Source organism: Rhodanobacter soli, from assembly GCF_040548735.1.
Taxonomy (GTDB): domain Bacteria; phylum Pseudomonadota; class Gammaproteobacteria; order Xanthomonadales; family Rhodanobacteraceae; genus Rhodanobacter; species Rhodanobacter soli_A.
This window is the reverse complement of record NZ_JBEPSD010000001.1, coordinates 2209197-2322016: the sequence shown is the minus strand read 5'-3', so window position 1 is coordinate 2322016 and position 112820 is coordinate 2209197. Positions and strand designations below refer to the sequence as shown.

107 protein-coding genes (2 of these 107 cut by a window edge) are annotated in these 112820 nt (G+C 67.8%); 62 read left to right on the top strand and 45 right to left on the bottom strand.

Going from position 1 to position 112820, the window contains the following annotated elements; genetic code table 11:
- Positions 1 to 546 carry the 3' end of a glutamate-1-semialdehyde 2,1-aminomutase gene (gene hemL, locus ABIE04_RS10490; RefSeq protein WP_436410367.1) on the top strand. The gene continues 735 nt to the left of window position 1, outside the view, so only the last 546 of its 1281 coding nucleotides appear in the window; its start codon lies off the left edge, out of view; it ends in the stop codon at positions 544 to 546.
- Between the two features lies 1 nt (position 547).
- On the opposite strand, the gene ABIE04_RS10485 is transcribed toward hemL, so the two are convergent.
- The 7 genes from ABIE04_RS10485 to ABIE04_RS10455 all read right to left on the bottom strand — a co-directional run bounded on the left by ABIE04_RS10485 (position 548) and on the right by ABIE04_RS10455 (position 8129).
- The gene (locus ABIE04_RS10485; RefSeq protein WP_354549643.1) at positions 548 to 967 is read right to left on the bottom strand and encodes a lactoylglutathione lyase; all 420 of its coding nucleotides are present in this window, start codon (positions 965 to 967) and stop codon (positions 548 to 550) included.
- Between the two features lie 41 nt (positions 968 to 1008).
- On the bottom strand, positions 1009 to 2235 hold the full coding sequence (locus ABIE04_RS10480) for an acetylornithine/succinylornithine family transaminase (RefSeq protein ID WP_354549641.1): 1227 nt from the start codon (positions 2233 to 2235) through the stop codon (positions 1009 to 1011).
- Between the two features lie 568 nt (positions 2236 to 2803).
- Positions 2804 to 4225 carry a sigma-54 dependent transcriptional regulator gene (locus ABIE04_RS10475; protein ID WP_354549639.1) on the bottom strand — a complete coding sequence of 474 codons (1422 nt, stop codon included), beginning with the start codon at positions 4223 to 4225 and terminating at the stop codon, positions 2804 to 2806.
- Positions 4226 to 4498: 273 nt separating this feature from the next.
- The gene (locus tag ABIE04_RS10470) at positions 4499 to 5317 is read right to left on the bottom strand and encodes an SDR family oxidoreductase (RefSeq protein WP_354549637.1); all 819 of its coding nucleotides are present in this window, start codon (positions 5315 to 5317) and stop codon (positions 4499 to 4501) included.
- A 60-nt stretch (positions 5318 to 5377) separates the two neighbouring features.
- Complete coding sequence (locus ABIE04_RS10465) at positions 5378 to 5986, bottom strand: LON peptidase substrate-binding domain-containing protein (protein ID WP_354549635.1); 609 nt, start codon at positions 5984 to 5986, stop codon at positions 5378 to 5380.
- 47 nt (positions 5987 to 6033) lie between these two features.
- Entirely contained in the window at positions 6034 to 7497 is a 1464-nt protein-coding gene (gene mpl / locus ABIE04_RS10460) for a UDP-N-acetylmuramate:L-alanyl-gamma-D-glutamyl-meso-diaminopimelate ligase (protein WP_354549633.1), read from the bottom strand.
- A 47-nt stretch (positions 7498 to 7544) separates the two neighbouring features.
- Entirely contained in the window at positions 7545 to 8129 is a 585-nt protein-coding gene (locus ABIE04_RS10455; protein ID WP_354549631.1) for an adenylate kinase, read from the bottom strand.
- Positions 8130 to 8319: 190 nt separating this feature from the next.
- Here ABIE04_RS10455 and ABIE04_RS10450 point away from each other — a divergent pair, with 190 nt between their 5' ends.
- The 9 genes from ABIE04_RS10450 to ppa all read left to right on the top strand — a co-directional run bounded on the left by ABIE04_RS10450 (position 8320) and on the right by ppa (position 22566).
- Positions 8320 to 9597: a 6-phosphofructokinase gene (locus tag ABIE04_RS10450; RefSeq protein ID WP_354549629.1), complete on the top strand. Its 1278-nt coding sequence runs from the start codon at positions 8320 to 8322 to the stop codon at positions 9595 to 9597.
- Positions 9598 to 9753: 156 nt separating this feature from the next.
- On the top strand, positions 9754 to 10209 hold the full coding sequence (locus tag ABIE04_RS10445; RefSeq protein WP_354549627.1) for an RcnB family protein: 456 nt from the start codon (positions 9754 to 9756) through the stop codon (positions 10207 to 10209).
- A gap of 162 nt (positions 10210 to 10371) precedes the next feature.
- The gene (locus ABIE04_RS10440) at positions 10372 to 12399 is read left to right on the top strand and encodes a sodium-translocating pyrophosphatase (protein ID WP_354549625.1); all 2028 of its coding nucleotides are present in this window, start codon (positions 10372 to 10374) and stop codon (positions 12397 to 12399) included.
- Between the two features lie 173 nt (positions 12400 to 12572).
- Entirely contained in the window at positions 12573 to 14711 is a 2139-nt protein-coding gene (locus ABIE04_RS10435) for a prolyl oligopeptidase family serine peptidase (RefSeq protein ID WP_354549622.1), read from the top strand.
- Between the two features lie 640 nt (positions 14712 to 15351).
- Positions 15352 to 15930, top strand: a complete 579-nt coding sequence (locus ABIE04_RS10430) for a YdaS family helix-turn-helix protein (RefSeq protein WP_354549620.1) — start codon at positions 15352 to 15354, stop codon at positions 15928 to 15930.
- Between the two features lie 148 nt (positions 15931 to 16078).
- Positions 16079 to 19222, top strand: coding sequence for a TonB-dependent receptor (locus ABIE04_RS10425; protein ID WP_354549618.1), 3144 nt, complete (start codon positions 16079 to 16081; stop codon positions 19220 to 19222).
- Positions 19223 to 19279: 57 nt separating this feature from the next.
- A complete protein-coding gene (locus ABIE04_RS10420; RefSeq protein ID WP_354549616.1) occupies positions 19280 to 21046 on the top strand; it encodes a PLP-dependent aminotransferase family protein in 1767 nt (588 codons plus the stop codon).
- 31 nt (positions 21047 to 21077) lie between these two features.
- Entirely contained in the window at positions 21078 to 21932 is an 855-nt protein-coding gene (locus ABIE04_RS10415) for a 2OG-Fe(II) oxygenase (protein WP_354549614.1), read from the top strand.
- A 94-nt stretch (positions 21933 to 22026) separates the two neighbouring features.
- Entirely contained in the window at positions 22027 to 22566 is a 540-nt protein-coding gene (ppa, locus tag ABIE04_RS10410) for an inorganic diphosphatase (protein WP_214556583.1), read from the top strand.
- 144 nt (positions 22567 to 22710) lie between these two features.
- Here ppa and ABIE04_RS10405 read toward each other — a convergent pair whose 3' ends face one another.
- Entirely contained in the window at positions 22711 to 23733 is a 1023-nt protein-coding gene (locus tag ABIE04_RS10405) for a DUF2333 family protein (protein ID WP_354549611.1), read from the bottom strand.
- 38 nt (positions 23734 to 23771) lie between these two features.
- Complete coding sequence (locus ABIE04_RS10400; protein WP_354549609.1) at positions 23772 to 24680, bottom strand: LysR family transcriptional regulator; 909 nt, start codon at positions 24678 to 24680, stop codon at positions 23772 to 23774.
- 98 nt (positions 24681 to 24778) lie between these two features.
- On the opposite strand from ABIE04_RS10400, the gene ABIE04_RS10395 reads away from it, so the two are divergent.
- From ABIE04_RS10395 to ABIE04_RS10385, 3 genes are read left to right on the top strand one after another with little or no spacing between them, the layout of a single operon-like run.
- Positions 24779 to 25999, top strand: coding sequence for an MFS transporter (locus ABIE04_RS10395; protein WP_354549607.1), 1221 nt, complete (start codon positions 24779 to 24781; stop codon positions 25997 to 25999).
- A gap of 18 nt (positions 26000 to 26017) precedes the next feature.
- Positions 26018 to 27079: an aldo/keto reductase gene (locus tag ABIE04_RS10390; RefSeq protein WP_354549605.1), complete on the top strand. Its 1062-nt coding sequence runs from the start codon at positions 26018 to 26020 to the stop codon at positions 27077 to 27079.
- Positions 27076 to 28092: a zinc-binding alcohol dehydrogenase family protein gene (locus ABIE04_RS10385; protein ID WP_354549603.1), complete on the top strand. Its 1017-nt coding sequence runs from the start codon at positions 27076 to 27078 to the stop codon at positions 28090 to 28092. Before ABIE04_RS10390 ends, ABIE04_RS10385 begins: the two co-directional genes overlap by 4 nt.
- Positions 28093 to 28129: 37 nt before the next feature.
- On the opposite strand, the gene ABIE04_RS10380 is transcribed toward ABIE04_RS10385, so the two are convergent.
- Complete coding sequence (locus tag ABIE04_RS10380; RefSeq protein ID WP_354549601.1) at positions 28130 to 28726, bottom strand: ferritin-like domain-containing protein; 597 nt, start codon at positions 28724 to 28726, stop codon at positions 28130 to 28132.
- A gap of 129 nt (positions 28727 to 28855) precedes the next feature.
- Complete coding sequence (locus ABIE04_RS10375; protein WP_354549598.1) at positions 28856 to 29506, bottom strand: TetR/AcrR family transcriptional regulator; 651 nt, start codon at positions 29504 to 29506, stop codon at positions 28856 to 28858.
- A 267-nt stretch (positions 29507 to 29773) separates the two neighbouring features.
- On the opposite strand from ABIE04_RS10375, the gene ABIE04_RS10370 reads away from it, so the two are divergent.
- Both ABIE04_RS10370 and ABIE04_RS10365 read left to right on the top strand, forming a co-directional pair.
- Complete coding sequence (locus ABIE04_RS10370) at positions 29774 to 30433, top strand: protein-L-isoaspartate O-methyltransferase family protein (RefSeq protein WP_354549596.1); 660 nt, start codon at positions 29774 to 29776, stop codon at positions 30431 to 30433.
- 34 nt (positions 30434 to 30467) lie between these two features.
- Positions 30468 to 31769 (top strand): TolC family outer membrane protein, encoded by a 1302-nt coding sequence (locus ABIE04_RS10365; RefSeq protein WP_354549594.1) that lies wholly within the window; start codon positions 30468 to 30470, stop codon positions 31767 to 31769.
- Between the two features lie 63 nt (positions 31770 to 31832).
- Here the strand turns inward: ABIE04_RS10365 and waaA are convergent, their stop codons facing one another.
- A complete protein-coding gene (waaA, locus tag ABIE04_RS10360) occupies positions 31833 to 33098 on the bottom strand; it encodes a lipid IV(A) 3-deoxy-D-manno-octulosonic acid transferase (RefSeq protein WP_354549592.1) in 1266 nt (421 codons plus the stop codon).
- Between the two features lie 135 nt (positions 33099 to 33233).
- Here waaA and lpxL point away from each other — a divergent pair, with 135 nt between their 5' ends.
- The 3 genes from lpxL (at position 33234) to ABIE04_RS10345 (ending at position 36195) form a co-directional block, all read left to right on the top strand.
- Positions 33234 to 34151 (top strand): LpxL/LpxP family Kdo(2)-lipid IV(A) lauroyl/palmitoleoyl acyltransferase, encoded by a 918-nt coding sequence (lpxL, locus tag ABIE04_RS10355; RefSeq protein WP_354549590.1) that lies wholly within the window; start codon positions 33234 to 33236, stop codon positions 34149 to 34151.
- A 224-nt stretch (positions 34152 to 34375) separates the two neighbouring features.
- Complete coding sequence (locus ABIE04_RS10350; RefSeq protein WP_354549587.1) at positions 34376 to 35122, top strand: polysaccharide deacetylase family protein; 747 nt, start codon at positions 34376 to 34378, stop codon at positions 35120 to 35122.
- Positions 35119 to 36195 (top strand): glycosyltransferase family 4 protein, encoded by a 1077-nt coding sequence (locus ABIE04_RS10345; protein ID WP_354549855.1) that lies wholly within the window; start codon positions 35119 to 35121, stop codon positions 36193 to 36195. The genes ABIE04_RS10350 and ABIE04_RS10345 overlap by 4 nt, the downstream gene beginning before the upstream one ends.
- 14 nt (positions 36196 to 36209) lie before the next feature.
- Here ABIE04_RS10345 and ABIE04_RS10340 read toward each other — a convergent pair whose 3' ends face one another.
- From ABIE04_RS10340 to ABIE04_RS10325, 4 genes are all read right to left on the bottom strand, one after another.
- A complete protein-coding gene (locus tag ABIE04_RS10340) occupies positions 36210 to 36962 on the bottom strand; it encodes a glycosyltransferase family 2 protein (protein ID WP_354549585.1) in 753 nt (250 codons plus the stop codon).
- Entirely contained in the window at positions 36952 to 38283 is a 1332-nt protein-coding gene (locus ABIE04_RS10335; RefSeq protein ID WP_354549583.1) for an O-antigen ligase family protein, read from the bottom strand. Before ABIE04_RS10335 ends, ABIE04_RS10340 begins: the two co-directional genes overlap by 11 nt.
- Before the next feature lie 64 nt (positions 38284 to 38347).
- A complete protein-coding gene (locus ABIE04_RS10330) occupies positions 38348 to 39475 on the bottom strand; it encodes a glycosyltransferase (protein ID WP_354549581.1) in 1128 nt (375 codons plus the stop codon).
- 78 nt (positions 39476 to 39553) lie between these two features.
- Positions 39554 to 39763, bottom strand: a complete 210-nt coding sequence (locus ABIE04_RS10325; RefSeq protein WP_354549579.1) for a zinc-finger domain-containing protein — start codon at positions 39761 to 39763, stop codon at positions 39554 to 39556.
- A gap of 205 nt (positions 39764 to 39968) precedes the next feature.
- Between ABIE04_RS10325 and ABIE04_RS10320 the strand changes: the two genes are divergently transcribed.
- Entirely contained in the window at positions 39969 to 41234 is a 1266-nt protein-coding gene (locus ABIE04_RS10320; RefSeq protein WP_354549577.1) for a Yip1 family protein, read from the top strand.
- Between the two features lie 67 nt (positions 41235 to 41301).
- On the opposite strand, the gene ABIE04_RS10315 is transcribed toward ABIE04_RS10320, so the two are convergent.
- Together ABIE04_RS10315 and ABIE04_RS10310 are read right to left on the bottom strand one after the other, a co-directional pair.
- Entirely contained in the window at positions 41302 to 41895 is a 594-nt protein-coding gene (locus ABIE04_RS10315) for a YceI family protein (RefSeq protein WP_354549575.1), read from the bottom strand.
- Between the two features lie 51 nt (positions 41896 to 41946).
- The gene (locus tag ABIE04_RS10310; RefSeq protein ID WP_354549573.1) at positions 41947 to 42540 is read right to left on the bottom strand and encodes a malonic semialdehyde reductase; all 594 of its coding nucleotides are present in this window, start codon (positions 42538 to 42540) and stop codon (positions 41947 to 41949) included.
- A 131-nt stretch (positions 42541 to 42671) separates the two neighbouring features.
- Between ABIE04_RS10310 and ABIE04_RS10305 the strand changes: the two genes are divergently transcribed.
- Complete coding sequence (locus tag ABIE04_RS10305) at positions 42672 to 43658, top strand: mitochondrial fission ELM1 family protein (RefSeq protein ID WP_354549571.1); 987 nt, start codon at positions 42672 to 42674, stop codon at positions 43656 to 43658.
- A gap of 8 nt (positions 43659 to 43666) precedes the next feature.
- Here the strand turns inward: ABIE04_RS10305 and glnE are convergent, their stop codons facing one another.
- Positions 43667 to 46510 (bottom strand): bifunctional [glutamate--ammonia ligase]-adenylyl-L-tyrosine phosphorylase/[glutamate--ammonia-ligase] adenylyltransferase, encoded by a 2844-nt coding sequence (glnE, locus tag ABIE04_RS10300; RefSeq protein ID WP_354549569.1) that lies wholly within the window; start codon positions 46508 to 46510, stop codon positions 43667 to 43669.
- Between the two features lie 172 nt (positions 46511 to 46682).
- On the opposite strand from glnE, the gene ABIE04_RS10295 reads away from it, so the two are divergent.
- Together ABIE04_RS10295 and ABIE04_RS10290 are read left to right on the top strand one after the other, a co-directional pair.
- A complete protein-coding gene (locus tag ABIE04_RS10295) occupies positions 46683 to 48587 on the top strand; it encodes an LTA synthase family protein (RefSeq protein WP_354549567.1) in 1905 nt (634 codons plus the stop codon).
- Positions 48588 to 48761: 174 nt separating this feature from the next.
- Positions 48762 to 49319 (top strand): hypothetical protein, encoded by a 558-nt coding sequence (locus ABIE04_RS10290; protein WP_354549565.1) that lies wholly within the window; start codon positions 48762 to 48764, stop codon positions 49317 to 49319.
- A gap of 100 nt (positions 49320 to 49419) precedes the next feature.
- On the opposite strand, the gene groL is transcribed toward ABIE04_RS10290, so the two are convergent.
- Positions 49420 to 51072 (bottom strand): chaperonin GroEL, encoded by a 1653-nt coding sequence (gene groL / locus ABIE04_RS10285; RefSeq protein WP_354549563.1) that lies wholly within the window; start codon positions 51070 to 51072, stop codon positions 49420 to 49422.
- A 119-nt stretch (positions 51073 to 51191) separates the two neighbouring features.
- Positions 51192 to 51485, bottom strand: coding sequence for a co-chaperone GroES (locus ABIE04_RS10280; RefSeq protein ID WP_007514157.1), 294 nt, complete (start codon positions 51483 to 51485; stop codon positions 51192 to 51194).
- A 234-nt stretch (positions 51486 to 51719) separates the two neighbouring features.
- Between ABIE04_RS10280 and cutA the strand changes: the two genes are divergently transcribed.
- From cutA to ABIE04_RS10220, 12 genes are all read left to right on the top strand, one after another.
- The gene (cutA, locus tag ABIE04_RS10275; protein WP_354549560.1) at positions 51720 to 52052 is read left to right on the top strand and encodes a divalent-cation tolerance protein CutA; all 333 of its coding nucleotides are present in this window, start codon (positions 51720 to 51722) and stop codon (positions 52050 to 52052) included.
- Between the two features lie 225 nt (positions 52053 to 52277).
- Entirely contained in the window at positions 52278 to 54476 is a 2199-nt protein-coding gene (locus ABIE04_RS10270) for a protein-disulfide reductase DsbD family protein (protein ID WP_354549558.1), read from the top strand.
- Positions 54476 to 55015, top strand: coding sequence for a TlpA family protein disulfide reductase (locus ABIE04_RS10265; RefSeq protein WP_354549556.1), 540 nt, complete (start codon positions 54476 to 54478; stop codon positions 55013 to 55015). Before ABIE04_RS10270 ends, ABIE04_RS10265 begins: the two co-directional genes overlap by 1 nt.
- 143 nt (positions 55016 to 55158) lie before the next feature.
- A complete protein-coding gene (aroQ, locus tag ABIE04_RS10260) occupies positions 55159 to 55611 on the top strand; it encodes a type II 3-dehydroquinate dehydratase (RefSeq protein WP_354549554.1) in 453 nt (150 codons plus the stop codon).
- Between the two features lie 75 nt (positions 55612 to 55686).
- Positions 55687 to 56145, top strand: a complete 459-nt coding sequence (gene accB, locus ABIE04_RS10255) for an acetyl-CoA carboxylase biotin carboxyl carrier protein (protein WP_354549552.1) — start codon at positions 55687 to 55689, stop codon at positions 56143 to 56145.
- A 17-nt stretch (positions 56146 to 56162) separates the two neighbouring features.
- Entirely contained in the window at positions 56163 to 56546 is a 384-nt protein-coding gene (locus tag ABIE04_RS10250) for a four helix bundle protein (RefSeq protein ID WP_354549549.1), read from the top strand.
- A 52-nt stretch (positions 56547 to 56598) separates the two neighbouring features.
- A complete protein-coding gene (gene accC / locus ABIE04_RS10245; protein ID WP_354549547.1) occupies positions 56599 to 57975 on the top strand; it encodes an acetyl-CoA carboxylase biotin carboxylase subunit in 1377 nt (458 codons plus the stop codon).
- A gap of 56 nt (positions 57976 to 58031) precedes the next feature.
- Positions 58032 to 58931 (top strand): 50S ribosomal protein L11 methyltransferase, encoded by a 900-nt coding sequence (gene prmA / locus ABIE04_RS10240; RefSeq protein ID WP_354549545.1) that lies wholly within the window; start codon positions 58032 to 58034, stop codon positions 58929 to 58931.
- Positions 58932 to 59004: 73 nt separating this feature from the next.
- A complete protein-coding gene (locus tag ABIE04_RS10235) occupies positions 59005 to 59868 on the top strand; it encodes a zinc-ribbon and DUF3426 domain-containing protein (RefSeq protein WP_354549543.1) in 864 nt (287 codons plus the stop codon).
- 156 nt (positions 59869 to 60024) lie between these two features.
- Positions 60025 to 60348, top strand: a complete 324-nt coding sequence (locus ABIE04_RS10230) for a helix-turn-helix domain-containing protein (protein ID WP_214556551.1) — start codon at positions 60025 to 60027, stop codon at positions 60346 to 60348.
- Between the two features lie 81 nt (positions 60349 to 60429).
- Positions 60430 to 62040, top strand: coding sequence for a bifunctional phosphoribosylaminoimidazolecarboxamide formyltransferase/IMP cyclohydrolase (gene purH / locus ABIE04_RS10225; RefSeq protein ID WP_354549540.1), 1611 nt, complete (start codon positions 60430 to 60432; stop codon positions 62038 to 62040).
- Between the two features lie 55 nt (positions 62041 to 62095).
- On the top strand, positions 62096 to 62806 hold the full coding sequence (locus tag ABIE04_RS10220) for a glutathione S-transferase (RefSeq protein WP_354549538.1): 711 nt from the start codon (positions 62096 to 62098) through the stop codon (positions 62804 to 62806).
- Here ABIE04_RS10220 and ABIE04_RS10215 read toward each other — a convergent pair.
- Complete coding sequence (locus ABIE04_RS10215) at positions 62803 to 63234, bottom strand: EamA family transporter (protein WP_354549536.1); 432 nt, start codon at positions 63232 to 63234, stop codon at positions 62803 to 62805. The genes ABIE04_RS10220 and ABIE04_RS10215 overlap by 4 nt on opposite strands.
- 76 nt (positions 63235 to 63310) lie before the next feature.
- Positions 63311 to 63847 carry a DUF2782 domain-containing protein gene (locus ABIE04_RS10210; RefSeq protein WP_354549534.1) on the bottom strand — a complete coding sequence of 179 codons (537 nt, stop codon included), beginning with the start codon at positions 63845 to 63847 and terminating at the stop codon, positions 63311 to 63313.
- Between the two features lie 93 nt (positions 63848 to 63940).
- Here ABIE04_RS10210 and polA point away from each other — a divergent pair, with 93 nt between their 5' ends.
- The 3 genes from polA to uvrD all read left to right on the top strand — a co-directional run bounded on the left by polA (position 63941) and on the right by uvrD (position 69520).
- A complete protein-coding gene (gene polA, locus ABIE04_RS10205; protein WP_354549532.1) occupies positions 63941 to 66694 on the top strand; it encodes a DNA polymerase I in 2754 nt (917 codons plus the stop codon).
- Positions 66695 to 67026: 332 nt separating this feature from the next.
- The gene (locus ABIE04_RS10200; protein WP_354549530.1) at positions 67027 to 67245 is read left to right on the top strand and encodes a hypothetical protein; all 219 of its coding nucleotides are present in this window, start codon (positions 67027 to 67029) and stop codon (positions 67243 to 67245) included.
- 70 nt (positions 67246 to 67315) lie between these two features.
- A complete protein-coding gene (gene uvrD, locus ABIE04_RS10195; protein WP_354549528.1) occupies positions 67316 to 69520 on the top strand; it encodes a DNA helicase II in 2205 nt (734 codons plus the stop codon).
- A 5-nt stretch (positions 69521 to 69525) separates the two neighbouring features.
- Here the strand turns inward: uvrD and ABIE04_RS10190 are convergent, their stop codons facing one another.
- The 3 genes from ABIE04_RS10190 to ABIE04_RS10180 are packed head-to-tail and all read right to left on the bottom strand — an operon-like array spanning position 69526 to position 72758.
- Positions 69526 to 70782 carry a heme biosynthesis HemY N-terminal domain-containing protein gene (locus tag ABIE04_RS10190; protein WP_354549526.1) on the bottom strand — a complete coding sequence of 419 codons (1257 nt, stop codon included), beginning with the start codon at positions 70780 to 70782 and terminating at the stop codon, positions 69526 to 69528.
- Positions 70779 to 71930 carry a uroporphyrinogen-III C-methyltransferase gene (locus tag ABIE04_RS10185; protein WP_354549524.1) on the bottom strand — a complete coding sequence of 384 codons (1152 nt, stop codon included), beginning with the start codon at positions 71928 to 71930 and terminating at the stop codon, positions 70779 to 70781. Before ABIE04_RS10185 ends, ABIE04_RS10190 begins: the two co-directional genes overlap by 4 nt.
- Positions 71931 to 71987: 57 nt before the next feature.
- Positions 71988 to 72758 carry a uroporphyrinogen-III synthase gene (locus ABIE04_RS10180; protein WP_354549522.1) on the bottom strand — a complete coding sequence of 257 codons (771 nt, stop codon included), beginning with the start codon at positions 72756 to 72758 and terminating at the stop codon, positions 71988 to 71990.
- Between the two features lie 90 nt (positions 72759 to 72848).
- Between ABIE04_RS10180 and ABIE04_RS10175 the strand changes: the two genes are divergently transcribed.
- From ABIE04_RS10175 to ABIE04_RS10165, 3 genes are all read left to right on the top strand, one after another.
- Positions 72849 to 73322 carry a YiiD C-terminal domain-containing protein gene (locus ABIE04_RS10175; protein WP_354549520.1) on the top strand — a complete coding sequence of 158 codons (474 nt, stop codon included), beginning with the start codon at positions 72849 to 72851 and terminating at the stop codon, positions 73320 to 73322.
- A 56-nt stretch (positions 73323 to 73378) separates the two neighbouring features.
- Positions 73379 to 73792 (top strand): hypothetical protein, encoded by a 414-nt coding sequence (locus ABIE04_RS10170; protein WP_354549518.1) that lies wholly within the window; start codon positions 73379 to 73381, stop codon positions 73790 to 73792.
- A gap of 101 nt (positions 73793 to 73893) precedes the next feature.
- Positions 73894 to 74340, top strand: a complete 447-nt coding sequence (locus ABIE04_RS10165) for a rhodanese-like domain-containing protein (RefSeq protein WP_354549516.1) — start codon at positions 73894 to 73896, stop codon at positions 74338 to 74340.
- Between the two features lie 72 nt (positions 74341 to 74412).
- On the opposite strand, the gene ABIE04_RS10160 is transcribed toward ABIE04_RS10165, so the two are convergent.
- Positions 74413 to 75495 carry a 2Fe-2S iron-sulfur cluster-binding protein gene (locus ABIE04_RS10160; protein ID WP_436410366.1) on the bottom strand — a complete coding sequence of 361 codons (1083 nt, stop codon included), beginning with the start codon at positions 75493 to 75495 and terminating at the stop codon, positions 74413 to 74415.
- Positions 75496 to 75549: 54 nt separating this feature from the next.
- Here ABIE04_RS10160 and ABIE04_RS10155 point away from each other — a divergent pair, with 54 nt between their 5' ends.
- From ABIE04_RS10155 to ABIE04_RS10130, 6 genes are all read left to right on the top strand, one after another.
- The gene (locus ABIE04_RS10155; RefSeq protein WP_354549512.1) at positions 75550 to 75990 is read left to right on the top strand and encodes a hotdog fold thioesterase; all 441 of its coding nucleotides are present in this window, start codon (positions 75550 to 75552) and stop codon (positions 75988 to 75990) included.
- A complete protein-coding gene (locus tag ABIE04_RS10150) occupies positions 75987 to 76946 on the top strand; it encodes a serine/threonine protein kinase (protein WP_354549510.1) in 960 nt (319 codons plus the stop codon). The genes ABIE04_RS10155 and ABIE04_RS10150 overlap by 4 nt, the downstream gene beginning before the upstream one ends.
- An 85-nt stretch (positions 76947 to 77031) precedes the next feature.
- Positions 77032 to 77571 (top strand): DUF1190 domain-containing protein, encoded by a 540-nt coding sequence (locus ABIE04_RS10145; protein WP_354549508.1) that lies wholly within the window; start codon positions 77032 to 77034, stop codon positions 77569 to 77571.
- A complete protein-coding gene (locus ABIE04_RS10140) occupies positions 77571 to 78752 on the top strand; it encodes a glutathionylspermidine synthase family protein (protein WP_354549506.1) in 1182 nt (393 codons plus the stop codon). The genes ABIE04_RS10145 and ABIE04_RS10140 overlap by 1 nt, the downstream gene beginning before the upstream one ends.
- A 91-nt stretch (positions 78753 to 78843) precedes the next feature.
- On the top strand, positions 78844 to 79281 hold the full coding sequence (locus tag ABIE04_RS10135) for a hypothetical protein (RefSeq protein WP_354549503.1): 438 nt from the start codon (positions 78844 to 78846) through the stop codon (positions 79279 to 79281).
- Between the two features lie 148 nt (positions 79282 to 79429).
- Complete coding sequence (locus tag ABIE04_RS10130; RefSeq protein WP_354549501.1) at positions 79430 to 80602, top strand: class I SAM-dependent rRNA methyltransferase; 1173 nt, start codon at positions 79430 to 79432, stop codon at positions 80600 to 80602.
- A gap of 18 nt (positions 80603 to 80620) precedes the next feature.
- Here the strand turns inward: ABIE04_RS10130 and ABIE04_RS10125 are convergent, their stop codons facing one another.
- Positions 80621 to 81814 carry an NAD(P)/FAD-dependent oxidoreductase gene (locus ABIE04_RS10125; RefSeq protein WP_354549499.1) on the bottom strand — a complete coding sequence of 398 codons (1194 nt, stop codon included), beginning with the start codon at positions 81812 to 81814 and terminating at the stop codon, positions 80621 to 80623.
- A gap of 125 nt (positions 81815 to 81939) precedes the next feature.
- On the opposite strand from ABIE04_RS10125, the gene ABIE04_RS10120 reads away from it, so the two are divergent.
- The 3 genes from ABIE04_RS10120 (at position 81940) to ABIE04_RS10110 (ending at position 84391) form a co-directional block, all read left to right on the top strand.
- Positions 81940 to 83382: a DNA recombination protein RmuC gene (locus tag ABIE04_RS10120; protein WP_354549497.1), complete on the top strand. Its 1443-nt coding sequence runs from the start codon at positions 81940 to 81942 to the stop codon at positions 83380 to 83382.
- A gap of 77 nt (positions 83383 to 83459) precedes the next feature.
- The gene (gene folE, locus ABIE04_RS10115; RefSeq protein WP_354549495.1) at positions 83460 to 84062 is read left to right on the top strand and encodes a GTP cyclohydrolase I FolE; all 603 of its coding nucleotides are present in this window, start codon (positions 83460 to 83462) and stop codon (positions 84060 to 84062) included.
- A gap of 2 nt (positions 84063 to 84064) precedes the next feature.
- Positions 84065 to 84391 carry a hypothetical protein gene (locus tag ABIE04_RS10110; protein ID WP_354549493.1) on the top strand — a complete coding sequence of 109 codons (327 nt, stop codon included), beginning with the start codon at positions 84065 to 84067 and terminating at the stop codon, positions 84389 to 84391.
- A 55-nt stretch (positions 84392 to 84446) separates the two neighbouring features.
- Here the strand turns inward: ABIE04_RS10110 and ABIE04_RS10105 are convergent, their stop codons facing one another.
- From ABIE04_RS10105 to ABIE04_RS10085, 5 genes are all read right to left on the bottom strand, one after another.
- Positions 84447 to 85652 (bottom strand): ABC transporter permease, encoded by a 1206-nt coding sequence (locus tag ABIE04_RS10105; protein WP_354549490.1) that lies wholly within the window; start codon positions 85650 to 85652, stop codon positions 84447 to 84449.
- Positions 85649 to 86383 carry an ABC transporter ATP-binding protein gene (locus tag ABIE04_RS10100; RefSeq protein WP_354549488.1) on the bottom strand — a complete coding sequence of 245 codons (735 nt, stop codon included), beginning with the start codon at positions 86381 to 86383 and terminating at the stop codon, positions 85649 to 85651. Before ABIE04_RS10100 ends, ABIE04_RS10105 begins: the two co-directional genes overlap by 4 nt.
- A gap of 11 nt (positions 86384 to 86394) precedes the next feature.
- Positions 86395 to 87960, bottom strand: a complete 1566-nt coding sequence (locus ABIE04_RS10095) for an alpha/beta hydrolase (protein WP_354549486.1) — start codon at positions 87958 to 87960, stop codon at positions 86395 to 86397.
- Positions 87961 to 87963: 3 nt separating this feature from the next.
- On the bottom strand, positions 87964 to 88161 hold the full coding sequence (locus tag ABIE04_RS10090; protein WP_354549484.1) for a helix-turn-helix transcriptional regulator: 198 nt from the start codon (positions 88159 to 88161) through the stop codon (positions 87964 to 87966).
- Between the two features lie 148 nt (positions 88162 to 88309).
- Entirely contained in the window at positions 88310 to 88921 is a 612-nt protein-coding gene (locus ABIE04_RS10085) for a hypothetical protein (RefSeq protein WP_354549482.1), read from the bottom strand.
- 606 nt (positions 88922 to 89527) lie between these two features.
- On the opposite strand from ABIE04_RS10085, the gene ABIE04_RS10080 reads away from it, so the two are divergent.
- From ABIE04_RS10080 to ABIE04_RS10065, 4 genes are all read left to right on the top strand, one after another.
- Complete coding sequence (locus ABIE04_RS10080; RefSeq protein ID WP_354549480.1) at positions 89528 to 90082, top strand: fimbrial protein; 555 nt, start codon at positions 89528 to 89530, stop codon at positions 90080 to 90082.
- Positions 90083 to 90143: 61 nt separating this feature from the next.
- Complete coding sequence (locus ABIE04_RS10075; RefSeq protein ID WP_354549478.1) at positions 90144 to 90887, top strand: fimbrial biogenesis chaperone; 744 nt, start codon at positions 90144 to 90146, stop codon at positions 90885 to 90887.
- Positions 90884 to 93649: a fimbria/pilus outer membrane usher protein gene (locus tag ABIE04_RS10070; protein WP_354549476.1), complete on the top strand. Its 2766-nt coding sequence runs from the start codon at positions 90884 to 90886 to the stop codon at positions 93647 to 93649. Before ABIE04_RS10075 ends, ABIE04_RS10070 begins: the two co-directional genes overlap by 4 nt.
- Positions 93646 to 94680 (top strand): fimbrial protein, encoded by a 1035-nt coding sequence (locus tag ABIE04_RS10065; RefSeq protein WP_354549474.1) that lies wholly within the window; start codon positions 93646 to 93648, stop codon positions 94678 to 94680. The genes ABIE04_RS10070 and ABIE04_RS10065 overlap by 4 nt, the downstream gene beginning before the upstream one ends.
- A 199-nt stretch (positions 94681 to 94879) precedes the next feature.
- On the opposite strand, the gene ABIE04_RS10060 is transcribed toward ABIE04_RS10065, so the two are convergent.
- Entirely contained in the window at positions 94880 to 95218 is a 339-nt protein-coding gene (locus ABIE04_RS10060; protein ID WP_354549472.1) for a hypothetical protein, read from the bottom strand.
- Positions 95219 to 95502: 284 nt separating this feature from the next.
- Positions 95503 to 96249: a ferredoxin--NADP reductase gene (locus tag ABIE04_RS10055; RefSeq protein WP_354549470.1), complete on the bottom strand. Its 747-nt coding sequence runs from the start codon at positions 96247 to 96249 to the stop codon at positions 95503 to 95505.
- A gap of 93 nt (positions 96250 to 96342) precedes the next feature.
- On the opposite strand from ABIE04_RS10055, the gene ABIE04_RS10050 reads away from it, so the two are divergent.
- Genes ABIE04_RS10050 through ABIE04_RS10040 form a run of 3 tightly spaced genes read left to right on the top strand, consistent with a single transcriptional unit; the run spans position 96343 to position 98807 of the window.
- Positions 96343 to 97308: an ABC transporter ATP-binding protein gene (locus ABIE04_RS10050; protein ID WP_354549468.1), complete on the top strand. Its 966-nt coding sequence runs from the start codon at positions 96343 to 96345 to the stop codon at positions 97306 to 97308.
- The gene (locus tag ABIE04_RS10045) at positions 97305 to 98084 is read left to right on the top strand and encodes an ABC transporter permease (RefSeq protein WP_354549466.1); all 780 of its coding nucleotides are present in this window, start codon (positions 97305 to 97307) and stop codon (positions 98082 to 98084) included. Before ABIE04_RS10050 ends, ABIE04_RS10045 begins: the two co-directional genes overlap by 4 nt.
- Before the next feature lie 3 nt (positions 98085 to 98087).
- A complete protein-coding gene (locus tag ABIE04_RS10040) occupies positions 98088 to 98807 on the top strand; it encodes a pseudouridine synthase (protein WP_354549464.1) in 720 nt (239 codons plus the stop codon).
- A gap of 107 nt (positions 98808 to 98914) precedes the next feature.
- Here the strand turns inward: ABIE04_RS10040 and tsaD are convergent, their stop codons facing one another.
- Positions 98915 to 99949, bottom strand: a complete 1035-nt coding sequence (gene tsaD, locus ABIE04_RS10035; protein ID WP_354549853.1) for a tRNA (adenosine(37)-N6)-threonylcarbamoyltransferase complex transferase subunit TsaD — start codon at positions 99947 to 99949, stop codon at positions 98915 to 98917.
- Positions 99950 to 100047: 98 nt separating this feature from the next.
- Between tsaD and rpsU the strand changes: the two genes are divergently transcribed.
- Both rpsU and ABIE04_RS10025 read left to right on the top strand, forming a co-directional pair.
- Complete coding sequence (gene rpsU, locus ABIE04_RS10030; RefSeq protein WP_007081639.1) at positions 100048 to 100263, top strand: 30S ribosomal protein S21; 216 nt, start codon at positions 100048 to 100050, stop codon at positions 100261 to 100263.
- Positions 100264 to 100455: 192 nt separating this feature from the next.
- A complete protein-coding gene (locus tag ABIE04_RS10025; RefSeq protein WP_354549460.1) occupies positions 100456 to 100902 on the top strand; it encodes a GatB/YqeY domain-containing protein in 447 nt (148 codons plus the stop codon).
- Here the strand turns inward: ABIE04_RS10025 and ABIE04_RS10020 are convergent.
- The gene (locus ABIE04_RS10020) at positions 100880 to 101194 is read right to left on the bottom strand and encodes a hypothetical protein (protein ID WP_354549458.1); all 315 of its coding nucleotides are present in this window, start codon (positions 101192 to 101194) and stop codon (positions 100880 to 100882) included. The genes ABIE04_RS10025 and ABIE04_RS10020 overlap by 23 nt on opposite strands.
- Before the next feature lie 155 nt (positions 101195 to 101349).
- Between ABIE04_RS10020 and ABIE04_RS10015 the strand changes: the two genes are divergently transcribed.
- Positions 101350 to 101520: a DUF1328 domain-containing protein gene (locus tag ABIE04_RS10015; RefSeq protein WP_354549455.1), complete on the top strand. Its 171-nt coding sequence runs from the start codon at positions 101350 to 101352 to the stop codon at positions 101518 to 101520.
- A 7-nt stretch (positions 101521 to 101527) separates the two neighbouring features.
- Here ABIE04_RS10015 and ABIE04_RS10010 read toward each other — a convergent pair whose 3' ends face one another.
- Positions 101528 to 102163, bottom strand: coding sequence for a GNAT family N-acetyltransferase (locus tag ABIE04_RS10010; RefSeq protein WP_354549452.1), 636 nt, complete (start codon positions 102161 to 102163; stop codon positions 101528 to 101530).
- Between the two features lie 84 nt (positions 102164 to 102247).
- Here ABIE04_RS10010 and dnaG point away from each other — a divergent pair, with 84 nt between their 5' ends.
- From dnaG to ABIE04_RS09995, 3 genes are all read left to right on the top strand, one after another.
- Complete coding sequence (gene dnaG, locus ABIE04_RS10005) at positions 102248 to 103984, top strand: DNA primase (protein WP_354549448.1); 1737 nt, start codon at positions 102248 to 102250, stop codon at positions 103982 to 103984.
- Between the two features lie 124 nt (positions 103985 to 104108).
- Positions 104109 to 104729, top strand: a complete 621-nt coding sequence (locus tag ABIE04_RS10000) for a DedA family protein (RefSeq protein WP_354549444.1) — start codon at positions 104109 to 104111, stop codon at positions 104727 to 104729.
- Positions 104730 to 104738: 9 nt separating this feature from the next.
- A complete protein-coding gene (locus ABIE04_RS09995; RefSeq protein ID WP_354549441.1) occupies positions 104739 to 105740 on the top strand; it encodes a bile acid:sodium symporter family protein in 1002 nt (333 codons plus the stop codon).
- Positions 105741 to 105762: 22 nt separating this feature from the next.
- On the opposite strand, the gene mgtA is transcribed toward ABIE04_RS09995, so the two are convergent.
- The 7 genes from mgtA to ABIE04_RS09960 all read right to left on the bottom strand — a co-directional run.
- On the bottom strand, positions 105763 to 108408 hold the full coding sequence (gene mgtA / locus ABIE04_RS09990) for a magnesium-translocating P-type ATPase (protein WP_354549437.1): 2646 nt from the start codon (positions 108406 to 108408) through the stop codon (positions 105763 to 105765).
- A gap of 145 nt (positions 108409 to 108553) precedes the next feature.
- Positions 108554 to 108775, bottom strand: coding sequence for a hypothetical protein (locus tag ABIE04_RS09985; protein WP_354549433.1), 222 nt, complete (start codon positions 108773 to 108775; stop codon positions 108554 to 108556).
- Between the two features lie 306 nt (positions 108776 to 109081).
- A complete protein-coding gene (gene cyoE / locus ABIE04_RS09980; RefSeq protein WP_436410365.1) occupies positions 109082 to 109987 on the bottom strand; it encodes a heme o synthase in 906 nt (301 codons plus the stop codon).
- 96 nt (positions 109988 to 110083) lie between these two features.
- Positions 110084 to 110485, bottom strand: a complete 402-nt coding sequence (locus tag ABIE04_RS09975; protein ID WP_354549430.1) for a hypothetical protein — start codon at positions 110483 to 110485, stop codon at positions 110084 to 110086.
- A 131-nt stretch (positions 110486 to 110616) separates the two neighbouring features.
- Entirely contained in the window at positions 110617 to 111765 is a 1149-nt protein-coding gene (locus tag ABIE04_RS09970; protein ID WP_354549426.1) for a COX15/CtaA family protein, read from the bottom strand.
- Entirely contained in the window at positions 111765 to 112334 is a 570-nt protein-coding gene (locus ABIE04_RS09965; protein WP_354549422.1) for a hypothetical protein, read from the bottom strand. The genes ABIE04_RS09970 and ABIE04_RS09965 overlap by 1 nt, the downstream gene beginning before the upstream one ends.
- Before the next feature lie 8 nt (positions 112335 to 112342).
- A protein-coding gene (locus ABIE04_RS09960; protein WP_354549418.1) for an SURF1 family protein crosses the window boundary here: on the bottom strand, positions 112343 to 112820 show its 3' portion. Its footprint extends 269 nt past the window's final position; 478 of the gene's 747 nt are visible here — the last part of the coding sequence; the start codon falls outside the window, past its right edge; it ends in the stop codon at positions 112343 to 112345.

Here is a 112820-nt window from a genome sequence, read left to right as displayed (position 1 = left end):
CTCGGCGGCGCGCAAGCGCATTACGGCGTGACGCCGGACCTCACCACGTTCGGCAAGATCATCGGCGGCGGCATGCCGGTGGGCGCTTATGGCGGCCGCCGCGAGCTGATGGAGCAGATCGCCCCCGCCGGGCCGATCTACCAGGCCGGCACGCTGAGCGGCAATCCGGTGGCGATGGCGGCGGGCCTGGCGATGCTGGAGCTGATCCAGGCACCCGGCTTCCACGACAAGCTGGCCGCCCGCACGCGCGTGCTCTGCGACGGCCTGCAGTCCGTCGCCGACGGCGAAGGCATCGCGTTCAGCACCAACCGCGTGGGCGGCATGTTCGGCCTGTTCTTCAGCGCCGAAAAAGTGCAGAGCTACGCGCAGGCGACGGCGGCGGACGTGGCGCTGTTCAACCGCTTCTTCCACGGCATGCTGAAGCGCGGCGTGTACCTGGCGCCATCGGCGTTCGAAGCCGGCTTCATGTCCAGTGCGCATACCGACCAGGACATCGCCGACACGCTGGAAGCCGCGCGCGGCGCCCTGCGCGACGCAAAAGGCTGATTCACCAGCTGCCGGTATTCGGCATCGACGCCCACGGCTCGCGCGGCGGCAGATGGCCTTCCTGCAGCAGCTCGATCGAGATCAGGTCGGGCGAGCGCACGAAGGCCATGTGGCCGTCGCGCGGCGGGCGGTGGATGGTGCAGCCCATCGCCTGCAGGCGCGCGCAGGTGACATAGATGTCCTCGACGCGGAACGCCAGATGGCCGAAGTTGCGCGCCGAGCCGTAGTCCTCCTGCGAGTCCCAGTTCCAGGTCAGCTCGAGCTCGGCCTCGGGGCTGTCCGGCGCAGACAGGAACACCAGCGTGTACTTGCCTTCGGGCACTTCCTTGCGGCGCACCTCGTGCAGGCCGAGGCCTTCGCAGTAGAAACGCAGCGAAGCGTCGAGATCGCGCACGCGCACCATGGTGTGAAGATATTTCATCGGAATGCTCCTGATCGGTGGGCTGTGGCGAGAATCTCGACTCAGCCTGCCGCAAAGTCGTTCAAGGCCGCGTGCAGGCGCGTGAGGCCTTCCGCCATCTCTTCGTCACTGATCGTCAGCGGCGGCACGAAGCGCAGCACGTCAGGCCCGGCCTGCAATAGCAGCAGGCCATGCGCGGCGGCACAGTCGAGGATCGCTCCTGCCTCGCCCTTGTAGGCATCGGCCAGCACCGCGCCGATCATCAGGCCGCGACCGCGCACCTCGGCGAATACCGGCAACTCGCGATTGATCCGGGCCAGCCCGGCGCGCAGGTCGTTCGCCTGCCGCTCCACGTTCATCAGCACCGCCGGCGAGGCCAGCTTGGCCAGCGCGACACGGGCCACCGCTGCCGCCATCGGGTTGCCGCCGAAGGTGGTGCCGTGCGCACCGTATTGCATCACCTCGGCCACCTTCGGGCCGGCCAGCATCGCACCGATCGGAAAGCCGCAGCCGAGCGCCTTGGCCAGGGTCACGATGTCCGGCGTGACGTCGTCGTGCGCGTGCGCGAACAGCGTCCCGGTGCGGCCCATGCCGCACTGGATCTCATCCAGCACCAGCAGCGCGTCATGCTGGTCGCATAGTTCGCGGATGCGCTTGAGGAAACCCGGCGCGGCCGGCAGCACGCCGCCTTCGCCCTGCACCGGCTCCAGCATCACGGCGGCGACGTCGCCCGTGGCGAACGCCGCCTCCAGTGCGGCGACATCGTTGAAATCCGCGTAGCCGAAACCTGCGGGCAACGGCTCGTAGCCCGCCTGGTATTTCGGCTGCGCGGTAGCGGTGACCGTGGCCAGCGTGCGGCCGTGGAACGATCCCCTGAACGTGAGGATGCCGCGCTGCTCCGGCGCACGCCCCTTCGATGTCGCCCACTTGCGCACCAGCTTGATCGCCGCCTCGTTCGCCTCGGCGCCGGAGTTGCACAGGAACACGCGCTCGGCGAAATGCGAGGCGTGCACCAGCTCCTCGGCCAACCGCAGCGGCGGTTCGGTGTAGAACACGTTGCTGCTGTGCCAGAGTTTCTGCGCCTGCGCGACCAGCGCGGCGAGCAGATCCGGGTCCTGGTGGCCGAGCGCGTTCACCGCGATGCCGGCGCCGAAATCCACATAGTCGCGGCCGTCGGTATCCCACACCCGTGCACCCTTGCCGTGGTCGAGCACCAGCTCGCGCGGCTTGTATACCGGCAGCCAGTAGCGCTTGCCGAGTTCGATCAGGGCAGAGGGTTGTTCGTGCATGGTGGTTCTCGAGGTGGCGGTGCGGACCGCTGGATGGACGACGTGCGTTGCGTGGCGCGCATCGTAGAGCCACGCCGCGGCCACACACAATCACGCCTGCTGTTGTAACACCTGGCGACGGACTGTATCGCCCGCGTTACAGCCCGCCGCAAGGCAACGGCGGCGCGCATCGCCACGCGCGCGCCCCGCCCGGCGCGGGTTGCTGCTGTATACGCGACGACACGACGACGCCTCGGCTCGAACCGGTCCGATCGCCGTAAACCGCGCCGCGACGGGCTTTGTCGCGAATGGCACGCGGATTGCTCATGCATTGCTCATGCAGAGGCGAACCGAGCGCCGCACCATCGCCGTCGGATGGTGGCGATGAGTAATGCAGACCAGACAGCCGCGCAAGCGGCGAACGAGGGCGGTAACCCGGCGTCCTGTAGCCGGGCACCAACGGAACCCCCCGGCCCGTCCCCTGCGGGCCGGGGGGACTTCCTTCGCAACGAGCCGGCACACCATGCCGGTGACGATGCCGGGCGTCGGCATCGGATGCGGCGGACTACAGCGTCACCTTCGAGGTTCCCTACATGTTCTGAATGGCCGGCCGCCTGGTGGCGTTCACACCTGCGACGGGTCGTCCAGCGCGAAAGGGGAGGCCGTTGCCCCGCAACCCATCCAGTTCCAGCCGGTGCTTCTTGCACAGGCGATACACGGTGACCCGCGACACGTTGAGTCGCCGCGCGCATTCGCTGATGTTGTAGCGGCTTTCGCGCAGGCAGTTCAGCACCGCCTCGCGCTCGGCCGAAACACGCGTCAGGCCGAGGCTGGGACGAAGGGGGACGGAGGATGGAGCATCGAGCAGATCGAGATCGGCCGCGCTGATCAGCGTGCCCTCGGTGACGACCGCGGCACGCTGCACGCGATTGAGCAGCTCGCGCACGTTGCCCGGCCAGCCGAATCCGCGCATGGCCTGCCGCGCGCTGCCGCTGAACGTGCGGGCACGGCCGGGGTGGCGGAGACGGAACGCGTCCAGGAAATGCTGTGCGAGCAGTTCGATGTCGCCCCCACGTTCGCGCAGCGCCGGCATGTGCAAGCGCAGCACGTTGAGCCGGTAGTACAAATCCTCGCGGAAGCTGCCCTGCGCCACTGCCGATTCCAGGTCCACGTGCGTGGCGGCCAGCACGCGCACGTCCAGCTTGATCGGCTGGCTTGAACCCACGCGCACCAGCGTGCCTTCCTGCAACAGGCGCAGCAGGCTGGTCTGTGCATCGAGCGGCAGGTCGCCGATCTCGTCGAGGAATACCGTGCCACCGCAGGCGGCCTCGAAATGTCCGATGCGCCGCGCATTGGCGCCGGTGAAGGCGCCGCGCTCGTGGCCGAACAGTTCGGACTGCACCAGGTTCGGCGGCAGCGCACCGCAATTGATGGCGACGAAGGGCCGCTCGCGACGCGCCGACAGGGCGTGCAGCGCACGCGCCGCCACTTCCTTGCCGCTACCGGTCTCGCCGGTGATCAGCACCGGCAGATCCACCGGCGCATATTTGCGCAGGCTGGCCACCGTGATGCCCATCACCGGACTCTGCGCGGCGACGATACCGGGGATATCCGTCTTTTTCGCAGCCAGCGTCCAGCCCTTGCCGCACTCCATCAGGGTGTCGGTCAGGCGCTTCATGTCGACCGGTGCCGTGAAGAAGTCCACGCTGGCGCGCAGGATGCGTTCCACTTCCGGCGTATTGGCGGCGGTCTCCTGGGAAACCAGGGCCAGCCAGGGCAGCCATGGGTGGTTGGCCATCAGCTGGGCCATCGCCTGCACCGTGTCCGCATCGCTGCGGCGCAGATCGGCCATGGCCACCACGATATCGTCGCGCCGCATGCCCACGCCGTCCCGCAATTGCGCATCGCCGATCCTGGTACGCCAGCCAGCCCGTGCCAGACAGGCGCATTCTTCATCCGTCGGTTGGCCAAACCAGACCACGCAACGCCTGGCTATCTGATTGTCCGTCATGGCACTGACCCCCTGTTCCCCAAGGTTGCAGTTGCGGTTCGGGACGACACGCCGGGCTGGCGCACGATCCCGCTGACTTTTGCAGCCGCATCCTGCGCCCCAGTCGCTACAAAAGTGTGATGTGCGTCACACAATATACTCCCAAGCAAATAGGCAATATGTGAAAAAACAAGCTCTTCTGGACGATCGCCCGGAAGGGGACGGCGCCTGCGGAATGTAGGCGAATCACCTTGGGCGTTGTCGGGTTTCGCCTTGGCCGCGAGAGCCAGGCGTTCAGTCCAGGAACAGGTCCGGCAGCAGCGGCGTGCCCGGTTGCACGGCATAGCCGTCGAAATCGCTGACTCCCGCTTCGCGCAGGATCTCCTCGTCGATCGCGAAATGGCCGGTGTAGTCACGCGCCGGACGGGTCAGGATCGCATGGGCGGCGTCGGCCACGATCTCCGGTGTGCGGCACTGTTCGGCCCTCACGCCGTCAATCATGGCGATCGCCGCGGTGGCGATCACCGTGCGCGGCCACAGCGCGTTCACCGCGATGCCGAGCGGCGCGAATTCCGGGCTCATGCCGAGCACGCACAGGCTCATGCCGTACTTGGCGATGGTGTAGGCGGTGTGCGGCGCGAACCATTTCGGGTCGAGATTCGGCGGCGGCGACAGCATCAGCACATGCGGATTGGCCGCCTGCTTCAGGTACGGCAGGCAACTGCGGGTGACCAGGAAGGTACCGCGGGTATTGACCTGCTGCATCAGGTCGTAGCGTTTCATCGGCGTGTCGGCGGTACCGGCCAGCCAGATCGCACTGGCGTTGTTCACCACGATGTCGATACCGCCGAAGCGTTCGGCCGCCTGGGCGGCGGCGGCCATGACCTGCGCTTCCTCGCGGATATCCACCTGCAGCGCCAGCGCCTTGCCGCCGGCCGCCTCGACCGCCGCCGCCGCGGTGTGGATGGTGCCGGGCAGCTTCGGATTCGGCACGCCACTCTTGGCCGCGATCACGATGTTCGCGCCGTCGCGGGCCGCGCGCAGCGCGATCGCCAGGCCGATGCCGCGCGAGGCGCCGCTGATGAACAAGATCTTGCCGGCAAGACTGGCCATGCGCGTCACTCCATCACGGGTGCGAGAGAAACCCGGCCAGTGTAAAGCCGGCCGGCTGGTTCATGGTTTCTGGAAGCGTGGCAGGATGTCGCGCAACTCGGCCAGCCGTTGCACCGGATCATTCAGTTCGAGCATGCGCTGCTGTTCGCCGACGTCCAGCGGCAACAGCTCGGCCAACCGGAAACCCAGCCAGCTCGCGTCGTCGTAGGCGCTGCGCGGCGCATCGCGCCAGTGCGGCGCCATCGTCTCGATCAGCCTCTCGAGGATGGTCTGCAGCAAGGCAAACTCCACCGGCACCTGCTGCTCCGGCTCGTCCGGCCAGACCTCCACGTCGCCACGCAGCAGGCCATCGGAGCGTACCCGGCTGCGCGCGACACGGAAGCGCGCGCCGCCTTCGGCGACGATGCCCAGCAGGCCGTCGTCGTCGCGATGGAAATCGCTGATCCGTGCGATCGTGCCGATCGCCGCCGGCACCGCCGGCTCGCCCACTTCCTGTCCCTGCAGGATCAGGCACACGCCGAAGCCGGTGCCGTGACGCGTGCACTCCCGCACCAGGTCGAGATAGCGCGGCTCGAAGATGCGCAACTGCAGCTGGCCGCCGGGAAACAGGACAGAAGCCAGCGGAAACAGGGGCATCTCGACGAGCGGCGACTGGGACTGGGCAACCATGCGGCGAGTGTAACCAGAGCAGGCGTCGCGGTCAGCCGCGACCCGGCTCAGGCCTGCCGCAGGCTTTCCACGAAACGGCGCGGCGCCGCTTCGAAACCGCCGTTGGACATGAAGATCACCTGGTCGCCTGGTCGTGCCTGCGCGCGCAGGGCGGCGACCAGCGCGTCCACCGTCGGTGCCGTCGTGCCGCGACCGCCCAGCGCCGCGGTGACGCGGCCGGCATCCCACGACAGCTCGGGGCGATGCAGGAACACCACCGCATCGGCATCGGCCAGCGACGGCGCCAGCGCCTCGGCGTGCGCGCCCTGGCGCATCGAATTGGAGCGTGGCTCCAGCGCCACCAGGATGCGCGCCTGGCCGACTTTCGCGCGCAGCCCGGCCAGGGTGGTGGCAATCGCGGTGGGGTGATGCGCGAAGTCGTCGTACACGCGCACGCCGTTCACTTCGCCGACCAGCTCCATCCGCCGCTTCACGCTCTCGAAGCCGGCGAACGCCGCCAACAGCGCACGCGGGTCGGCACCGGCGGCGGCGGCCGCAGCGAGTGCAGCGAGTGCATTCATCACGCTGTGATTGCCCAGCAGCGACCAGCGCACCTCGCCGATCCGCTCGCCGGCGCGGTGCACGGCGAACACCGAGCCGTCCGCCTCGACCAGCGTCGCCTGCCAGTCGCCGCGGCCGATGCCGAAGCTCTCCACCGGCGTCCAGCAGCCCATCGCCAGCACCTCGGCGAGCCGTTCGTCGTGCGCGTTGACGATCAGCCGGCCATTGCCCGGCACGGTGCGCACCAGATGATGGAACTGGCGCTGGATCGCGGCCACGTCGGGGAAGATGTCCGCGTGGTCGTATTCGAGGTTGTTGAGGATCGCGATGCGCGGGCGGTAATGCACGAATTTCGAGCGCTTGTCGAAGAACGCGGTGTCGTACTCGTCCGCTTCAATCACAAAAGGCGCAGCCAAAGGCTGCTCCACCTTCACGTCCCCCGCCCGCGGGGGAAGGAGGCGCGCAGCGCCGGAAGGGGGACTCTGGGCGCCATGCGGCCCCACCCCCCCCAACCTCGCCGACACCCCGAAATTCCCCGGCACGCCGCCAATCAAAAACCCCGGTGCCATCCCCGCGCTTTCCAGCAGGTGCGCCAGCAAGCTGGTCGTGGTGGTCTTGCCGTGGGTGCCGGCCACCGCCAGCACGTCGCGCTCGGCCAGCACCGTCTCGCCCAGCCACTGCGGCCCGGAGATGTAGCGCAGGCGCGCATCGAGCATGTACTCGACGGCCGGATTGCCGCGGGTCATCGCGTTGCCGACCACCACCAGGTCGGGCTGGGCGTGATCAGGCCCGGGCTGCAGGTGTTCGGCGGCATAGCCGCTCATCAGGTCGATGCCGAGCGCCTCGAGTTGGGTGCTCATCGGCGGATAGACGTTCGCGTCGGAACCTTCGACCGTGTGGCCCAGCTCGCGCGCGAGCGCGGCTACCCCGCCCATGAAGGTCCCGCAGATGCCGAGGATGTGCAGACGCATGGTGAGCGGTTCCTTGAGGCCCGCTCTGCAGGGAGCGGGCGGTGTGCTCAGCCGTTCGCCGCGGCGGTTTCGTTCTGCAGCGCGCGCTCGACCCGCGCGGTGACCTCGGCCAGTTCGCCGACGCCGTCCACCACCTGCAGCTTGCCGCGGCTGGCGTAGAAATCCGCCACCGGCGCGGTCTGCTCGGCATAGATGCCCAGGCGCTTGCGCACGGTGTCCGGGTTGTCGTCGGCGCGGCCTTCCGCCTTGAAGCGGATCTCGCAGCGCCCGATGATCGCCTCGTTCGGCACGTCCAGCTTCACCACCGCATCCAGCGGCTGGCCGAGCTTGGCCAGCAGGTGGTCGAGCGCGTCGGCTTGGGCCAGGTTGCGCGGGTAGCCGTCGAGGATGAAGCCGGCTTTCGCGTCGGCCTGCGCCAGGCGCTCTTCCAGCATGCCGAGCAGGATGTCGTCGGAAACCAGCTGGCCGGCATCCATCACCGCCTTGGCCTTGAGTCCCATCGCGGTGCCGGCCGCGACGGCGGCGCGCAGCATGTCGCCGGTCGAGATGTGCGGAACGCCTAGCGCCGTCTTCAGCCGGGCCGCCTGCGTACCTTTGCCCGAGCCGGGCGCACCAAGTAGGACGAGTCGCATAATGCTCCACAAGTTCGGCGGGCCGCCGCACACTGCGACAGCCCGTCCGACGCACAGAATTGTCCGTCAAATTAGCCGCTGCACCGGGTGCCGTCAAACAGAGACCTTCGTCGCACCCAGCCAAGTGCTTGTTGCGGAAAAAGATTTGCCGACAACCGTCGCCACCTTCCATCGCCTGATCGAGGATCCCATGAGCCCGAGTCGCCGTTCGCCCGCCGTCACCGGCAACCTGCTGTACGCCCAGTCCGGCGGCGTCACCGCCGTGATCAACGCCACCGCCGCCGGCGTGATCGAGGCCGCCCGCCGCAAGGGCGTGAAGGTGTACGCCGCGCGCAACGGCATCCTCGGCGCGTTGCGCGAGGAGCTGATCGACACCTCGAAGGAATCGGCCGCCGCGATCGCCGCGCTGCGCCACACCCCCGGCGGCGCGTTCGGCTCGTGCCGCTACAAGCTGAAATCGCTGGAGGACAACCGCAGCGAATACGAGCGGCTGATCGAGGTGTTCCGTGCCCACGACATCCGCTGGTTCCTCTACAACGGCGGCAACGACTCGGCCGACACTGCACTGAAGATCTCGCAGCTGGGCAGGACGATGGGCTACGACATCCGCTGCATCGGCGTGCCGAAGACCGTGGACAACGACCTCGCCGTCACCGACTGCTGCCCCGGCTTCGGCTCGGTGGCGAAATACACCGCGATCTCCACCTTGGAGGCCAGCCTGGACGTGGCCTCGATGGCCGAGACCTCGACCAAGGTGTTCATCCTCGAGGTGATGGGCCGCCACGCCGGCTGGATCGCCGCCGCCGCCGGGCTCGCCGGCGAAGGCGCCGACGCGCCGCCGCACATCATCCTGTTCCCCGAAAACGCGTTCGACGAAGCGGCGTTCCTGGCGAAGGTGAAAGCCACCGTCGAGCGCGTGGGCTGGTGCACCGTGGTCGCTTCCGAAGGCGTGCGCAATGCGGCCGGCCAGTTCCTCGCCGAAGCGGGTACGCGCGATGCGTTCGGCCACAGCCAGCTCGGCGGCGTGGCGCCGGTGCTGGCGGCGCTGGTGAAGGAGAAGCTCGGCTACAAGTACCACTGGGCACTGCCCGACTACCTGCAGCGTTCGGCGCGGCATGCCGCCTCGCAGGTCGACGCCGAGCAGGCCTATGCGGTCGGCCGGGCCGCGGTCGACTACGCGCTGGCTGGCATGAACGCGGTGATGCCGGTGATCGTGCGCACGTCCGAGGCGCCGTACCGCTGGAAAATCGCGTCGGCGCCGCTGGCGAAGATCGCCAACCGCGAAAAGAAGATGCCGAAGAACTTCATCAGCCGCGACGGCTTCGGCATCACCGCGGCGGCGCGCAGTTACCTGGCGCCGCTGATCCGCGGCGAGGCGCCGTTGCCCTATGGCAAGGACGGCCTGCCGCGCTACGTGCGTCTGAAGAACGCGGCGGTGGCGAAGAAGCTGGCGGCGTTCCGGCGCTGAAGTGCCGGGTTCCGTGACCGGTTGCGCAAAGCTGAGCGCCACCTGAAACCGGCGTGCTGATATCGGACGCCGTTCAGCCGCAGCTTCCTACGATCCACCCTGCCCGGGTCGATCGCCGCGCTGTTGCGGTCACGACACCCAAGGAGGAGCCCTGAGATGAAACTCTTCAGCCGCCTGCTCATTACATTCGCCCTGCTCACCACCGGCAGCCTCGCGCTGGCCGGCCAGGGCGGTCACGATCACGACCGCCGCGGCCAGGGCCACGGCTACGCCGATCACCGCCACGATGGCCGCCACGGCGATTACCGCCGGCACGACGATCGCCGCCACGACTACCGGCGCTACGACACCCGCCGCTACGACGACCGCCGCTATGGTTACCGGGATTACGGTTATCGGGACTACGGTTACCGCGCCGGCTACCGGCGTTACGGCCACCATCCGCGCTGGGAGCGTGGCCACCGCTACTACGGCCCGACCTATGTCGTGCGCGACTACGGCTATTACCGCTTGCGTCCGCCACCGCGCGGCTACCACTGGGTACGCGCGAACAATGACTACCTGCTGGTCGCGATCGCCACCGGCATCATCCTGGACATCGCGCTGCAATAAGTCCGCGCCGACGCGAATGAATCGGGGCCATGCATTCGTGCATGGCCCTTTTCTTTGGCCGGACGGCGCTGCGCCGCACAACGGCCTGCGCCGCAACGTCTGCCTATACTCCCCGGGACCGCCCGTTCCGGACGGCCACTTACAACCCATGGGGAGGCTCCGATGCTGCAGCAGTATGGCTGGTGGATCGTCGTTGCGTGTGCGGTGGTGGCGGTTTTGTATGGCGCGTTCTCCGCGCGCTGGATCCTGGCGCAATCGCCGGGCAACGAACGGATGCAGGAAATTGCGGCGGCCATCCAGGAAGGCGCACGCGCCTACCTCAACCGCCAGTACACCACCATCGGCATGGTCGGCGTGGTGCTGTTGCTGCTGATCGGTTTCTTCCTCAACTGGCCGACCGCGATCGGCTTCCTGATCGGCGCCATCCTTTCCGGGGCGGCCGGCTACATCGGCATGAACGTGTCGGTGCGTGCGAACGTACGTACCGCCGAGGCGGCGCGACGCGGCCTGAGCGCGGCGATGGACGTGGCATTCCGCGGCGGCGCGATCACCGGCATGCTGGTGGTCGGCCTGGCCCTGCTCGGCGTGGCCGGCTACTGGCTGGTGCTGGGCCACTTCGGCGTCGCCGGTGAAACCGCGCTGCACGCGCTGGTCGGCCTGGCGTTCGGCAGTTCGCTGATCTCGATCTTCGCGCGCCTGGGCGGCGGCATCTTCACCAAGGGTGCCGACGTCGGCGCCGACCTGGTCGGCAAGGTCGAAGCCGGCATCCCCGAGGACGACCCGCGCAACCCGGCGGTGATCGCCGACAACGTGGGCGACAACGTGGGCGACTGCGCCGGCATGGCTGCCGACCTGTTCGAGACCTATGCGGTGACGGTGATCGCCACCATGCTGCTGGGCGGCTTGATGATCGGCGAAGTGGGCGCCAACGCGGTGCTGTACCCGCTGCTGCTCGGCGGCGTGTCGATCATCGCCTCAATCATCGGCACGCTGTTCGTCAAAGTGAAGGAAGGCGGTTCGATCATGGGCGCGCTCTACAAGGGCGTGATCGTCTCGGCCGTGCTCGCCGCGGCCGCGTTCTATCCGATCACCATGCAGCTGATGCCCGATTTCGGCCACGGCGCGATGAACCTGTGGGGATGCTCGCTGATCGGCCTGGCGCTGACCGGCGCGATCGTGTGGATCACCGAGTACTACACCGGCACCCAGTTCAAGCCGGTGCAGCACATCGCCGCGGCCTCCACCACCGGCCACGGCACCAACATCATCGCCGGCCTCGGCGTGTCGATGAAATCGACCGCAATGCCGGTGGTGGTGATCTGCGTGGCGATCTGGGGCGCGTACGGCTTGGGCGGCCTGTACGGCATCGCGATCGCCGCCACCGCCATGCTGTCGATGGCCGGCATGATCGTGGCGCTGGACGCCTACGGCCCGATCACCGACAACGCCGGCGGCATCGCCGAGATGGCCGACCTGCCGCCGGAAGTGCGCGGCGTCACCGATCCGCTGGATGCAGTGGGCAACACCACCAAGGCGGTGACCAAGGGCTACGCGATCGGTTCGGCCGCACTGGCCGCGCTGGTGCTGTTCGCCGACTACACGCACAACCTGCAGGCCAGTCATCCGGGCGAGGTGTTCACCTTCGACCTGTCCGACCACATGGTGATCATCGGCCTGCTGATCGGCGGCCTGATCCCCTACCTGTTCGGCGCGATGGCGATGGAGGCCGTCGGCCGTGCCGCCGGCGCCGTGGTGGAGGAAGTGCGCCGGCAGTTCCGCGACATCCCCGGCATCATGCAGGGCACCGCCAAGCCGGAATACTCGCGCGCGGTGGACATGCTGACCAAGTCGGCGATCCGCGAGATGATCGTGCCGTCGCTGCTGCCGGTCGCCGTGCCGATCGTGGTCGGCCTGCTGCTCGGGCCGAAGGCGCTCGGTGGCGTGCTGATCGGCACCATCGTCACCGGCCTGTTCGTGGCGATCTCGATGACCACCGGCGGCGGCGCATGGGACAACGCGAAGAAGTACATCGAGGACGGCCACCACGGCGGCAAGGGTTCCGAGGCGCACAAGGCCGCGGTCACCGGCGACACCGTGGGCGACCCGTACAAGGACACCGCCGGTCCGGCGGTGAATCCGCTGATCAAGATCATCAACATCGTGGCGCTGCTGCTGATTCCGCTGCTGTAGGCCACGCCTCCGTCGTTCGCAGAAATCCCGCCCGCACGGCGGGATTTCTGTTTCCGGCCCGCGCTCCTGACTTTAGTCACGGGCAGCCGTATCCTCGGCCGGTTACGCTCGACTGACGGCGGGCCGCGCCCGTCATGTCCATTACGTTCACTCGCGCACATGGGGGGCACACGATGAAATCGGTCTGGCTGATGCTGGCACTCGGCGTCACACTGGCGGGCATGAACGACATCCACGCCCGCGATACCACCCCCAAACCCGCGCCCACGAATGCCCCAGCCGGCGACGATCCGTTCCTGTGGCTGGAAGACATCCACGGCGACCGGGCGCTGGACTGGGTGAAGCAGCAGAACGCAGCGACCGCGAAACAGTTCGTCGACAACGCCGAATTCGCACGCACCCGCGACAGCATCCTCGAAGTGCTCGACTCGGAAGCGCGCATCCCCTATGTCAACCGCATGGGCAACCACCTGTACAACTTCTGGCGCGACAAGGCGCACCCGCGCGGCGTCTGGCGGCGCACCACGCTGGCCGAATACCGCAAGGCCGATCCGGCGTGGGAGGTGCTGCTGGACGTCGACGCGCTGAACAAGGCCGAGAACAAGCGCTGGGTGTTCAAGGACGTGGAATGCCTGAAGCCAGCGTACGAACGCTGCCTGGTCTCGCTGTCGCCGGACGGCGGCGATGCGACCGTGGTGCGCGAGTTCAGCATTCCGCACAAGGCGTTCGTGAAGGGCGGCTTCGAGTTGCCGGTGGCGAAAAGCCAGGTCGGCTGGATCGACGAAAACACCCTCTACGTCGGCACCGACTTCGGCCCCGGCTCGATGACCGAATCGAGCTACCCGCGCATCGCCAAGGAATGGAAGCGCGGCACGCCGCTGGCGGCGGCACGTACAGTGTACGAGGGCAAGCCGAGCGATCTCGCGGTCAGCGCGCACCACGACCGCACGCCGGGCTACGAGCGCGATTTCGTTTCCATCGCCAGGGATTTCTATCACAGCGACCTGTACCAGCGCGTCGAGGGCAAGCTGGCCCGCGTCGAGGTGCCGGCCGATGCGGAGGCCGACGCCCATCGCGACTGGCTGCTGGTGCGGACCCGCTCGCCGTGGACCGTCGACGGCATCACCTACCCCGCCGGCGCGCTGCTGGCAACGCAGTTCGACGACTTCATGGCCGGCAAGCGCCACCTCACCGTGCTGTTCGAACCCGACGCGCATACCTCGCTGGACTCGTACGCCTGGACCAAGAACCACCTGATCCTCAACCTGATGGACGACGTCAAGAGCCGGCTGGAGGTGCTGACCCCGCCGCAGATGGCGACGCCCGATGGCGACTGGAAGCGCGCGGCGATGGCGGGCGCGCCGGCGATGAGCACGATCAACGTGGTCGACACCGACCCCGACCACAGCGACGAGTACTGGCTCGACGTCACCGGCTTCCTGGCGCCGTCGTCGCTCCAGCGCGGCGTGCTGGACGGCGCGGCGGCCGAGACGATCAAGCAGGCGCCGGCGTTCTTCGACGCCGCGAAATTCACGGTCAGCCAGCACTTCGTGAAGTCGAAGGACGGCACCCGCGTGCCGTACTTCGAGATCGCCCCGAAAGACCTCAAGCTGGACGGCTCCAACCGCACCCTGCTGTACGGCTACGGCGGCTTCGAGGTGTCGCTGCAGCCGCAATACAGCGGCAGCGTCGGCCGCGCCTGGCTCGAGCGCGGCGGCGTCTACGTGATCGCCAACATCCGCGGCGGCGGCGAGTACGGCCCGCAGTGGCACCAGGCCGCGCTGAAGGCGAACCGCCCGCGGGCGTACGAGGACTTCGCCGCGGTGGCCGAGGACCTGGTCAGGCGCGGCGTCACCTCGGCGAAGCACCTCGGCGCCGAAGGCGGCAGCAACGGCGGCCTGCTGATGGGCAACATGCTCACGATGTACCCGCAGCTGTTCGGCGCGATCGCCTGCGAGGTGCCGCTGCTGGACATGAAGCGCTACATCCACCTGTCCGCCGGCGCCTCGTGGATGGCCGAGTACGGCAACCCGGACACGGCGGACTGGAATTTCATCCACACCTTCTCGCCGTACCAGAACGTGAAACAGGGCGGCCGTTATCCGCCGGTGCTGTTCTATACCGCCACCAGCGACGACCGCGTCGGCCCGGTGCAGGCGCGCAAGATGGCCGCACGGATGCAGGCGCAAGGCCACCCGGACGTGTGGTTCTACGAGAACCTGGAAGGCGGCCACGGCGCCGGCGCGGACAACCGGCAGTCCGCCCACATGCACGCGATGGCGTACGACTTCCTGTGGGACCAGCTCAAGTAGGTTCCATCGGCCTTCCGCACCCGCAAGCATCATCCGAACGCCCGGAACGGGTCTCCCGCTCCGGGCGTTCGTTTTCACGGGATGGTCAAACCACTCTCGCCATCCGCCTGCGACCGGCCTTGCTCGCCGGCACCTGAGCGGTTCCGAAAGCCGCCCTGTTCCATCGCCCTCGATCGGCGCGTTCCGTCGATGACGACACCAACCGGCGTGAAACCATGCCGATGATCCGGGTCGATTGGACGTCCAATTGAAAGACGCACGATCGCTTCTTCCTGCGTAGGGCGACGACATGTCGCCGGCGCACATTCTTGATGAACACCCGGTGGCCGTCCGACGAATTGGCATCATCGAATCAAGAAGAATTGGCTATGTATCGAATCGGCTTCGATCACTACGCTACAAAAAAAGACGGTTTTGTAACGAAACGTTGACATCGAGACGAACCCGTCCTCCTTCCCCAAGCTTCGTTTTTCAGCCTCGTACGAGGCTGATCCCCACTACGGAGATCATCGGTATGTCGACGATTGCATCTTGCCCCGAGCTGCATCCACCTCGCGTGGATGCGGGCCCGGGTCGCGCGAATGACCTCAGGCGTGACGACCCCGCCACTCTCGGAGCCTCGCTCAAGCAACTACGCACCATGCACGTGGTTGCGCCATGCGCGGCAGAGCCCCTGCCATCGAAGGAACGCACGGCGGATCCCGCGCGCGGACTGCCTGCGCGCATACAAAAGCTGATCGAGCTCCACGGCGGAGCTGCCGTCATTGCCGGACGCTGCGGCTTTTCCGAGGGAGCGGTGCGCAACTGGCGCGACGGTCGCAGTAATATTTCGCGCGAGCGCTGCATCACCATGGCCCACACCCTTGGCGTCTCCTTGCTCTGGCTGGTGGCGGGCGAGGGATCCATGCAGGCCGGGACGGAAAACCCGGCACCCCCGGATGCCATTCCCGTTGCTCCGTCGCGGCCCGAGCAGTGCGCATCGGACCCGCGGTACACGTCGACACTCGATTCCAGGCTGCTCGCGACTTCCCTGCGCCTGCTGCAATCGTACATAGGACTCATCGGCGGCTCACTGGACCCGAACTCGCGCGCCGATCGGCTGGCCGAGCTCTACGACATCTCCAGCCGCGTCGGCGATGTCACCCTCATCAGTCGCCTGATCAACTTCCACAGCACGCTCGGCGAACAGCTGAGGCGCAACCGCGCGCTGATCGCCTGAGCCACTCCAGGTAACGCCACCGCAAGTTCGCGGGATGAGCCACGACTGCCGGCTCCGGCAGCCCCTTGCCATCCAATTTCCATTCCAAGGTGGACGCGGATTCATTTCTCCGTATCCGACTTCCACCGCCACTGAGACGGGGAGTTACATGAAAAACCGCAAGAGCAATATTGAACACGAGTCTCGCAAACACCGCCTGACGGGGCGCGCACTGAGCCTCGCCGCTGCGATCACCCTGGGCCTGTACGGCGCCGTCGCGCCTGCACCGGTCCATGCGCAAGCCACCACAGGCAGCATTTTCGGCCAAGCCCCCGCCGGCAGCGGCGAGAGCGTGCTGGTGCGCAGCAACTCCGGCGTCTCGCGCCAGGTCGCGGTAGATGCGAACGGTCGCTACACGGTGGACTCGCTGCCGCTGGGCGACTACACCGTGACCCTGCAGCGCGATGGGCAAGCCATCGATTCGCGCTCCCATGTCACCATGCGCGTGGGTGCCGGCACCGAGGTTTCCTTCGCGGGTGCGGCGGGCGCGCAAACGCTGAGCGCGGTCACCGTACAGGCCAACGCGCTGCCCAGCATCGACGTGACCGGTGTGGATTCCCGTACCGTCATCACCTCCCAGCAACTGGCCCGCTTGCCGCTGGCACGCAGCGCCGAAGCGATCGCTTTGCTCGCTCCGGGCGTGGTCGAAGGCAGCGGCCTGTTCAACGGCTTGAGCACCACCGGCGGCTCGGTGGTGTCACTGGGCGGTTCCTCGGTCGTCGAGAACGCTTACTACATCAACGGTTTCAACACGACCGATCCGCTGAGCGGCTTCGGCGGCCTGACCCTGCCCTACGGCGCGATCGACCAGCAGGAAGTGCTCAGTGGCGGCTACGGCGCGGCCTATGGACGTTCCGACGGCGGCGTGATCAGCCAGGTCGGCAAGCGCGGCACCAACGAGTGGCATTTCGGTGGCCAGGTGCAGTGGACGCCCACCGACCTGCAGGGCGACCCGAAGAATTTCTACTACGTCAACAGTGACGGTTCGCGCGGCAATATCTACCGTCGTCGCGTCGACAACAAGTCGTGGACGACCACCGTCGATGCCTACGTCGGCGGCCCGCTGATCAAGGACAAGCTGTTCTTCTTCGCCGCCGTCGAAGCCGAGCGCGAGCAGGGCAACGGCGACTCCAACAGTGCGGCCGACCGTGGCGTGGGTCCGGTGACAGCGCCGTTCGATACCCGCACCCGCGAGGATCGGCCGAAGTGGTACGGCAAGCTGGACTGGAACATCAACGACAGCAACGTGCTGGAACTGACCGGCGCCTCCAGCAAGAATTCGTACCAGGGCACGACGTACAACTACGACTACGACAGCGACAAGCAGACCGACTACGTCGGTGGCGCCACCTCGACCAAGAACGGCGCCGACCTCTACTCGGCGAAATTCACCAGCTACATCACCGACGACCTCACGGTGAGCGCGCTGTACGGCAAGATGAAGGGCACCTATTACAGCGACACGCCCGGATTCGACCCGACCAACCCGTATCTTTTCCATCCGGAAAACCAGAACCCGGACATCACCGGCGGCGACATCATCACCAACAACCAGACGGTGTCGACGATCAACCTGCCGGGGCATCGCTCGACCAATACCAACCTGCGTCTCGATGTCAGCTACAGGCTGGGCGATCACACGCTGACGGCCGGCATCGACAACCAGAACTCGTCCAACGTCGATGCCGGTACGTACTTCCCGCCCGGCGGCACCGGCTATGCCTGGTACTACGACCGGATGACCGACGGCGACGGCAATCCGCTGCCGAACCAGTACATCCTGGGCGGTCCGGGCACCGCGGCCGCGGGCGCCGACTGGCGCAACTCGCCGTGGGTCGCCGCAGCCGGCCCCGGCAGCAACGGCTACTACGTCTACCAGTATCGCTATCACGACAACGGCTCGTTCCGCGTCGCACAGCGCGCCCAGTACATCGAGGACAGCTGGCAGATCAACGACCGCTGGCTGGTCAAGCTGGGCCTGCGCAACGACCAGTTCACCAACTACGGTGGCGACGGCCAGCCCTATCTGCGCCTGACCTCGCCGCAGTGGGCGCCGCGCGTGGGCTTCAGCTGGGACGTCAACGGCGACTCCAGCATGAAGGTCTACGGCAACGCAGGCCGCTACTACCTTGCACTGCCGAGCAGCGTGGCGCAGCGTTCGGCCGGCACCTCGCTGTACACCAGCACCTACTACACCTACACGGGTATCGATGCCAACGGCGTGCCTACCGGCCTGGCCCCGATCGATACCAGCGTCGGCGCCGGCCAGCCGCTGTCGAACAATGGTGAATACGGCCAGGGACGTGACCCGCGCACCGCGGCTTCGAACAACCTGAAGTCGGAGTACCAGGACGAGTACATCCTCGGTTTCGACAAGAAGCTGGGCGATTCGTGGGTGTACGGCGCCAAGGCCACCTATCGCAACCTGCGCAACGCCATCGACGACATCGCCGACAACGTGTCGATCATCGCGAAAATGAATGCGATGGGCATCGACCCGAACAGCTACGACGCCACCCAGGTGCCGGGCAGCATCCTGATCAACCCGGGTGCCACTTCGTCATTCAACATCCCGAAGCTGGCCGGCGGCTACTACACCGTGCAGATGGACTGGAAGAACGACTTCCACTTCAACACCACGATGAAGCGCAAGTACTACGGCCTGGATCTGTACCTGGAGCATCCGTTCGACGGCAAGTGGCAGGGCAAGATCGACTACCTGTGGTCGCGCAGCTACGGCAACAGCGAGGGCCAGGTGAAGACCGACGTCGGCCAGACCGACGTGTCGGCCACGTCCGACTGGGATTACGCGCAGATCATGGACTACGCCAATGGCGAGCTGGCCAACAGCCGGCGTCACCAGATCAAGGCGTACGGTTCGTACCAGTTGAACCCAGCGTGGATGCTCTCCGGCAACCTGACGATCATGTCGGGCGCACCCAAGAGCTGCCTCGGCCTGTATGCCAACAACACCAATCCGGGGCTGGGTTACGGCACCTACTATCACTTCTGCAATGGCCAGCCTTCGCCGCCGGGCGAGTCGCACAACCCGTGGACCTACCTGCTGAGCCTGAGCGCGGAGTACCGGCCAGAGTGGGCGCAGCGGCGACTGGGTTTCAACGTGATGGTCTACAACGTGCTTGACCAGCAGGAGACGACGCAGACCTACGCGCGTCAGGGCGTCAACTACCTGCGTCCGTTCACGGCGCAGACGCCACGCTACGTACGCTTCGGCGTGAACTACGACTTCTGATCGCCCGGAAGTGCTGAACCAGGAACACCGTCGGCATGCCGGCGGTGTTCCTGTTTTTTGACCGCCGCGAAAACTCGCGCCACCTCGGCGTGTACATGCGGAAAACAGCCGATCGACAAGGGCGGCGAAGACGATCCGCTTCGGCGCCGGCGCATTCAGCCGAAGGTCTCCGCTCCACCGCTGCCGATCGTTGTTCGCCATATCGACAGATCTGTCGACGGCATGACTTCTGCCGCACGCACCGGACCGCCGCAGCACCTAAGCTCGCTTGCCATCGCAGCGCTTCCCCCGCGTCGCGATGGAAAATCCAACGACAGCATTTCTGAAACCCCTCGGAGATCTGGCATGTTTCTCATTCTTGACGGCAATGGTCCGCAGTACGGCCAGCTCATCCGGGCCATGCGGACCGCGATTCTCAGCGGCCGCATAAGGTCGGGCTCACGACTGCCTGCCACGCGAGAGCTGGCACAGCAACTGGGACTCTCGCGCACCACCGTGCTGGCGGCCTACGAGCAGTTGCGCGCCGAAAGTTTCATCGAGGCCCGCGTTGGTTCGGGCAGCTACGTAGCGGAGCTGCAAATAGGCCAACCGCCACACCAGACCGAGCGCTCGATCACGGCCCCCTCGCGCTACGCTCATCGGGCGCGTGGAATACAGGACCGAAAGGTCGCCCAGGCACATCAGGGTTTGCGCTACAACCTGCAGTACGGCAACCCGCTGCTCAATCCCTCCCTGAGCGAGGTCTGGGGGCGCGAACTGGCGCGCGCGGCCACCTATACGCCAACCAGCGCAATCTCTTCACAGGGTTCGCTGCCACTACGCGAGCAGGTTTGCGAATACCTGGCCCGCCGACGTGGCGTGCAGGCCTTGCCCGAAAACGTGCTGATCGTCAGTGGAACCCAGCAGGCCATTTCGCTCACTGCCCGCGTGCTGCTGAATGAGGGCGACCCGGTAGTCATCGAGGAGCCTCATTATTTCGGCGTCTACCAGGCACTCATCTCCCACGGCGCACGCGTTTGTACCGTGCCCGTGGACGAGGACGGCTTGCTCTGTGCCGCGCTGCCAAGGCCGTCCCCGCCGCTGATCTGCGTGACTCCATCGCACCAGTTCCCCACCGGCGTGTCCATGTCCCTGCCGCGACGATTGGAACTGCTGCGCTATGCGGAGGCACAGCGCTGCTGGATTCTCGAGGACGACTACGACGGCGAATTCCGTTATGACGCCCAGCCCCTGGCTGCGCTGCGATCGCTTGATCAGCACGATCGTGTGATCTATGTCGGCACCTTCTCCAAAGTGTTGTTCGGCTCCCTGCGACTGGCTTACATCGTGCTGCCGGTGGCGTTGCGGGACGACTTCATCAACGCCAAGTTTCTCAGCGACTTCTCCTGCCCAGGCATCGCGCAGGCCGCACTTGCACACTTCATGGAAAGTGGCGGCTTCGAAAGACATCTGCGACTCGCGCGCAAGGAGCTCAAGGCGCGCCGCGACGAACTGATTCGCGGCCTGCAGCAATATGCGGGGCAGCGGGTGGAAATCGTCGATTCACCAGCGGGCATGCACGTCGTGGCATGGCTGCCCGGCTACGATCATGCGCAGGTGCAGCAACTGATTGATCTGGCTCATGAGCGGGGCCTGGGCCTGTACTCCATGGCGCCTCACTACATCCACGCGCCTTCGCGGCCTGGCCTGATGTTGGGCTATTGCGGCCTGTCCATCCATGAATTGCGGGAGGCCATGCAACTGTTTGGCCGCTGCCTGGATGAAATCGACATGCAGATCGCGAATGAATCGTTCGAACTTCGGCAGCGTTGCAGTGTGAAGTAAGCTCTGTACACCCCGGTCGATCCTGCAAGTCATGCACCCACGCACCACCATCAGCCCCGAATTGCGCGAATGGATCCTGGCCACGACGCGGGCCGGGCATGGTGTGCCGGAAGTGTTGCGGCTGCTGAAGGAGAACGGCTACGACCCGCGGCAGAGCCGCAGCATCGTCGCCGAGGTGCTGAAGCTGCCGCTGGCCACGCTGCTCGCCAGCACCGCCAAGGGATCGCCGCAGGGTCTGCGCACGAAACATCCCGAGGCGCCGGAGGTCTGCATTGACGGGCATGCCGTGGGCGTCTCGCTCGGCGTCGACATGCCGGCGCTGCGGGTGCTGGAAAACATCCTCAGCGCGGAGGAATGCGACGAACTGATCGAGCTGGCGCGACCGCGGCTGCAACGCGCGCTCACCGTCGACAGCGAGGGCCGCCATCAGGTGGACCAGCGGCGCACCAGCGAGGGGATGTTCTTCACCTTGAACGAAGTGCCGCTGGTCGGCCGCATCGAGCAGCGCCTGGCCACCCTGCTCGGCGTGCCGGCCAGCCACGGCGAAGGGCTGCAGATCCTGCATTACCTGCCGGGCCAGGAGTACGAGCCGCACTTCGACTGGTTCGACCCGGAGCAGCCGGGCTACGGCGCGATCACCGCAGTGGGCGGTCAGCGCATCGCCAGCGTGGTGATGTACCTGAACACGCCCGCGCAAGGCGGCGGCACGGCGTTCCCCGAGATCGGCCTCACCGTCACCGCGCGGCGTGGCGCAGCCGTGTATTTCGCCTACGAAGGCGGCGACCAGAGTTCGCTGCACGCCGGCCTGCCGGTGCTGCAGGGCGAGAAGTGGATCGCCACCAAATGGCTGCGCGAGCGGCCTTACAAGAAGCCGAAGAAGGCCTGACCACCGCCGTGGCGAGCCCGCCGTTGCTGCGTCGCAGCAGCGTTTGGCGTATTCTTGCGAACCTTCTTTTCCCCTTCATCGCCAAGGACACTCCATGGGTCTGCACCTCGTCTCCGCCGGCCGCAACGTGCCGGACGAAATCAACGTCATCATCGAAATCCCCAAGGATGCCGAGCCGGTCAAGTACGAAGTGGAGAAGGAAAGCGGCGCGATCTTCGTCGACCGCATCCTGTCCACTCCGATGCGCTACCCGTGCAACTACGGCTACGTGCCGCGCACCTTGGGTGGCGATGGCGATCCGCTGGACGCCGTGGTGATCCTGCCGCTGCCGCTGGCCGTGGGTTCGGTGATCCGCTGCCACCCGGTCGGCATGCTGAAGATGACCGACGAGGCCGGCAGCGACGAGAAGCTGGTGGTGATCCCGTCGCCCAAGGTGTTCCCGGGCTACGCGCACATCAACGACATGAAGGGCGTCTCGCCGCACTGGCTGGAACGCATCGGCCACTTCTTCGAGCACTACAAGGATCTTGAGAAGGGCAAGTGGGTGAAGGTGGAGGGCTGGGTCGGCGCCGACGAGGCCAAGGCCGAGATCGTGGCCGGTTTCCAGCGTTACCAGGATGCCATCAGCGACTGAGGCGCGCGTCCCCTCCTCAGCTACACCAGAAGCGCCGCAGACCCCCGCACCATTCGCCGCGTGATGCGCCGGTGGCGCGGGTGAAGATGAAACACGCCGCTGCACGACCAATCCCGCCGAAGCGGGAGTGGTCGTGCAACGGACTCAGCCGCGCCTGAGCAACTCGCGCAGGTCGATCAGCGCCGCATTCGCGCGCGACACGTAGTTCGCCATCACCAGCGAATGGTTGGCGAAGAAGCCGAAGGGCGAACCGTTCAGCACCATCGGGCTGTGCAGCGGGCGCTGCGCTTCCTCCAGCTCGCGGATCACCTGTTGCAGGCTGACGTCGGCGTGCTTGCTGCGCAGGATCGGGCCGAAATCCTGCTGGAACGCCTTCAGCTGTTCCAGCAGGGTCCAGGTGTAGCCGCGCGCCTCGTAGAAGTTGTCGTCGATCCTGCTCCACGAGGTTTTCACCAGCCGGCCGCCGCCGGGCGCGCGCGCCGTGCTGGCCTCGGCCGGCGCGTCGACCGAGGGAACATCGCCGAGGCGGATCTGGCCCACGCTGGCCGACAGCCGCTGCGACAGCGAGCCCAGCCGCGCCGAAGCGACCTGCAGGTAATCGGCCAGGTTGTCGGCGCGCGCGTAGAAGTGCGCATTGCTGTCGTCGCTGTCGCCGAGCCGGCCCAGATAGCCGTCCAGATGCTTGATCGCCTTGCGGTACTGGCTCTCCGAGCTGGGCAGCAGCCAGCGGTCGTTCGGACTGTTGAGCAGCGGATCGGCCTCGGCCAGATCCTTGTCCTCGGTCGACTGCGTCTGCGAGCGGCTGAAGTCGTTGCGCAGCGCACGCACCAGGTCGCGCGACGCGGTCAGCGAACCGAATTCCCAATTGGGAACGTTGTCCATGAACACGCCCGGCGGCAGCTTGTCGTTGCTGAGGTAGCCGCCGCGCTTGTCGAGCAGGGTGCGCACCGAGGTGATCAGGGTGACCGTGGTAGCGGCGCCGGTGCTGGCCGGTCGCTTCAGTTTCTGCATCTGCGCCTGGGTCACCGCCGCCGGCTCGAACAGCGGCGGCTCGCTGTCCCACCACCACATCAACGCCGCCACGCACAGCACCAGCAACGCGAGCAAGGCCAGGATGGCGCGGCGGATACCGTGACGCGGCGGGTTCGAAGTGTCCTGGCTGTGCATCGGGCGACTCCTGCGGGGGATGGTCGAAGCTTACAAGCTCAGCGCTCCCACGGCGGATGCTCGCCCAGCCGCTCGGCCAGGAAATCCACGAACGCGCGCACCCGTGGCGGCACCAGCCGGCGCTGCGGCATCACCGCGTGGATGCCGGTGGCGGCGATCGGATAGTCGGGCAGCAGCACCTGCAGCCGGCCGTCGCGCAGTTGCTCGTGCACGTGCCAGACCGAATGCAGCGCGATGCCGAGCCCGGCCACCACCGCGTCGCGCAGCAGTTCTCCCTGGTTGCTCTCGAAGCGGCCCTGCACCCGCTGCGCGATTTCGCGGCCCTTGCGGTCGGTGAAGCGCCAGATGTCCTGCCGGCCCTGGCTGCCGACCAGCAGCAGGCAGTCGTGCGTTGCCAGGTCCGCCGGCGTGCGCGGCGTGCCGTGCCGCCGCAGGTAGTCCGGCGAGGCACACAGCACGCGCCGGTTGGTTGCCAGCTGGCGCGCGACCAGGCCGGAATCGCCCAGCGCGCCGACACGGATGCCCAGGTCGAAACCCGAGCCGACCAGATCCAGGATCTGGTCGTTGAGGTTCACGCTGAGCTTCACCCGCGGATGCAGGGCGAGGAACTCCGGCAGCAGCGGCGAGATGTACTGCTGCCCGAACGAGGCCGGGATGGTCACCCGCAAGATGCCGCTGACCTCGGTGGCGGACTGGCGCAAGCCGCCGGTAAGCGCTTCCAGATCCTCCACCAGCGCGCGTCCCTGCTCGGCGAGCGCGGCGCCTTCGGGCGTGGCGTGCAGCTGGCGCGTGGTCCGGTGCAGCAGGCGCACGCCGAGCTCGCGTTCCAGCCGCTTGAGGCGCTGGCTGGCCACCGCCACCGACAGGTCGAGGCTGCGCGCCGCGGCGCTGATCGAGCCGAGGTCGAGCACGCGCAGGAACAGGCTGAGGTCGCCGATGCGATCCATGACTTTCAATCATTTGTTGATAATGATTAGCCATCCTGGTGGTTTTTGGCGAAAAGGCAAGCGCCTAAGCTGCGCCTCTTTTCCTCCGGACGACCCTGATGCGCTCTCTTTCCCCCCGACCCCGCACACCACTGGCGCTGTACGCGCTGACCGCGGGCGCGTTCGGCATCGGCACCACCGAATTCGTGATCATGGGCCTGTTGCTGCAGGTCGCCGCCGACCTGCACGTCGGCATCGCGGCCGCCGGCTTGCTGATCTCCGGTTATGCGCTGGGCGTGTTCGTCGGCGCGCCGCTACTGACCGCGGCGACCAGCCGGCTGCCACGCAAGACCGCGCTGGTCGCGCTGATGCTGATCTTCACCGTCGGCAACCTGGCCAGCGCGCTGGCGCCAAGCTACGGCGTGCTGATGATCGCGCGGGTGATCACTTCGCTCGCCCACGGCACCTTCTTCGGCGTGGGCGCGGTGGTGGCGACCGGGCTGGTGGCGGAGGACCGCAAGGCCTCGGCGATCTCGATCATGTTCACCGGCCTGACCGTGGCCACCCTGCTCGGCGTGCCGGCCGGTGCCTGGCTGGGCCATGCGTTCGGCTGGCGCGCCACGTTCTGGGCGGTGACGGCGATCGGCGTGCTGGCCACCGCGATCATCGCCACCCTGGTGCCGGCCGACCGCGGCGACGCCGCGCCGGTGCGCTTCATGGAGGAGTTGAAAGGCATCGCACGGCCACAGGTATTGCTCGGCCTGCTGGTCACCGTGCTCGGCTTCGCCGGCGTGTTCGCGGTATTCACCTATATCCAGCCGATCCTGACCCGCGTCACCGGCTTCGCCGACAGCGCGGTGTCGCCGATCCTGCTGGTGTTCGGCGGCGGCCTGGTGATCGGCAACCTGCTCGGCGGCCGCCTCGCCGATCGCGCCCTGGTACCGACCCTGCTCGGCTCGCTCGCGGCGCTGGCGATCGTGCTGGCCGCGATGACGTTCGCCCTGCACAGCAAGCCGGCGACGATCGCGTTCACCGGCCTGCTCGGCATCGCCGCGTTCGCCACCGTGGCACCGCTGCAGTTGCGCGTGCTGCAGCAGGCCGCCGGTGGCGGCCAGGTGCTGGCGTCGAGCTTCAACATCGCCGCGTTCAATCTCGGCAACGCGATCGGCGCGTGGCTGGGCGGCGCGGTGATCAGCCACGGCCCAGGCCTCGGCGCGGTGACCTGGGCGGCGGCGCTGGTCACCGTGCTCGGCTTCGCCGTGGCGCTGTGGAGCGTGCGCTCCAGTTCCCGGCCGGTACGCAGCGCGACCGTCGCGGCCTGCACCGACAGCTCACTTTGACTTCGAAGGACTGCATTCATGGACTACCGCTATCTCGGCACTTCCGGCTTCAAGGTGCCCGCGCTCGGTTTCGGCGCCGGCACGTTCGGCGGCAAGGGGCCGCTGTTCAGCGCCTGGGGCCACACCGATGTCACCGAGGCGAAGCGGCTGATCGACATCTGCCTCGATGCCGGCGTGAACCTGTTCGACACCGCGGACGTCTATTCGGAGGGCGCGTCGGAAACGATCCTGGGCGCCGCGCTGAAGGGCCGACGTGAGCAGGCGATCATCTCGACCAAGATCTCCCTGCGCGCAGGCGATGGCCCGAATGACGCCGGCGCCTCGCGCCATCATCTGATCGGCGGCGTCGAGCGCGCGCTGAAACGCCTGGGCACCGACTACATCGACCTGCTGCAGCTGCATCACTTCGACGCGATGACGCCGGTGGAGCAGGTGATGTCGACGCTGGACGACCTGGTGCGCGCCGGCAAGCTGCGCTACCTCGGCGCGTCGAATTTTTCCGGCTGGCAGCTGATGAAATCGCAGGCCGCCTCCGACAAGCTGGGCTACTCGCGCTTCGTGGCGAACCAGACCTACTACTCGCTGGTCGGCCGCGACTACGAGTGGGAGTTGATGCCGCTGGGGCTGGACCAGGGCCTCGGCGCGATCGTGTGGAGTCCGCTCGGCTGGGGTCGGCTCACCGGCAAGATCCGCCGCGGCCAGCCGCTGCCGCCCGGCAGCCGCCTGCACGACACCGCCGGCTTCGCGCCGCCGGTGGACGAGGAACGGCTGTATCGCGTGGTCGACGCGCTGGACGCGGTGGCCGCGGAAACCGGCAGGAGCGTGCCGCAGGTCGCGCTGAACTGGCTGCTGCAGCGGCCCACCGTGTCCAGCGTGCTGGTCGGTGCGCGCAACGAGCAGCAGCTGCGCGACAACCTGGGTGCGGTCGGCTGGGCGCTCGATGCGGCGCAGGTTGCGCGACTGGATGCTGCCAGCGCGGTGATGCCGTCGTATCCTTACTATCCCTACTGGAACGGCATGTTCGCCGAGCGCAATCCCCCACCGGTGCCGTTCAACGTCCCCACGGAGCCGCCAGCATGAAAGCCGTCGCACTCACCCGCTACCTGCCGATCGACGATCCGCAGTCACTGCTCGACGTGGAACTGCCCACGCCCGTACCCGGCGCGCACGACCTGCTGGTGCGCGTCGAGGCGGTGTCGGTGAATCCGGTCGACACCAAGGTCCGCTCGCCCAAGCCGCTGATCGAGACGCAACCGAAGGTGCTCGGCTACGACGCCGCCGGTACCGTCGAGGCCGTCGGCGAATCGGTCGACGGTTTCCAGCCGGGCGATCGCGTGTACTACGCCGGCGACGTCACCCGCCCCGGCAGCAACGCGCAGTTCCAGCTGGTCGACGCACGCCTGGCCGGCCATGCGCCGCGGTCGCTGGACCTGGCCGAGGCAGCGGCGTTGCCGCTGACCGCGATCACCGCGTGGGAACTGCTGTTCCAGCGCATGCCGTTCGACAGCGAGCACGGCGGCGAAGACAAGTCGCTGCTGGTGATCGGCGGCGCCGGCGGGGTCGGCTCGATCGCGATCCAGCTGGCGCGACGCGCCGGTTTCACGGTGATCGCCACGGCGTCGCGCAACGAGACCACGGAGTGGTGCCGCACGATGGGTGCGCTGCACGTGGTCAACCATCGCCACGCGCTGGCGCCGCAGTTGGAAGCGCTGGGCTTCGGCCAGGTCGACGCGGTGCTCAACCTCGCCGATACCGATCATTACTGGGACGCGATCGGCCAGCTGCTCGCGCCGCAAGGCCACGTCGGCCTGATCGTGGAACCGGCCGGCGCGCTGAGGATCGGCGACCCGTACAAGGCCAAATGCATCGGCATCCACTGGGAATTCATGTTCGCCCGCGCGCGCTTCAACACCCCCGACATGGCCGAGCAGGGCCGCATCCTCGAACGGGTCGCCAGCTTGATCGATGCGGGTGAATTGAGCGGCACGCGCACCGAAACCCTGGTGCCGATCAATGCGGCGAACCTGCGCGAGGCGCATCGCCGGCTGGAGTCGGGCAGCACGATCGGCAAGCTGGCGCTGGCCGGCTGGTGATGCGTCGCGCGGCGCGCATGCGCGCCGCCGCGCACGATCAGCCGCGCTTGCCGGCGGCTTTCCGGGTCGGCGACGGCTTGGCCGGCTCGCCCTTCTTGCCGAGCTGTTCCAGCAGCGTGTTCATGTCCTCGGCATGCTCCTCCTCCATCGCCAAGATGCCTTCCAGCACACGGCGGGTGGTCGGGTCGTCGGTGCCGACGTAGCTGATCATCTCGCGGTAGCTGTCGATCGCGATGCGTTCGGCAACCAGGTCTTCCTTGATCATGTCGACGATGTCCTCGCCCTCGACGTAGTCGGAATGGCTGCGGCTGAGCAGGCCTTCCGGCGACAGGTTCGGCTTGCCGTCGAGCTGGGTGATGCGCTCGGCGATCAGGTCGGCGTGGCCCTGCTCCTCGTTCGCGTGCTGCAGGAACTCGGCCTTGATCGCCTGCGAGTGGATGCCCGAGGCCATGTAGTAGTGGTACTTGTAGCGCAGCACGCAGACCAGCTCGGTGGCCAGCGCATGGTTGAGCAGCTTGACCACGGTAGCCCGGTCCGCACGGTAACCTGCCGTCATCGCGCCCTTGTCGATGTCTTGGCGCGCGCGCTTGCGGATGTTCTCGATGTCGCTGACGAACGGCTTGGTCTTGGCCATGGCTTGCTCCTGCGGACGTGGGGATGGGTACCGATGGACATGCGGTACCGTCGAAAGTCGCAGCCTAGGAACGCGCATGAAAAAGCCAGGTGAAGAGAACTTCACCTGGCCCGGTTCAAGCGTATCGATTCAACGCGGCTGGTAGGCGCGCAGGAACATCTCGACGCCGGCTCGCGCGGTGCTTTCGATTTCCTCGGTATAGCTCTCGGGGCATTCGGTGCAACCGAACATCTGGCGCATCATCAGGTTGCCCTTGATCAGGCTGAGGAATTGCCCGCTGGCGCGCGCCACGTCGTCGATATCGAGTTGGCCGGCGTCAACCGCCTGCTGCAGCAGGCGTTCCATCAAGCCATGTGTACGCTTCGCGCCCTCTTCCCAGATCAGCTTGCCGTAGCGCGGGTTGCCCTGGCGGCAGTCGCTGAGAATGGCGCGGAACGTACCCACGGTCTCGGCGTTGCAATCGAGGTGGGCATGGGTCAGCGCCACCCGCAGCAGGGTGGCGCGGATGTCGGCGTGCGGATCGAAGAAATAGGTCTCCTCCGGCAGCAGGTCCTGGATGCGCGAGCGGATCACTTCGCGGAACAGGTTGTCCTTGTCGCCGAAGTGGCTGTACACGGTGAGCTTGGACACGCCGGCATCCGCCGCGATCGCGTCCATGCTGGTACCAGCAAACGCGTTGCGGATGAACAGGGCCTTCGCCGCCACCAGGATGGCCGCACGCTTCTCCATGTCCTTCGGGCGACCGGGACCCTGGGGCCTGATTTGCGCGCTGGTATTCATGCCTCCACCTTCCCAAACGGAAACTCTCGCTTTATTATACGTGGCGGTTCAATTATTTTCCAAGTTGGCGTCGGAACCACGGTTTCGAGGCCTTTCCGCTTGCGCGCGGCAACGGGTGACGCCCGTCAACCCCTTGCGATGACTTCCGGCACTTCGTGGCCTGCCATGCAACCGGCAGGCTTGTCACTGTCGGGGCACGTCATTGTAGGGGCAGGCGCAAGCGCTTATCCTTTTTGACCTTTTTCGATCCGCACGGGACACGAGCAGATGGCGATGAATATCGAGCAGGCGCGACTCAACATGGTGGAAAACCAGGTGCGCCCGTGGGAAGTACTGGACGGCCGCGTGCTGGACGTGATCAGCCGCGTGCGCCGCGAGGATTTCGTCGCCGCCGAACACCGCCAGCTGGCCTTCGCCGACCTGTGCCTGCCGCTGGGTCATGGCGAAGTGATGATGAAGCCGGTGGTGGAAGGCCGCGTGCTGCAGGCGCTGGAGCTGCTGCCCACCGACCACGTGCTGGAAATCGGCACCGGTTCGGGCTTCCTCACCGCCTGCCTGGCCACCCTGTCCGCCCAGGTGACCAGCGTCGACATCCATGCCGATTTCACCGCGGCCGCCGCACAGCGCCTGCAGGCCGCCGGCATCGCGAACGCCAGCCTGGCCACCGGCGAGGCGGTCAACGCATGGCAGCCCGATGGCCTGTTCGACGCGCTGGTGGTGACCGGTGCGGTGCACGCGATCCCGTCGCGCTGGCTGACCTGGCTCAAGCCCGGCGCGCGCGCACTGGTCGTCCGCGGCCAGTCGCCGGTGCAGCAGGCCACCTTGCTCACCCACGAGGGCGCCGGCCGCTATCGCGAGGAAACCCTGTTCGAAACCGATCTGCCCTACCTGACCCACGCCGAACCGCCGCAACGGTTCGTGTTCTGATTTCGCCCCCGAATCGATCCCCACGAGGCACTCCATGCGTTTGAAGCTGCTCACTCTTGCACTGGCCCTGGCCGCCATCTCGCTGCCCAGCCACGGCGAGGATCTGCTCGATGCCTACCGCGAAGCGCGCGCCAATGATCCGGTGCTGTCGCAGGCCGATGCCACCCGGCTGGCCATCGGCGAAGGTGTGGACCAGGCGCGTGCGTCGTTGCTGCCACAGATCGGAGCAAGCATGAGCCTCAACCAGACCAACGGCGGCAACCAGATCGGCCACAGCCGTTCACGCGCAATCAAGGGCACGCTCAGCCAGACCGTGCTCGACTTCAGCAAGTACGCCAACCTCAAGGCCGCCCATTCGGCGGCGGATGCGCAGGACGAGCAGTACCAGGCGGCAGCGCAGGACCTTTACGGGCGCGTGGCGGCAGCCTACTTCGGCGTGCTGACCAGCGAGGACGAACTGACCTATGCCAAGGCCAACGAGGACGCCTTCCGCCAGCAGTACGAGCAGTCCGACCAGCGCTTCAAGGTCGGCCTCTCGGCGATCACCGACGTGTACCAGGCCAAGGCCTATTACGAGGCGGCCAAGTCGCAGACCATCGCCGCGCAGAATGCGCTCAACGATGCGCGCGAGGCGCTCACCCAGATCACCGGCAAGCCGACCGGCGACCTGAAGAAGCTGCGCGACGACCTGCCGATGCAGCCGCCGGCGCCGGCCGACCAGGAAAGCTGGGTCAAGCAGGCGCTGGAAACCAATCCCAACCTGCTCACGCAGAAATACAACGTGGAGACGGCCCAGCACAACATCAGCGCCGCGCGCGCCGGCCACCTGCCCACGATCACCGCCGGCATCAGCTACGGCAAGGGCGCCGGCTGGTCGGAGAGCGACGCCTCCGCCCGCTATCGCGACCCGGCCTCGACCACGATCGGGTTGACCTTGAACGTGCCGATCTTTTCCGGCGGCGCGACCCAGTCGTTCGTGCGCCAGTCGATCTACCAGCGCGATGCCGCCACCGACGCGATGGAAGCGCAGCGGCGTCAGGTAGTACGCGACACGCTTAACTATTATCGCTCGGTGATCGCCGGCATCGCCCAGGTGGAATCGGCCAAGGCCTCGGTGGAATCCGGCCGCAAGGCGCTCGAGGCGACCCGCGCCGGCTTCGATGTCGGCACCCAGACGATGACCAACGTGCTGCTGGCCATCCAGACCCTGACCTCCTCGGAAAGCAGCTATTCGCAGGCCCGCCACCAGTTCATCCTGAACAAGCTGCTGCTCAAGCAGACCGCGGGCACGGCCGGCCTGAAGGACATCGAGGAAATCAACGCGTTGCTGCAGTAAACCGCCGCGCATCGCACGCGAAGGCGGCCGGGCCCATGCCCGGCCGTCCTGTTTTGCGCGCCGTCATTCCTGCAACAGCGTGTCGATCAGCCGCATGACCCGCTGCACTGCGCCGCGCTCGCGCTCGAACACGCGCTGCGCAGCCTGCCCCATCCGTGCGCGCTTCGCTGCATCGAGCAGCAGTTGCAGCACGGACGGCCCCAGCCGCTCGGCGTCCGCCACGCGTTCGGCGCCGCCTTCTTCGATCAGGCTGCGGGTGATCTCCTCGAAGTTGAAGGTCTGCGGCCCTACCAGCACCGGCACCGACAAGGCCGCCGGCTCCAGCACGTTATGGCCACCGATCGGCACCAGGCTGCCGCCGACGAAGGCCAGGTCGGACGCCGCGAAGAACGGCATCAACTGTCCCATGGCGTCGATCACGAAGACCTGGTGCGATGGCGATGGCACGCCCTCGAGACTGCGCGTGGCGGCAGTGAAGCCGAGGCTGCGCACCGCATGCTCGACCGCGCGGAAGCGTTCCGGATGGCGCGGCGCGAGCAGCAGCAGCGCATCGGGCAACCGCTTCAATACCTGCAGGTGCGCTTCCAGTACCGACAGCTCCTCGCCCTCGTGGGTGCTGGCCGCCATCCACACCGGCCGCCGCGGACCCCAGTGCCCGCGCATCGTCGCGCCTTCGGCCACCGCGCCACCCGGTATCGGCATGTCGAACTTCATGTTGCCGGTCACCAGCACCTGCTCCGGATCGGCGCCGAGTAGGCGATAGCGCGCGGCGTCGGTACGCGACTGCGCGGCGATCAGGCGCACGCAGCGCAATGCCGAACGCAGCAACCCGCGCAGCGGCTTGTAGCCGCGCAGCGAGCGTTCCGACAATCGCGCGTTGACGATCATCAGCGGAATGCCGCGCTTGCGGCAGGCGTGATACAGGTTCGGCCAGATCTCGGTTTCCACGATCAGCGCCAGCCGCGGCCGGACCTTCTTCAGGAAGCGGCCTACCGCATACGGCAGGTCATACGGCAGGTAGACGTGGAACACGCTGTCGCCGAACAGTTGCTGCACGCGCGCCGTGCCGGTCGGCGTGACCGTGGTGACCACCAGCGGGGCATTCGGATAATCCCGGCGCAACGCCTTGATCAGCGGCTCGGCCGCATTCACCTCGCCGACCGATACCGCATGCACCCACAGGCTGCCGCTGAAGCCGGGTGGATCGAAGAAACCGAACCGCTCCGGCCAGCGCCGATGGTAGGGCCGCGAACGCACACCACGCGCCAGCAGCCGCAGCACCAGCAGCGGCGTCACCAGGAACATCGCGAGGGTGTAGAGATAGCGCAACGTCAATGCCCGTCAGTCCAACGCGGCAGTATACGAGAGCAGGTGAGCGGGAAGGCACGAGGCTGAAGCATGCGACACGCTGCCACCCGCCGTTCCCGCTTCCCCGCCTCCACTACAATGCGCACGATGCCCGGCATGCCCCGCCCCACCTTCACCCGTTCGCTGCTCACGCCGCGCCACTGGCCGGCGTGGCTGGGTGTGGGCGCGATCTGGCTGATCGCACGGCTGCCGCAGCGCGCGCTGATGTGGCTGGGCCGGCGGCTCGGCGCGCTGGTGCGGCGGGTTCCCTCCCAGCGGCGGCGCATCGCCGCGGCGAACATCGCGCTGTGCTTTCCCGAACTCGATGCCGCCGCGCGCGCCGCGCTGGTCGACGCGAACCTGCGCGACATCGGCCTGATGTTGGTGGAGTTCGCGCTGGGCTGGATGGGCAGCAAGCGGCGCATGACCAGCATCTCCACCCGCATCGAAGGGCTGGAACACCTCGAGGCGGCGCGCGCGCAGGGCAAGGGCGTGCTGCTGGTCGGCGGGCACTTCTCGCACCTGGAGCTGTGCGCGCGGCTGGTCTCGCAGCGCATCCGCATCGCCGGCATGTACCGACGGATGGACTCGACCGTGTTCGAGTGGGTGGTGCTGCGCGCACGACTGGACTACGCCGACGCGATGTTCGAGAAGGACGACATCCGCGGCACCGTGAAGTACCTGCGCGGCGGCGGCACGCTGTGGTACGCGCCCGATCAGGACATGCGCAGCAAGGACACCGTGTTCGTGCCGTTCTTCGGCGTGCCGGCGGCCACCATCACCGCCACCCATCACCTGGCGCGGATGTCCGGCGCACTGGTGATCCCGTTCTTCCATCGCCGCCTGCCCGACGGCGGGGGTTACGCGCTGCGCCTCGGCGCACCGCTGGACGGCTTCCCCGGCACTGACGTGGAAACCGACACCGCCCGCGTCAACGCCTGCATCGAACAGATGGTGCGCGAGGCACCCGAGCAGTACCTGTGGGTGCACAAGCGCTTCAAGACCCGCCCGCCCGGCGCACCCGCGGTCTACTGATCCCTCCGACAGCCGGGTGAAAGCCTCGCCGGCCGAGAATTGCGCCGCTTTCGAGATCCGGGTCGACTCCGACGATCCGTCTCGCCGCCGAGTGGCGACTTTGCGCAACCACCTCGACTCCCGCGGACCGCCGGGCCTTTTCGGCTTGCGGGACGGCCGGACTGGAGAAGACCGCGCGATGACTCGCCATTCCCTTGCACCGCACCGGCATAGGAGTTGGAAAAGTGAGCGACGCCGCTTCGCGGGGAACACCCGCCCTGCCCATCCTCATGTACCACAACATCGCGCGCACGCCGCGCGACCTGCGCGTGTACCGCAGCCTGTTCGTGAGCCCGGCCGCCTTCGGGCGGCAGATGTGGCTGTTGCGTCGACTCGGTTACAGCGGGCTGTCCATGTCGGCCGCGATGCCGTACCTGCGGGGTGAACGCAGCGGCCGCATCGCCATCATCACGCTGGACGACGGCTACGCGGACAACCTGGACGCCGCGCTGCCGATCCTGCAGCGCTACGGCTTCAGCGCTACCTGCTACGTAGTCAGCGGCAGCATCGGGCGATACAACCAGTGGGACGCCGAACGGCTGGGCATGCGCAAGCCGCTGATGTCGGCGGAGCAACTGCGCGATTGGCACCGCGGCGGCATGGAAATCGGTGCGCACAGCCGCAGCCACCCACGGCTGACGCAATGCGATGACACGCAACTGCACGACGAGATCCACGGCAGCAAGGCGACGCTGGAGGATCGCTTCGGCGTATCGGTCACGCAGTTCTGCTACCCGTACGGCGACGCCGACGACCGCGTGGCTGGCATGGTGCGCGAGGCCGGCTTCGCCGCCGCGACCACGACCCGGCGCGGCCGGGCCTTCGCCGGCATGGACCTGTGGCTACTGCCGCGGGTGCAGGTGGCGCGCCACCACTTGCTGCCGCAGTTCGCCGCGCGGGTGCTGTCACGCTACGAGGATCGCCGCGCGTGAAGCTCCTCTTTGTCGGCACCAACCCCGAAAATAGCGGGGCCGCCAGCCACTTCGTCGCATTGGCGCAAGCCATGGCCGCGGCCGGGCATCAGGTCGGTGCGGCGGTCTATCCTGATGGCCCGGTCTGGCAAGGACTGGCGTGCTCCGATGTCCGCCGGTACAAGGCGAAATTCTGCAATGTGTTCGATCTGCGCGGCTATGTCGCCGTCATCAAGGCTGCGCGACGGCTGAAGCCGGACTGGCTGGTGGGAAATTTCGGCAAGGAATACTGGCCGCTGATCCTGATCGGACGACTGCTGCGCGTGCCGGTGGCGCTGTTCCGGCATCGCACGCCGCCGATGAAACGCCTTTCCGCCTACCTGATCCCGCGCCTCGCGCAACGATTCCTTGCCGTCTCGAAGCATGCCCGCCAGGCCTATCTGGATCGAGGCGTCCCGGGCCATCTGGTACGGGTGCTCTACAACCCGGTCGACATGGAACGGTGCCGGGCCGATCCGCGCCGCCGCAGCGAGATCCTGCACTCGCTCGGCCTGGATGAAGAGGCGATCGTGCTCGGCTACAGCGGCCGCATGCACAACGGCAAGGGCATCTTCCCGCTGCTCGAAGCCGCCAGCGCAGCCATGGCGGAACAGCCTCGGCTGCATTGCCTGTGGCTGGGCGACGGTCCGGATGCGCGGACGCTGCGCGAGCGCGCGACGGCGCATCCGACCGCGGGCCGGCATCACTTCCTGGGCTGGATCCCTGACGTCCACCCCTATTACAGCGCACTCTCCATGCTGGCCTTCCCGTCGATCGCCACGGAAACCTTCGGCCGGGTCTCGGTCGAGGCGCAGGCCGCCGGCGTTCCCGTGCTGGGCAGCGACATCGGCGGGATTCCCGAGACACTCGAGGCGGGCGTGACCGGCCTGCTGCTGCCGCCGGGCGACACGGCGGCGTGGCGCGACGCGATCCTGAAGCTGTGCGATCCGGCCCTGCTGGCGTCGATGGGTGCAGCCGCACACGACTACGTGCAGCAGCACTTCAGCATGCAGGTGATCGCCGCCCAGTTCCTGCAGATACTGGCCGGCAACTGAGTCTTGGAGCCCGTTCAATCCCGCGGGCGTCGCCGCTCGTACAACTTCGCGTATTTCAGGAATGCGTAGAACGCGTGGATGCGCGCCGCGATGAAGCCGGCCCAGCCGGAGCGCCAGTGTCCGCGCAGCACGTAGTAGCGCAGGAACGCCACGGCCGGATACGCCACCATGCGCAGCCGCAGCCAGCCGACCTTGCGTTTGGCCAGGTCGGCCTGTTGCAGGCTGGAGTAGCGATTCGCCTTGGCCACGCGTCCGGCGATGTCGGGCTCGCCGTAATGATCGATGACCACGTCGAGTACACCCACCGGGCCATCCACCTGCACTTCCTCGTGCACCTCGTGACCGCTCATGCGCGCGCGCTGCCGGTCGAACAGGCGCACGTAGTGGTTGAGCCGGCCGCGCCGCGACTGCCAGCGCCAGAACTGCCACTCGCGCCGCCACAACTGGTAGCCCGCATGGGTCGGCGCCAACAGTGCCTGCTGCAGACGCGTGGCGGCGTCCGCGTCCAGCGATTCGTCGGAATCCAGCAGCAGTACCCAACGATGGCTGGCCAGATCGATCGCCGCCTGCTTCTGTGCGCTGTAGCCGGCGAACGGCCGGGTGTGGAGGCGCGCGCCGTAGTGCGCGGCGATCGCCGCGGTGGCGTCGGTCGAGCCCGAATCCAGCACCACGATCTCGTCGGCCCAGCTCACCCCGCGCAGGCAGGCGTCAAGCGTGCCGGCGCTGTTGAACGTGGTCACCACCACCGACAGCAACTCACGCTCCATCGAGACTCTTCCGAGGAAGCGCTCTTTTGAAGAGTCCGGCACGGATGCCGGGCTCTTCTTCGCCGGCAGGGACGCCGGCAACGAACAAACTGGCGCACCACAGCCCGAGCAGCCAGGCGAACAGCAGCCCCCACCACGCCGAATAGAACGCCAGGTGGGTGTTCAGCGGGAACAGCATCACGCCCAACGCCAGGGTGACCGGGAACGCCCGCGCCCGCGCCGCCGCACCGACCCGGCGCCATGCGCGCCACGCCAGCGCCACCGCGGCCAGCCACAGCAGCAGGCCGAGCGTGCCGGTTTCGGCGAGCACCTCCAGCACCAGCTGGTGCGCGTGGCAGGCGCCCTCGCCCACGCCGCAGGCTTCCGTGGTCACCACGAAGTGATCGTTCGCCGCGGCGTATTGCGGATACGCATAGCGGAAGCCGCGCACGCCGACGCCGTTGATCGGGTGCGCCATGAACATGTTGACGCCGGTGCGCCAGATCTCGAGCCTGCCGCTGAGCGCAGTGTCGATGGACTGGTCGGTGCCCTGCAACGCGAGCAGGGTGCGCTCGACGCGGTCATGGAAGCGCGCGGAAGCCTTCCAGGCGATGCCGCCGGCCAGCGCCAGCAGCACCGCCGCGATCACGCAGAAACCGGCGAAACGCAGCGGCGAACGGGCCTCGCGCCAGGCAAAACCCAGCGCCACCAGCGCGTAGCACAGCCAGGCCGCACGCGAGCCGGCCAGCAGCACCGGCCCCAGCACCAGCGCGAACGCGAGCAGCAGGCCGGGCAGACCCCAGCGCCGCCGCGCCGCCCACAGCGCGAACGGCGACAGCACCGCCAGGGTCGGCCCCAGCTTGAGATTGTCGGCACCGAAGATGCCGGAGACGCGCTCGGCCTCGGCGCGCCCGCCCAGACTCCAGCCGGTCAGCGCCTGCAGCCAGGCGTCGGCGCACCACAGCGCCAGCACCCACGCCACGGCCACATACAGCGCCTGCAGCTTGTGCTCGCGGCGAATCGCGAAGCAGGCGTACAGGCCCAGCGGCGCGTAGCGCAGCAGGGCGGGCACGGTGCTCCAGCTCTTGCCCGGCATGATCGCGTCGACGGCGGAGAGCAGCGCGGCCCCCGCGTAGGCGGCCAGCAGCCACAGCAGCAGCCGCGCGCCGGCATGCTGGCGCAGCGCCTGCGGGTCGCGCGCGAACAGCATGATCACGCCGAGCAGGCACAGCACGGTGCCCAGTTCGGAACTGCGCCCGAACGGCAGCAGGGCGATCACCAGCCAGAACGGCAGCAGCGGGGAACGCAGCGCGGCCTTGAGTGAGGTGGTGAAGGAATTCATGCGCGGACCGTGGCGAAGACGATCACGCATTGTAGGCGAGTGCGCACACCCGCCAAGCGGGCTCTCAGCCGGCGGTCACTTCGTCGTACAGCGCCAGCGTGGCCTGCTGCATGTCGACCAGGCGGTAGCTCTGCAGCGGCGAGATCGGCGGCGCCACCCGCAGCAGCTCGGCGGCACGCTCGACCAGCCGCTCGCGATCGCCCGGGGGCACGCGGCCGGCCGGATACAGTTCGGCCAGCAGCTCGCCGACGCCGCCGTGCGCGTAGCCCAGCACCGGCCGGCACAGCGACAGCGCCTCGATCACCGTGCGCCCGAACGATTCGGGCTTGTTCGACAGCTGCAGTACCAGCGCCGAGATCGCGTAGATGTCGCGCATGTCGTGGCGCGGCGGCGCCAGTACCACCTGCGAGGTCACCCCGCGCACGCGGATCAGCTCGCGCAATTCGGCCACGTAGGCCTCGCGGCCGGGTTCGATCACGCCCAGCAGCAGCAATCGCGCCTCGATGCCGCGGCGCTTCAGGTCGGCCAGCAGCTCGATCGCGTCGTGGTGCCCCTTCAGCCGCGTGCCGCGTCCGGGCAGGGTCAGCAGCGGCGCGCCGGTCAGCGCCGGGAACTCGGCGAAGAACGCCTTCTGCCACGCATCGTCGGGGCGGTGCCCATAGGGAAATGCGACCGGATCGATGCCGCGAGGGATCACCCGCACCTTGCCGGGTTCCAGCCAGCGGTAGTGGCTCAGCACGTAGTCGCGCAGGGTCTGCGAGACCGCCACCACGCGCTCGCCGCGCAGCAGGATCGCGCTGTAGCGGCCCGGCGAATTGAGCCCGTGCACGGTGGTGACGAAATGCGGCCGTGGCGTCATCCCCTTCAGCGCCCACCAGCCCATCCAGGCCGGCAGCCGCGAACGGGCATGCACGATGTCGGGTTTCAGCTCACGCAGCGCACGGCGCAACGCGCCAAGCCTAGTCAGCGTGCCCAGTGACTTGCGGCCCAGGTCCAGCGTGATGTGTTCGCTGCCCTCGGCCTGCAACTGTTCGACCAGCCGTCCGCCGGCCGAGATCACCACCGAGCGGTGGCCGGCCTGCACCAGCGCCCGTGCGATTTCCAGCGCCGAACGCTCCGCGCCGCCGGAATGCAGCGCGGGGATCAGTTGGACCACGGTCAGCAGCTTGACGGGCACGGCAATGCTGGACATGAGCTCTGGGCTGGAGGCTTTCATTCTCTGGAGACATGCAAAATTAGTGCCGCCAGCTGTTCGGGTGGACCCGGACGATCAGTCGCGCAAGACGTAATGCGCGCCACAGTAGGCGCAGGTTGATTCGCCGCCATCGTCGACGATCGGCAGGTACACCTTCGGGTGCGAATCCCATAGCGCCATGCCGGGCATCGGACAGGACAGCGGCAGGTCGGCGCGCGTCACTTCGTAACGATTTTCGGCATTTGCCGGCATCAATGACGCCGCCGCGGAAAGGGGGGATGACATCAGTGGACTCCAGACTGGACATCAGGCCGCAAATGGTAGCAGGCTGCAGCCTTCTGTCGGGGGACAGCACAGGGGAACTCCAGGGAAAAACCACCGCCGCGGCGCCCAGCCGTCATACAGCTGCGGCGGTTGTCATGAAGTGAGCACACCATCCTCGACCCGGCGCCCTGCGCCGGGCCAACTGCAACGGGCTTAGGAGCTGACCATGGATTTCGGAAAGATCATTGAACGCATCAAGGCCATCCTGACCACGCCCAGGACCGAATGGCCCGCGGCCGCCGCCGAGCCGGCCACCGTGCAAAGCCTGTACGCCGGCTACATCGCGATCGTCGCCGCCCTGCCGATCATCGCCGGCTTCATCAAGGGCAGCCTGATCGGCACCAGCGCGTTCGGCATCACTGTGCGCACGCCGATCGGCATGGGCATCGTGGGCATGGTGCTGCACTACGTGCTGGCGCTGGTGATCGTCTACGTGGTGGCGCTGATTATCAACGCACTGGCACCCACCTTCGGCGGCCAGAAGGACATGGTGCAGGCACTGAAGACCGTGGCCTACGCCTGGACCGCCAGCTGGATCGCCGGCATCGCGGTGATCGTGCCGTGGCTGGGCTGGCTGATCGCGATCGCCGGTGCGGTCTACGCCATCTACCTGCTGTACCTGGGCCTTCCGCACACCATGAAGTGCCCGCCGGAAAAAGCCGGCGGCTATACCGCGGTCAGCGTGATCATCGCGATCGTGCTGAGCTGGATCGTCGGCGCGATCGTCGTCGGTGTGGTCGGCACCGCCGCGATGACGGGTGCGGCGATGGGCGGCATGCACGTCACCGGCAGCAACGGCGACAGCGTCACCATCGACAGTGACAGCGCACTCGGCAAGCTCGCCGCGATGGGCCAGCGTGCCGAACAGGCCAGCAAGGAGCTGGACGCCGCGCAGAAATCCGGTGATGGCCAGGCGCAGTCCGCCGCGATGGGCAAGATGATGGGCGCCATGGCCGGCAGCAACGGCAACGTCGAGGCGCTGGCGCCGGACCAGATCAAGGCCTTCCTGCCCGATAGCCTGGGCAACCTCAAGCGCAGCAGCCTGTCGGCCGAGCGCAACAGTGCGATGGGCATGCAGATCTCCCAGGCCAGCGCCAACTACGCCGCCGACAACGGCCAGCACGTCACGCTGGAAGTCTCCGACACCGGCGGCGCCAAGGGCTTCATGTCGCTGGCCGCCGCGATGGCGCCGGAGGAAGAAAAGCAGACCGACCACGGCTACGAGAAAACCTACAGCGCCGACGGCAACCTGGTCCACGAGGAATGGGACACCCAGTCGAAGTACGGCGAATACAGCGTGGTGGTCGGCAAGCGCTTCACGGTGAAGGCGAACGGCAACGTCGACAGCATCGACCAGCTGAAGCAGGCGGTCGCCAGCATCGACCTCGGCAAGCTGGAATCGCTGAAGGACGCGGGTGTGAAGGCGAACTGATCCGCTTTGTCAGCCCACAAAAAAACCGCGCCGATGATGGCGCGGTTTTTTTGTGGGCCACGGAATTTTACTTGGCCGCGGCCTTCTTCGGCACCGAACCTTCGGTGGTGATGCGGATGGTGAGCTCGTCGCTGACGTTCGGCACATAGGCGCCGACGCCGAAATCCGACCGCTTGATGCTGGCTGTGGCGTCGAAACCGATCGACGGCGCCTTGGTCATCGGATGCGGGCCGACCTTGTTCAGCGTCGCATCCAGCACCACCGGCCGGGTCACGCCGTGCACGGTGAGGTTGCCGGTGACCTTGAACTTGTTGCCGCCCAGCGGCTGCACCTCGGTGCTCTTGAAGGTCACCACCGGGTACTGGTCGGCATTGAGGAAATCCGGCTTCTTCAGATGCTCGTCCAGCGCCGACACGTGGGTGTCGAGCCTGGCCAACGGCAGGGTCACTTCCACGCTGGAATTGGCCGGATGCTGCTCGTCGAACACCAGGGTGCCTTCACCCAGGCCGAGGTCGGCGGTGGGGTTGGAGTAGCCGAAGTGGTTCCAGCTGAACAGCACCATCGTGTGGCCGGGATCGAGCTTGTAGGTGACCGGGGCGGCCTGGACCGACACGGCGGCGCCGAGCAGGCCGGCGAGAGCGAGATACTTCAATGCACGCATGGAAAAGCTCCTGGAAAAGTGGGGACGGGACAGTGGGATGTGACGTGGACTTCAGGCGATCGTGCAGGCTTCGCCGAACGCGAGGCGGGGGCTGCGCGCGAACAGGTTGCGGCTGGCGTCGCCGTAACCGATGCTGATCAGGAAGTTCGACTTGATCGAGGTGCCGGCGAAGAACGCCGCATCCACGCCGGCATTGTCGAAGCCGGACATCGGGCCGCAGTCGAGCCCGACCGCGCGCGCCGCCAGCAGCAGGTAGGCGCCCTGCAGGGTGGCGTTGCGGAAAGCGGTGGTGTCGATCAGCGGCTGGTTGCCGACGAACCAGCTGCGCGCGTCGGTGTGCGGGAACAGCCGCGGCAGCTGCTCGTAGAATTCGTGGTCGGTGGCGACGATCGCGGTGACCGGCGCTTCCATGGTCTTGGCGCGGTTGCCGTCGGACAGGAACGGCTCCAGCTTCGCCTTCGCCGCCTTCGACTTCACGAAGACCACCCGCATGGGCGAGGAGTTCGCGCTGGTCGGGCCGAACTTGGCCAGGTCGTAGACCTGCTGCAGCTGCTCGTCGCTCACTTCTTTCGGCAGCCACGCATTGAAGGTGCGGGCACTGCGGAACAACTGGTCCAGACTGGCCTCGGAAAGCAACTCGCTCATCGGTATCCTCTGTGGAAAGACGCGCCGGCAATGACGCCATCCTGCAAGTGTATAGGCGCTCGTACGCGAACAGCCCACCCATTAGGGGAACATACCGTGTTCATTCGGGAAACAATGCAGGGCCTGTGCCCGTGCTGAGACTGCACGGCGAATGCTGGGTGGTCACCGACAGCGCGGCCGGCAACCAACGCCAGGCGCTGGCGCTGGCGGGACACCTGCAACTGCCGCTGCGTCATCTCGTATTGCGGCCGCGCGCACCGTGGTCGTGGCTGGCGCCACGGCTGGAACTGGGCGGCCGGCTCGCCCTGCCCGCCCGTCAGCGCCGCCTGTTCGCGCCGCCGTGGCCGGCCGTGGCGATCGGCTGCGGCCGCGCCGCCGCGCTGTTCACGCGCATGCTGCGCCGGCTGTCCGACGGGCAGTGCTACACCGTGCAAATCCTGGACCCACGCATCGACCCCGCGCACTGGGACACGGTGATCGCGCCCCGCCACGACCAACTCGACGGTCCCAACGTGCTGCACCCGCTCGGCTCGCTGAACTCGGTGGACGACGAATGGCTGGCCGACGGCCGCGATGCCTGCCCCAGCTTCGCCGAGCTGCCGCAGCCGCGTGTGGGCGTGCTGCTCGGCGGCCCGCGCCAGGGCATCGCGCTGAATGCGGACTACGCCCGCCAGCTCGCCGTACGCCTGCTCGAACGCCAGCATCATGAAGGCGGCAGCCTGCTGGTGCTGGGTTCGCGGCGCACCTCACCGGCGCTGATCGAGGTGTTCCGCAGGACGCTGCACGACGTGCCGGGCCTGGTCTGGGCCGGCCCCGACGACGGCCGCAACCCCTATCCCGGCGTGCTCGGCTGGGCCGATCGCCTGGTGGTCACCCCCGACTCGGTGAACATGCTGAGCGAAGCCTGCGCCGTCGGCTGCCCGGTCGAGACCTTCGTCACCACGCCGCTGCCGGCAAAGATCGCGCGCTTCCATCAGGCGTTGCGCGCGGCCGGGCGACTGCATGATCTCGACAGCCAGGCGCCGGCCTCGGCCACCCCGCTGCGCGAGACCGCGAGCATCGCCGCCGAACTGCGCGCGCGGATCCAGCGACGGCAGGCGCAGCAGGCGCTGGACTGAGCCGCTGCTCAGTCGAACGCAAAGCCCAGCGCGTCGGTGACCTCGCGCACGCTGCCGCACAGCTGCTCCAGCTCCGCATCGCGCGGGGCGATACGCGAGCGCAGGTCGAGCGTGCAGGCGAGCGCGCGTTGCAGCAGGTCGGCATGGGCCACGGTAAGGATCGCGGACTGGTCGCTGTCGAGCAGGCCGGCGACGCGGCACGCTTCGATCAGCCCGGCGTTCGCGGTAACGCCGAGCAGGCCCGGTTGCTCGGCCGCATGCGCCAGCACCAGTCCCTGCAGTGCGAACTCGATGTCGAGCAGGCCGCCGTGACCCTGCTTCAGGTCGAGCTGGCGCTCGTCGGAGCGGTCGCGCTCGGCTCGCCAGCGCGCACGCATGCTGCCGACCTCGGCCAGCACCGTGGCGCGCTCGCGCGGCACCGCCAGGATGTCGCGACGCACCCCGGCCAACTCGGCGTTGAGTGCCGCGTCGCCGGCGACCGGCCGCGCGCGCAGCAGCGCCTGATGCTCCCACGTCCACGCGCGGCTCTGCTGGTACGCCACGAACGCGTCAAGGCTGCTGACCAGCAGGCCCTTGGAGCCGTCCGGGCGCAGGCGCGTGTCGACTTCGTACAGGCGGCCGCCGCGGGTCAGCACGGTAAGCCAGTTCATCACCCGCTGGGCCAGCCGCTGGTACCAGCGCGAACCCTCGATCGGCCGGGCGCCGTCGCTCATCACCTGCGCACGGCGACTGTCGTAGACGAAGACGAGGTCGAGATCGGAGGCGAAGCCGAGCTCCTCGCCGCCGAGACTGCCGTAGCCCAGCACGGAAAAACCCGAACCTTCGCCGGGCAGGCGGCCGTGCTGGGCGACCAGCTCGCGCTCAGCCAGCGCCAGCACCGCGCCGATCACCGACTCGGCCAGTGCGGCGAGCCGGCGCGCGGTGGCGACCGCGTCGGCGCGGCCGTCATTGAACGCCAGGCCGAGCCGGAACGCGGTGGAGGCTTTGAACTCGTTGATCCGATCGAGCTCCGCCTCGGCCTCGCGCTCTTCCAGCGTGCCCAGCACGCGCGCGATCTCGGCGGTGATGTCGGCGCGCTTGAACGGCAATTGGTCGATGCGCGGGTCGAGCACGTCGTCCAGCAGCAGCGGCTGCGCGATGACGCGCTCGGCCAGGAATGCACTGTCGGCAAACAGCCGCACCAGTCGCCGGCGCGCCGACGGCTGCTCTTCCAGCAGGGCCAGGTAGGACGAGCGCCGCGCCACCGCCTGCATCAGCCGGCACAGCCGCAATAGGCTGGCCACCGGCGCGGCGGTGGCGCGGGCGGCGTCGAACAGCTGTGGCATCAGGTGATCGAGCCGCTCGCGCGAGCGCGCCGACATCGCGCGCACCGCCGTGGCCTGCGGCAGTTTCAGCAGGGCATCCGCCAGCTCGTCGCCGGGCGCGAAGCCGGAGGCTTCCAGCGTGGCGGCGTCCAGCGATTCGTCGCAGGCACGCTGCCACAGCACCATGTCGGCAGCCGGCACGCGGGCGGCACGGCCGCCCTGCGGCATCAGCACGGCGGCGAATTCCTCGCTAACGATGGCGCGCTGTTTCGCCAGCGCCGCATGCAGGCTGTCCCAGTCGGGATAGTCCAGGCTCAACGCGATGCGCTCGCGGCTCAGCGCGTCGGCGGGGATGTCGTGGGTCTGCGCGTCGCGCAGCATCTGCACGCGGTTCTCGACCCGGCGCAACAGCGCATACGCCTCGCGCAACACGCGCGCGCGCGCCGCGTTGATATGGCCGCGCGCCTCGCATGCGGTCAGCGCGCTCAGCAGGCCGCGCACGCGCAGGGACGGTTCGCGGCCGCCGCGGATCAGCTGGGTCAGCTGCACGATGAATTCGATCTCGCGGATGCCGCCAGGGCCGAGCTTGAGGTTGTCGGCGAGATCCTTGCGCGCCACTTCCGCGTCGATCAGCGCCTTCATCTCGCGCAGCCCCGCGAACGCGGTGTAGTCGAGGTACTTGCGATAGACGAACGGGCGCAGCAGTTCCTGCAGCTGCTTGCCGGCAGCCCGGTCGCCGGCGACCGGGCGCGCCTTGATCCACGCGTAGCGTTCCCAGTCGCGGCCCTCGCTCTGGTAGTACTGCTCCATCGCGGCGAACGACAGCGCCAGCCGGCCGGCGTTGCCGAACGGACGCAAGCGCAGGTCGACCCGTGCGCAGATGCCGTCCATGGTCGGCTCGTTCAGCAGGCGCACCAGCTGGCGGCCGAGCCGGATGAAGTATTCGCTGTTGTCGAGCGGGCGCGCGCCGTCGGTCTGGCCGGCGTTCGGGTACGCCAGCACCAGGTCGATGTCGGAGGAGAAGTTCAGCTCGCTGCCGCCGAGCTTGCCGAAGCCGATCACCAGCAGCCGCTGCAGTGCGCCGTCGTGGTCGCGGCTGTGGCCGTAGCGCGCGGCCAGCGCGCGCTCGGACCAGTCCAGCGCCACGCCGAGCAACGCCTCGTACAGCACGCTGGTGGCGGACAGGGTTTCCGGCAGCTCGTCCAGCCCGTTGACGTCGCGAAACACCAGCCGCAGCGCTTCGGCGTGGCGGAAGCGGCGCAGCGCGACCATGCAGGCGGCTTCGTCGTCCGGCAACCTCAATGCATCGATGCGAGCGCTGGCGTCGCTGCCCGAGCGCAGCCGCTCCAGCCCGGCCGGCGCCAGCAGTTGCGGCTGGCGGCACCACACGTCGAAGGCGAAGTCGCTGGCCAGCAGGGTGCGGCGGATCCGCTCGGCTACGCCGGCGTCGTCGTGCAGGGGCACGCCGGCGGCGCGGCAACGGGCGGCCAGATCGCCATAGCGGTCGTCGATCAGCGCTCGCAGCGCGGCGGATTCCGGGTGGGTCATCCCGCCATTGTGCCGCATGCCGGCCGGTTGCCGACGCCCGGCGACGGACCATGACGACAGCTTGAACAAGCCGCGGCCAAGCCCGAAACTCGCCGGCCACGCCCTACCCATTGTTCATCTGGATGCCATTACATTGGCGTGTCCAGACCATGACAGCAACCGCAGGACGGCCATGTCCCCGAATTCCGCCCATCCGCCCGCACGCTGGCGCGCCATCGTCCCGCGCGCCGCGCTGCTGCTGTTGCTGGCGCTGGCCTTCGTGCTGCTCACCGGCCTGGTGGACGGCGGCGTCGGGGTGACTCCGCTGCGCCTGTTCGACCAGGCGCGCTACCCGCTGGCCAATGCGTGGCCGGGCCTGCTGCTGGCCGGCATCCTGCTGGCGATCAGCCGGCGCGCATTGCTGTCGTTCGCGCTGGCGTTCCTGCTGCAGGGGTTGTTGTATGCGGTCAACCTGCTGAAGGTGGCGAACCTCGGCACGCCGCTGCTGCCGGACGATTTCCGTATCGTCGGCCAGCTGCACAAAGGCGGCATGCACCTGCTGTCCGGTTACCTGCCGCACAGTCCGTGGCCGTACCTGGGCCTGCTCGCCGCGATGGCGCTGATCGTCGCGGCATGGCGGCTGGAGCCGCCGTTGTTCCCGCGCCGCACGCGTGGCGCGCGCCTTCTCGGCGGCGGCGTGCTGGCGCTGGCGCTGGCCAGCATGCTGGTCGGCCTGCCCGCCTGGGCGAAGATCTACAACGGGAAGACACTGTGGCTGGAACCGTGGTCGGCGATCTCCACCACCACCCATTCCGGCCTGGTCAGTGCGCTGATGCTGTTCCACCTGGAATACGGCAAGGGCGAGCACAAGCCCGACCGCGCCGCGGCGGCGAAATTGATCGAGCAGTCCACGCCGGCCCTGCTGCAGTCGATGCAGGCGCCGGCTGCCGGCGGCGAACTGCCCGACATCGTGGTGGTGCAGAGCGAGTCGTTCTTCGACCCCACCATCATGCGCGGCTACGAGCACAGCAACTTCGCGCCGAACCTGCGCCGGCTCGCCGCACACGGCACCAGCGGCAAACTGCACGTGCCCACCTTCGGCGGCGGCACCATCCGCACCGAGTTCGAGGTGCTTACCGGGCTGTCCCTGCGCTACTTCGACAACCTGCAGTTCCCCTATCTGCAGATGAGCCACAAGGCGCTGCCGGGGCTGGTGCGCACGCTCAACCGGCACGGCTACACCACGCTGGCGCTGCACGGCAACGACCCGGCGTTCTGGAACCGCACCACCGCGTTCAAGGCGATCGGCTTCGACCGCTTCGTCTCGCAGTCGTCGTTCCCGCCCACGGCGCCGAACGACGGCAAGTACATGGCCGACAGCGCGATGACCGACGAGATCATGACGCTGCTGAAGAACGACGGCCCGCCGCAGTTCATCTTCGCGATCAGCATCGAGGCACACGGCCCGTACGACGTCGAGCCCGCCCACGTCGCCGAACGCGACGCGATCCCGGTGCCCGACGGCATTAGCGGCCGCGACAAGCTGGAACTGCAGACCTACCTCTACCACCTCAAGCATGCCGACGCCGAGCTCGGTCGGCTGGTGAAGCTGCTGGCGCAGCGCCAGCGGCCCAGCGTGGTGCTGTTCTACGGCGACCACCTGCCGGCGCTGAGCAACAGCTACCAGATCACCGGCTTCGTCGACGGCGGCGACATGCTGAGCCAGGCCGGCGTATGGCTGTTGGTCGATCCGAAGCGCCCGGGCAAGCGCAGCAAGGCCGACACCGCCTCCTGGCTGCTGCCCGGCAAACTGCTGGCGCACATCGGTATCCACGACGATCCGTACTTCGCCCTGACCGAACTGGTCGGCCCGCAACTGGCTGCGCTCACCGAGGCTCCCGGCGCCCCGCCGCTGGCCGAGGGCGACGACCAGCAGCAGCTCGACAAGGCCATGGCCAGCATCGACCAGTTGCGCATGAGCAACAAGCTGGACAGCCTGCTGCCGCAGCCGGCGACGCCGGCGCTCACGCCCGCACCCGGCAAGATCGCCCACAACGACGTGCCGCCGGCGCCGTTGCCGGCATCCGCCGCACAATGATGCGCACGATTCGAACCCTTGCTCCGGGCTTGCCGTTCAGCGAGCTGTCCGGCGACTGAAGACCGCGGCACGGCGTTCACACGGTAGTGGGGCAGCGCCAACTAGCGTCGACGTGTCCGTGAGGCGCGTGCAGTGCGCCTTGCGGCGGCATTCCCCCACTTGGAGGTCCATCTCATGCGCAAGACCATACTTTCCGCCCTCGTCCTCGGCGCCAGCGTGTTTACCGTGTCCGCCTTCGCCCAGGCCAACCTCGGCGGTGCTGCCCGGGTCGGTGCCGGCGCCCACGTCGGCGCAACCGCACCGAGCGCCATGCGCACCGTTGGTCAAACCACCGCGCAGACCGAGCAGACCCTGCACCGCACCGATTCCCACGTGAAGCACCGGACCCGCAAGGCCGTCGACAAGACCCGCTCGACCGTCAACGACCACGCCAATGCCAACGCCAACGCGAATGCCAATGGCACGATCGGGGCAGGCGCCGGCGACTCGCATGCCGGCGCCAACGCCAACGTCGATACCGGTGCCGGTCTCGATACCGCCGCCACCGCAGGCAAGGCCGGCGACATGGGCCAGGGTGTGGGCGGCGACGTGCGCGACGCCGCGCATTCGGCGATCCAGTCCACCGACCGCTCGGCCGGCTCGGTCGGCGACGCGGTGCAGCAGACCGCCGCCGGGCAGTCGGTCGGTGCTGGCGTGAAAGCGGATGCCAACGCCGGCGCGCACGGGCACTAAGCCACACCGCCGGCCCGGCGGATATCGCCCGGGTCCGGTGCAGCAAAAAGAAAACCCCGCCGTAGCGGGGTTTTCTTTTATCGTGCCTTGGGCGTGGAACCTAGAAATCCATGCCGCCCATGCCACCCATGCCGCCGCCCATGCCACCGCCGCCATGGCTGTGGCCTTCGTCCTTCTTCGGCAGTTCGGCAATGATCGCCTCGGTGGTGATCGCCAGACCGGCGACCGACGAGGCGTGCTGCAACGCGGTGCGGGTCACCTTGGTCGGATCCAGGATGCCCATCGCCACCATGTCACCGAACTCGCCGGTGGCGGCGTTGTAGCCGAAGTTGCCCTTGCCTTCCTTGACCTTGTTGAGGATCACGGACGGCTCTTCACCGGCGTTGGAGACGATCGCGCGCAGCGGCGCTTCCAGCGCACGGCGGGTGATCGCGATGCCGAGGTCCTGATCGGTGTTGTCGCCCTTCAGGCCTTCGACCGCCTTCAGCGCGCGGATCAGCGCGACGCCGCCGCCCGGGACCACTCCTTCTTCGACGGCTGCGCGCGTGGCGTGCAGGGCGTCTTCGACACGGGCCTTCTTTTCCTTCATCTCGATCTCGGTGCCGGCACCGACCTTGATCACCGCAACGCCACCGGCCAGCTTGGCCACGCGCTCCTGCAGCTTCTCCTTGTCGTAGTCCGACGAGGTCTCCTCGATCTGCGCCTTGACCTGAGCGATGCGCGACTGGATCTTCTCCGCTTCGCCGGCACCGTCGATGATCGTGGTGTTTTCCTTGGTGATGACGATGCGCTTGGCGCGACCCAGATCGGCGATCGTGGTCTTCTCCAGCGACAGGCCCACTTCCTCGGACACGACCTGACCGTTGGTGAGGATCGCGATGTCTTCCAGGATCGCCTTGCGACGGTCACCGAAGCCCGGCGCCTTGACGGCGGCGACCTTGACGATGCCGCGGATGGTGTTGACCACCAGCGTGGCCAGCGCCTCGCCCTCGACTTCCTCGGCGACGATCAGCAGCGGCTTGCCGGCCTTGGCGACGGCTTCCAGCACGGGCAGCAGTTCGCGCACGTTCGACACTTTCTTGTCGTGGATCAGGATGTACGGGTCATCCAGCTCGACCTGCTGGCTCTGCTGGTTGTTGATGAAGTACGGCGACAGGTAGCCGCGGTCGAACTGCATGCCCTCGACCACGTCGAGCTCATTCTCGAGACCCGAACCTTCCTCGACCGTGATCACGCCTTCCTTGCCGACTTTCTTCATCGCGGTGGCGATGATGTCGCCGATGTTGGCGTCGGAGTTGGCCGAGATCGTGCCGACCTGCGCGATTTCCTTGTCGTTCGCGGTCGGGTTGGACATCTTCTTCAGCTCGCCGACGGCAGCGGCGACGGCCTTGTCGATGCCGCGCTTCAGGTCCATCGGGTTGATGCCGGCGGCCACAGCCTTGAGGCCTTCCTGGATGAACGCCTGCGCCAGCACGGTGGCGGTGGTGGTGCCGTCACCGGCGACGTCGGAGGTCTTGGAAGCGGCTTCCTTGACGATCTGCGCGCCGAGATTCTCGTAGCGATCGGCCAATTCGATCTCTTTCGCGACGGACACGCCGTCCTTGGTGATCGTGGGCGCGCCGAAGCTCTTCTCGAGCACGACGTTGCGGCCCTTCGGGCCGAGGGTGACCTTGACCGCATTGGCCAGGGTGTTCACGCCCTTGAGCATGCGGGCGCGGGCGTCTTCGCCGAATCGGACTTCTTTAGCTGCCATAAAATTTTTCCTTGAAAAATTTTGAAATTAAGTGTGGGGAAATCTTGCGCAGTGGTGCGGAAAGGAGCCGAAGGCGACTGGCGTGCGCGCTTTCTCGCGCTCGGCCAGTCAGCCGTCGATTACCCCTCGATCACGGCCACGATGTCGTCTTCCTTCAGGAAGACCAGCTCTTCGCCGTCGATCTTGATTTCCTGGCCGGCGTACTTGCCGAACAGCACCACGTCGCCGGCCTTCAGCGACATCGGGCGCACCTTGCCGTCGCTCATGATCAGGCCGGTGCCGGCGGCGACGACCTTGCCGCGGGTCGGCTTCTCGGTGGCGCTGTCGGGGATGACGATGCCGCCGGCGGAAACGCGCTCTTCTTCGAGACGCTTGACGATGACGCGGTCATGCAACGGACGCAGTGTGCTCATGGACGACTCCAACTGACTAGATTGTTGATGGACAAGGCTTTCAAGACCGGACCTGCGATCTTGTTAGCACTCAGAGTGAATGAGTGCCAATTTTACGGGTATACGACCCCGCTGCAAGAGATCTTTGACGGGGGATGCAACAGCTAATTGGGCGAACAAGGCGGCGTTTCAAGGGCGTGCCGCAAAAATCACCCGCGGCACGCGCAGCCGGCGCGACCCGGGTACGCTTTGGCCATGACTTCGACCGACCCTGCCACCGTCCTGCTCTGCTATTGCAGTTGTCCGGACGCCGCCAGCGCCCAGGCCATCGCCGAAGCGCTGGTCGGCGAGCGGCTGGCCGCCTGCGTCAACCGCCTGCCCGCCGTCCATTCCACCTACCGTTGGCAGGGCGTCGTGACCTGCGACAGCGAGGAGCTGCTGCTGATCAAGACCACCGCCGCCCGCTTCGACGCGCTGAAAATCCGCCTGCTCGAATTGCATCCGTACGAGCTGCCCGAACTGGTTGCGGTGCCGGTGCAGCGCGGCCACGAAGCCTACCTGGACTGGGTGCGCCAGGGCGGCGGCTGATCGCGAGGATCGATACCACGTGCACAATGACCCTGCCCGCCTGATCCCCGCGCTCGGCGTGTGATGGGGCGTGCCGTTTCTGGCCGACACCTTCCCGCGGCGCGGCCGCTCGGTCCGCACACGGGTCGCGGCGACGTAAGGCCGCAGGCGGCGAACCCGCCCACGGCCGCTGGGTCATAATGCCTGCCTGCCTGTCCCCACAGGCCCCAAGTTGCTGGAGTCGTGATGCGACCGTTGTCTTCCGGCCGACTGGCCACCCGCCTGCCCGTGCTCGCCTTCCTGTTGCTGGCCCTGCTGTCCGCCGCACTGCCGGCGTCGGCGCAGGACACCGCCGACCTGCTGCCGGTGACCGAGGCGTACAAGCTGAGTACCGACGCCGCCACGCCCGGCGTGCTGAAGCTGCACTGGACGATCGCGCCGGACTACTACCTCTACCGCGGCCGCATGAAGTTCAAGGGCGGCGACGGCGTCACCCTGGGCGAGGCGCAACTGCCCGACGGCGAGAAGCATCACGACGAATACCTCGGCGACGTGGAGACCTACCACCACGGCGTCGACGCCAGCATCCCGTACACCGTCGCCGCCGGTACCACGCGGTTGCAGTTGAGCGTGCAGTACCAGGGCTGCCACGAGGTCGACCCGAAGATCTGCTACCCGCCGCATACCGAGAAGCTGGACCTGCCGCTGCCGGCCACTGCCGGTGTCACGGCGACGCCGGCGGCCGGCAACGCGCTGGGCGCGGCGCTGAACCGGCTCGGCAACAACACGGGCGCCGCCACGACCGGCGCGCCGCTGCCAGCCGAGCAGGCGTTCCGCTTCGAGGCGCTGGCGCAGGGTCCGCAGCAGTTGCTGCTGCGCTGGACGATGCCGAAGGGTTACTACCTGTACCGCGACCAGACCACGTTGAAGCTCAAGGATGCCGCTGGCCTCACGCTGAAACCTGCATGGCCGGCCGGCACCGCGCACCACGACGAACACTACGGCGACGTCACCGTGTACTTCGGCCAGGTCGAGTTGCCCGTGGCGCTGGAAGGCGATCTGGCCGGCCACCAACGGCTCATCTTGCAGGCAAGCTTCCAGGGCTGCCAGGACGGCGGCCTGTGCTATCCGCTGATGACGCGCGCGGTGGATATCGATCTGGGCAGCGGCGCCGTGGCGCCCTCCGGGGCCGTGGCACCGGAACTGCCGCCGGCTGATCTCGCCGGCGGTCCGCTGCAGGTCAGCCTGATCGCCGCATTGCTGCTGGCGCTGGGCGGCGGCCTGGTGTTGAACCTGATGCCGTGCGTGCTGCCCGTGCTGTCGATCAAGGCGGTCAGCGTGCTGGAGAGCGGCGACAGCCAGGCCACCGCGCGCCGGCATGCCTTGTTCTATACCGCCGGCGTGTTGTGCAGCTTCGCCGCGCTGGGGCTGGGCATCCTCGCGTTGCGCGCGGCTGGCCATGCGCTGGGCTGGGGTTCGCAGTTGCAGCAGCCGTTGCTGGTCGGCGCACTGGCCTGCGTGATGCTGGCGGTCGGCCTGTCGATGTCCGGCGTGGTGCAGTTCGGCGCCTCGCTGGGCAATACCGGCGCCGGCCTCGCCGCACGCTCCGGCCCGGCCGGCGATTTCTTCACCGGGGTGCTGGCGGTGGTGGTGGCCAGCCCGTGTACCGCGCCGTTCATGGGCAGCGCGCTGGCGTACGCGTTCGCCGCGCCGATGCTGTCCGCCCTGCTGGTGTTCCTGGCGCTGGGCGTGGGGCTGGCGCTGCCATTCCTGGCGATCGGTTTCGTGCCGGCGCTGGCGCGCCTGCTGCCGAAGCCGGGGCGCTGGATGGAAACGCTGAAGCAGGTACTCGCGTTCCCGATGTATCTCACCGCCGTGTGGCTGGTGTGGGTGCTGGCGAATCAGCGCGGCGCCGATGCGGTCGGCCTGGTGCTGGTGGCGATGGTGCTGCTGGCGATGACGCTGTGGTGGTTCGAACGCAGCCGCTCGCGCGGCGTACCCAGCAGGATTGCCGTGGCGGTGCTGGCACTCGCCACCCTGGTGCCGATGTACCTGCTCGCTCACGTGCCGCCGCCGTCGAGCACGGCCGTGGCCGAGGAAGGCGTGGTCGCCTACAGTCCGCAGAAGCTCGCCGAGCTGCGGGCGGCCGGCACGCCCGTTTTCGTCGACATGACCGCCGACTGGTGCGTCACCTGCAAGGCAAACGAGCATGCGGTGCTGGACACGCAGGCGTTCCGCGACCTGCTCAAGCGCACCGGCGCGGTCTACATGAAGGGCGACTGGACCGACGTCAACCCGACCATCAGCGCGTTCCTGCAGCAATACCATTCGCCCGGCGTGCCGTTGTACGTGGTGTTCCCGAAGCACGGCGGCCCCGGCAAGCAGTTGTCCACCGTACTGACCCGCTCGATCGTCGAGCAGGCGCTGACGGAAGCGGCTCGCTGATGCTGAGTCGCAGCAACTGGCTGATTCTCGGTCTGGCGGTACTGGCCGCTGCGCTCGGCGGCTATGCGCAGCACCGCGGCCAGCGGCCGGCGCCGCTGGAAACGGCTGCGATCGGCCAGCCGCTGCCGGCGATCAGCCTGCCCGACCTCGACGGCAAGCCCCATCGGCTGAGCGACTATCGTGGCCGCCGGGTGCTGCTGAATTTCTGGGCCAGCTGGTGCGTACCCTGCGTGACCGAAATGCCGGCACTGGCCCTGGCACAGGAAAAGTTCGGCGAACATGCGCCGATCGTGGTCGGTATTGCGATGGACGAACCCGCTCATGTTCGGGCATTTTTGGCTGCACATCCGGTGAATTACCCGATCTTGATCGGCCAGATGAGCCCGCCCAGCACCTCGTTGCAACTGGGCAATACCCGTCAGGTTCTTCCATATAGTGCACTGATCGATGCCGATGGGCGCCTTTTGGCGACACATGCCGGCCCGCTGTCTGCGGCGCAGCTGCAGCAGTGGCTGGCGCCAGGGCACGAACCGCGCTAAGCCGGCGTCGACATACGCCTACGCACGGGAACCCGACGCTTCTCCGGCAAACATCGCCGATCTGCAGCGAACTGGACAAGATTCCCGACTGCGCGCACACTGCGCCGGGTTCCGGGACCTCCGGACGCTGGCTGGACGGTTTCGTGGCGAAGATCCTGGTCCTGCATGGACCCAACCTCAACCTGCTGGGTGCGCGCGAGCCGCAGATCTACGGCCGCGAGACGCTGGCCGACATCAACCGGCTGCTGGCCGAGCGGGCGCAGGCGGCCGGGCACGAGCTGGCCTGGTTCCAGTCCAACGCCGAGCACGAGCTGGTCGGGCGCATCCATCAGGCCCGCGACGACCGCACCGCGATCATTTTGTGCAACGCCGGCGCGTTCACCCACACCAGCATCGCGCTGCGCGACGCCTTCGCCGCGACGGCGATTCCGTTCATCGAGGTGCACCTGTCGAACGTGTTCGCCCGTGAGTCGTTCCGCCATCACTCCTACCTGTCCGACATCGCGCTCGGCGTGATCTGCGGCTTCGGCGGCGACAGTTACCGGCTGGCGCTGGACGCGGCGCTGCCACGGTTGCAGGCAGGCGCCGCGCCCTGACGTCCCCGGCCACGCGGCCACCCCATTCACCCCCGGCCACCCTAGCGGTGGCATGACTGACCAAAGGCTGATCCGATGGATTTGCGCAAAATCAAGAAGCTGATCGACTTGCTCGAGGAATCCAACCTCGCCGAACTGGAAATCAAGGAGGGCGAGGAAGTCGTCCGCCTGTCGCGCGTGCCGAAGAACGCCGCGCCGGTCGCCGCCGCACCGGCGGCTCCGATCGCCGCCGCCGCCCCCCCGGTTGCTGCCGCGCCTGCGGTCGCCGTCGAGGCGCCTGTCGCGAATGCGCTGCCGGCCGGCCACGTGGTGAAGGCGCCGATGGTCGGTACGTTCTACGCCTCGGCCACACCGGGCACGCCTGCCTTCGTCAAGGTCGGCCAGCAGGTCAAGGCCGGCGAGACGCTGGGCATCATCGAGGCGATGAAGATGTTCAACCAGATCGAGGCCGACGTGGCCGGCACCGTGCAGGCGATTCTGGTCGAAAACGGCCAGCCGGTGGAATTCGACGAACCCATGTTCGTGATCGCCTGAAGAGCCGGGATTCGAGAATGGGGATTCGGGATTCGTCACAGCAACGGCCGCATGAGCGGCTGGAAGTGTGGCGCGACGCAATGGACCTCGTCGAAGCCATTTATCGAATCAGTGCCGGTTTCCCAGACTCCGAACGCTTTACTCTCACTTCGCAACTACGGCGTGCCGCGATCAGCATACCCTCGAACATCGCGGAGGGCGCGGCCCGCCGATCCACACCTGAGTACCTGCGGTTCTTGTCCATGGCTCGCGGCTCCCTGTCCGAACTGGACACACAATTGCAAATCGCCGAGCGACTCGTTTATGTCTCCAGTACGCAGGATGTAACTGAGCTGATCAATCGAGTCTTTGCCAAACTCAACGCGCTTATCCGATCCATCCAGGCCAAGAGAGGTGACTGATGCAACGCCAGCTCTTGCTCTTACAAATCCCGAATCCCGAATCCCGAATCCCATGCTAGAAAAAGTCGTCATCGCCAACCGCGGCGAAATCGCGCTGCGTGTATTGCGCGCCTGCCACAGCCTTGGCATCAAGACCGTGGCGGTGCACTCCACCGTGGACCGCAACCTGAAGCACGTCGGCCTCGCCGACGAGTCGATCTGCATCGGCCCCGGGCCGTCGGTCGACAGCTATCTCAACATCCCGCGCATCATCGCGGCGGCGGAGATCACCGACGCCCAGGCGATCCACCCCGGCTACGGTTTCCTGTCCGAGCGCGCCGACTTCGCCGAGCAGGTGGAGCAGTCCGGCTTCGTCTTCATCGGCCCGACCGCCGACGTGATCCGCCTGATGGGCGACAAGGTCGAGGCGATCCGGGCGATGAAGGCGGCCGGCGTGCCGTGCGTCCCCGGTTCCGGCGGCCCGCTCGGCGAAGACGTCGACACCAACATCAAGATCGCGCGCGAGATCGGCTACCCGGTGATCATCAAGGCTGCCGGCGGCGGCGGCGGCCGCGGCATGCGCGTGGTGCGCACCGAGGCGCACCTGGGCAACGCGATCACCATGACCAAGGCCGAAGCCAAGGCCGCGTTCGGCAACGAACAGGTGTACATGGAGAAGTTCCTGGAGAATCCGCGTCACGTGGAAATCCAGGTGCTCGCCGATGGCCAGGGCAACGCGATCCACCTGGGCGAACGCGACTGCTCGATGCAGCGCCGCCACCAGAAAGTGGTCGAGGAAGCACCGGCGCCGGGCATCACGCCGGAGCAGCGCGCGGCGATCGGCAAGGTCTGCGTCGACGCCTGCCTGCGCATCAACTACCGCGGCGCCGGCACGTTCGAGTTCCTGTACGAGAACGGCCGCTTCTACTTCATCGAGATGAACACCCGCATCCAGGTCGAGCATCCGGTGACCGAGCTGATCACCGGCGTCGACCTGGTGCGCGAACAGCTGCTGATCGCCGGCGGCGAGAAGCTCACGCTCAGGCAGGAAGACATCGTCGTACACGGCCACGCGATCGAGTGCCGCATCAACGCCGAGGACCCGGACACGTTCATGCCCAGCCCCGGCACGGTGAAGCGCTTCGAGGCGCCCGGCGGCCCCGGCGTGCGCGTGGACACGCATCTGTACGACGGCTATCGCATCCCGCCGAACTACGATTCGATGATCGGCAAGCTGATCGTGCACGGGCCCGACCGCGAGACCGCGATCGCGCGCATGCGCCTGGCCCTGGCCGAGACGGTGATCGAGGGCGTCAAGTGCAACATCCCGCTGCAGCAGCGGATCATGGCCGACGCTGGCTTCCAGCACGGCGGCCAGAACATCCACTACCTCGAGAAGCGGATGGCCGAGCAGAAGGAAAAGAATGCGGCGACGGGCGGAGAGCAGTGAGAGGCACCTAAGCGCGTCACCACCCACCCTTCTCACTCCTCATTCGTTCCTCGCCCATGCCATTCCTTGAACTCTCCCTGATCGTCCGCACCGAGCAGCAGCCCGGCGCGGAGGAAGCGCTGGACGATCTCGGCGCGCTGTCGATCACCCTGCAGGACGCCGACGCGGAGACGCCGGACGAGCAGGCGATCTTCGAACCGGGCGTGGGCGAGCTGCCGCTATGGCCGACGATCACCCTGCACGCGCTGTTCGACGAGCACGCCGACCGGCGCGGCCTCGCCGCCGCGCTGGGCGAGCTGCTGCCATGGCTGGAACCCGACCAGCTGAGCTTCGCCGAGGTCGCCGACCAGGACTGGGAGCGTGCATGGATGGACCAGTTCAAGCCGATGCCGTTCGGCCGCCGGCTGTGGATCTATCCGTGGAACATCGAGCCTCCCGTCGATGATGACCTCGTGGTGGTGCGCCTCGATCCCGGCCTCGCCTTCGGCAGCGGCACGCATCCCACCACCGCGCTGTGCCTGGAATGGCTGGATGGCCTGGACCTTGCCGGCAAGACGATCACCGATTACGGCTGCGGCTCGGGCATCCTGGCGATCGCCGCACTGAAGCTCGGCGCGGCCAGCGCGGTCGGCGTCGACAACGACCCGCAGGCGCTCACCGCCTCGGCCGACAACGCCGAACGCAACGGCGTGGCCGACCGGCTCGCGCTGTTCCTGCCCGAAGACGTCGTCGCAGATGCCGCCGACGTGTTCATCGCCAACATCCTCGCCGGCCCGCTTGGCGAACTGGCGCCCACCTTCGCCGCCGCGGCGAAACCCGGCGCGCCGTTCGCGATCTCCGGCATCCTCGCCGGCCAGCAGGACGAACTGCTGCAACGCTACGCCGAATGGTTCGACGAGTTGCGCGTGGACAGCCGCGAGGACTGGGTGCGCATCAGCGGCCGTCGCCGCGGCTGAGGCCTTCGGACCGCCGGCTTGCCCGCGCGAGCACCCTGCTAAGCTTGCCGGATACCGATTCAAAGCGGCCTGCATGTACACACAATGTCCCGAATGCCTGTCCGTGTTTTCGCTGGATGCGCAGACGCTAGCGAAAGCGCACGGCCACGTCGTGTGCGGACATTGCGAGGCCAGCTTCGACAGCCTCGCCACGCTCGCCGAGCAGTTGCCGCCGGAACCGTTCGCCGAGCTGCCGGTCAATGAACCCGCGTTCGAGCCGCCACTGCTCGACCTGGTGGTGTACCGGCCGCGGCCCGATCCGCCGGCGGTGGTGGTGGCCGACGAGATGGTGACGGCGGCGGCGCCCAGGCCGGCCGTCGAGGACTTCTCGCAACTGGTCTTCGCGCCGCGCTTCGCCCGCGAGCCACATGCCCGTCCGCGTGAACGATCGACCCGGCGCGAACGACGGCGGCACCTGCGTCCATCCGGCGAACGGCGCTGGCCATGGGTCGCGGCGTGCCTGCTGCTCGCACTGCTGCTCGCGATCCAGCTGGCCTGGGCCAAGCGCGACGACCTGATCCGCAACCCCGCCGTGGGCGGCTGGCTGCGCGCCAGCTGTGGCGTGCTCGGCTGCGAGCTGCCGCTGGTTTCTGCGCCGCAGCAGCTGCGCCTGCTGGCCAGCAACGTGCAGGCGCACCCCAGCGTCGCCGGCGCGCTGATGATCAGCGCCAGCGTGCGCAACGACGCCACGTTCGCGCAACCCTGGCCGGTGCTGACCATCACCTTGTCGAACGCGCAGGGCCAGCGCATCGCGATGCGCCGGCTGCAGCCGGCCGAGTACCTGGACGACGCCACGATCTTGCGCCATGGCCTGGCGCCGGGCGCCAGCGCCGTGCTGCTGCTGGAAGTGGAAGACCCGGGCGACAAGGCGGTAGCGTTCGAGATCGGTTTCGAATAACGACGCCTCCGGTACTTAAAATTATCCGCCCGCGCGGGTAGACTCGATCCCTCGCGCGGACATGCCGGACGGCATGCGATACACGCCGCGACCTGCAAGATCAGTCATAACCATGAGCAGCGGCCTATGCAGTCGTCGCTTCGTACGTGAGGGAAGATGCCCGTGAATGCCGTAAGACTGCCTGCCGCCGAGGCCGCAAAACAGACCTCGTCGCAAAGCGCAGGCTCGTCTGGCGCCAGCTCCCAAGGCCAAAGCGCGCTGAGCGAATGCGTCACCCGCACGGTGCGCCGCTACCTTGCCGACATCGGCGACACCGAATGTTCCGAGGGCCTGCACGCGCTGGTGTTGCGCGAGGTCGAAGTACCGCTGCTGCGCGAAGTGCTGGCCTTCCATGACGGCAACCAGAGCCGCGCTGCCAGCGCGCTGGGCATCAACCGCGCCACCTTGCGCAAGAAGCTGGCCGCGCACGGCCTGCTGTAACCCGCCCGGCGTATTCGTACAAAAGCCACCCACCATCCGGGCGGCTATAATGAACGGCTTTCCCCTTCTGGTAACCCGCTCATGTCCGCTCCCCAGCTCGTCCCGGTCCGTCGTGCCATGCTCAGCGTCTCCGACAAGGCCGGCCTGATCGACCTGGGTCGGCGCCTCGCCGCCAGGGGCATCGAGCTGCTCTCCACCGGCGGCAGCGCGAAGGCGCTGCGCGAGGCCGGCATCGCGGTCACCGAGGTCAGCGACCTCACCGGTTTTCCCGAGATCATGGACGGCCGCGTGAAGACGCTGCACCCGAAGGTGCATGGCGGCCTGCTCGGCCGACGCGGCACCGACGACAAGGTGATGGCCGAACTCGGCATCGCACCGATCGACCTGCTGGTGCTGAACCTGTACCCGTTCGAAGCCACCGTGGCGAAACCCGGTTGCACGCTGGAGCAGGCGATCGAGAACATCGACATCGGCGGCCCGGCGATGCTGCGCTCGGCGGCGAAGAACTGGAGCGACGTCGGCGTACTCACTTCGCCGGACCAATACGCCGATGCGCTGGCCGAGATCGAGCAACACGGCGGCCTCAGCCGTGCGACGCGCTTCAAGCTCGCCGTGGCCGCATTCAACAACGTGTCCAGCTACGACGGCGCGATCAGCGACTACCTGTCCGGGCTGGAACTCAACGACACGCAGGACGCGATCGCCGGCCACGCCGCCTTCCCCGGCCAGGTCAACGGCCGCTTCGTGAAGCTGATGGACCTGCGCTACGGCGAGAACCCGCACCAGCAGGCCGCGTTCTACCGCGACCTGTACCCGGCGCCGGGCACGCTGGCCACCTTCCGCCAGTTGCAGGGCAAGGAGCTGTCGTTCAACAACATCGCCGACGCCGACGCGGCATGGGAATGCGTGCGCAGCTTCGCCAAGCCGGCCTGCGTGATCGTCAAGCACGCCAATCCCTGCGGCGTGGCGGTGAGCCTGGACGGCGTCGGCAAGGCGTATGACCTGGCCTTCCAGACCGATCCCACCTCCGCGTTCGGCGGCATCATCGCATTCAACCGCGAGGTCGACGGCGCCACCGCCCGCGCGATCGTCGAGCGCCAGTTCGTCGAGGTGGTGCTGGCGCCGGGCTACGCGGACGACGCGCTGAAGGCGTTCGCGAAGAAAGGCAACGTGCGCGTGCTGGTGATCCCGCTGCCGACCGACGGCAACCTGCTGGCCGCGCATCCCGGCAACAGTTCCAGGCGGGTCGGCTCGGGCCTGCTGATCCAGAGCGCCGATACCGGCATGGTCACGGCCGGCGACCTCAAGGTGGTCACCCGCCGCGCGCCCACCGAGGCGCAGATCCACGACCTGATCTTCGCCTGGAAGGTGGCCAAGTTCGTCAAGTCCAACGCCATCGTCTACGCGCACAACCGCCAGACCATCGGCATCGGCGCCGGCCAGATGAGCCGCGTCTACAGCGCGAAGATCGCCGGCATCAAGGCGGCCGACGAGAAGCTCGAGGTGCGCGGCTCGGTGATGGCCAGCGATGCGTTCTTCCCGTTCCGCGACGGCATCGACGCCGCCGCCGAGGCGGGCATCAGCGCGGTGATCCAGCCCGGCGGCTCGATGCGCGACGCCGAGGTGATCGCCGCCGCCGACGAGCACGACATGGCGATGGTATTCACCGGGATACGCCACTTCCGGCATTGAGTCTCGGCCCGCAGAGGCGCACGCTCGGCATCCATCCTTCGATCCGGAGGCTGCCATGCATTACGAGCTGTATTACTGGACCGGCATCCAGGGCCGCGGCGAATTCGTGCGGCTGGCGCTGGAGGATGCCGGCGCCGACTACGACGACGTGGCGCGTATACAGGGCGACGACGCCATCGTGCGTTACCTCGATGGCGTCCACGAAGGCGCGCTGCCGTTCGCGCCGCCGTTCCTCAAGGCCGGCCGGCTGCTGATCGCGCAGACCGCGAACATCCTGCAGTATCTCGGCCCGCCGCTCGGCCTGGTGCCGGAGAGCGAGAGCCGGCGGCGCTACGCGCACCAGTTGCAGCTGACCATCAGCGATCTCGTCGCCGAGGTGCACGATTCCCACCACCCGATCGCCGGCAGCCTGTACTACGAGGACCAGCGCGTCGAGGCGCTGCGCCGCGCGGCCGACCTGCGCGCGACGCGGCTGCCGAAATACCTGGACTATTTCGAGCAGGTGCTGGAACGCGGCGGCGGCCAGCACGCCCTGCACGAGCACTCCTACGTCGATCTTTCGCTGTTCCAGCTGATGAGCGGGCTGGAGTACGCGTTTCCGCGCGCCATGCGGCGCCTCGGGCACGAGTTGCCGCTGCTGCATGCGCTGAAACAACGGGTGGCGCAGCGGCCGCGCATCGCCGCCTACCTGGCGTCACCGCGGCGGTTGCCGTTCAACGAGAGCGGCATCTTCCGCCACTACCCGGAACTGGACGACCCGGCTTAGAACAGCGCGATCACCATCGCGCCGGCCACGATCAGCGCGCCGCCGACCAGCAGCGGCCAGCTCGGCTGCTCGCCCAGGAACAGCAGGCCCAGCACGATCGCCAGCGCCACGCTGAGCTTGTCGATCGGCGCCACCTTGCTCACCGGCCCGAGCTGCAGCGCACGGTAGTAGCACAGCCACGACAGCCCGGTGGCGATGCCGGACAGCACCAGGAACAGCCAGCTGTGCAGCGGCAGCCCGGTGGGCTTGGCCCATTCGTTGCGCAGGCTGAGGATGCCGGCGGTGACCAACAGGATCACGATGGTGCGGATGAAGGTGGCGAGGTTGGAATTGATGCCGACCACGCCGAGTTTGCCGAACAGCGCGGTCAGCGCCGCGAACAGCGCCGAACCCAATGCAAACAGCAGCCAGCTTTCACGCAGTTGCATCGCGCCGCCCTCCGCTTGGATACCGGCCGAGCGTCGTCAGCATGTCCGGCGCCGACGACGCGGTTCAGCGCGTGGCTCAGTGGCCGTCGTCCGCCGGCGCCGGCTCGCTCGAACCCTCGGCGGACGGCCGGCTCTTGCCCCATTCCAGCACCTTGTACATCACCGGTCCGACCGGCTTCATGCCGTGCTCGTCGACCAGTCGACCCTGCGGATCGACCATGTAGGTCTGCGCTATGCCGCTCTTCGGGGTGATCACCACCATGTAGACGCGGCCGTTGCGGCTGTACTCCTGGATGCTGTTGTCGCCTTCCTGGCGTATCCGCACTTCCGGCGGCGGCTGGTCGCGGCTGGTCTGCACGCTGCTTTCATCGTGCATCGCGGGCAGCGCCTGCGGCTTCAGGTTCAGCGGCTGAGCGGGCGAGGACGGTGCGGCGTGGGCCGACCGATGCGTGGCCGTCGGCTTGGCGGCCGGCTTGGCCGGCGGCTCCACCGCTTGCACGCCCGGATCGTTGATCCCGGGCGGCGGCGGTACGTTTGTCGACGGGGCCGACTGCGCCAACACGCTCGACGTGAACAGGACGCTGGCGGCAACCAGCAAGGCAGCGGTTTTCATGGCGGCAACCTCGTTCGGGGAGCGCAGCATAACAGCGCCTCTGCCGGGCTTTCGTGAAGCGCGACGTTTCGCCGTGCATGCGAGAATGGCGCCATGCCCAAACTCATCCTGATCGACGGCTCCTCCTACCTGTACCGCGCGTTCCATGCGCTGCCGCCGTTGAGCAACGCCCGCGGCGAGCCCACCGGCGCGCTGTTCGGCGTGGTCAACATGCTGCGCGCCACGCTGAAGGCCAAGCCGGATTACCTGGCTTTCGTCGGCGATGCGCCCGGCCCGACCTTTCGCGACACGTTGTACGCCCAGTACAAGGCGAACCGCCCGCCCATGCCGGACGATCTGCGCTCGCAGGTCGAGCCGATGCTGGCCATCGTCGGCGCGCTCGGCTTTCCGATCCTGTGCGTGCCCGGCGTCGAAGCCGACGACGTGATCGGCACGCTGGCGGTGCAGGCGCAGGCGCTCGGCATCGATGTGCTGATCTCCACCGGCGACAAGGACATGGCGCAGCTGGTGAGTCCGCACGTCACCCTGGTCAACACCATGAGCAACACGGTGATGGACAGTGCCGGCGTGATGGAGAAATTCGGCGTGCGGCCGGACCAGATCGTCGACTTCCTGGCCCTCACCGGCGACACCATCGACAACGTGCCGGGCGTGCCCAAGTGCGGGCCCAAGACCGCCGCCAAATGGCTGGCCGAATACGCCACGCTGGACGGCGTGATCGCCAACGCCGGCAAGGTCGGCGGCAAGATCGGCGAGAGCCTGCGCGAAGCCCTGCCGCGGCTGCCGCTGTCGCGCGAGCTGGTGACGATCAAGACCGACGTGCCGCTGGAGTTCGGCCCCACCGACCTGGCCCAGCGCGTCGCCGACACCGCGCAGTTGCGCGAGCTGTATACGCGCTACGAATTCAAGGCCGCACTGAAGGACCTGGACGCCGCGGAGCCGGCAACGGGAATCGTGGAACAGCAACCGGGAGAAACCGTACCCGCCGAGCCGGCCGTTCTGACGGGGCCGGTCGCGGTCATTGACGCTGCCCTGTCCGCTGCCGGCGAATACGAACTGGTCACCACGCAGGCGCAGCTCGACGCCTGGCTGGAAAAACTGCGCCATGCCGAGCTGATCGCGTTCGACACCGAAACCACCAGCATCGACGCGATGCGCGCGGACATCGTCGGCATCAGCTTCGCGGTGGAGGCGAGCAAGGCCTGCTACATCCCGCTCGGCCATGATTATCCCGGCGCACCGAAGCAGCTCGACCGTGACGCCGTGCTCGCCGCGCTGAAGCCCGTGCTCGAGGACCCATCCCGGCCCAAGCTCGGCCAGCACGCGAAATACGACATCAACATCCTGTCCAATTACGGCATCGTGGTGCAGGGCCTGAAGCATGACTCGATGCTGGAATCCTACGTGTGGAACGCCACCGCCACGCGCCACGACATGGACTCGCTGGCGAAGAAGTACCTCGGCTACGACACGGTGAAGTACGAGCAGGTCGCCGGCAAGGGCGCGCGGCAGATCTCGTTCTCGCAGGTGGATCTGGACACTGCCTGCCGCTACGCCGCCGAGGATTCGGACATCACCCTGCGCCTGCACCTGACGCTGTGGCCCAAGCTCGAGAGCGTGCCGGCCCTGCGCAAGGTCTATGAAGACATCGAGATCCCGCTGGTGCCGGTGCTGGCCGCGATGGAACAGCGCGGCGTGCTGATCGACGGCGACGAGCTGCGCCGGCAGAGCCAGCAACTGGGCAAGCGCATGCTGGAACTGCAACAGCAGTCGTATGCGCTGGCCGGGCGCGAATTCAATCTCGACTCGCCGAAGCAGTTGCAGGCGGTACTGTTCGACGAGCTTGGCCTGCAGGCGAAACTGAAGACGCCGACCGGCCAGCCGTCGACCAACGAGGAAGCGCTGGAAGCGATCGCCGATACCCACGAACTGCCGCGGCTGATCCTCGACTACCGCGGCCTGGCCAAGCTGCGCTCCACCTATACCGACAAGCTGTCCGGCATCGTCAATCCGCGCACCGGCCGCGTGCACACCAGCTACCACCAGGGCTCGGTGGCCACCGGGCGGATTTCCTCGTCCGACCCGAACCTGCAGAACATCCCGGTGCGCACCGAGGAGGGCCGGCGCATCCGCCAGGCCTTCATCGCGCCGCCGGGCTGGCAGGTGATGGCCGCGGATTATTCGCAGATCGAGCTGCGCATCATGGCGCACCTGTCCGGCGACGAAGGCCTGCTCAAGGCGTTCCATGAAGGCGGCGACGTGCACCGCGCCACCGCCGCCGAGGTGTTCGGCCTGAAGCCCGAGGACGTCAGCGCCAACCAGCGCCGCGCCGCCAAGGCGATCAACTTCGGCCTCATGTACGGCATGAGCGCGTTCGGCCTGGCGCGCCAGCTCGGCGTGGACCGTGGCGAGGCCGGCGACTACATGGCGCGTTATTTTTCCCGCTATCCCGGCGTGCACGCGTTCATGGAAGCCACCCGCGAACAGGCCCATCGCGACGGTTACGTGGAAACCATCTTCGGCCGCCGGCTGTATCTGGAAAACCTCACTTCGCGCAACCAGGGCCTGCGCCAGGGCGCCGAGCGCGCCGCGGTGAACGCGCCGATGCAGGGCAGCGCCGCCGACATCATCAAGCGCGCGATGATCGCCGTGGCGGCGTGGCTGAAAGACCGCGACGACGCCCACATGCTGATGCAGGTGCACGACGAACTGGTGTTCGAAGTGCGCGCCGACGCGGTCGACGCGGTGCGCGCCGCAGTCGTCGGACGGATGTCCGGCGCGGCGGAACTGGCGGTGCCGCTGCTGGTCGATGTGGGCGTGGGCGCGAACTGGGACGAGGCACATTGAACGCGAGTCGGGGAATACCCTCTGCGCAACAACGACTTGGTGGTTAACTTTCCATGAGAATGAATCGTTTTTAAATTTCTTTGGGAATCGTGCAACTTTCTCCGCGAATCACGCACTAACACTTCGGATGCACGCAACGGCATCCGCGGCGAGCTCACCTCCCTGAGCCGCCACAGGCGCGAACCTCTCCCCTGGGTCTTCGCGTCTGCCCCCGCCCCGGAGGCTCCCCCTAGCCTCCGGGGCTTTTTTTGCCCGCGATCCGCGCGGCCTGTACATTCCATGCACGACGACACCCGGCATACTCGATCCACCATCCACCGAGGGGAACATCCATGCGCACAGGCCTGATCATCGTCGGCATCATCCTCATCGTGGCCGGCATCTGGGTGGTGGCGGGCCATGCCTTCTACCAGGACACCGACACCTTGCTGCAGATCGGGTCGGCCAAGATCACCGCCACCCACGACAAGGGCGTGCCGCAGTGGATCGGCATCGCCGGCATCGTGATCGGCGCGCTGCTGGCTCTCGGCGGCTTCCTGCAGAAGCGCTGAGCCGCAGTCTGCTGCCCGAAAACCGCCGCTTTCGCGGCGGTTTTCGTCTGCGCCCACTACAATGGGCGCGATGGATGTCTCGTACCTGATCGACCCGCTCAACGAAGCCCAGCGCGAAGCCGTCTGCGCCCCACCCGGCCACTACCTGGTACTGGCCGGCGCCGGCTCCGGCAAGACCCGCGTGTTGACCCACCGCATCGGCTGGCTGACCCAGGCCGAACGCGTGCCGCCGTGGGCGATCCTCGCCGTCACCTTCACCAACAAGGCCGCCGGCGAGATGCGCGCGCGTCTCGAAGCGCTGATCCCCGGCGGCACCCAGGGCCTCACCGTGGGCACCTTCCACGGCATCGCCCATCGCCTGCTGCGCCGCCACTGGCGCGAGGCGGGGCTGCCGGAGACGTTCCAGATCCTCGACGCCGACGACCAGTTGCGGCTGGTCAAGCGCGTCGTCGCCGGATTGGGCCTGGACGATGCGAAATATCCGCCGCGCCAGGCCTGCTGGCAGATCAACAACTGGAAGGACGAGGGCAAGCGCCCGGACGGCATCGAGCATCGCGACCATCCGGTCACGCACACCTTCGTGAACATCTACAAGGCCTACGAGGACGCCTGCCGCCGCGCCGGGCTGGTCGACTTCGCCGAGCTGCTGCTGCGGGCGCACGAGTTGTGGCTGAGGAACCCGGCCGTGCTGGAGCACTACCAGCAGCGCTGGCGGCACCTGCTGATCGACGAATTCCAGGACACCAACACGCTGCAGTACGCATGGGTCCGCGTGCTCGCCGGCAGCACCGGCAAGGTTTTCGCCGTGGGCGACGACGACCAGTCGATCTACGGCTGGCGCGGCGCCAAGGTCGAGAACATGGCGCAGTTCCTGCGCGACTTCCCCGGCGCACGCACGATCAAGCTGGAACAGAACTACCGCTCCACCTCGACCATCCTGAAGGCCGCCAACAGCGTCATCCAGCGCAACGGCAGCCGCCTCGGCAAGGAGTTGTGGACGGCCGGCGACGAGGGCGAGCGTATCGCGCTGTACGCCGCCTACAACGAGCAGGACGAGGCGCGCTTCGTGATCGAGCGCATCCGCGAATACATCGACGAGCACGGCCAGGCGAAGGATTGCGCGATCCTGTACCGCTCGAACGCGCAGTCGCGCAACTTCGAGGAACAGCTGGCCCAGCGCAACATCAAGTACCGCGTCTACGGCGGCCAGCGCTTCTTCGAGCGTGCCGAAGTCAAGGACGCGCTGGCCTACCTGCGGCTCACCGCGAACCGGCACGACGACGCCGCGTTCGAGCGCGCGGTGAACACCCCGCCGCGCGGCATCGGCGACCGCACGCTGGACGCGCTGCGCCGCCGCGCCCGCAGCGAGAACATCTCGATGTGGGAAGCGGTGCTCGCCGAACTCAGCGGCGGCAGCGAGCTGGCCGGGCGCGCGAAGAATGCGGTGAAGGCGTTCCTCGGCATGATCGACACGATGGCCCATGCCTTCCAGCCGTCCACGCCCGACGGCGAAAAGGACGCGCTCACCCTCGCCGAACAGATCGACCACGCGATCACCCATACCGGCCTGCGCGACTTCTACGAGAAAGATTCGCGCGGCAACGCCGAGTCGCGGGTGGAAAACCTGGACGAACTGGTCAACGTGGCCAGCCGCTTCGAGCGTACCGCCGAGGACATCGACGCCGGCCTCAGCGAACTCTCCGCGTTCCTGTCGCACGCCACCCTGGAAGCCGGCGAGAACCAGGGCGAGGCGTGGGACGACTGCGTGCAGCTGATGACCCTGCACTCGGCCAAGGGGCTGGAGTTTCCGGTGGTGTTCCTGGTCGGCATGGAGGAAGGCCTGTTCCCCAGCCAGCGCTCGGTCGACGACGAAGGGCGGCTGGAAGAGGAGCGTCGGCTCGCCTACGTCGGCATCACCCGCGCCCGCGAGAAACTCGTCGTCACGCACGCCGAATCGCGGCGCATGCACGGCGCCGAGATGCTGGCGCGGCCGTCGCGCTTCCTCGGCGAGATGCCGGCCGGACTGATCGACGAGGTACGCCCGCGCGTCCACGTCACCCGCCCGCTGTACGCCGGCCGGCCGCACGAGATCTCGCCGTCGCTGGAGGAATCGCTGCCGGTGAAACTCGGCCAGCGCGTCAGCCATCCCAGCTTCGGCGAAGGCGTGGTGATCAGCGCCGAAGGCAGCGGCGCACACACCCGGCTGCAGGTGAATTTCGAGGCCGCCGGCAGCAAGTGGCTAGTGGCGGCGTACGCGAATCTGACGCCGCTGTAGACAACCTATTCGCGCAGGCGCGGCACGCCGTGCACGTCGCGTTCCTCGATCGCGATCGGCTGCGTGTCGGGCTGGCCGGGGTTGGCAGTCTGCGCCAGCGGGACGACCGCGTCGCCGCGGGCGGACGCCAGTGCGTTGCGATAGCAGCGCTGCGCCTGCTCCGTATCGCCCTGGCCGGCGAACGCGTCGCCCAGGGCTTCCCAGGCGGCGCTGCCGGGCGCCAGCGCCAGCGAGCGTTGCAGGTACTGCCGCGCCTTGCCCCACAGTTTCAGCCGCACGCACATGCGGCCGAGCGTGAGCAGCAGGTGCGCGTCGTTCGGGTGCGCGTCGAGCCAGCCTTCGGCGCGGCGCAGGCGCGCCTCGACGTCGTCGCCGGCCAGGGTGCCGTAGGTTTCGATCAAGAGCGGCGACCACTCGCGGCGCAACGCGGATTCCACTTCGTCCATCGCCGGCAGGGTCAACCCGAACGCGGCCGCGCGGCGGGCGTAGGCGTCGATCACCGCGGGCACGCGGCGCTGTGTCTTCGGCAGTTGCGACCACAGCGTGTTGAGGCTGGCGCCGTCCGCTGCGGCCTGGATGGTGGCGGCCAACACCTGCGCTTCCAGCGCGGCGTAGGCGCGGTTGCCCAGCGCGCCGCTCTTCTGCAACGGCGCCAGTGCTTCGCGGGCGCGCCGGATGTCGCCGTTCGCCATGGCCGCCTGCACCAGTTCGCGCCAACCGCCCGGGGTCAGCGTGCCCTTGTCGGCTTCGGGCACCAGCAGCGCCAACGCTTCGGCCGGCTTGCCTTCGCGGCGCAGCACGCGGGCGCGCAGCACGCGGGCCGCCTGCGGTGCGGATTGCGCGGCCTGGTCCAGCGCCTCTAGCGCACGGCCGTGTTCACCGCGGCGCGAGGCTGCTTCGGCCGAGGCCAGCAGGGCCGGGCCGCGCAGGCTGTCCAGCCGCGAGGCGCGGTTGAGGTCGCGCTCGGCGTCGCCGTGGCGGCCTTCCATCAGGGCGATCAGGCCGGCGCCAAGACGCTGCTGGCTGAGCCGCCGGTGCCGCCGCGAGAACGCGCCGAACGGCCAGCGCGCCAGCCGCCACAGCACGGTGAGCAGCGCCCACGCCAGCAGCAGGATGACCAGCGCCGCCACCACCGTGGTCTCCACCCGCCAGCCGCGCAGGCGCAGCAGCACATAGCCGGGATCCTCCGCCACCCAGTGCCAACCGAACGCGGCCAGCGCGGCGGCCACCACCAGCAAGCCGATGCCGTACCAGAGCCTCATGGCCGGGCCCCGCCCGGCGCCGCGGAACTGGCCGAGGCGGGACTGAGCGCATGCACCGCGCGCAGGTTGCGCAGTTCAGTCAACGCGGCGCCCAGTTGCACCGGCGGGTTCGCCGGCAACTGGCTGGCGAGCTGCTTCAAGGTCTCGCGCGCCTGCTGCACCGCCGGCGCACTGCCGTCGAACTGGTTGGCCAGCGCCGCGTCCACCCGCTGCAGCGCGGCTGCATAGCCCTTGCTGTCATAGGCCAGCAACGCTGCCTGCGCCTGGGCCAGGTCGAGCGCGGCCAGCTCGCGCGCGAAACGCGCATCGGCGACCGCCAGTGGCGCGCCGTCGTCGCGCTGCACGCTGACCACGCCGGCCAGCGCGCGGCGGATGCGCGACCACGCATCGGTGGCCTCCGCGGCATGGCTGTCGAGCGGCTTCAGCGGCAGATCGGCCAGACCGCCACGCAATGCCACCAGCTGCTGCAACGCGCCGGCCTGGCTGGCCGGCTGGCTCTTGGCCAGCGCCTCGCGCTCGGCGTTGACGCTCTGGCGCAGGCCGCTGAATGCGCCGTCGTTGACCGCGGCCAGGGTCTGGTCGGCCAGCGCGTACGCGGCGGCCGCGCCCTGCGCGTCATGGAACAGCGTGTAGCGTTCGCCGGCCATGCGCAGCAGCGATTCGGTTTCGTCCAGCAGCATGCCGTCGCGGCCGCTCAGCGTCTTCTCGGCGAGCTTGGCCACCGCGTCCTCGAGATGGCGCGTGCGCTCGGCTTGGCCGAGCAGTTCTTCGCGCAGCGAACGATTGACCTGGGCCGCATCGTCCAGCCGCTGGTTCAGGCTGCTGCGCTGGTCGCCCAGGGTAGTCAGCGTGGTTTCCAGCGTGGCCACGCGCTGCTGCAGACTGGCGACACTCTGGTTGTCGGCGGCGCTGCCCTGCTCCTGCTGCCACTGGCGCCAGCCGATGTAACCGGAAGCACCCACCGCGATCAGCGCCAGCAGCACCGCCAGCGCCAGGCTGCCGCCGCCACGCGGACGCGGTGCGGGCCGCGTGGGTGCGGTGCGGGTCGCGCGCACGGACGGTTCGACCATCACCGCATCGGGCGCAGCGGGATCGGGACGGGCGCCCTCGGGCGCGGCGGACGCGTTCGGCTTGTCTACGTTGCTCATGCGCGCATGCTAGCAGCCCATACGGCCGCGTTCGTAGCACGCGGATGTGAAGGGCGCTCAGTGCGCCGGCATGGCCGCGGCCAGCAGGTCCGCCGACAACGCCGAAGCCGCCGTGGCGATGCGCTGGAAACCCGCCGCACGCGCCGCCACCGCCAGCCGTTCGCTGCTGACCACCGCGGTCGCCGCGCACAGCCGCGTCCACGCCGCTGGCGGCAGCAACTGCTGCAAATTGTGCAGCGCCTCGGCGCTGGACAGCAGCACCTGCGACGAGGCCGGCAATGGCAGCAGCGCATCGACATGACGCCGGTCCAGCCGCGGCGGCACCCGCCGGTAGACGTGCAGCTCGTGCAGCTGCGCGCCGCGGGCGGCGAGTTGTTCGCGCAGCACGCCGCGGCCGCCGGGCGCGCCGATCAGCGCCACCCGACGACCACGCAGCGCGTGCAGCGCGGGATGTTCGAGCAGGCCTTCGCTGTCCTGCCGGCGCGGCGCCAGCGGCGCGGCGATGCCATGCCGGCGCAACGCCCGCGCCGTACCCTGGCCCACCGCCAGCACGGTCGCCGCGGTCTGCAGCGGCGACAGGGCCGCGGCGTAACGCACCGCGGCGGGGCTGGTGAAGACGATCAGCTCAGCCGTCAGCGCCGCACGCAGGCCCGCACGCGCCGCGGCGGCGTCCGCTGCGCCGCGCAAGGCCAGGCCCGGCAGCAGCAGCGGCACGCCACCGAGCGCGCGCACCCGGCGCGCCAACGCCGACGCGGTACCGGCCGGGCGGGTGATCACCACGGTCCGACCGTGCAGGTCCTGCTTGTCCCGAGGGGATTGTCGCTGCATCCGCGCACCGCGTCCGGCCACTGTCATGGCCCCAGTGTAGCGGTGGCCCTACACTGGGAGGTCTCCCCTTCCCCGCGGACCCCCGACCACGTGAGCACGACCGACGACGCAACACCGCACGCGCAGCAACTGATCCAGTTCATCCGCGACGAAATCCCGCTGGCCCATGCGATGGACCTGCAACTGGCCGGCTGCGACGACGATAGCCTGAGCCTGCGCGCGCCGCTGGCGCCGAACGTCAACGACAAGGGCTGCGCGTTCGGCGGCAGCCTGGTCAGCCTGATGACCCTGAGCGGCTGGGCGCTGGTGGAACTGGCGCTGCGCCGGCGCGGCCACGACTGCGACGTGTTCGTGGCCGAATCCAGCGTGCGCTACCTGGCGCCGCTGTGGCAGGACTTCCACAGCGAGGCACGGCTGGCCGTGGACGCGGGCTGGGACACGTTCTTCAACACGCTGGGCGCACGCGGCAAGGCGCGCATCGGCGTCGACTGCGTGGTCCCCGGCGAACACGGCAAGCCCGCCTGCACCTTGAACGCGCGCTTCGTCGCCAAACGCCGCAGCTGAGTCGCGCGCTTCCGCTTGAGGCAGAATGGGCGGGTATCCATCGGGGAGGAACCACCATGCGCCGCATCCTGAGCATCCTTGTCGTGCTGTCCGTGCTGTTGCTGGCCGGCTGCGCCACCAAGACCCGCAGCGACGCGCTGACCACCACGCTCAAGGCCTACGGCAGTGCACTGCGCTGGGGCGACTTCCAGAGCGCCGCGCAGTTCATCGACCCGGCGGTACTCGCCGCGCATCCGCTGACCCAGCTGGAGCTGGCGCGCTACCAGCAGGTCCGCGTGAGCGAGTACGACGACGGCGCCGGCCCGGTGCCGGCCGGCGACTTCGACGTGCGGCAGACCGCGACGATCAGCCTGGTCAACATCCACACCCAGTCCGAGCGCAGCGTGGTCGACCACCAGACCTGGCACTACGACGAGAAGACCAAGCACTGGTGGCTGACCAGCGGCCTGCCGGACATCACCCAAGACTGAGCGCCTGCCCCGGATCGGCGGGTGCCCCGCGCCGATCACGGCATACCCGTATAATCGCCGGTTTACCCGAGCAGATGCCATCAGGGCACAGTGGACTGACGATGAACGATTTCCTGCACAAGCTGCCCGAATTTATCGGCAACCATGTGGCCTTGTCGGCCCTGTTCGCGATCCTGCTGGTGGCGTTGATCGTCATGCAGGTCAGCACGCTTTTCAGCAAGATCAAGGAACTCAGCCCGACCGGCCTGACCCACCTGATCAACCGCGAAAGCCCGCTGCTGATCGACCTGTCGGCGATCGCCGAGTTCGAGAAGATGCACGTGCCGGGCGCGAAACACGTGGCGATGAGCCAGTTCGACCCGGAGCACAAGGACCTGGCCAAGGCGAAGGAGCTGCCGGTGGTGGTGATGGACAAGGACGGCCGCGGCAATTCGCTGAAGGCCGCGCAGCGGCTGGCCAAGGCCGGCTTCGGCAAGGTCTATACGCTGGGCGGCGGCGTGCTGGCATGGCACGCGGCGCAGTTGCCGGTCGCCAAGGGCTCCAAATAAGTAAGCAGGAACGAGTGGAGAGGAGTGAGAGGTGAGAGAAGAGCCTGAGCAGCGGCGCTTCTCACTCACTTTTCACTCCTCTCCATTCACTTCCCTGCGGTCGTGAATGCCGGCGCGCGCGGCCATGATCTGCGCCAGCACATCAGGCGCGTATTCGAACGAGTCGTAATACAGCCGCTCTTCCGGCAGTCCGGCGTCGAGGAACAAAGGGTGGGCGGCGTCGATCATCGCCGGTGGCCCGCTCATGTACAGGTCATGGCCGGACAGGTCGGGTTGATCGGCCAGCACGGCCTCATGCACCAGCCCCGTGCGCAGACCCGCGGCCTGTTCCGGCTCGGATACCACGGCGTGGAACCGCAGGTTAGGCAGTTCGCGCGCCCAGCGTTCGGCCAGAACGCGCATATACAGATCCGCCGCCGTGCGCGCGCCCCAGTACAGCTGCATCGGCCGGCGCGTACCCAGCGCAATGAAGTGTTCGACGATCGCCTTGACCGGTGCGAAGCCGGTGCCGCCGGCCATGAACAACATCGGCCGCTCGGAGTCCTCGCGCGGCACGAAGGTGCCCAGCGGTCCCTCGATGCGCAGGTGATCGCCCACCTTCAAGGCATCGTTGACCCACGAGGTGAAGCCGCCGCCGGCCACGTGGCGCACGTGCAGCTCGATCATGCCATCCGCCTGCGGGCCGTTGGCGATCGAGAACGGCCGGCGCTTGCCATCCTCCAGCAGCACATCCACATACTGACCGGGCAGCCGGTTGAGCCGACGCTCACCGTGCGCGGGCAGCAAACGCAAGCCGGTCACGTCCGACGCCAGCTGCCATTTGTCGGTGACCACCATGCCGAGCTGGCGCCGCGCGATGTCCTCCACCGAGGTCACCTCGCGCGCCTCCAGTAGCAGGTCGCTGGTCGGCACGGCCTGGCACAGCAGCACCGCACGATGGGCCAGCGCGCTGGCGCTCAGCGCCAGTGGCGGGTTGCGCGGATACTCGCAATGTCCCTGCAGCAAGGTGGCCTTGCAGCTGCCGCAGACGCCGGAGCGACAGGAATACGGCAAGGCCACGCCTGCCCGCTGCGCCGCTTCCAGCACGGTTTCGCCGTCGGCCACCGAAAACTGGCGGTCCGAGGATTTCAGGGTAACGGTATGCACCAGGCGCATTGTCGTTGCGATCGCAGCGGACAACAATGCGGGCTCGCATCACGGGAATCAACGATGAGCCTCTGGAAGCAACCCGCCGACCTCGCCCGCCTCAACGGCTGGAGCGCCAACACCATGATGGAGGCGCTGGGCATCCGCATCACCGCAGTCGGCGACGACTGGCTGGCCGGCAGCATGCCGGTCGACCAGCGCACCCACCAGCCGTACGGCCTGCTGCACGGCGGCGCCTCGGTGGCGCTGGCCGAGACCCTGGGCAGTACCGCGGCGATGCTCACGCTGGACCCCGAGCGGGAACTGGCGGTGGGCCTGGACATCAATGCGAACCATATCCGCGGCGTGCGCAGCGGCACGGTGACCGGCACCGCGAAGGCGCTGCACATCGGCCGCACCACCCAGGTGTGGGAGATCCGCATCGAGAACGAAGAGGGCGCGCTGGTGTGCATCTCGCGCATCACCATGGCGGTGATCCCGGCGCGCGGCATGGGCGTACGTTGAACGACACGCCGTACGCCAGCCTCACCCCCGACCTGGTGCTGGACGCGGTGAGCGCCTGCGGCCTGTGGCCGGACGGGCGCCTGCTGGCGCTGAACAGCTATGAGAACCGGGTGTGGCAGATCGGCCTGGAACCGGTTGGCGTGGAGCCGGCGGCGCCGGTGATCGCGAAGTTCTACCGGCCCGGCCGCTGGAGCGATGTTGCAATCGCCGAAGAGCACGCGTTCGCGCAGGAGCTGGCCGACGCCGAACTGCCGGTGGTGGCGCCGCTCGTTTTCGGTGGCCGCACCCTGTTGCATCACGCGGGCTTTCGTTATGCGCTGACGCCGCGCCGCGGCGGTCGCGCGCCGGAGCTAGAAGCCATCGACCAACTCCAATGGCTGGGCCGGCTGATCGCGCGCATGCACCTGATCGGCGCCCGTGCGCCGTTTGCCCACCGCGGCCGGCTCGACCGCGACACGATGGTGCAGCAGCCGATGCAGGCGGTGCTCGGCTCGTCCCTGCTGCCGGCCTCGTTGCACACGAACTACCGCGCCGCCGCGACGCGGCTGGATGCGGCGATCGCCGCACGCCTGGAGGCCATCGGCCCGGTGCGGCAGCTGCGCCTGCATGGCGACTGCCACCCGGGCAACGTGCTGTGGACCGACGCCGGCCCGCACTTCGTCGACTTCGACGACGCGCGCACTGGCCCGGCGGTGCAGGATCTGTGGATGCTCGCCAACGACGCGCGCGCGATGGAAGCCGTGCTCGAGGGCTACCAGCAGTTCCGCGACTTCGACCACGCCGAGCTGGCGCTGATTCCCGCATTGCGCGCGATGCGCCAATTGCACTATGCCGGCTGGATCGCCGCGCGCTGGCACGACCCGGCGTTCCCCGCCGCCTTCCCGTTCGCCGCCGAATCGCGCTGGTGGGAACAGCACGTCGCCGACCTGCACGAACTGGCCGACGAGCTGGAATGAGGGGTCGCTGCGGCATTCGACCGCAAGAACTTTCATCCGCACGCACAAGCAGGCATGCTTGCCGGATACCTTGCCGAGTGTGCCCATGAAACGATCCAGGACCGCCGCCCTGCTGCTGATGAGCACGGCCCCGTTGTTGCTGACCGCCTGCGACCGCAGCGAAAGCGCGTCGCGCGAAGGCCTGTACACCTCGGTCGAGGCCTGCGTGGCGCAGACCAACGACAGCAACACCTGCCAGCAGGCATTCGCCAAGGCGCAGCAGGACGCGGTGGCCACCGCGCCGCGCTTCGCCAACCGCGAGGCATGCGAAGCCAGCTACGGCAAGGAAAAGTGCGCCGAACGCAACGACGGCGCCAGCCATTCGTTCTTCGGCCCGCTGATGACCGGCTTCTTCCTGTCGCAGATGATGTCGCGCAACGGTGCCGCGATGAACGGCTTCAACAGCACGCCGGCGTTCCGCGACAGCAACGGCGGCTGGCAGCGCCCGGCCACCGGCGCCGGCGGCGTCTACCGCGGCGGCGCCGGTACCGCGATGGTGCCGGTCAACGCCACGCCGAACCGCGCGGTCACGGCCAGCCGTTCCGGTTTCGGCACGTCCGGCAGCAGCCGCGGCATCGGCGGCTGATGCGCCGGGTCGCCACGGCCGAGCGCCCCGACTGGCGCGCCAAGGCCGCCGCGTGCGGCTTCGGTTTCCACACTATCGACGACGCGCCGTACTGGGACGAGTCGGCGTACTACGCCTTCAGCCTGCGCGAGATCGAAGTCGACATCGAGGCGCCCAGCGAGGAACTGCACGCGATGGCGCTGGACATGGTCGGGCGCATCGTCGGCAGCGAGCAGCATATGCAGCAGCTGGCGATTCCGGAACCGTACCGGGACTGGATCGCGCAGAGCTGGCGCGAGCGCCAGCCGCACCTGTACGGCCGCATGGATTTCGCCTACGACGGCACCGGCCCGGCCAAGCTCTACGAATTGAACTACGACACGCCGACCTCGCTGTTCGAGGCCGCGTTCTTCCAGTGGCAATGGCTGGAAGACCAGCTCGCGCGCGGCCAGCTGCCGGCCGGCAGCGACCAGTTCAACTCGATCTACGAATCCCTGGTGGAAGCGTTTGGCACGATCGCGCGCGGCATCGCGCGGCCGTTCCACTTCGCCGCGGTGCGCGACTCGGTGGAGGACCAGGGCACGGTCGCCTACCTGCGCGATTGCGCGCTGCAGGCGGGCATCGACTGCGGCGCGCTGGCGATCGAGGACATCGGCATCTCCGCCGACGGCCGCTTCACCGATCTCGACGACCAGGTGATCGGCTGCCTGTTCAAGCTGTATCCGCTGGAGGACATGTTCCGCGAATCGTTCGGCGAGCATTTGCCGCGCTCCGGCCTGCAGCTGATCGAGCCGCCGTGGAAGGCGCTGCTGAGCAACAAGGGCATCCTGCCGCTGCTGTGGGACGCCCATCGCGGCCACCCGAACCTGCTGCCGGCCGAGTTCGACGGCGGCGGTGCGCTGCCGCGCGGCTGGGTGCGCAAGCCGCTGCACTCGCGCGAGGGCGCCAATATCGCGATGCACCTGGACGACGGCCGCGAGCTGCGCACCGACGGCCCGTACCGCGATGGCCCGTGCATCCGCCAGGCCTGCCATCCGCTGACCGGCTTCGACGGCCACTATCCACTGATCGGCAGCTGGGTGGTCGGCGACCGCGCCTGCGGCATCGGCATCCGCGAAGACAGTTCGCTGGTCACCCAGGACAGCGCCCGCTTCGTGCCGCATGCGATCGTCGAGGAAGCGCGCGGCGTGCTGATCGCCTGAGCCGGGTCGCCATCTGCGGAAAACAGCGACGCCCGCACCCATCCCGCCGGCCCTGCTCGGCTAAGCTTGCGTCTTTTGAACGGGGCCACGCGTGCGCAACTTTCTCTTTCGCCTGATCGGCATTCTCGAAGTCGCCGGCGGCCTGTACGGCGTGGCGGTGATGCTGCGCCGCCTGCTGCCGCTGGGCTCGACCCACGACAGCATCGTCGCGCTGATCGGCCTGCTCCTGTTCGGCTTCGTGCTGGTCGCCGGCGTGCTGCTGCTGGAAGGCAGCGAGAGCGGCGTGCGGCTGTCGCGCTGGGCGCAGCTGCTGCAGCTGCCGCTGATCGCCACCCCGGTGTTCAGCTATGCGCTGCACAGCGGCGCCTTCGTCAACGTGTTCGCCACCCTGCAGGCTGCGCCGCGACTGGGCATCGACTGGCATCTGGGTACGCAGGGCTTCGTGCTGGCGGTGGCCGGCCCCGCCGTGTCGCGGCTGGGCATCAACCTGCTGGCCTTGCTGTCGTGGCTGGTGCTTCGCCTGCGCTGATGCGCAGCCTTGCTCCCTCCCCTGCATCGCAGGGGAGGGCCGGGGCGGGGTTCGCTCTTGATCGTCCCTACCAGTCCGGAGCAACCCCCTCCCAACCTCCCCCTGCAAAAGCAGGGGGAGGAGTTTGGCCACCAGCTATCATGCGTGGATGAATATCCCCGCAGCCCTTCCCGTCATCCGCCTGAAGTCCGATCGCAACCCCGGCCACCCGTGGGTGTGGTCGGCGCAGATCTACAAGCCGGAGTCGAAGTTGCCGCCGGGCAGCCTGGTCGAGGTGCAGGACGCCAAGGGCCGCTTCGTCGGCCGCGCGTTCTGGAACGGCCACGCGCGCATCGCGCTGCGCCTGCTCGACACGCATCCGGACGCCAGCATCGACGCCGACTGGATCGCCGCGCGCATCGCCCGCGCCGTGCAGTTGCGCCGCGACTGGCTGCAGCTCGATCAGGTCAGCGACGCTTGGCGCGTGGTGCACAGCGAGGGCGATGGGCTGTCCGGCCTGATCGTCGACCGCTACGCCGACATCCTGGTGATCGAATACTTCGCCGCCGGCATGTGGCGTTTCCGCGAAGCGATCCACGCCGCCCTGCTGACGCACTTCCCCGGCACGCAGCTGTACTGGTTCGCCGAATCGCACGTGCAGAAGCAGGAATCGTTCGACTGCCGCAGCCCCGACGTGCCCGCCGCGTTCGAGGTGCACGAGCACGGCCTGCGTTTCCACGCCGCACCCGGCTCCGGCCACAAGACCGGCTTCTTCGCCGACCAGCGCGACAACCGCAAGCGCTTCGCCGAACTGGCCAAGGGCCGCCGCGTGCTCGACCTGTGCTGCAACGCCGGCGGCTTCGCCGTGCATGCGATGGCGGCCGGCGCGCGCGAGGCGGTCGGCGTGGATCTCGATGCGGGCATCCTGGAAGTCGCCCGCGCCAACGCTGCCGCCAACGGCGTCGAAGTCGGTTTCGAGCAATCCGACATCTTCGACTGGGTGCGCGCCGCGGTGGCGCGCGGCGAGCGCTACGACGCGGTGATCCTCGACCCGGCCAAGCTCACCCGCGACCGCAGCAAGGTGATGGACGCGCTGAAGAAATACTTCGCGATGAACCGCATGGCGCTGGACATCATCCCGCCCGGCGGCCTGTTGCTGACCTGCTCGTGCACCGGCCTGGTCGGCGAAGGCGAGTTCCTGGAGATGCTGCGCCGGGTCGCGCTCAACGCCGGCCGCGAAATCCAGGTGCTGGAAGTGCGCGGCGCCGGCGCCGACCACCCGTTCCGCACCGACGTGCCGGAAGGGCGTTACCTGAAGGCGGTGTTCTGCCGGGTGGACTGAGACCTCCGGAACTTGCAGTTACGCCTCGCGCGGCAGCCGCCCGCGCAGCGACGCCGCATCCAACGGTCCGGGTTGCGCAATCAACTCACGCGCGGCATCCACCTGGTCCCACGTGTTCCACAACAGCACGCCGCGCACGCGACCGGCTTCGAGGTAGTACACCACGCCCTCGCGGTTCGGCTCGCGCCACTCCTCGACCACCTCCAGTCGCGTATCCAGCAGGCCGACCGCTTCATAGCCGAGATCGAACAGGTCGGAATAGAAGAACGGCAGCGTGGTGTACGCCTCCTCGACGCCGGCCATCGCGCGGCCGGCGAGCCGGCCCATGCTGACCGCCGCATCTTCATGCTCGACGCGAAGGCGTCGATCCAGTGCCGCGCTGCGGAAATTCGCCACGTCGCCGGCGGCCCAGATGTCCGCGTCGCTGCTGCGCAGGTGGGCGTCGACCACGATGCCGTCGTCGACGGCGAGGCCGGCCTGTTCGGCCAGCGCGGTGTTCGGCGTCACACCGAGACCGGCCACCGCCGCCTCCACACGTAGCAGGCTGCCGTCGGACAGCACCAGCTCCACGCCGCCGTCGGTGGGGTTGCTGCCCTGCACGCGCACGCCGCTGCGCACGTCCACGCCGTGGCTGCGGTAGTAGTCGTCGAGATAGTGCGCCAAACCATCGGGATAACGCCCCGCGCCGATCGTCTCGCCGGGAAACAGCAGGGTCACCTTGCAGCCGAGGCTGCACAGCGACGCCGCCAGTTCGCAACCGATGAAGCCGCCGCCGATCACCGCGATGAAGGCACCGGGCTGGGCGTAGCGCCGCAAGGCCTGGTAATCGTCCAGCGTGCGGAAATGGATGATCCGCTCGCCGCCCTCGAACGGCAGCCGCCGCGGGGTGGCGCCGGTGGCCAGCAGCAGGCGGCGGTAGCGATAACTGTCGCCGCGGTCGTCGCGCGCCGTGCGCGCCACCCGGTCCAGCGACTCGATGCGCCGGCCCGAATGCAGCGTCGCGCCGCTTTGCGCGGTGGCCAGGTCGATATCGGCCACCGACTTGTCGCCCTTCCACAGCGCCTTGGACAGCGGCGGCCGCTGGTACGGCGGCTGGGCCTCGGCGCCGACGATGCCGACGTTCGCCGCGGCATCGACCTCGCGGATCGCCTTGGCCGCCGCATCGGCGGCCATGCCGGCACCGATGATCAGGTAATCGTGAACATGTTCCATGACGCTCTCCCAGGCCAACGGATCGGCCCATGATGCACCGCCCTGGCAGCGGCAACGTGAAATCCAGGCGCAGCCGATGAGACCGCTCGACGTACACTGGATGCATCGACCCGGGAAAACGTTCCATGCCGCTCAATGAAATCCTGCTGATCGCCCTCGTCATCCTCGCCGCGCTGGTGCTGCTGTTGCAGGTCGCGGTGCTGCTGCGCGGCCGCGGCGACCCCAGCCTGGGCGCGAAGCTGGACGCCCTGAAGGACGACAGCGCGCGCGTCGAACGCACCCTGCGCGAGGAACAGCGCGCCGGGCGCGAGGAGCTGCAACAGGGCTTCGACCGCTTCCGCGGCCACCTCGGCGAGCAGCTCAACGGCATGTCGCAGCAGCAGGCCGAGCGCATCGACGGCTTCGGCCAGCGCCTGAACCTGCTCACCGAACGCACCGATACCGGCCTGCAGGCGCTGGCACAGCGCCTCGCCGAGGACGCGCGCAAGAGCCGCGAGGAAACCACACTCGCGCTCAACCATTTCGGCGAGCAGCAGCAACAGCGCTTCGCCGCGCTCAGCGCCGAGCACGAAAAGCGCATGGGCGAAGTGCGCGCCACGCTGGAGGCCAAGCTCGGCGCGATCCAGCAGGACAACGCGGCCAAGCTGGAGCAGATGCGCGCCACCGTCGACGAGAAGCTGCAAAGCACGCTGGAGACGCGGCTGGGCCAGTCGTTCCAGCTGGTGTCCGAACGGCTGGAGGCGGTGCAGCGCGGCCTCGGCGAGATGCAGAACCTGGCGATCGGCGTGGGCGACCTGAAGCGCGTGCTGACCAACGTGAAAAGCCGCGGCATCCTGGGCGAAGTGCAGCTGGGCGCGCTGCTCGAACAGATGCTCACCGCCGAACAATACGAGTCCAACGTGATCACCGTGCCCGGCAGCAACGAACGCGTCGAGTTCGCGATCCGCATGCCCGGCCAGGGCGAGGGTGAGCACATCCTGCTGCCGATCGACGCGAAGTTCCCGATGGAGGACTACCAGCGCCTGCTCGAAGCGCAGGAGAACGCCGACATTGAGGCCGCCGGCATCGCCGGCCGCGCGCTGGAAATCCGCGTACGCGAAGAGGCCCGGCGGATCAAGAGCAAGTACATCGCACCACCGCACACCACCGATTTCGCCGTGCTGTTCCTGCCCACCGAGGGCCTGTTCGCCGAGGTGATCCGCCGGCCAGGACTGTTCGAGCTGCTGCAGCGCGAGCACCGCGTCACCGTGGCCGGCCCGACCACGCTGAGCGCCCTGCTCAACAGCCTGCAGATGGGTTTCCGCACGCTGGCGATCGCCAAGCGCAGCAGCGAGGTATGGGCGCTGCTCGGCGCGGTGAAGAACGAGTTCGGCAAGTTCGGCGTGGTGCTGGAAAAAACCCGCAAGCAACTCGACGCCGCGCGCAACAGCATCGACAGCGCCGGCCAGCGCACCCGCGCAATCGAGCGCAAGCTGCGCGGCGTGGAGACGCTGTCCGGCGAGGTCACCCAGCAGCTGCTGGGCGATGTGCCGGCGCTGGATGACCAGGGCGACGACATCGAGCCCTGAGCCGCGCCGGCCCCGGTGCCTGCAGGGGCTTGACGCGGACGCTAGACTGTCCTGATCCGCATACCCAGGACATCCGCATGAGCGACCAGCCCCACCCGAACGACGTCAGCCAGGAACAGGCCGAAGAGGCCGTGCGCACGCTGCTGCGCTGGGCCGGCGAAGACCCGGCGCGCGAGGGCCTGCTGGATACGCCCAAGCGGGTGGTCAAGGCGTACCGCGACTGGTTCTCCGGTTACGAATCCGATCCGGGCGACTACCTGCGCCGCACCTTCAAGGAGGTGAACGGCTACGACGAGATGGTGGTGCTGCGCGATATCGAGTTCGAGAGCCACTGCGAGCACCACATGGCGCCGATCATCGGCCGCGCCCACGTCGGCTACCTGCCGACCAACCGCGTGGTCGGCATCAGCAAGCTGGCGCGCGTGGTGGACGGCTTCGCGCGCCGCTTCCAGGTGCAGGAGAAGCTCACTGCGCAGATCGCCCAGTGCATCCAGGAGACCCTGCAGCCGGCCGGCGTGGCGGTGGTGATCGACGCCAGCCACGAGTGCATGACCACCCGCGGCGTGCACAAGCGCGGCGTGTCGATGGTGACCAGCCAGATGCTCGGCACCTTCCGCGACGACGCGCGCACCCGCGCGGAATTCCTGCAGTTCATCGGCATCCACGGCGGCAGCCGCTGAACGTGCGGCTGGCCGCCGCGCTGGCGTTGCTGCTGGCGGCGTCCGCTGCGCTGGCGCAGGACACGCGTTCGGAATACCTGCAGATGTTCGACAGCGATGGCGACGGCCGCGTCAGCGAGGCCGAATACCTGGCGTACATGGATCGGAGCTTCCGCAGCATGGACAGCAACGGCGACGGCATCCTCGAAACCGGGGAGCTGCCAGGCAACCGCGGCCGGCCGATCGCGCTGACCGACTTCCAGGACAACCTGCGCAGCCAGTTCCGCAAGCTGGACCGCAATCATGACGGTTATCTCAACGCGCGCGAACTGACCGCGCCGCCCCGATAACTCCCTCCCCTGCAACGCAGGGAAGGGTTGGGGTGGGGTCGCTCTTCGCGGCTCCTCAGGCCGAGATCGCCAGCTTTTCCGAGCGGTACAGCTGCACCGTCGCCAGCACCGCGAGCAGCGCCGCCGCGAGGCTGCCGGCCAGGCACAAGCCGAGCTGCTCGCCGGTGACGCCGTCGCCGCGCAGCAGTTGCATGATGCCGAGGTTTTGGCCCAGCAGCGGCACGGCGTACATCCACGCCTGCGCCTTGATCGGCATGAACGACAACAACAGGCTGGGAATGATCGGCACCAGCATCAGCAGCGAAATGTAGGTCTGCGCCTCGCGGTAGCTCTTGGCGAACGCTGCCACCATCGACTGCAGCACGGCCAGCAGCAGCACCAGCGGCAGCATCAGCAGCGACACGTAAGTCGCGAAATGCAGGCCCAGGTCCAGCTCCATGCCGATCTTCTCGGCGGGAATGAACTGCCCCACCACCGCGAACGCCAGCAGGGTGATCAACAGGCTGGCGGTGGAGAACGCGCAGATCGCCGCCAGCTTGCCGCACAGGATCTTCCAGCGCGCCACCGGGTTGGCGAACAGCGGCTCCAGCGACTGCCGCTCGCGCTCGCCGGCGGTGAGGTCGATCGCCAGGTACATGCCGCCCATGAAGATGGTGATCACGAAGAAGTACGGCAGCATCGCGAACATCAGCACCGCGCGCGACTGCGGCGTGGCCTGGTCGCGCCGGGCCACCTGCAACGGCCAGGCCGTGCTCGGCGACATCCCCCGCGCGACCAGCCGCATCGCGCCCTGCTGCCGCGCATAGCCTTCGACCAGCCTGGTCACCCGCTCCACCGAGGTATTGGCGTCGCGTTGCGAGGAGTCGTAGAACAGCTCGACCTGCACCGGTTCGCCCTTGCGCCAGGCCTTGCCGTAGTCGGCGGCGATGCGCAGCACCACGTCGGCGTCCTGCTTGCGCACGGTCTGCTCGGGATCGGCCACCGCCGCACCCGGCACCACGCCGCCGGCTTTCAGCGCCTCGAGCAGGTTCGGTGCGAATTCGGCACCGATCACTGGCACCGGCAGCGGCTTCTCGGCCTTCTCCAGTTCGCGGTTGAGGGTGACGTTGATCAGCATCACGAACAGCAACGGCCCCAGCAACGGGCCGGTCAGGAACGCGCTCATCAAGGTGCGCCGGTCGCGCAGGTTCTCCTTCACCTCTTTCAGGAACACGGTGAGGAAGGCGCGGCCACGCGGGGGTTTCGAGGTTGCCTTGTTCATGCCGCCAGTCCCTCGTCGGTGCCGATGATCTTCACGAATGCATCCTCCAGGTTGGCCGCGCCGGTCTGCGCGCGCAGCGCGTCCGGCGATTCGTCCGCCACCACGCGGCCGTGCGCGATCACCACGATGCGGTCGCACAGCGCGGCGACCTCCTGCATGATGTGGCTGGAGAACAGCACGCAGCGGCCCTCCGCCTTCAGCCTCGCCATGAACTGGCGCAATGCACGCGTGGCCATCACGTCGAGGCCGTTGGTCGGCTCATCGAGGATCACGTTGCGCGGATCGTGCACCAGCGCACGGGCGATCGCGGTCTTCACCCGCTGGCCCTGCGAGAAACCCTCGGTACGCCGGTCGGCGATATCGTCCATCTCCAGCGCCTTGACCAGCGCCTCGCGCCGGCTCGCCAGCAGGTCCTCCGGCAAGCCGTGCAGGCGCCCGAAATAGTCGATGTTCTCGCGCGCCGTAAGCCGCTTGTACAGGCCGCGCGCATCCGGCAGCACGCCGAGCTGGCGGCGCACGCCGAGCGGATCGACCGCCGCGTCGATGCCGTCCACCAGCACCTGGCCGCGATCGGGCGTCATCAGCGTGTAGAGCATGCGCAAGGTGGTCGTCTTGCCCGCGCCGTTGGGGCCGAGCAGGCCGGTGATTTCGCCGTCGCGGGCGGTGAAGCTGACGCCGTCGACGGCTTTCACCGTGCCGAACGCCTTGTGCAAATCCCTTACCTCGATCATGGCGCCGCTCCTTAAGGGGTCGAACCGTTGAAGTCGATGAAGATCGGCGTGGGCTGCAGCCGGTCCAGGCAGCTCGCGTCCAGCGTCTTCGGGTCGAGCTTCTCGACGAAGTGCTGGATCAGTTGTGGTGCGCAGCCGGCCGCCATCACGCTGTGCGCCTGACCCTTGAGCACCAGCACGCGCGCGTTCGGCAGGCCCTGCGCCACCTCGTCGGCATAGCGCGGCGGGGTCACCGGGTCGTACTGGCCGGCGAGCAGCAGCATCGGCTTGTCCGTCTTCAGCGGCTGATGGAAATCGGCCGGGCGCGTGCCCTTCGGCCATACCGTGCAGACCGCCTTCAGCGCATCCACCATGCGCGTGCCCAGGATGGTGTGTGCATCCTGCGGGCGCGCCGTGAGCAGGTCGGCATCCTCGCTGCAGATCACCGAGTACTGCATGCCGCTGCCCATCAGCTCGGACAATTCGCCGGACAGCAATTTGGCCTGGCCCAGCAGCGGGCCGACGTCGCCGTGCGCGGCCGCGTCGATCGACAGCGGCAGCAGCGCGGCAGTGGCCGGCGTGTACGCGAACATGCGCACGACGCTGGCCAGCGAGTCCTCGTCCAGCATCCGCTTCACCGTCTGGTAGCTCTGCGGGTCGCGGAAGCTGACCTCGTGCGGGTTTGCGCGCAGCGCGTCGCGCAGCTGGTACAGGGTCTGGTCCGGATCGCCGAACTGCTTCTTGCAGGCCGGCTCGGCGGTGCAACGGGCGAATTGCGCCTTCAACGCGTCGTCCAGGTTGCGCGCGAAATCCTCGCCCAGTGCCAGCGAATTCGGCACCGCGCTGTCCAGCACCACGCTGCGCACCGCATCCGGGAAACGCCTCAGGTACTGCTGCGCCATCCGCGTGCCGTATGACACGCCGACCAGGTCGAGCGGCGGCGAGCCGAGCGCCTTGCGCACATCCTCCAGGTCCTGCGCGGCGATCGTGGTGGTGTAGTAGCGCGGGTCGGCGCGGCCGGCCAGTTGTCGCAGGCAATCGGCGGCGGCGGCACGCAACTTGTTGGCGTCGAACGTGCTGTCGTCGGCAGGCGTCACCATCTCGGCGGACTCCTTGCAACCGAGCGCATTCGAACCACCGGTGCCGCGCTGGTCCAGCAGCACGACATGGCGATGCGCCAGCAGCGGTTTGAGCACCGACGCCACCATGCCCGCCGAGTCGGTCGCTGCCTGGCCGGGGCCGCCGGCGAGGAACGCCAGCATGTCGCCACTGGCCACCTGCGCGCTGGAGCGCAGCACCGCCAGCTTCAGCTTGATCGTGCGGCTGTGCGGGTCGGTGCGGTTTTCCGGCACCGGGAAGTCGGCGCACCACGCCGCCGTGCTGAGCCCGCTGTTCGGCTGCGCCAGTTCGCACGCGGTCAGCGTCAGCGAACCCAGCCGCCAGGTCGGCGCCTTCGCGGGTGGCTGCGGCTTGGCCGCGACAGCCGGCGCCGCAGGTACCGTGGCCGGTTCCCTGCCGTGCATCTGGTTCCACGCCAGGAAACCCAGGCCCACGACCACCGCACCGATGCGGATCGCGGTACGTCCATTCAATGCCATGCCCTACTCCTCACCCGGTACGAAAATCGATTCAATCGGACGGCCAAACAATGTCGCGATCCTGAACGCTAGCGGCAGGCTGGGATCGTACTTGCCGGTCTCGATCGCGTTGATGGTCTGCCGCGACACGTCCAGCCGCTCGGCCAGGTCGGCCTGCGACCAGCCGTGTTCGCCGCGCAGCTCGCGGACATGGTTGTTCATCGACAGCGCCGCGTGACCAGTACCCGCGCCACGCCGGCAGCCCAGGCGGCATGTCCGCCCTCAGCAACACGATCGAGAGCCGCAATCGTGCAACCGGGCATGGCGGGAATGCACTCGCGCAGATGGCGCGTGATCAGCGGGTTCCTCCTCACGGCAACTCCTCACCATGAGCGTGGCGACGACGCCAGCGCGCGATGCCAAGCACCAAGCCAAGCACGGCGAATCCGCCAGCGATGCCGCACAGCGTGCCCAGGCTGCTGTCGTCCAGCGATCGCCGAAACCACAGCGCAGGCGCGCCCAGCATGATGGCCATCAGCAGGAAGCGCTGGTACAGCGGCACGCGGCTTTCATCGTCGCAGGACAGGCTCACGCCATAGCGGCGCGCCACCCACCAGCGCGTGATGCCGTAGCAGAACATCAGCGCCGGAAAGACCCAGATCAGGATCGTGCCATCCACATGCCAGACCTGGGCCGAAGCGAGAAATCCGCCGATCATGCTGAGCGCACCCACCAGGCCCGTGGCGGCACCCAGCGCGATCAGGTGCGTACGCTGCTCCAGCTCGTCGCTGTCGCGGATGCGCCGCGCCATCAGCCCGATCATGTAGAGCATCGGCAACACCGGCGCCAGCGCCAGCAGCATCTTCAGCGGCAGCCCGGTCACCGTGCGCACCAACGGCCACACCCCCAGCATGACGGCGACGTACGCCGTCATCGCCAGCATCGACTGCCGCTGGTACTGCTTGTCGGAAAGACGAGGCATCACGTGCTCCTTCGGGGCAATTTCAGAAAGTCATCCGGCGCCGGCTGGAATTTCGCCGGCTGCCACTGCGGTCGTCTCATGGCCAATACGCGGCAGCACCGCTGTCCAGGTCCCAGGCCAATGCCAGCAACGGGAAAATCAGATGCGACCACATGTTCATGGCGATTCTCCCTGCCGATAAATGTCAAGCAAACTTGACAAATGAAAAGTACGGGAGGTCCCGTCATATGTCAAGCAAACTTGACTAAATCCGTAAAAACCACGTGATATGCTTGTCCGAATAGAGTGACGTAGTTGGCATTTTTTGGTGTCGAAATTTGTCAGGGATTGCCTACGTGCCGCGCGTAATCGTTGCCCTGTCTCAATCTCTACCCAGCTGTGATCGGCCAAGCACCTGAAGTAATCGTTTACACGCAATATTTGGCACGTGTATTGCTTTAACTCGATCAGCCGCACGGAATCCGCGGCAAACATTCCGTCCGGGGGGACTTCTCAAGGCGCGACACGCGCCGGGCCACAGCCTGTCGATCCAGGCGACCGCCCACCTTCCTCCGCCAGCAGCGCAAAGCCATCACCAACCAACACTCATCATTAAGGACACCCGCAATGAACAAGACCCTGCTTTCCACTGCGCTGGTCGCCATCATGGCCGCCGCCGGCTTCGCTCCGACCGCCCAGGCCGTCGACGGCACCATCAACATCACCGGCCAGGTGGTGGGCCAGACCTGCAAGGTCGAGAACACGGCCTACGGCACCCAGGCCACCAAGAGCGTGACCCTGCCGCTGGTGCTGGCGCCGGTGCTTGGCACGGCGGGCAACACTGCCAACAAGACCCCGTTCACCCTCAACATCACCGGCTGCGATTCGGCCCTGAGCACGGTGCAGACCCAGTTCTCCGGCGCCAACATCGATACCGTCACCGGCAACCTGAAGCTCACTGGCGTCGGCGCAGCCACCAACGTGGAGATCCAGCTGCTGAACGCCAGCAACGTCGTGATGCCGCTGAACGCAGCCAACGCCACGGCGCAGAACTCGCAGGTCGTCTCGCTCTCGGGCGGCGCCGCCACCATGAACTACTCGGCGCAGTACGTCGCCGTCGGCGGCGCGGCAGGCGCGGGTTCGGCGAACACCAGCGTCGAATTCACGATGAACTACCTGTAAGCCGCTTTCAGCCGCGGCCGGCAGCACCGGCCGCGGCCTTACTCTCCGGATCCACCACCCCATGAACAAACTCGTCTGCGCTCTCGGCGCGGGGCTGCTGACGCTTTGCCTGGCCCTGACCAACGCCCACGCCAGTGTCGTGATCGCCGGTACCCGCGTGGTATTCCCGGCCGCGAACGGCGAGGTCACCGTGCGCCTGAGCAACGATGGCGGCCAGCCGGCGCTGGTCGAGGCGTGGATCGACGACGGCGACCCGGCGTCGACGCCCGATGCGGCGAACGTGCCGTTCCTCATCACGCCGCCGCTGTTCCGCATGGATGCGGGCAAGGGCCAGAGCCTGCGCATCGTCTACACCAACCAGCCGTTGCCGAAGGACCGCGAATCGCTGTTCTGGCTGAACGTGCTGGAGATCCCGCCCAAGCCCGCGGCGAAACCGGGCGAGGCGCAGAACACACTGCAGTTCGCCGTGCGCTCGCGGCTGAAGCTGTTCTTCCGCCCGGCCGGACTGGCTGGCGATTCGCTCGACGCCGCCAGGCAGGTCACCTGGACCGTGGCCGCCGATGGCGCGGGTTACGCGCTGGTAGCGCACAACCCCACGCCGTACCACATCACCTTCAGCCAGCTGTCGCTGGACGTCGACAGCGTGGCGTACGCGCCCGGCAACGGCATGGTCGCGCCGCTGTCGACCCTGCGCCTGCCGATCAAGAACCTGCACCATGCGCCGACGGCCGGTACCGTGGTCGCCTACACCACCCTCAACGATTTCGGCGCCGCGACCTCCTACCAGGGCACGATCGAGCCGTGAAGCCGGGGCGCGCCAGCGCCACGCTTGCCGGCCGACGCCAACCCGTCGCCCGCCGCCGGCTGCTGTCCGCGCTGGTCGGCCTGGCGCTGTGCGGCTGGGGCGGCCATGTTGCCGCCACCGCGACGGGCGCGGATGCCGGCGCGTCTGCCGTCGACGCCAGCTTCGACCGCAGCCTGCTCTCCGGCGCGGGCCAGAACACCACCGACCTGTCACGCTTCGAACGCGGCGATTTCATTCCTGCCGGCAGCTACAGCGTCGACATCTTCCTCAATGGCGGCGCGTTCGGCCGTACCGACGTGCGCTTCGCCGCGGCATCGGCCGAGGCCAGCGCCACGCCCTGCGTGACCCCGGCGCTGCTCGACCGGCTGGGGTTGCACCCGGACAAACTGTCGGCACGCGTCAGCGCCGACCTGGCCGACGACCGCGTCTGCGTCGACATCGCCAGCGTGATTCCCGGCGCCAGCATGAGCTTCGCGATGTCCGACCTGCGCCTGGACACCAGCGTGCCGCAGGCCTACCTGGGGCAGCAGGCGCGCGGCTACGTCGATCCGAAGTACTGGGACGCCGGGGTGAATGCCGGCCTGCTCAACTACAACTTCAACAGCTACCGCACCCGCAGCGGCGGCCTGACGCAAACCTCGTCGTACCTCGGCCTGAACGCCGGGCTGAACCTGGGCGACTGGCACCTGCGCCACAACTCCTCGCTGAACTGGCAATCCGGCGCCGGCGGCGTGCGCTCCGGCCATCACTGGCAGAACATCGCCACCTACGCGCAGCGCGACCTGCCGCGGCTGCGCGCGCAGCTGACCCTCGGCGACACCTGGACCAGCGGCGAGATCTTCGACAGCTTCGGCCTGCGCGGCGTGCAGCTGGTCACCGACGACCGCATGCTGCCGCAATCGCTGCGCGGTTACGCGCCCACCGTGCGCGGGGTTGCCGACAGCAACGCCAAGGTGACCGTGCGCCAGAACGGCATGGTGATCTACCAGACCACCGTGGCGCCCGGCCCCTTCGCCATCGACGACCTGTACGCCACCGGCTACGGCGGCGACCTCGAGGTCAGCGTGGCCGAGGCGAACGGCCGCGTGCATACCTTCTCGGTGCCGTACGCCTCGGTGCCGCAGCTGCTGCGCCCGGGCGTGATGCGCTTCGGCGTGGCCGCCGGCCAGCTGCGCGACGAGACGATCGAACACAAGCCGGACGTGGTGCAGGTCACCGTGCAGCGCGGCCTCTCCAACCTGCTGACCGGCTACGCCGGCGCGGTGGGCTCGCAAGGCTACGGCGCCCTGCTGCTGGGCAGCGCCCTGAACACGCGCTATGGCGCGTTCGCCATGGACGTCACCACCGCACGCACGCGCATCCCCGGCCTGGACACGCTGTCCGGCCAGAGCGTGCGCCTGAGCTACAGCAAGACGCTGGCGCCGACCGGCACCTCGCTGAGCGTGGCCGCCTACCGCTACTCGACCAGCGGCTACCTCGCCCTGGGCGACGCCGCGCGCGCGCGCGACTACGCGCGCCGCGGCCTGCCGGTGTTCGCCGCCGGCCCGGCCCAGCCGCTCACGATCAACGGCGTACCGGTGTCGGACCTGCTCACCCCGGCGCAGCAGGCCGCGCTGGCCGGCGGCGACTATCGCGACTTCCTGGTGCCGAACGGCGTGGACCGCCAGCGCAACAGCTTCAGCCTCACGCTCAGCCAGCGGCTGGGCGCCCGCGGCGGCTCGCTCTACGTCAACGGCTCGGCCCGCGACTACTGGAACCGCAGCGGCACCGATACCCAGTTCCAGGTCGGCTACAACAACTCGATCGGCCGGGCGAACTACAACCTCTCGGCCAGCCGCGAGCGCGACCTGTTCGGGCGCAGCGACAACCGCTACATGCTCAACCTCACGATCCCGCTGGGCAGCAATCAGCACGCCCCGAACCTCACCGGCACGCTCACCCGCGACGGCAGCGGCGGCATGCAGGAACAGGCCACGCTGGGCGGCACCGCCGGCGTCGATGACCGCTTCAACTACGGCGTCACCGCCACGCACGGCAGCGGTCAGGCGGGCGGTGCGGGCAGCACCGGCAACGTCAACGCCGGCTACCGCGGCAGCTATGCACAACTCAACGCCGGTTTCGGCGCGGGCAGCGGCTACTCGCAGGCTTCGCTGGGCGCAACCGGCGGCATCGTCGCGCACCCGGGCGGCGTCACCTTCGGCCAGCCGCTGGGTGACACCGTGGCGATCGTGCAGGCGCCGGACGCCGCAGGCGCGCGCATCGGCAGCGCAGCCGGCGTGCGCATCGACCACGCCGGCTACGCGCTGGTGCCGTACGTCACGCCCTACATCCTCAACACGGTCAGCATCGACCCCACCGGCCTGCCGCTGGACGTGCAGCTGGACAGTACCAGCACCGAGGTGGCGCCGCGCGCGGGCGCCGTGGTGATGGTGAAGTTCAAGAGCGAGAGCGGCCGCTTCGTGCTGATCCAGACCCATCTGGCTGACGGCCGAACCCTGCCGTTCGGTGCGGAAGTGGAGGACGAGAAGGGCCAGGCGATCGGCGTCGTCGGACAGGCCGGACGCATCATGGTGCGCGTCCTTAATGAAACGGGCCGCCTCAGCGTGCAGTGGCAGGATCAGGATGTCGCCCAGACCTGCTCGTTGCTGTACCGGTTGAAGCCTCGCGGCAAGGACAAGCGCAAAGCCGGCGCCATCGAACAGATCGAAGCAACCTGCCAACAGCCACGGGCTACGGCGCAGGTCGCCAGGAGCGGAACATGATGCGCGCTACCCGACTGTGGACGACGCTATTGCTGCCGGTGCTGGTGCTTGCTGGCTCGCTGGGCTGGGCGCCGAATGCTGCCGCGGATGGCAACGGAAATGGCACGACGCAGCCATGCATTCCGGCACCCACAGCAGCTTATTTCCCGGCCATTCCCAACTTCGCGGCCTCCTCCAACGCGTACGGCCCGATCGGTTCCCCGGTTCGGGTATCGATTACCTTTAACTGCGGCAACAATGTGTTTGCCGGACAGGTCCAGCAGATCAGCATCTTTGCGCAACCGGCGGCCGGTGGAATCGTCGACCCAACTTACGGACTGCTGTTTCCGACCAGCGTAAGCAACATCTATCTGCAGCTGACGGCGCTCGCGCCGGCCTACCCGCTCACCAACCAAAGATCGGCGCTGATCGACGTTGTGAAGAGCAGCCCGTCGGCCACCGTGTGGTTCCAGGCCCAGTACATCAAGCTCGGCACCGGCACGGTCAACTCAGGCACGCTATCGACCATCAGTCCCGTCATCACCAACTTCAACAATGCGGACACTGTCAGTCCCGGTGGCAGCAGCACTTACGGCTCCCTGAACATGGCCGGCAGTACCACCGTAACGTCCGTGTCATGCACCGCGACGAGCCCGACGGTAGTACTCCCCACGGCTTTCAAGAATGCGCTGGCGAGCGCCGGCGCCACCTCCGGCCGCACGCCATTCGCGATCAACATCAGCGGCTGCCCTGCGGGCGTCCAGGTAGCGATCTCCCTGTCCGGGACCCCGGCCAGTTCGTCCGGCACACCGCTACCTGCGACCTCCGGCATTGCGCAGTCGTCGGGTTCGGATCCTAACGTCGCGGTGCAAATTCTCGACGGCGATACGCTCGCTCCAGTGGATATCAGTGGCACGCAAACCAAGTCGCTCGGCATCACGCAGTCAGGCGTGCCCCTGGTCAGCCGCTACTACGCGCAGTATTACGCGGTACAGCCAGCAGCCGGAGGGACGGTCGTCTCGCATCTGACGTACACCTTGTCCTATCCGTGACGGGCGCGGGATTGCATCCCGGCAAATGCCCATGGCGGTGAACAGTCAACATGACCGACCTCGCGGGCGCGTCTGCGAGAAACGGATGACGATGCGTGAAGGTCCCTGCTGCGCGCAGTACTTCCAGACTGCGCCGGCGGTCACCAGCGGCCCGGTCAAGGCCATCGTGACCTTCGACGTCTTTTACCAGTAGGGGCGCCTATTCGTAGGTACGTACGACAAGCCGGGCGTCGGCAGGGTTCGCGTAGCCGACGAAGTAATCGAGCAACCGGTTGTTCGCAACGCCCGCGGCATCGAGGCGGATCACCGTGCGCGAATAGGAACGGCCGGGTTCGGTCGGCGTCCGGCCACAGGTCAACCGGCGCGGCGCAAGCCCAGCGACCAGCGGTGACGCCATGTCGCCATCGACGTCTTCGGTGAGGCAGGTCGGCTCGATCACCCCGCCCGAGAACACGACGCGGCCGCTTGCGGCGTACGCGCTCGAGACGCCCACGAGCATGAGCAGCCCTGCCAATGCAATGCCAAGTGGACCGCTCATGCCGATCACCTCTCGAGATACCACCCCGCGGATGCGGAGCCTCTCAGCGGGTCATCGGCCCGGTCCATTCGACCTTGATCGATTCTGGCGAAGTTGTCGTCGAAAATGTGACGACCATCACATTGCCAGGGCGGATCGGGGCCGGGACACGGCCAGCTCGCTGCCCACCCCGGTCATTTAGCCTTGGGGAAGTGAATCGGCCGTGACACATCGGTGAACGGCAACCCTGCCATGCATCACGGTTGGCGGCCTGCATGACGCCGGCCACGACGCACCGGCCGCATTCAGCGCGACGAAATGTACTTCTCCCGCCGGATCTGCGGCACCGGCAGGCCGAACTCCTTCAGCGCGGCGAAGGCCGCGTCGACCATGTTCGGGTTGCCGCACAGGTAGGCGATGTCGCGGTCGGCGTGCGGGCCGAGTTCGGCCAGCACGTTCTGCACATGGCCGCTGCGGTCGGTGGGGCGCGGCGTGGCGCGCGCCTCGCGGCTGAGACAACCGTGGAAGATGAAGCCGGGGTGGGTTTGCGCGAACGCCTCGAACTCCTCGCCATAGAGCAGCTCGGCCTCGGTGCGTGCGCCGTACAGCAGTACCACTTCGCGATCACCCTTCGCGAGCAGCTTTTCGATCTGCGGCAGCATCGCGCGGTAGGGAGTGACGCCGGTGCCGGTGGCCAGCAGCAGGTAGCGCGGATGGCTGTCGGCTTCCTGCAGGCAGAAGCGGCCATAGGGGCCGCTGGCATCGATCACGCCGCCCACGGGCAGCTCGCCGAGCAGCCTGGTGGCGGCGCCCCCCTCGACGTAGCTCACCGCGATCTCGATGCGTTGCACCGGCGAGCTGCCGTCGCCGACGGTGGCCACCGAGTAGCTGCGCTTGGTGGCCATGCCGTCGTCGTAGTGGAAGTGCACCTGCAGGAACTGGCCGGGCTGGAACGCCAGCGGCAGGCTGTCGACGCGCTCGAACACCAGGTGGCGCACCGCGGGCGCGAGCATGCGGCTGTCGACGAGACGGAGCTGGAAGTGGTCGGCCATGAAAGGTTTCCGGAAACAGTGTGTGCCGTCCGGCAGGGCCGGGCGACGGGACGTAGCCCGCTATAATAAGGGCTAACCCCCTTGGTGCAGCCCATGTCCCCGCAGTATCCAGATACAGCCCCCGCGCTTGTCGTCGACAATCTGCGCAAAACCTACGGCAACGGCGTCGAAGCCCTGAAGGGCATCAGCCTGACCGTGCAACCCGGCGACTTCTTCGCCCTGCTCGGCCCGAACGGCGCCGGCAAGTCCACCCTGATCGGCATCCTGTCCTCGCTGGTGAACTCCACTTCCGGCGACGCGCAGGTGTTCGGCGTGTCGGTCAACAAGGATCGCAGCGCGGCGATGCGGCTGATCGGCCTGGTGCCGCAGGAGATCAACTTCAACCAGTTCGAGAAACCGTTCGACATCTGCGTCAACGAGGCGGGTTTCTACGGCATCCCGCGCAGGATCGCCGCCGAACGCGCGGAGAAATACCTGAAGGAACTGCGCCTGTGGGACAAGGCGCAGATGCAGGCGCGCACGCTGTCCGGCGGCATGAAGCGACGGCTGATGATCGCCCGCGCGATGATGAACGAGCCGAAGCTGCTGATCCTGGATGAGCCCACCGCCGGCGTCGACATCGAGATCCGCCGCTCGATGTGGCACTTCGTCAGCGGCATCAATGCGGCCGGCACCACGGTGATCCTGACCACGCATTACCTGGAGGAAGCCGAATCGCTGTGCCGCAACATCGCGATCATCGACCATGGCACGATCATCGAGAACACCAGCATGAAGCGCCTGCTGGCGACGCTGGACGTGGAGACCTTCGTGCTGGACGTGGCGGCGATGCCGGCCGAACTGCCGAGCCTGCCCAACGTTACCCTGCGCCGCCGCGACGAGCACACGCTGGAGGCCGAGATGGCCCGCTCGCATGACCTCAACTCGCTGTTCGCGACCCTTTCCACGCACGGCATCATGGTGACCTCGATGCGCAACAAGACCAACCGGCTGGAGGAGCTGTTCGTGCGGCTGGTGGAGCATGGCCGCAGCGAACTGCCCGCTGGAGTCCCCGCATGAGCAACGCCGCCGCCAACCTCGTCGCGCTGAACACCCTCATCCGCCGCGAGATCGTGCGCATCATGCGCATTTGGACGCAGACGCTGATCCCGCCCGCGATCACCATGACGCTGTACTTCGTGATCTTCGGCAAGCTGATCGGCAGCCGCATCGGCAGCATCGAGGGCGGTTTCAGCTACATGCAGTACATCGTGCCGGGCCTGGTGATGATGAGCATCATCACCAACAGCTACGGCAACATCTCCAGCTCGTTCTTCGGCGCCAAGTTCAGCCGCGCGGTGGAGGAGATGCTGGTGTCGCCGATGCCGAACTGGGTGATCCTGCTCGGCTACGTGGCCGGTGCGGTGGTGCGCGGCCTGGTGGTCGGCATCCTGGTGCTGCTGATCGCGCTGTTCTTCACCGACCTGCACGTGCTGCACCCGCTGATCACGTTCGCCTCGGTGCTGCTGGGCGCCACGATCTTCTCGCTGGCCGGCTTCGTCAATGCGGTCTACGCGAAGAAATTCGACGACATCGCGCTGGTACCCACCTTCATCCTGACCCCGCTGACCTACCTGGGCGGCGTGTTCTATTCGGTGAACATGCTGGGCGAACCGTGGCAGGCGATCTCGCGCGCCAACCCGATCCTGTACATGGTCAACGCGTTCCGCTACGGCGTGCTCGGCATCAGCGACGTGCACGTGGGCATGGCCTTCGTGGTGATGCTCGGCTTTGTGATCGCGCTGTCGATCGTGGCGCTGCAGCTGCTCAAGCGCGGCATCGGCTTGCGCTCGTAAGCCATGCGCGTCAACAAATACATCAGCGAAGCCGGGCTGTGCTCGCGCCGCGAAGCGGACGAACTGCTGGTCGCCGGGCGCGTCACCATCAATGGCGACGTGGTCGCGACCGGCGCCAAGGCGCTGGAGGGCGACGAGGTGCGCGTCGATGGCGAGATCGTGCGGGCGCGCCTCCTGGCCGCCACGCCGGCGGCGAAGAAAGCCATCTACATCGCGCTGAACAAGCCGGTCGGCATCACCTGCACCACCGACCACGGCGTGGACGGCAACATCGTGGACTTCATCGACCACCCGCAGCGGATCTTCCCGATCGGCCGGCTGGACAAGGATTCCGAAGGGCTGATCCTGCTGACCAGCAACGGCGACATCGTCAACGAGATCCTGCGCGCGGAAAACCACCACGAGAAGGAATACCTGGTCGGCGTGAACAAGGCGGTCACCGACGAGTTCCTGGCCGGCATGGCCAAGGGCGTGCGCATTCACGGGCAAATGACGAAACCCTGCCGCACCCGCCGCATCGCGAAGTTCGGCTTCTCGATCATGCTGACCCAGGGCCTGAACCGGCAGATCCGGCTGATGGCCGCCGCGTTCGGCTACCGGGTGACCCAGCTGCGCCGCGTGCGCATCGACAACGTGAAGCTGGCCCACCTGAAGGTCGGCCAGTGGCGCAACCTCACCGAGGCGGAATTGAAGGGGTTGTTGCCCGGCCGCACGCAGTGGTGATCCGCCGCATTTTGTAGGGCGGGCACGGCCCGCCGCTCTTGCGCTATCTCGCGTCACTGCCCGACGAAACGCCGGCGGGCCGCGCCCACCCTGTGAACGCGGATGCGCTACGCCGCAGGCAGCGTCTGCAGGTCCCAGCGCGGACGCACCTGCACGGTCCCGTCCTGATGCTGGCCGCCGGCCAGGCGGATCGCGCCAGCCAGTGCGATCATCGCGCCGTTGTCGGTGCAGAAGTCCAGCCGCGGGAAATACACCTGGAAGCCGTCCTTCTCGCCGGCCCTGGCCAGCTCGCTGCGCAGTCTTCGGTTCGCCCCGACGCCGCCGGCAATCACCAGCCGCTGCGCGCCGCTGGACTCGAGCGCGCGCCGGCACTTGATGATCAGGGTGTCGACGATCGCCTCCTCGAACGCGCGAGCCACGTCGGCGCGGGTCTGCTCGCTCTGGTCGGACTGCTGCCAGGCCAGCAGCACCTGGGTCTTCAGGCCGGAAAAGCTGAAATCCAGTCCCGGCCGGTCGGTCATCGGCCGGGAGAAGCGGAAGGCGCCGGCACGCCCCTGTTCGGCCAGTTTCGCCAGCGCCGGGCCGCCGGGATACGGCAGGCCCATCATCTTGGCGGTCTTGTCGAACGCCTCGCCGGCGGCGTCGTCCAGGGTATCGCCCAGGATCGTGTACTGGCCGATCGCCTTCACCTCGACCAGCATGGAGTGCCCGCCGGACACCAGCAGCGCCACGAACGGCGGCTCGGGCGGGTTGTCCTCCAGCAGCGGGGCCAGCAGGTGGCCTTCCATGTGGTGCACCCCGATCGCCGGCACGCCCAGCGCCCAGGCCAGCGCGCGCCCGGCGGAAGCCCCGACCAGCAAGGCGCCGACCAGGCCCGGGCCAGCGGTATAGGCCACCCCGCCCAGGTCGTGCACGGTCAGCCCGGCTTGGGCCAGCGCTTCGCGGATCAGCGGCAGCAGCTTGCGCACGTGGTCGCGGCTGGCCAGTTCCGGCACCACGCCGCCGTAGTCGGCATGCAGCTTGATCTGGCTGTACAAGGTATGCGCCAGCAGGCCGCGGCCCGGCGCGGCCGGCTCCCAGCGCAGCAGCGCCACCCCGGTCTCGTCGCAGGAGGTTTCGATGCCCAGCACCGGCTTGATCATCGCCGGCTTTGAAAATTCTGTGATATCCACGGTATAATTCGCGGCTCGCCCTATTTGACAGTCCCGTACCAGCGGGCAGATTACCACTCGGAGTTTCCATGCCCAACGTAAAAGTTCGCGAGAACGAGCCGTTCGAGATCGCACTGCGTCGTTTCAAGCGTACCTGCGAAAAGGCCGGCGTCCTCGCCGAAACGCGCAAGCGTGAGTTCTACGAAAAGCCGACCCAGGAGCGCAAGCGCAAGCGCGCTGCCGCGGTGAAGCGCCACCTGCGTCGCCTGTCGCGTGACGTCTCGCGCAAGGTCCGCCTGTACTGAGTTTCCCCGATCCGCCGCCTCGCGGTGGATCATGCGGCGCCCCGGCGCCGCGCATTGAAGGAAACACGGTCGGCGCGGGTTCTCGCAGCCACCGCAAGCACTTCGGATTCGACATTGGCCGGTGTTGTCCCAGGGACAACGCCGGCTTTGTCGTTTCCGTAGAATCGACATCCCATCCCAGAGGCCCCGCCCATGACTCTCAAGCAGCAGCTCACCGAAGACATGAAGACCGCGATGCGCGGCGGCGACAAGCACCGGCTGGGCGTGATCCGGCTGATGCTGGCGGCGATCAAGCAGCGCGAGGTGGATGAGCGGATCGAACTGGACGACGTGCAGGTGCTCAGCGTGCTGGAGAAGATGCTGAAGCAGCGCAAGGACTCGGTGAGCCAGTACGCCGCCGCGAACCGCGAGGATCTGGCCGATGTCGAGCGCGCCGAGATGGTGGTGATCGAGACCTACCTGCCGGCCAAGCTCGGCGACGACGAGATCGACGCCCTGATCACCGCCGCGATCGCCGACACCGGCGCCACCTCGCCGCGCGACATGGGCAAGGTGGTGGCCGCGGTGAAGGAAAAGGCCGCCGGCCGCGCCGACATGGGCGTGGTTTCGGGCCGGATCAAGGCGCGCCTGGCCGGCTGAGCGTTCCGGCCACGAACAGCAAGCCCAGCAGCACCAGCACGCCGGCGACCGCGGCCAGCGCGATGCGATGGCGGCGCCTGCGCAGCCGCTGCCAGTTCGCCACGTCGAGGAAGTAGCGCCCCTCGCCCGGACAGCGCAGCACCGCATGATTCACCAACTGATACCAAGCCATGCCCGGCTTCAGGCCCAGTCGCTCCGCCGTGCAGGCGGTCGCCTCCGTGGTCGCGGCGGCACGCTCGAACGTGCGCACGATCGCACGCTGCTTGATCATCATCACCGCGCTGATCACCATGGCTCGTCCTTCCCGGGGTCGGCCGGAAAGCTTGCCGCCCCGCGCCGCCACTGGCAAGCGGCACGATGCATCGCGTTCACGCCCGCCCCGCTACAAACGCCGGTGACCCGCCCGGGATTCCGCCGCGCGGGCGAACATCGCTGCAGGAGACGCACATGCTGAAGTGGGCCATCATCTTCGCCATCATCTCGCTGGTCACCGGCTGGCTGGGCTTCGGCGGGCTTGCCGGAGTCACCGCCACCATCGCCAAAGTGCTGTTCGTGTGCTTCGTGATCCTGTTCCTGCTGGCCGTGCTGGCGGTGATGGGCGTGATCAGCCTGTTCTAGCGACGACTCAGGCCGGCGCCTGCCATTGCATGCGCCGGTGAGCGGGCACTTGCCCCTGCGCGTTGGCCAGCGTCGAGCGGCGCTCGCCGATCACCGCGAAACCCAGCCGCTGGTACAGCCGCTGCGCATCCGGATTGGTCACCGCCACATCGAGGATCACCGACCCGCCTGAACCGGCGGGACGGGTGGCCAGCAGATGATCGACCAAGGCCGAGCCCATACCCTGGCCGCGCAGCGACGGCGCCACTCCCAAGTGCCCCAGGTAGTACATCGCGCCGGCCGGCGGCGGGATCACCGACTCCACCTTCAGCCCGCGCGCGATCACCCCGGCCGCATGGCGCCAGCCGTAGTGGCCGAGAATCTGCCGCGCCGCCGCCAGCGTGAACCACCACTTCGTGGCGCCGCCGTAGCCCGCCCCCACCGCCACCACCGCGCCGTCCAGCTCGCCTACCACATGGTTGCGCCAGCCGAACTCGCCCGCACCGTCGACGAACGCCCGCCGCAGGAGCGCCTGCGCATCGCCCAGCCCCGGTACCGCGAACACATACTCGAACGCGGCCGGGCCGGAGCTGTGGATCAGCGGCACGGCGGCCGCCACGTCCGTCGCCGCCGCGGCGCGAAAGCTCACTCCAGCGCGGTTCATCGCCCATCCCCTGTGACATTTCGCCTCAGACTAGCGCAATCCGCCCGAGCCTCCCCGGCGGCGACCGACTAGACTAGGGGGTCTATGCGCGGCCTGATTCCCGACAGCTTCATCGATGAACTGCTTGCCCGCGTCGACATCGTCGACGTGATCGAGCGGCGCGTGCCGTTGAAGAAGGCCGGGCGCGAATGGACCGCCTGCTGTCCGTTCCACAACGAGCGCACGCCATCGTTCTACGTCAGCCCGGCCAAGCAGTTCTTCCACTGCTTCGGCTGCGGCGCGCATGGCAGCGCGGTGAAGTTCCTGATGGACTACGAGCGGCTGGAGTTTCCGGACGCGGTGGAGGAGCTGGCGCAGACGGTGGGCCTCACCGTGCCGCGCGAAGGTGGTCGCGACGCGGCGCCGCGCGAGGACAAGACCGACCTGTACGCGTTGCTCGACGCGGCCGCCGGCTGGTACGAAGGCGAGCTGCCGCGCAACGCCGACGCCCAGGCCTACTGCAGGAAGCGCGGGCTGGACGCGGAGACGATCAAGCGCTTCCGTCTGGGCTGGGCGCCGGCCGGCTACGACGGCGTGATCAAGGCGCTGGGCAACACGCCGCGGCGAATGGAGCTGCTGAACGAAGCCGGCATGGTCGCGTCCAGCGAGCGCGGCAGCAAGTACGACCGCTTCCGCGAACGGCTGATGTTCCCGATCCTCGATCGCCGCGGCCGCGTCATCGCGTTCGGCGGAAGAGTGTTGAGCTCGGAGCAGTCTCCGAAGTACCTCAATTCACCGGAGACCCCGCTGTTCCACAAGGGCCGCGAGCTGTTCGCGCTGTGGCAGGTGAAGCAGGCCAACGCGAACCTGGTGCGGATCGTGGTGGTCGAGGGCTACATGGACGTGATCGCGCTGCACCAGGCCGGGCTGCCGATCGCGGTGGCCACGCTGGGCACGGCGACCACGCCGGAGCACACCGAGGTGCTGTTCCGCGCCGCGCCGGATGTGGTGTTCTGCTTCGACGGCGACCGCGCCGGCCGCGCCGCGGCGTGGAAGGCGCTGGAATCGGCGCTGCCGCGCCTGCGCGACGGCCGCCAGGCGTACTTCCTGTTCCTGCCCGACGGCGAGGATCCGGACTCGCTGGTGCGCAAGGAAGGCCGCGAGGGCTTCGAAAAGCGCATCAAGGAAGCGATGCCGCTGTCCGATTACTTCTTCAACGAGCTGTCGCACGACGTCGACATGGCCAGCCTCGACGGCCGCGCCCGGCTGGCCGAGCGCGCGCGCCCGCTGATCGCGAAGCTGCCCGACGGCGCGTTCCGCGACCTGATGGCGCAGGAACTGGAGAAACGCAGCGGTGCGCGCGCGATGCTGCAGACCGACCCGGCCACGCACCGCGCCGTGCAGCGCCCCACCGCCGTGCAGCGCAGCCTGGTGCGCAGTGCGATCTCGCTGCTGCTGGGGCAGCCGGGCCTGGCGGATCAGGTCGAGAAACCTTATCGCTTCCTGCGCCTGGACAAACCCGGCGTGGGCCTGCTCGCCGAACTGCTCGACCTCGCGCGCGCGCGCCCCGGCATCAACTCCGCCACGCTGGTGGAGCACTTTGCCGAGCGGCCGGAGTATCCGTCGCTGCAGAAACTGATGGCGGCGATGTCGGTGGGCGAGCTGGAAAGCCAGCGCACCGAATTCTTCGACGCACTGGCGCGGATGGAGGACCAGGCCATCACCCAGCGCCGCGATGCGCTGACCGCGAAGAGCCGCGAAGGCGCGCTGGACAGCGCCGAGAAAGCGGAGCTGCGCGAACTTCTGGCCGCGCGCGCGCGGCCGCCGGTGGCCTCGGCCTGATCGCGATGACGTGCCGCCTGTCCACGGACGCTCCGCGTCATCCTGCCCGGCTCGACTGCCATCCGACTGTGGGATCATTCCCGGCTGCGGCCGGGCAGGTCTCGCGTGACGCGCAAGGACACTGATGGATCTGCTGCAGCAACTGATCACGATCTTTGCCGAGAACGGCTACGTCGCCGTGTTCATCGCGCTGATGATCTGCGGCGCCGGCCTGCCCTTGCCGGAAGACATCACCCTGGTCGCCGGCGGCGTGATCGCGGGACTCGGCTACGCCAACGTGCACGCGATGGTCGCGCTGGCGATGTTCGGCGTGCTGCTGGGCGACTCGGCCATCTTCCTGCTCGGCCACCACTACGGCGCGCGCATCCTGCAGTGGCGTTTCGTGGCGCGCGTGCTGACCCCGGAACGCTACCTCAAGGTGCAGGAAAAATTCGACCAGTACGGCAACCGCATGCTGTTCTTCGCGCGTTTCCTGCCCGGCATGCGAACCACCGTCTACCTCACCGCCGGCACCACCCATCGGGTGTCGTTCCTGCGTTTCCTGCTGATCGACACGCTGGCGGCGCTGATCAGCGTGCCGTTCTGGGTCTACCTGGGCTTCTTCGGCGCCGACAACCACGAATGGCTGGTGAAATGGCTCCATCGCGGCCAGAGCAGCCTGTGGGTGCTGGTGGGGGTCCTGTTGCTGACCGTGCTGGTGCTGTGGTGGAAACACCGGCGGCGCACACGTTGCGGGCTGGATTGAGCTGGCCGCATGTCGCTGCGCCGCGTTCGTCCGGACAACTTCACCCTCGCCCTGCTCGCCACCGTGGCGCTGGCCTCGCTGCTGCCATGCCGCGGCGGGGCCGCCCAGGTGTTCGACGGGATCACCGACGCGGCGATCGCGCTGCTGTTCTTCCTGCACGGCGCCAAGCTGCCGCGCACGGCGATCGTGCAGGGGCTGACCCACTGGCGGCTGCACCTGACCGTGTTCGCCGGCACCTTCGCGCTGTTCCCGCTGCTCGGGCTGGCGCTGCAGCCGGTCGGCCATGCGCTGCTGACACCCGAGCTCTACCTCGGCGTGCTGTTCGTGTGCACGCTGCCGTCCACGGTGCAATCGTCGATCGCGTTCACCTCGATCGCCGGCGGCAACGTGTCGGCCGCCGTGGTCAGCGCCTCGATGTCGAACCTCATCGGCATCGCGCTGACCCCGCTGCTGGTCGGCCTGCTCCTGGCCAGCCACGGCGGCGGCGCTTCATGGCAGGGCGTGCTGGACATCATGCTGCAGCTGCTGCTGCCATTCGCGCTTGGCCACGTGGCGCGGCGCTGGATCGGCGGTTTCGTCGACCGCCACAAGCCGCTGCTCGGCTACACCGACCAGGGCACGATCCTGCTGGTGGTGTACACCGCGTTCAGCGCCGCGGTAGTCGACGGCCTGTGGCGCGACACGCCGATCTCCGCGCTGCTGTCCACCCTGGCGATGTGCGCGCTGCTGCTGGCGCTGGTGATGCCGACGCTGACCTGGGCCGCGCGCCGGCTCGGCTTTTCGCGCGAGGACGAGATCACGATTGTCTTCTGCGGCTCCAAGAAGAGCATGGCCAGCGGCATCCCGATGGCGAAGATCCTGTTCGCCGGCCAGCTCGGCGGTCTCGGCGCGCTGGTGCTGCCGCTGATGATCTTCCACCAATTGCAGTTGATGGTATGCGCGGTGGTGGCGCGCCGGTACGCGACGCGTGGCGACCACGCCGTCGCCGAGGACGACCGCGAGGCGGACTGATACGGCCGCCGGCTCCGCGCTCCTACAGCCAGCGGCCATAGCGGCGGATGTAGATGACCTTCATCAGCTGGGTCAGCACGCAATAGCTCGCCAGGGTCAGCGCCAGCCAGGCGAAGTACAGCGGCGGCAGCGGCACCATGCCGATCTTCGCGCCCAGCGCGCTGAACGGGATCAGCATGCCGATCACGATGATCGCCAGGGTCAGCCCCAGCACCGGCGCGGACGCCACACTCTGCAGGAACGGGATGCGCCGGGTGCGGATCATGTGCACGATCAGGGTCTGCGACAGCAGGCCCTCGATGAACCAGCCGGAGTGGAACAGCGACTGCCGCGCCGGCGTGTTCGCGCCGAACACGTGCCACATCAGCCAGAACGTGGTGATGTCGAAGATCGAGCTGACCGGGCCCACCCACACCATGAAACGGCCGATGTCGCCGGCGTCCCAGCGGCGCGGTTTGCTCAGGTATTCCTCGTCCATGCGGTCGAACGGGATCGACAGCTGCGAGATGTCGTACAGCAGGTTCTGCACCAGGATCTGCAGTGGCAGCATCGGCAGGAACGGCAGGAACGCGCTGGCCACCAGCACGCTGAACACGTTGCCGAAGTTCGAGCTGGCGGTCATCTTGATGTACTTCATGATGTTGCCGAAGGTGACGCGGCCTTCCAGCACGCCTTCCTCCAGCACCATCAGGTTCTTCTCCAGCAGGATGATGTCGGCCGACTCCTTGGCGATATCGGTGGCGGTGTCCACCGAGATGCCGACGTCGGCGTCGTGCAGCGCCGGCGCGTCGTTGATGCCGTCGCCGAGGAAGCCCACCGTGTGGCCCAGCCGCTGCAGCGAGCGCACCACGCGCGCCTTCTGCAGCGGCGACATCTTGGCGAACACGGTGACCCGCGCCACCAGCGCATCCAGCGCCGGGTCATCCAGTTCCTCGACCTCGCGGCCCTGCACCGAATGGCTGACGTCCAGCCCGACCTCGCGGCAGATCTTGCGGGTCACGGCTTCGTTGTCGCCGGTGATCACCTTCACTTCGACGCCGTGCTGATGCAGCGCGCGGATCGCGGTGGCGGCCGAGTCCTTCGGCGGGTCGAGGAAGGCCAGGCAACCGACCGCGACCAGCTCGCTCTCGTCGGCCACGCCATAGGCATGCTCGCGCGCGGCCTCGCGCCGCACCGCCACCACCAGGACGCGCAGGCCGTCCTCGTTGAGCTGGTGCGTCATCGCCTTGATCTCGCGGCGACGCGCCTCGGTCATCGGCTCGATCGCGCCACCGGTCTTCGCGTACGCGCAGATCGACAGCATCTCCTCGACTGCGCCCTTGCAGATCAGCAAGTGTTCGCCGTCGCCGCTGGTCACCACCACCGACATGCGCCGACGCTGGAAATCGAAGGGAATCTCGTCCACCACGCGGTAGCTCATCGCCGCCGCTTCCAGATCGCGGTGCTCCAGCACCGCCTTGTCCATCAGGTTCTTCAGGCCGGTCTGGAAGCGGCTGTTGAGGTAGCCGTATTCCAGCGCCTCGTCCGATGCCTCGCCGTCGAGGTCGAGGTGGCGTTCCAGCACGATCTTGTCCAGCGTCAGCGTGCCGGTCTTGTCGGTGCACAACACGTCCATCGCGCCGAAGTTCTGTATCGCGTTGAGCCGCTTCACCACCACCTTGCGCCGGGACATCGCCAGCGCGCCCTTGGCCAGGTTCGCGGTGACGATCAGCGGCAGCATCTCCGGGGTCAGCCCGACCGCGATCGACAGCGCGAACAGGAACGCCTCGGTCCAGTTGTGCTTGTCCAGTCCGTTGATCAGGAATACCACCGGCACCATCACCGCCATGAAACGCAGCAGCAGCCAGCTGACGCCGCTCACGCCGCGATCGAAACTGGTCTGCACGCGCTGGCCGCTCATGCTGTGCGCCAGCGAACCGAGATAGCTGCGCGCACCGGTCGCCACCACCACTGCACTGGCGGTGCCGCTGACCACATTGGTGCCCATGTAGCAGACGGTGGGCAGGTCCAGCGGATTGGCGCCGCTGCCGTCATCGACGGAGGCGCGCGTAGGCGCCGACTTCTCCACCGGCAACGATTCGCCGGTGAGGATCGCCTGGCTGATGAACAGATCCTTCGCGCCGAGCAGGCGCAGATCCGCGGGCACCATGTCGCCGGCACCCAGATGCACGATGTCGCCGGCGACCAGCTCCGCCACCGGCACCTCGATCTGTTCGCTGTGGCCATCGGAAGCGCGCCGGGTCACGGTGGCGGTATTGCGCACCATCGCCTTGAGCTTCTCGGCGGCGCGGGTGGAACGGTATTCCTGGGTGAAGCTCAGCAACACGCTGATCCCGACCATCACCGCAATGATGATTGGCCCGGTCAGATCGTTGCCATCGGTGAACAGCTGCACGCCGGCCAGCACCAGGAGCACCACGATGAACGGGTTCTTGAACGCGCGCAGCAACTGCAGTGACCAATGCGGCGGCTTCTCGTGCGATACCTCGTTCGGCCCATCGCGATGCAACCGCTCGCTGATCTGCGCTTCGTCGAGACCGCGCACCGACGTATCCAGTCCGGCCAGCAGCGCCTCGGCGGCGCAAAACGCCTGCCCGGCCGCGACCACCGGCCGCGGCGCGGCCTTGCCCGCCAGCCTGGCGGCGGGCGCTTGAAAAATCTTGCTCATGCTTCGCTTCCGTGAGGCGGAATGCCGATGCTGCGAAGCGCTGGCGACGTCAAGCCGCCATCACGCTAGCTCGTGCGGCCGCAGGCGCGGCCCGTGCCGGAGGGCGTTGGCGGAGGCCAGCCCTTGCGCGGAATCAGGACGGCCATCAGCGACCGGAACCCAGCCGCCGATGGCGCGGCGCCTTCAGGAACGACGCCGGTTCGCGCCGCACGGGCACGGCAGCGACGCGCTCGACGCCGCCACCGGCCGGCTTGGCCAGCGGCGCGGGCACGGTCACGCTGAATTCGGGCGACACGGCAGCACCGCGAACGGAGGCGGTGCGCAGGCCTGCAAGGCGCAGGCGGAGAAAATCGTGAAGGAGCTTCATCAGCCCATCTCCTCATGACGACGCCGTCGGCGTCCTCAGGAGTGGGCCGGACTTTCCCTAGCGGAAAGCACCAGCCGACCGCAGGCGGTCGCCGCAGGCGTTCAACTTGTTATGCGGCGCCGGCACCCGAAGCGAGCGGATGTCGACGTTGCGACTAGGGTAAACGTCCATATGCCTTGGTTAGTCAGGACAGGAAGCCGCCCGGCGCGGCGCGCCGGAGGGCGCGCGCATTGTCGTGCTGCGCCGCGGGAGTGTCAATGTTCAAGCTGAATTTTTCCGCACCAACATGGCGTCGGCACGGGCCCTTCAGACGACCGGCTGCAGCGCCAGCCCCTGCTGCACGATCGGCTCGACCAGCCAGTGGTCGACGAGCAGGAACGCGAACAGCGCCATCAGGTAGACGATGGAATAGTTGAACACCTTCATCGCGTACAGCTCGTCCGGCGGATTCAGCAGGCGCACGGCGTAATACAGGAACGCCCCGCCCAGCACCGCGGCGCCGCCCAGGTAGACCAGGCCGCTCATCCCGGTCAGCGCCGGCAGCAGGGTCACCAGCACCAGCAGCACGGTGTAGAACAGGATGTGCCAGCGGGTGAACACCACTCCGTGGGTCACCGGCAGCATCGGCACCTGGGCGCGCGAGTAGTCGTCGCGGCGGAAGATCGCCAGCGCCCAGAAGTGCGGCGGCGTCCACACGAAGATGATCAGGCACAGCTGCAGCGCGTACGGGTGCAGCGCGCCGGTGACCGCGGTCCAGCCCAGCACCGGCGGGATCGCCCCGGCGAGGCCGCCGATCACGATGTTCTGCGGCGAGGCGCGCTTGAGGAACGCGGTGTAGATCACCGCGTAACCGATCAGCCCGGCGAACGTCAGCACCGCGGTCAGCGTGTTGACCAGCAGCACCAGCACCAGCATCGAGGCGATGCCCAGCAGCAGCGCGAACACGAAGACCTGCCGCGCATTGAGATGCCCGGTGGCCAGCGGCCTATGTGCCGTGCGCACCATCACCTTGTCGATGCGCTGGTCGATCAGCTGGTTGAACGCGGCGGCCGACGAGGACGCCAGCCAGATGCCCAGCGTGCCGAACACCAGCGCGCGCCACGGCGGCATCCCGGGTACGGCGAGGAACATGCCGATCACCGCGCAGAACACCAGCAGCGCGACGATGCGCGGCTTGGTCAGTAGCAGGTATTGAGAGAAATGCAGGTTCACGATGACGTCAGGCAGCGGGCGACCGCCTAGTGTAATGCCTTGTATCCGGCCGGACACGTGCTGGAGGCCACCGGCCTGCTGCGCCACACAGCAGCATCAGGGCCGCGACTGGGCCAACTCATCCGGTACGACATCGGTGTAGTTCGCGAATTCCGAGTAGGACAGGCGGTGATCGCGGTCCATATCGTATTTGTCGAACTGCGCCCGCAGGATGCTCATCTCCTTCGGCAATTCGGAGCGGGTCAACAGCATGTCGCGATTGCGATCAAGCGCAAGGAAAGCGTCCGTCGACTGCTGCGGCGTCATCAACGGTTTCTTGCGGGCATGCCTCAGTGGCTCGGTCGCCATCGTGTCGAACGACTTGCTGTTCGACTCCTGAACCTGGCGTGTCATCTCGAGCCTGCCCGCGGCTTGCCCCTTCTCAGGCCGCTCCTGCGCAACCGAACTTTCGACCCACGCCGGCCCGGCCAGCAGCAAACCGACCACCAGCGCGAACATCCGCATGCTCATTCTCATGAGAGGTATCCCGCTCGCATTCGATGTATCGACCGCTCCCGTGGAAGGGGGCGGTCATGGATGCAACATCCTGCGAAAACGAGCTTCCCCGGCCACCGGCCACCTGTCAATGGTCAGAAAGTCATGCGCCGCTGCGTGCGCGCCAGCGTGGCCAGCAAGGTAAACAGCAGCAGGGCCGCCACGCCATTGTGCGCGGTCGCCACGGCCAGCGGCAGGCCGAAGTACACGTTGCTGATGCCCAGCAACACCTGGCCCGCCAGCGCCAGCGCGATCGCCAGGCCGCACACGCGCAGGCCACGCCGCGCTGTCCTGATTGACAGCCAGCCGAGATAGCAGAACACCACCAGCGCGCCGAGCCGGTGCGCGATCTGGATCGCGCTGCGCGCGGCCATGTCGAGCACGCCGCCCTCGTAGTTCACGCCGATCCCGCGCCATAGCACGAAGCCTTCGCGGAAGTCCGTCGGCGGCGCCCACTGGCCGAGGCATTGTGGGAATGAGCCGGGGCCGTAGCCGCAGGCCAGGGCCGCGTAGTTCGCCGAGGTCCAGCCGCCCAGCGCGATCTGGCAGACCAGCAGCACGACACCGATCGCCACCAGCCGGCGCAGGTCGGCGTGGCGTTCGTCCGCCGCCGCCACGCCGGCGAAACGCAGCGCCGCGTATGCCAGCAGCGCGAACGTGGCCATGCCGCCGAGCAGGTGGCCCATCACCACCACCGGCTTGAGCAGGAGCGTCACCGTCCACATGCCGAGCATGGCCTGGAAGATGATCACCGCCAGCGCCAGCACGCAGATCTTCCACGCGCCGGGACGCTGCAGCCGGATCGCGGCGAACAGCGGCAGCGCGATCGCGCAGGCCGCCAGCGCGGACGACCACACATGCTCGCCGCGCATGTACAGGCCCACCCCGAGCGCCGCGAACACCGCGCCGCCGACCACCGCCAGCAAGGTGCCGCGCCGGCGCCAGCCGGCGATCAGCGCCAGCAGCAGCACCAGCACGCCGAGCGTGCCGGCGAGGAAGCGATGCACCTGCTCGCGCCAGGCCTTGTGCGCCTCGTACGGGCGATCCGGGAACGCCGCGTCGGCGTGCGCCACCGCCTGCGCGTGCTGCGGCCAGGTCACCTGGCCGTAGCAGGTCGGCCAGTCCGGGCAGGACAGGCCCGCGTTGGACAGCCGCACGAACGCGCCGAACATCACCAGCCCGAACGCGAACACCGCCGCGAACAGCGCCAGCCAGCGCAATACCCGCAACGAGTGCGGCGACATCACTTGATCACCTTCTGCAAATCCTTGCGCAGGCCGGACGGATCGAACCCGGCACGGTACAGCGACAAGGCCGTGCCGTTGGATTCCACCAGCACGGCGCTGACGCTGTCCGGCGTCGTCGGCCGGTAGCCTGCCAGCTTGCCGTCCACGTCCTGGCCGAGCTGCCAGTAGTTGCGCATGCCGGCACCGGCGTCATTCACCGGTGGTGCGCCCAGGTACAGCAGGCGCAAACGCGACTGGTTGCGATTGAGCGTGACCCGTGCGGCCGCCATCTTGGTCAGCGTCGACAGGCATTGCGCGGCGCAGTCGGGGCCGGCCAGCGCCACCAGGGTCAGCCGCGGCTCGCTGTCGCGCCAGGCGTAGGGCTGGCCATTGGCCAGCTCCACACGCAGCTGTTCGTCGACGAAATTGCGCTGCGGCAGGATCGGCTCGCCGTTGCCCTTGGTGCCGGGCTGCCAGCCGCTCCAGCTGAGCAGGCCGGCGACGATCATCGGCGCGGCGAACACCAGCGCGATCAGCAGCAGGAATATCCGGCTCTTGCGCACGGCGGCGGGATCAGCGGGCTTCATCGGATTCATCAACCTTCATCGGATCGGGATTGGCGCGGCTTGCGCTTGCGATGCACGACCAGCAGGATCACCACCGCGGCGAGCGCAAAGGTGAACCACTGGAACGCATAGGCCCGATGCCGCGCCGGCGGCATCGAGGAGAAATCGAGGGTGTGCACGCGCTCGTAGATCGCGGCCGGATCGGGATCCAGCGCCAGCAGTCGCGGGTACAGCGGGTGGCCGAGGTCACGGGCGACTTCCGCCGGGTCCAGGAAGATGCCGGTCTTCGGCCACCGGGTCTGCCGCGCCAATGCGTTTCCGCCCATCTCGAAGCCGACCGGCGGTGGCGGTACGTACAGTCCTTGCAGGCTGACCTCGCCCGTGGGCAACGGTGGCAGCTGCGGGGTCTTGCCGTTGCCGTTGCCTGGCAGGAAGCCCAGATCGACCAGCAGCAATTGCGGATGGCCGGCCAGCGCCAGCGGTGCGAACACTTCCACGCCACCGCGG

Coding starts and splice junctions, on each gene's coding strand:
- ABIE04_RS10485 (WP_354549643.1), bottom strand. CDS start 967: ATGAAATATCTTCACACCATGGTGCGCGTGCGCGATCTCGACGCTTCG.
- ABIE04_RS10480 (WP_354549641.1), bottom strand. CDS start 2,235: ATGCACGAACAACCCTCTGCCCTGATCGAACTCGGCAAGCGCTACTGG.
- ABIE04_RS10475 (WP_354549639.1), bottom strand. CDS start 4,225: ATGACGGACAATCAGATAGCCAGGCGTTGCGTGGTCTGGTTTGGCCAA.
- ABIE04_RS10470 (WP_354549637.1), bottom strand. CDS start 5,317: ATGGCCAGTCTTGCCGGCAAGATCTTGTTCATCAGCGGCGCCTCGCGC.
- ABIE04_RS10465 (WP_354549635.1), bottom strand. CDS start 5,986: ATGGTTGCCCAGTCCCAGTCGCCGCTCGTCGAGATGCCCCTGTTTCCG.
- mpl (WP_354549633.1), bottom strand. CDS start 7,497: ATGCGTCTGCACATCCTCGGCATCTGCGGGACCTTCATGGGCGGGGTA.
- ABIE04_RS10455 (WP_354549631.1), bottom strand. CDS start 8,129: ATGCGACTCGTCCTACTTGGTGCGCCCGGCTCGGGCAAAGGTACGCAG.
- ABIE04_RS10450 (WP_354549629.1), top strand. CDS start 8,320: ATGAGCCCGAGTCGCCGTTCGCCCGCCGTCACCGGCAACCTGCTGTAC.
- ABIE04_RS10445 (WP_354549627.1), top strand. CDS start 9,754: ATGAAACTCTTCAGCCGCCTGCTCATTACATTCGCCCTGCTCACCACC.
- ABIE04_RS10440 (WP_354549625.1), top strand. CDS start 10,372: ATGCTGCAGCAGTATGGCTGGTGGATCGTCGTTGCGTGTGCGGTGGTG.
- ABIE04_RS10435 (WP_354549622.1), top strand. CDS start 12,573: ATGAAATCGGTCTGGCTGATGCTGGCACTCGGCGTCACACTGGCGGGC.
- ABIE04_RS10430 (WP_354549620.1), top strand. CDS start 15,352: ATGCACGTGGTTGCGCCATGCGCGGCAGAGCCCCTGCCATCGAAGGAA.
- ABIE04_RS10425 (WP_354549618.1), top strand. CDS start 16,079: ATGAAAAACCGCAAGAGCAATATTGAACACGAGTCTCGCAAACACCGC.
- ABIE04_RS10415 (WP_354549614.1), top strand. CDS start 21,078: ATGCACCCACGCACCACCATCAGCCCCGAATTGCGCGAATGGATCCTG.
- ppa (WP_214556583.1), top strand. CDS start 22,027: ATGGGTCTGCACCTCGTCTCCGCCGGCCGCAACGTGCCGGACGAAATC.
- ABIE04_RS10405 (WP_354549611.1), bottom strand. CDS start 23,733: ATGCACAGCCAGGACACTTCGAACCCGCCGCGTCACGGTATCCGCCGC.
- ABIE04_RS10400 (WP_354549609.1), bottom strand. CDS start 24,680: ATGGATCGCATCGGCGACCTCAGCCTGTTCCTGCGCGTGCTCGACCTC.
- ABIE04_RS10395 (WP_354549607.1), top strand. CDS start 24,779: ATGCGCTCTCTTTCCCCCCGACCCCGCACACCACTGGCGCTGTACGCG.
- ABIE04_RS10390 (WP_354549605.1), top strand. CDS start 26,018: ATGGACTACCGCTATCTCGGCACTTCCGGCTTCAAGGTGCCCGCGCTC.
- ABIE04_RS10385 (WP_354549603.1), top strand. CDS start 27,076: ATGAAAGCCGTCGCACTCACCCGCTACCTGCCGATCGACGATCCGCAG.
- ABIE04_RS10380 (WP_354549601.1), bottom strand. CDS start 28,726: ATGGCCAAGACCAAGCCGTTCGTCAGCGACATCGAGAACATCCGCAAG.
- ABIE04_RS10375 (WP_354549598.1), bottom strand. CDS start 29,506: ATGAATACCAGCGCGCAAATCAGGCCCCAGGGTCCCGGTCGCCCGAAG.
- ABIE04_RS10370 (WP_354549596.1), top strand. CDS start 29,774: ATGGCGATGAATATCGAGCAGGCGCGACTCAACATGGTGGAAAACCAG.
- ABIE04_RS10365 (WP_354549594.1), top strand. CDS start 30,468: ATGCGTTTGAAGCTGCTCACTCTTGCACTGGCCCTGGCCGCCATCTCG.
- lpxL (WP_354549590.1), top strand. CDS start 33,234: ATGCCCCGCCCCACCTTCACCCGTTCGCTGCTCACGCCGCGCCACTGG.
- ABIE04_RS10340 (WP_354549585.1), bottom strand. CDS start 36,962: ATGGAGCGTGAGTTGCTGTCGGTGGTGGTGACCACGTTCAACAGCGCC.
- ABIE04_RS10335 (WP_354549583.1), bottom strand. CDS start 38,283: ATGAATTCCTTCACCACCTCACTCAAGGCCGCGCTGCGTTCCCCGCTG.
- ABIE04_RS10330 (WP_354549581.1), bottom strand. CDS start 39,475: ATGTCCAGCATTGCCGTGCCCGTCAAGCTGCTGACCGTGGTCCAACTG.
- ABIE04_RS10325 (WP_354549579.1), bottom strand. CDS start 39,763: ATGTCATCCCCCCTTTCCGCGGCGGCGTCATTGATGCCGGCAAATGCC.
- ABIE04_RS10320 (WP_354549577.1), top strand. CDS start 39,969: ATGGATTTCGGAAAGATCATTGAACGCATCAAGGCCATCCTGACCACG.
- ABIE04_RS10315 (WP_354549575.1), bottom strand. CDS start 41,895: ATGCGTGCATTGAAGTATCTCGCTCTCGCCGGCCTGCTCGGCGCCGCC.
- ABIE04_RS10310 (WP_354549573.1), bottom strand. CDS start 42,540: ATGAGCGAGTTGCTTTCCGAGGCCAGTCTGGACCAGTTGTTCCGCAGT.
- glnE (WP_354549569.1), bottom strand. CDS start 46,510: ATGACCCACCCGGAATCCGCCGCGCTGCGAGCGCTGATCGACGACCGC.
- ABIE04_RS10295 (WP_354549567.1), top strand. CDS start 46,683: ATGTCCCCGAATTCCGCCCATCCGCCCGCACGCTGGCGCGCCATCGTC.
- ABIE04_RS10290 (WP_354549565.1), top strand. CDS start 48,762: ATGCGCAAGACCATACTTTCCGCCCTCGTCCTCGGCGCCAGCGTGTTT.
- groL (WP_354549563.1), bottom strand. CDS start 51,072: ATGGCAGCTAAAGAAGTCCGATTCGGCGAAGACGCCCGCGCCCGCATG.
- ABIE04_RS10280 (WP_007514157.1), bottom strand. CDS start 51,485: ATGAGCACACTGCGTCCGTTGCATGACCGCGTCATCGTCAAGCGTCTC.
- cutA (WP_354549560.1), top strand. CDS start 51,720: ATGACTTCGACCGACCCTGCCACCGTCCTGCTCTGCTATTGCAGTTGT.
- ABIE04_RS10270 (WP_354549558.1), top strand. CDS start 52,278: ATGCGACCGTTGTCTTCCGGCCGACTGGCCACCCGCCTGCCCGTGCTC.
- ABIE04_RS10265 (WP_354549556.1), top strand. CDS start 54,476: ATGCTGAGTCGCAGCAACTGGCTGATTCTCGGTCTGGCGGTACTGGCC.
- accB (WP_354549552.1), top strand. CDS start 55,687: ATGGATTTGCGCAAAATCAAGAAGCTGATCGACTTGCTCGAGGAATCC.
- ABIE04_RS10250 (WP_354549549.1), top strand. CDS start 56,163: ATGGGGATTCGGGATTCGTCACAGCAACGGCCGCATGAGCGGCTGGAA.
- accC (WP_354549547.1), top strand. CDS start 56,599: ATGCTAGAAAAAGTCGTCATCGCCAACCGCGGCGAAATCGCGCTGCGT.
- prmA (WP_354549545.1), top strand. CDS start 58,032: ATGCCATTCCTTGAACTCTCCCTGATCGTCCGCACCGAGCAGCAGCCC.
- ABIE04_RS10235 (WP_354549543.1), top strand. CDS start 59,005: ATGTACACACAATGTCCCGAATGCCTGTCCGTGTTTTCGCTGGATGCG.
- ABIE04_RS10230 (WP_214556551.1), top strand. CDS start 60,025: ATGCCCGTGAATGCCGTAAGACTGCCTGCCGCCGAGGCCGCAAAACAG.
- purH (WP_354549540.1), top strand. CDS start 60,430: ATGTCCGCTCCCCAGCTCGTCCCGGTCCGTCGTGCCATGCTCAGCGTC.
- ABIE04_RS10220 (WP_354549538.1), top strand. CDS start 62,096: ATGCATTACGAGCTGTATTACTGGACCGGCATCCAGGGCCGCGGCGAA.
- ABIE04_RS10215 (WP_354549536.1), bottom strand. CDS start 63,234: ATGCAACTGCGTGAAAGCTGGCTGCTGTTTGCATTGGGTTCGGCGCTG.
- ABIE04_RS10210 (WP_354549534.1), bottom strand. CDS start 63,847: ATGAAAACCGCTGCCTTGCTGGTTGCCGCCAGCGTCCTGTTCACGTCG.
- polA (WP_354549532.1), top strand. CDS start 63,941: ATGCCCAAACTCATCCTGATCGACGGCTCCTCCTACCTGTACCGCGCG.
- ABIE04_RS10200 (WP_354549530.1), top strand. CDS start 67,027: ATGCGCACAGGCCTGATCATCGTCGGCATCATCCTCATCGTGGCCGGC.
- uvrD (WP_354549528.1), top strand. CDS start 67,316: ATGGATGTCTCGTACCTGATCGACCCGCTCAACGAAGCCCAGCGCGAA.
- ABIE04_RS10190 (WP_354549526.1), bottom strand. CDS start 70,782: ATGAGGCTCTGGTACGGCATCGGCTTGCTGGTGGTGGCCGCCGCGCTG.
- ABIE04_RS10185 (WP_354549524.1), bottom strand. CDS start 71,930: ATGAGCAACGTAGACAAGCCGAACGCGTCCGCCGCGCCCGAGGGCGCC.
- ABIE04_RS10180 (WP_354549522.1), bottom strand. CDS start 72,758: ATGCAGCGACAATCCCCTCGGGACAAGCAGGACCTGCACGGTCGGACC.
- ABIE04_RS10170 (WP_354549518.1), top strand. CDS start 73,379: ATGCGCCGCATCCTGAGCATCCTTGTCGTGCTGTCCGTGCTGTTGCTG.
- ABIE04_RS10165 (WP_354549516.1), top strand. CDS start 73,894: ATGAACGATTTCCTGCACAAGCTGCCCGAATTTATCGGCAACCATGTG.
- ABIE04_RS10160 (WP_436410366.1), bottom strand. CDS start 75,495: ATGCGCCTGGTGCATACCGTTACCCTGAAATCCTCGGACCGCCAGTTT.
- ABIE04_RS10155 (WP_354549512.1), top strand. CDS start 75,550: ATGAGCCTCTGGAAGCAACCCGCCGACCTCGCCCGCCTCAACGGCTGG.
- ABIE04_RS10145 (WP_354549508.1), top strand. CDS start 77,032: ATGAAACGATCCAGGACCGCCGCCCTGCTGCTGATGAGCACGGCCCCG.
- ABIE04_RS10140 (WP_354549506.1), top strand. CDS start 77,571: ATGCGCCGGGTCGCCACGGCCGAGCGCCCCGACTGGCGCGCCAAGGCC.
- ABIE04_RS10130 (WP_354549501.1), top strand. CDS start 79,430: ATGAATATCCCCGCAGCCCTTCCCGTCATCCGCCTGAAGTCCGATCGC.
- ABIE04_RS10125 (WP_354549499.1), bottom strand. CDS start 81,814: ATGGAACATGTTCACGATTACCTGATCATCGGTGCCGGCATGGCCGCC.
- ABIE04_RS10120 (WP_354549497.1), top strand. CDS start 81,940: ATGCCGCTCAATGAAATCCTGCTGATCGCCCTCGTCATCCTCGCCGCG.
- folE (WP_354549495.1), top strand. CDS start 83,460: ATGAGCGACCAGCCCCACCCGAACGACGTCAGCCAGGAACAGGCCGAA.
- ABIE04_RS10105 (WP_354549490.1), bottom strand. CDS start 85,652: ATGAACAAGGCAACCTCGAAACCCCCGCGTGGCCGCGCCTTCCTCACC.
- ABIE04_RS10100 (WP_354549488.1), bottom strand. CDS start 86,383: ATGATCGAGGTAAGGGATTTGCACAAGGCGTTCGGCACGGTGAAAGCC.
- ABIE04_RS10095 (WP_354549486.1), bottom strand. CDS start 87,960: ATGGCATTGAATGGACGTACCGCGATCCGCATCGGTGCGGTGGTCGTG.
- ABIE04_RS10090 (WP_354549484.1), bottom strand. CDS start 88,161: ATGAACAACCATGTCCGCGAGCTGCGCGGCGAACACGGCTGGTCGCAG.
- ABIE04_RS10085 (WP_354549482.1), bottom strand. CDS start 88,921: ATGCCTCGTCTTTCCGACAAGCAGTACCAGCGGCAGTCGATGCTGGCG.
- ABIE04_RS10080 (WP_354549480.1), top strand. CDS start 89,528: ATGAACAAGACCCTGCTTTCCACTGCGCTGGTCGCCATCATGGCCGCC.
- ABIE04_RS10075 (WP_354549478.1), top strand. CDS start 90,144: ATGAACAAACTCGTCTGCGCTCTCGGCGCGGGGCTGCTGACGCTTTGC.
- ABIE04_RS10065 (WP_354549474.1), top strand. CDS start 93,646: ATGATGCGCGCTACCCGACTGTGGACGACGCTATTGCTGCCGGTGCTG.
- ABIE04_RS10060 (WP_354549472.1), bottom strand. CDS start 95,218: ATGAGCGGTCCACTTGGCATTGCATTGGCAGGGCTGCTCATGCTCGTG.
- ABIE04_RS10055 (WP_354549470.1), bottom strand. CDS start 96,249: ATGGCCGACCACTTCCAGCTCCGTCTCGTCGACAGCCGCATGCTCGCG.
- ABIE04_RS10050 (WP_354549468.1), top strand. CDS start 96,343: ATGTCCCCGCAGTATCCAGATACAGCCCCCGCGCTTGTCGTCGACAAT.
- ABIE04_RS10045 (WP_354549466.1), top strand. CDS start 97,305: ATGAGCAACGCCGCCGCCAACCTCGTCGCGCTGAACACCCTCATCCGC.
- ABIE04_RS10040 (WP_354549464.1), top strand. CDS start 98,088: ATGCGCGTCAACAAATACATCAGCGAAGCCGGGCTGTGCTCGCGCCGC.
- tsaD (WP_354549853.1), bottom strand. CDS start 99,949: ATGATCAAGCCGGTGCTGGGCATCGAAACCTCCTGCGACGAGACCGGG.
- rpsU (WP_007081639.1), top strand. CDS start 100,048: ATGCCCAACGTAAAAGTTCGCGAGAACGAGCCGTTCGAGATCGCACTG.
- ABIE04_RS10025 (WP_354549460.1), top strand. CDS start 100,456: ATGACTCTCAAGCAGCAGCTCACCGAAGACATGAAGACCGCGATGCGC.
- ABIE04_RS10020 (WP_354549458.1), bottom strand. CDS start 101,194: ATGGTGATCAGCGCGGTGATGATGATCAAGCAGCGTGCGATCGTGCGC.
- ABIE04_RS10015 (WP_354549455.1), top strand. CDS start 101,350: ATGCTGAAGTGGGCCATCATCTTCGCCATCATCTCGCTGGTCACCGGC.
- ABIE04_RS10010 (WP_354549452.1), bottom strand. CDS start 102,163: ATGAACCGCGCTGGAGTGAGCTTTCGCGCCGCGGCGGCGACGGACGTG.
- dnaG (WP_354549448.1), top strand. CDS start 102,248: ATGCGCGGCCTGATTCCCGACAGCTTCATCGATGAACTGCTTGCCCGC.
- ABIE04_RS10000 (WP_354549444.1), top strand. CDS start 104,109: ATGGATCTGCTGCAGCAACTGATCACGATCTTTGCCGAGAACGGCTAC.
- ABIE04_RS09995 (WP_354549441.1), top strand. CDS start 104,739: ATGTCGCTGCGCCGCGTTCGTCCGGACAACTTCACCCTCGCCCTGCTC.
- mgtA (WP_354549437.1), bottom strand. CDS start 108,408: ATGAGCAAGATTTTTCAAGCGCCCGCCGCCAGGCTGGCGGGCAAGGCC.
- ABIE04_RS09985 (WP_354549433.1), bottom strand. CDS start 108,775: ATGAAGCTCCTTCACGATTTTCTCCGCCTGCGCCTTGCAGGCCTGCGC.
- ABIE04_RS09975 (WP_354549430.1), bottom strand. CDS start 110,485: ATGTTCGCGCTGGTGGTCGGTTTGCTGCTGGCCGGGCCGGCGTGGGTC.
- ABIE04_RS09970 (WP_354549426.1), bottom strand. CDS start 111,765: ATGTCGCCGCACTCGTTGCGGGTATTGCGCTGGCTGGCGCTGTTCGCG.
- ABIE04_RS09965 (WP_354549422.1), bottom strand. CDS start 112,334: ATGAAGCCCGCTGATCCCGCCGCCGTGCGCAAGAGCCGGATATTCCTG.